This window comes from Kineococcus lubricus, assembly GCF_050871965.1.
Classification (GTDB): Bacteria; Actinomycetota; Actinomycetes; order Actinomycetales; family Kineococcaceae; genus Kineococcus.
This window is the reverse complement of the sequence record NZ_JBJLSK010000017.1, coordinates 1-113,342: the sequence shown is the minus strand read 5'-3', so window position 1 is coordinate 113,342 and position 113,342 is coordinate 1. Positions and strand designations below refer to the sequence as shown.

Sequence of the window (113,342 nt, the reverse complement as noted above, 5' to 3'; positions counted from 1 at the left end):
CAGCGCGGCGACGAACCCGTCGGCCTGCGCGAGCCGCAGCGCCTGCCACACCTCGTCGTCGGAGACCTCCAGGCCCAGGGCCACGTTGCCGCGGACCGAGTCGTCGAACACGAACGTCGACTGCGGGACCAGCGCGGCCGCCCCGGCGATCCGGCCCTCGGCCAGCTCGCGGACGTCGACGCCGTCCAGCAGCACCTGCCCGGTCGAGGGGTCGACGAGGCGGACCAGCAGCCCGGCGAGCGTCGACTTGCCCGCGCCGGTGCCGCCGACGACCGCGACCGTCGTGCCGGCGGCGATGTCCAGCGTCACGTCCGTCAGGACCGGTGGCGGCGGGGGGTGCTCGGTGCCCGGCCCCGACAGCGGGTCGGCCGCCGGCGCCGGGTGCCGGTAGGACAGGCCCGACGCCGCCACGCCGAGCGCGCCGCCGTCGGGGACCGCGCGCTCGCCCCACGGCGTCGTGGCGCTCTCGCGCAGCACGTCCTGCAGGCGGGCGTCCCCGGCGACCGTGCGGGGCAGGTCGGCCAGCAGCCACCCGAAGGACCGGACCGGGAACGCCAGCAGGCTCAGCAGGTAGGCGATCTGCACGAGGTCGCCGACGCCGGTGTGGCCGGAGGCGACCCGCACCGACCCGACGACCAGCACGAGCAGCGTCCCCAGCGACGGCAGCGCCTCGATGATCGGCTCGAACGCGCCGCGGGTGCGGCCGGCGGCGACGTTGGCGTCCCGCAGCCGCTCGGCGTCGGCGCGGAACCGCGCGACCTCCTCGTCGGCCAGCCCGAGCGTCTTGACGACCAGCGCGCCCTCGAAGCTCTCGTGGGCCGTGGTCGAGACCTCCCCGCGCAGCCGCTGCACGGCCACCACCAGCGGCGACATCCGCCGCTGGTAGACGATGTTCGCGGCCAGCAGGGCGGGCACCACGACCAGCCCGACCGCGGCGAGCACCGGGTCGGCCAGGACCATCGCGACCCCCGCGAAGAGGATCAGCACGGCCGTGCCCAGCGCGAACGGCAGGACCATCGTCGCCTGCCAGGTCGCCTCCACGTCCGAGCTCGCCGTCGCCAGCAACCGGCCCGCGGGGTGGGCGTGGTGCCAGGCCAGCGGCAGGTCCAGGTAGCGCCGGGCCAGCCGCCGGCGGTACCGGGCCTGGAGGGCGAACGTGAACGCGCCGCCGAAGATCCGCCGCAGCAGGACCCCGCCCACCAGCACGACGGTCACGGACATCAAGGTCGCGCCGGCCAGCCACGCGTCGCCCGCGGTGACCTGCCCGGAACCGTTCACGGCGGGGACGACGACGTCGGTGGTGACGCGGCCGACGAGGAAACCGGACAGGGCGTTGCCGGCGCCGAAGACGACCGAGCCGACGATCGCGATGCGGAAGGGGCGGGGCTCCTCGCGGATGCCGCGGGCCAGGGTTCGCACGCCGTCGAGGAACGTTCCACTCACCTCCGGAGCCTTTCACAGGGGCTGCACGGCCGCCGCTCCTCGCGGGCGGTGGAGGCGATCACGCCCGGGGTGACAGGCTGGCCCGGTGGCACACGACGACACGAACCCGGTGACCGAGTCCCACGCGCTCGGCGAGCGCGCGATGGCGGAGCTGCGCGGCCCCTTCACCGCCTGGCTGGAGGAGAACGTCGAGGTCGACGAGGAGGTGGGCCCCGAGGCCGTCGTCGAGGCGCTCACCGTCGGCGCGGGCGGGCTGCTGACGCTGCGCCCGGGCGCGGTGCTGACCCGGCTGACTCCCGAGGACGTCGACGTGCTCGTCACCCGCGTCATCCCCGCGCTCGTGGAGGACAGCGGCACGCCCGAGCCGGAGGAGATGGCCGAGGACCTGGCCGCGATCTGGTGGCAGCTGCTGACGTTCCTGGGGGAGACGGGGCGCTGGCAGGGGTCCGCGGGGGACCTGGAGACGTGCCTGGTGCTGGTCGCCGGGGAACCCCCGGAGATCGCCGAGGTGCTGGCCGCGGCGGCCGAGGACGTCGACGCCGACGAGGAGGACGACGCGGTCCTCGCCTCGTTCCCGGTGCGGGCCGCGCAGGCCGTCCTCGCCCACGTCGGGGAGGGCATCGCGGTGCCGGACGACGCGGAGCTGTCCGCCGACGACGTCACCGCGGTCCTGGCGTCGTTCGAGCACCGCATCCCCAGCACCGTCGACGCCGACGGCGAACCCACCGAGCTGGAGGACGTGCCGTGGCTGCGGCAGGTCGTGCTGCTGATGATCGCGCTGGACCTGCTCGACGGTGAGGACGAGACGTTCCTGGCCCCCGGCCCCGAGGCCGAGGGCTGGCTGGCGCGCGAACCGGAACCGCGCGAGCTGCGCCGCCACCTCGTCGGGCGGTTCGTCCTGGACGACCCCGAGACCCTCGACGAGGGTTTCTCGATCTCCGACGCCGTGCTGCCCACGATCCTGGCCTCGGCCGTCACCGGCCACCCCTTCGACGACGCGGCCCTGGACGAGCTCGTGGACAGCGCCGCCGGGCTCGGGCCGGCCGCGGGCGTGGCCGTGGAGGAGTTGCGGGCCCGGTTGTCCGACCTCGGTGTCCTGGGCCTGCTCAGCGCGTCGGCGCCGTGGACGCTCGCGCGCGGGTTCTGGCCCGCGGTCGCCGCGGCGGCCGAGAGCCACGAGGAGGACGACGTCCTCGGCGACCTGTTCGGCGACGGTGAACCGCACTGGCTGCAGGGCGTCATGGGTCAGCTGGGGGTCGGCGACGACCAGATGCAGCAGATCCGCAACATCCTCGGCGGTCGCTGAGCCGTCGGCGCGGAGGTCGGTCCGGTGGAGCGACGCCACCGGACCTGACCGCGGGTCGTGATGCACTCACGCTGAGTGCGGGCCTGAAAGGGCTTCTCCCGCAACGTCACCGCCCGACCGGGCACGGAGCGTGACGTCGGGTCGACGGAACCGGTACGTCGGGGCGTCCGGGTTCCGCCGGCCTCGTGAAATCCCGCCGAACCGCCCGCGCGGACGGTGGGGGTGCGGCAACCTCGGGGGCAGGAACCGCACCCACCGCCGCACCTCCACCGGAGCCCCGTCGTGACCGAAGCCACGCACCCGTCCGCGCCCCACCGCGTGCTCGTCGTCCTCGGCACCCGGCCCGAGGCCGTGAAACTGGCCCCCGTCGTCCGGGCCATGGTCGCCTCCCCGCGCTTCGAACCCGTCGTCGTCACCACCGGGCAGCACCGCGAGATGCTCGAGCAGATGCTCACCGCCCTCGACGTCGTCCCCGACGTCCGCCTCGACGTCATGCGCGAGCGCCAGGACCTGCACGGCCTCACCTCCCGCCTCGCGCGGGAGATCGGCGCCGTCGTCACCAGCGCCCCGTTCGACGCTGCGATCGTCCAGGGCGACACCACCACCGCCTACAGCGGGGCGCTCGCCGCGTTCTACGAGGGCATCCCCGTCGCGCACGTCGAGGCCGGGTTGCGTTCCGGCGTCGCCACCGACCCGTTCCCCGAGGAGCTGAACCGCCGCCTCGTCGCCCGGCTCGCGCGCTGGCACTTCGCCCCGACCCGGCCGGCCGGGGAGAACCTGCTGCGCGAGGGGGTTCCGGCCGAGGACGTCGAGGTCACCGGGAACACCGTCATCGACAACCTGCTGTGGGTCGTCGACCGCGGCCTGGGCACCTCGGCGTTCCCCACCGCCCGCACCGGCACCGGACCCCGCGTCGTCGTCACCCTGCACCGCCGCGAGAACCAGGGCGCCACCATGGCCGCGCTGGCCCGCACCATCGCCGAGGTCGCCGACGCCCGCGACGCCGAGGTCGTGCTGCCGCTGCACCTGAGCCCCGCCGTCCGCGACGCGGTGCTGCCGGTGCTGGGGGACCACCCGCGCGTCCGCGTCACCGGACCGCTGGACTACCTCGACTTCACCGCCACCCTCGCCGACGCCGACCTCGCCCTCACCGACTCCGGTGGCGTGCAGGAGGAGGCGCCGTCCCTGGACGTCCCCGTCCTCGTGCTGCGCCGCACCACCGAACGCCGGGAAGCCGTGGACGCCGGGGCCGCCGCGCTCGTGGGCACCGACCCCGACGAGGTCCGCCGGTACGCCCTCGACCTGCTCGACGACCCCGACCGGTTGCGGCGCATGGCGTCGGTGGCGAACCCGTTCGGCGACGGGCGGGCCGCGGCCCGCGTCCTGGACCGCCTCGACCGCGACCTCACGCCCGCCGGCGACCTCGCCGGCGCCGGGGCCGCGTCGGCGTGAGCGCGCCGGGCCCGGCGCTCAGTACAGGTCCGGGCGCCGGTCGGCGAACACGTGGGCGCGGGCGGTGAGCTGCTTGTCCCGCGCCAGGGCCACGTCGACCTCCGCCAGCAGCAGGCCCTCGGCGCCGCCGGACGCGACCGGCCAGCCGTCCGCGCCGACGACCGTGGTGCCCGCGGTCCAGCGCACCCCGCGCTCGGTCCCGGTCCGGTCGCAGCAGGCGACCACCACGCGGTTCACCCGGGCGGTGGCCATCGCGATGACGACCTCCGGGGGGCGCTCGCCGTCGGGGCGGGGGACCAGCGGCCAGTTCGTCGGGACGGCCAGCACCTCGGCCCCGGCCAGGGCGAGCGCGCGCGTGAACTCGGGGAACTCCAGGTCGTAGCAGACCAGCGGCGCGACGCGGCCGGCCCGGGTGTCCAGGACCGGGGGGAGCTCGTCCCCGGCGGTGAAGAACCGTTCCTCCTCGTCCCACAGGTGGACCTTGCGGTAGACCGCGAGGACGCCGGTCGCGTCGACGACCGCGGCGCTGTTGAAGACCTCCCCGTCCGGGCCGCGTTCGCAGAACCCGCCGACGACGACGGCGTCCCCGGCGGCCCGCGCCCACTGCGCGAACACCTCGTGGTCGGCGGGGACCGCGAGGTCCGCCGCCTCCTGCGCGGAGGTGAACACGTACCCGGAGGTGACGAGCTCGGGCAGGACGACGAGGTCGGCGCCCGCGGCGGCGGCCTCCCGCACGGCGGTCACCGACCGGGCGCAGTTCCCGGCCAGGTCCCCGATGCGGGGGGCCGCCGTCCAGCAGGCGATGAGGGTCACCGCGGTCTCACCGCCACCGGGCGGTGCGCAGCGTCGCGGTGGCGCTGTGCGCGGCCATCCCCTCGGAGTCGGAGATGACCTGGACGGCGGTCGCGAGGTCCGGCGTCGCCTCCCGGGAGATCCGCTGGTAGGTGAGGGGTTTGAGGTACCGGGAGACCGACAGCCCGGCGCTGTGCTTGGCCCCGCCCGCCGTCGGCAGGGTGTGGTTCGTCCCGGCCATCCCCTTGTCGGAGTACGCGACGGTGGACCACGGGCCGAGGAACAGCGAGCCGTAGTTCGTCAGCCGGTCGTGGTACCAGTCGTCGTCGGCGGTGAGGACCTCCAGGTGCTCGGGCGCGAGGTCGTCCATGAGCGTCGCGGCGGTCTCGCGGTCGGCGGCCCAGGTGACGCTGCCGTGGTCGCGCCACGCGGGCCCGGCGATGTCTCGGGTGGCGAGGGTCGCGAGCTGCCGCTCGACCTCGGCGACGACGGCCCGGCCCAGTTCCTCCGACGTGGTCACGAGCGCGGCGGGGGAGTTCGGCCCGTGCTCGGCCTGGCCCAGCAGGTCGGCGGCGACCAGGACGGGGTCGGCGGTCTCGTCGGCGAGGACCGCGACCTCCGACGGGCCGGCGAGCAGGTCGATCGCGACGGTCCCGAACAACTGCCGCTTCGCCTCGGCGACGAACGCGTTCCCCGCGCCCACGAGCATGTCGACGGGGCCGTCCCCGACGAGGCCGAACGCCATCGCGGCCAGCGCCTGCACCCCGCCCAGGACGAACACCCGGTCGACGCCGGAGACGGCGGCCGCGTAGAGGACGGCGTCGTTGGCGCCGCCGTGCGGTTGCGGGGGCGTGCAGGCCACGACGGAGGGGACCCCGGCGACCTTGGCCACGCCGACCGTCATGAACGCGCTGGCCGTCAGCGGGAACCGCCCGGCGGGCAGGTAGGCGCCGACCCGGCCGACGGGGACGTACCTCTGCCCCACGACCAGCCCGGGGGTGAGTTCGACGGAGAAGTCCGTCAGGTGCTCGCGCTGGGCGGCGGCGAACGCGCGGGTGCGTTCCCCGCCGAGTTCGACGGCGGCCCGCAGGTCGGCGGGCAGGCGGTCACCGCTGCGGGCGATCGTCCCGGCGTCGAGTTCCACCGGGCGTCCGTCGTAGCCGTCGAGCTCGGCGGCGTAGCGCAGGACGGCGTCCAGGCCGCCCTTCTCGATGTCGGTGAGCATGCCGGAGACCCGGGCCGCGACGGCGGGGTCGCGCTGGGCGGGCGGGGTGCTGACGGCCGGCGTCTTCACCGGGCGGAACCGGCCCGCGAGGGCGGTCAGGAGGCTGGGGGTGAACTGCATGCCAGCAGGCTAGGAACCCCCCGGACCCCCGGACAAGAGCGAGGTTTCCTCCGGGACCGGCAGGACTAACCTGTCGGTCGTGACGCTGAACCAGTTGCGGGCCTTCCTCACCGCCGCCCGCACGGGGTCGTTCTCCGCGGCGGCGGCGGAACTGGGGATCGCCTCGGCGTCGGCGTCCGAACTGGTGCGCCGGCTGGAGGAGGAGCACGGCATCGCGTTGTTCCACCGCGGCCCGCGCCGGCTCGTGCTCACCGGTGCCGGGGAGCAGCTCCTGCCGTTCGCCGGGCAGTCCGTGGCGGCCGCCGACGCGGGCTCGGACGCCGTGCGGTCGCTGCGGGACCTCGGCGGCGGGGTCGCGACGTTCGGGGTGCTGCGCAACGCCGACCACTACCTGCTGTCCGGTCTCGTGGAGGACTTCCACGCCCGGCACCCGCGCGTCCGGGTGCGGCTCGTGGGGCTGAACTCCGTGGCGGTCGCGGCCGCGGTGGCGGCGGGGGAGGTCGAGGCGGGGATCGTGGTGCTGCCCGTCGACGACGCGGGCCTGACGGTGACGCCGCTGCTGCGCGACGAGGTGCTGTACGTCAGCGCCGACCCCGGGCGGCTGACGCGGCCGGTGACGGTCGCCGACCTCGCCGCGGTCCCGCTCGTCCTCTACGACGCGCACCACGGCTGGCGGGACCCGACCCGGCGGCAGGTCGCCGACCGGGCGCGGCTGGAGGGGGTGCGGCTGGAACCGCTCATCGAGGTCGAGCACGTCGAGGCGGCGCTCGGGCTGGTCGCGCGCGGGATCGGCGACACGTTCGTCAGCCGGGCCGTGGCGCGCAGCGCCGGGTTTCCCGCGAACCTGGGGACCGCGGGTTTCGCCGAGCCGTTGCACGACGTCCTGGCGCTCGTGCAGCGGGAGGGGATCGCGTTGTCGCCCGCGACGGCAGAACTCGTACGGCTGGCCCGCCGGCGCCTGCTCGCGCAGGACGCCGGCGGGCGCTGAGCGGGGTTCAGTCGTCCTCGGTGGCGGTGACCATGACGCCGACGGGCGCGAGGTAGCCGTTCGGGTCGATCATCCGGTCGGTGTCCCGGGCGGCGTCCACGACCTCCGGCGCCCAGTCGAGGTGGACGCGGTCGTCGCCGGAGTTCACGACGAGCAGTTCCCCGGCGCCGGCCGGGCCCTCCTCGACGCAGCGGAACGCGCGCCAGGCCCCCGGCGGGACGGAGAACGAGTCGCTCGGGCCGAGTTCCACGGTGGTGGCCGGGTCCCCGTTGAGCGTGACCGCCCACCGGCCGCTCTTGACGAGCAGCGCCTGGGAGCGGTCGTGCCGGTGCCGCAGCAGCCCCTCCTCGGCGGCGGCGCGGACCCAGGCCACGTTGAACGAGTGCGGTTCGGTGATGGCGGGGACCTGGCGGCGGTCCTCGCTCATGCCGTACCCGATGACGAGGCTGAGCTCGGCGGCACCGCCCGGCAGCGTCGAGCACAGCAGCGCGTTGCGGCTGTAGACGCGGTCGGCGGGCTGGACGACGCGGCGGCGCATCTCCTCCACGGAGTACGCGGTGAGCTCGTCGATGTACTCCTGCTTCATCGGCTTGATGAGCGCGACGCCCTCGGGCAGGGTGTCGCCGGCGACGGTGTCGACGAGGCGGTTGTCGGCCGTCAGGTGCAGGCCGTACGACTCGGCCTCCCGCAGGACCGACGGGCCCCAGATGATGCCGCCGGTGACGTCGCGGCCCAGCACGGTCCACAGGATGCCGTCGTCCGGGCCCTCGTTGGTGAAGCCCCGGAAGATCCACGTCGGGACGGAGATGACGTCGCCGTCGGTGCTGACGTACTCGCCCTGCTTCCCGTCGACGCCCCAGCGCAGCCGGAACCGCCCGCCGAGGTTGATGAAGACCTCGGCGGTGAAGTGCAGGTGCAGGTTGTTGGAGATGCCGTTGGGCATCCCGGCCGCGCCGGTGTTGAACCCGTGCGGTTCGGTGAGGTTCACGAACTGGGCGGCGTTCTGGGAGACGCCGCCGCCGATGAAGGCGTAGTTCTCCTTGCGGTCCGACCCGGGGGTCCGGCAGTCGATGAAGGCCGCGTTGCAGGCGACCCAGTCGCTCCTGCGGATGGTGCGGCGCTCGACCTCGGCCGCGTCGACGGTGAGGTCGGTCTGCGCGTGGTCGGTGGTCATGGTGGTTCCTCCTGGGCGGGCGGTCAGTAGATGTTGGTGGGGCGCGTGGCGTCGAGCGGGTCGACGTCGCCGCGCGTCCCGGCGATCTGCGCGCGCAGGGCGATGTCGTCCCACAGGCGGACCTCCTTGACGAGCGCGCCCTGGTGGAAGGTGAACTGGGAGATGCCGAGCACGTCGACCGGTCGCCCGGTGCGGGGGCCGTAGGTCGGCACGCCGGTGTAGTCGCCGACGAACTTCCAGGTCACGGCGACGCGGAGCCCGGCGTAGCGGACGTCGAAGTTCGTCTGGACGTCGCGGACCTCGAACTGCCCGGCCGGGAAGCACTCCAGGAAGCGCAGCAGCGCGCGCCGGTACCCCTCGGGCCGGATGACGACCCGGTTGCCGACGGTGAGCAGGACGAGGTCGCGGGCGAAGAACTTCTCGGTCTTCTGCAGGTCGCGCTCGTTCCACACGGTCTGGATCAGGTCCAGGACGCGCTCGACCTCCGAGCGGTGCTCGTCGGGACGGGGGCCGGAGTCCCCGGCGGCGATGACGTCGGCGGGCGCGGGGCGCGTCCAGGAGCCGCTGTACCCGCGGAACGCCTGGGCGCGGGCGAGCTCGTCGAGGTCGAGCCCGTGGGCGAGCGCGCCGGCGAGGGAGTCGCGGACGACCCACTCCTCGACCATGCGGCCCCGGCGGTAGAGGCAGTTGGCGATGGTGCGGCTGTGCTCGGAGGTCTGCAGGTGCCCGGACAGGACCAGGTGGGAGCTGAGGAAGGCGTCGTCGCCGCGGGCCTCCCAGATGACGTCCTCGGCCTGCCCGGTCCGGTCGGGGGACGCGGCGATCCGCATGAGGGTCCCCTCGATCACCTCGTCGCGGGTGGTCGAGGTGCCGTAGGCGCCGTGCACGATCGAGTCCGGTTCGTAGTTCTCGCGGATGAAGCTGATCGCGCGATCGACCCAGATCAGGTCGGTGACCTCGCGGATGAAGTCGTCGGGGTCGGCGTACGGCTTGTACGCCACCGGGTCGAGAGCCACTGGAGAACATCCCTTCGCTGGCGGTCCGAGGAGCCTCGGCGCCCCACGGCCACGCCAGGGTATGCGTATGCACAGACGGTGGCAAGGGGCTGCCCCACGGCGGGAGGGTCAGTGCGCGGGGGCCAGCCCCAGGGAGCGGCGCTCCACGAACGTGCTCGGGAACGTCTTGTGAGAGAACGGTTCCTGCGGTCCGTCCAGGCGCCGGACCGCCAGCCGCGCGGCCTCGCGGGCCATCTCGTGGAAGTCGTAGGCGATGGTCGACAGCTGCAGGACCGGCCAGGCCGCCGGCGGCAGGTCGTCGAAACCGACGATCGAGACGTCCTCGGGGACGCGCACACCGGCCCGGCTGGCGGCGTTCAGCGCGCCGTAGGCCACGACGTCGTTGCCGCAGAAGACGAGCGTCGGCGGCTCGGGCAGGGCCAGGAGCTCGGTGACGGCCGCGTCGCCGACGGCGGTGTCGTACGTCCCCCGGCGCACGTAGCGCGACTCCAGGCCCAGGCCGTGGTCGGCCAGCGCGGCGCGCAGGGCGAGCTCGCGGTCCTGGCCCGTGCTGGTGTTGCTCGGCCCCAGGACGGCGCCGACCCGCTCGTGCCCCAGTTCCCGGGCCCGCCGGGCGGCGGCGGCGAAACCGGCCGCGGGGGAGACGACCGTGGCGTCCGCGTCGACCTGCGTGCTCGTGCGGTTGAGGTACACGAACGGCATCCCCCGGTCGCGCAGCCGCAGGGGGGCGATCGAGTCGACGGTCGTCGTGGCGAGGATCGCGGCGTCGATCCCGTTGGCCAGCAGGCGGTCGGCCACGTTCCCGTCGTCGGTCGACTCGGTGTGCAGGACGAGCTGGTACCCGTGCTGCTCCAGCTCGCGGTGCATGGGGGCGATGATGTGGTGGTAGAACTCGTTGCCCAGGTCGGTGACCAGCAGCCCGATCCGGCGGGTGCGCCCCGACGACAGCGCGCGACCGGCGTCGCTGAGCACGTACCCCAGCAGGTCGGCGGCCTCGCGGACCCGCTGCTTGGTCCGGTCCGACAGGCGGGGGTCGTCGCGCAGCGCCCGCGAGACCGTGGGCTGCGAGACGCCCGCCACCCGCGCGACGTCGCGGCTCGTGACCGCCATGCCTGCGACCCCCCGTGACTGCGTGACCCCGTCGGCCTCCCTCGGGCCCCGCGGGAGTCTAGCCGACCGGCGGGGGCAGCAGGTATACGTAGGCACAGCACGGGCAGGCATCGACGGGGGGAGTCGCGTGGGGGCGGACGGGGCCGGGGCGTCGCTGCGCGAGCGCGCGCACGCGGGGGAGAAGCTGCTCGGGGTGCTGGTGCGCATGCCCTGCGAGGAACTCGTCGAGATGGCCGCCGTCGCGGGGTTCGACTACGTGCTGCTGGACTGCGAGCACGGGCCGGGCGACGTCGTGCCGCTGCGCCAGCACCTCCTGCTCGCCGCCGTCCACGGGGTTCCGGTCGTGGTGCGCGTGGGCAGCGGCGACCCCGGGATGGTGCTGCGGGTCCTGGACCAGGGCGCCGAGGGCGTGCTCGTGCCGCACGTCGACGACGCGGCGCAGGCCGCCGCGGCCGTCGCCTCGGCCCACTACCCGCCGCTGGGGCACCGCGGGTTCGCGACCTACAGCCGGGCGGGCCGGTTCGGGACGGTGGATCCGCAGGCGTACCAGGAGGACCAGCTGCGCCGGACGCTGGTGATGGCGATGGTCGAGTCCCCGGCCGGGGCGGCCGCGGCCGCGGACGTCCTGCGCACCCCCGGGCTCGACGGGATCATGGTGGGACCGGCCGACCTGGCCGCGGCCACCGGTCCGGGGGACCCGTCCCCGGCGGAGTCGACGGCCCGGGTCCACGCCGCGCTGGCCGGCGGCGGGGGACTGCGCCTGGACATCGTGGGCGGGGCCGCGGCGGCGGCCGCCGCCTTCGCCGACGGGGCCGACCTGGTCGTCTACAACCTCGCGCACGCGCTCGTGGCGCACCTGCGGGAACTGCGCCTGCCGCTGTCCTGAAACAGCCCCGGAACCCCGCCGAAACCCCTCCGTGACCGCGCGGGGGAGCGTTCCCGGTTTCTCCCGGCTGAGGCTTCCCTTCTCCGTGTGCATACGCATACCCTCTGGCCATGCCCACAGAGAAGCGCACCTTCGCCCTCATCGCCGCGGCCGTCGCGGGTGCCCTCGCCCTCACCGGCTGCGGTGCCGGCAGCCGGGTCGGGAACGAGAACGGGACCTCGGTCACCTGCGACTACGAGGCCCCCAGCGAGAAGACGACGGTCAACGTCCTCGCCTACAACTCCTCGGCCATCGACCCCTTCACCGACACCATGGTGTCGAGCTGCACGAAGGGGGACGTCACCGTCAAGCACGACCCCATCGACTTCGGCGGTCAGGTCACCAAGACGACCGCCACCCTCGCCGGGGACACCGGCACCTACGACATCGTCGAGACCTACGGCTTCGTCATCCCCGGCCTGGCCGAGGAGGAGAAGCTCGTCCCGCTGGACGACCTCTACGCGAAGTACGCCTCCGACGCCGGCCTCGACGCCATCAGCGAGTCGATGCGGCAGGGCATGTCCTACGAGGGCAAGCTCTACGCGCTGCCCATGCAGGCGCAGATGTTCGTCACCGCCTACCGCTCCGACGTCTTCGAGCAGCTCGGGCTGGACGCACCCACGACGTTCCCCGAGATGGTCGCCGCCGCCGAGGCCATCAAGGCCGCCGGCATCATGGAACACCCCATCGCGCTGCCCTGGCTGGCGACCTCCGACATCACCACCAGCTTCGAGGCCGCGATGAACTCCCTCGGCGCCGACTTCGTCGACGCCGACGGGAACGTCACCCTCGACGGACCGCAGGCCCGGCAGGCCCTGGAGGCGCTGCTGGCCCTCAAGCCCTACACCGACCCGCAGGTCACGACCTTCGACCAGCCCAAGGTGCAGCAGCAGATGTACAACGGCACCGCGGCCATGGCCGTCATGTTCTCCGGCCGGATGAACGACCTGACCCTGCCCACCAACAGCGACCTCGCCGAGAACTTCGCCTTCGCCGGGGCGCCCAAGGTCAGCGCCGACGCGCCGTACAGCTACAGCCGGCTCTCCATCGACGGCTGGTCCATCCCGCACAACACCAAGCTCGACCACGACATGCTCTTCACCATGATGGCCTCCGCCGTCGGCGAGGACGCCTCCAAGGCGTCCATCCCCGCGGCGTACCCGGCGCGCGAGGGCCTGGTCACCGCCTCGAACTCGCCCTACGGCGAGGCCGCCAACGCCTCGATCGCCTCCACCATGCCGCCCGTCGTGTCGCCGGTCCTGGCCGACGTCAGCAACGAGATCCGCCCCGTCCTGGCGCAGGTCCTCACCGGCCAGCTCCCCGTCGCCGACGGCCTCGCGCAGATGCAGGCCGCGGCGGAGAAGGTCGCGGGCTGAACCCCGCCCGGTCCCGCAGTCGTCGAGGAGGACGTCGGTCGTGAAACCCCGCGAGTTCTGGATGCTGTTCTCCCCGAGCCTGGTCGTGATGGTCGGCCTGCTCGTCGTGCCGCTGGTGCGCACCGTGCAGTGGAGCTTCGAGGACGTCCACTACGGCACCCCCGGGACGTTCGTCGGGCTGGCCAACTTCGCCGCCGCGCTCACCGACGCCCGGTTCGGCCGGGCCGTCCTGTTCACCGTCGTCGTCACCGTCGTGACGACCGCGATCCTGCTGGTTCTGGGGTACCTCATCGCCATCGGTGTGAACCGGCTGACCACCTCCCGGCCGCTCGTCCTGGGGATCATGCTGATCTCCTACGTGCTGCCGACCCTCGTCGGGGCGGTCGCCTACTCGTGGCTGTTCGACGACAACTTCGGCGGGCTGGTCAACCGCCTCGTCGGGTTCCTCGGCGGCTCGCAGGTCCTGTGGTTCACCGACCAGGTGCCCAACGCGGTGGTCGTCGTGTCGAACACCGTGTGGCACATGCTCCCGTTCGCGATGCTCATCGTCCTGGCCGGGTTGCAGTCGGTCCCGACCGAACTGCGGGAGGCCGCGACGATCGACGGGGCGTCGTCCTTCCAGACGCACCTGCGGGTCATCATCCCCACGATGCGCGGCGTCCTGGGTTTCGTCACCCTCATCTCGATCATGGACGTCCTGCGCATGTTCGACAACCTCGTGCCCCTGTCGCCGCAGGCCGCCGCCATCGGGAACGAGTCGATCATGATGTACGTGTACTCGGTCGCGTTCGCCGACGGGGCGCAGGACCTCGGGCTCGGCAGCGCCATCAACGTGCTGACCATCGGGCTGATCCTCGTCATGCTCATCCCCTTCATCCGCGGGATCTTCAAGGAAGCGAAGGTGGCCCGATGACCGTGCGCACCGAACCGGCCACCGACGTGCGACGGACGTCCGCGGGGCCCGCCCCGCGGACGGTCCGCCGCAAGCCCCCGGTCGTCACCGGCGTCCTGCTCGCCGTCGTCTGCGTCGTGATGCTCGGGCCGTTCGTCTGGATGGCGCTGTCGGTCACGAAACCCACCAACGTCGCGTTCGCCAACCCCCCGGTCCTCACCGGGTACGAACCGACGCTGCAGGCCTTCGTGAACCTCTGGCAGACCACCTACTTCGCCGACTACCTCACGAACACCGTCGCGGTCGCCGTCATCTCGACGGTCGTCGCCCTGGTCATCGGGATCCCCGCCGCGTACGCGCTGTCCCGGTTCCCCAGCTACGTCTCGGCCCTGCTGCTCGTGCTCGCGCTGGTGTTCCGGGCCCTGCCCCGGTTCTCCGTCGTCCTGCCCATGTACGACATCAGCCGCGCGCTGGGGATCTACGACACGACGTTCGCCATGGCCGTCGCGCTCGTCGCCATCAACCAGCCGTTCACGATCTGGCTGCTGCGCAACTTCTTCGCCGACATCCCGCGCGAGCTCGACGAGGCCGCGATGATCGACGGCTGCACCCGCGTCGGGATGCTGCGCCGCGTGATGATCCCGCTCATGCGGCCCGGGATCCTCACCGCCGGGATCTTCGTGTTCCTGTTCGCCTTCCAGGAGTACCTCACCGCGCTCGTGCTCACCGACTCCTCGTCCAAGACCGTGCCGGTGTTCATCGCGACCCAGCTCGGGCAGACCCTGCCGATGCTCCAGCAGGCCGGTGCCGCGTCGCTGCTGCTGACGCTGCCGGTGGTCGTCATCGCGTTCGTCGCCCAGAAGTACCTCGTGGCCGGCCTCAGCGACGGTTCCGTGAAGGGGTGAGCGCCCTCGTCCTGCTGCCCGGGATGAACTGCACGGAGGACCTGTGGGCCTGGTGCGGGCTCGACCACGCCCTCACCCCGGCCCTGGACCGCACGACCGTCGACGACCAGGTGGCCGCGCTCCTGGACCGGCTCCCGCCGAGGTTCGTGCTCGGCGGGCTGTCGCTGGGCGCGATCGTCGCGATGGAGCTCGCCCTGCGGGCCCCCGGGCGCGTCGAGTCCCTCGTGCTGGTGTCCACGAACTCCCGCGCCCCCACCCCGGGGCAGCGGGAGGCGTGGGCCCGCTGGCGGGCGGCGCTGGCGGCCGGCCGGTCCGCGCGGGACCTGCAGGGCGAGATCCTCGACGCGCTGCTGCCACCGGACGTGGCCGCAGCCCGCCCCGACCTCGCCGAGCGCGTGCTGGCGATGGGCCGCGACGACGACCTCCTGCGGAGGCAGCTCGCGCTGCAGGGGTCCCGCACCGACCTCCTGCCGCGCCTGCCCGCCCTCGGTGTCCCGACCCTCGTGGTGTCCGGGGCCCGCGACCCGATCTGCCCCCCGCCGTTCCACACCACCCTCGCCGCGGCCGTCCCCGGCGCCGAGCTCGCGACCCTGCCGGCCGGTCACCTGCCGCCGGTGGAACTCCCGCGGGAGTTCGGGAACCTCCTGCGGTCGCGCGGGGCCTGACCCGATCAGAGGCCGGACACGACGGCGAGGGACATCGGCAGGCCCGTGGAGAACACCGGAGCGACCAGCGTGATGAGCACGATCCGCCCGGGAGACACGGACAGCCCGGCGGTGGGGGATCAGCTGGGAGCTCTGGTGGGCGGAGCCGCGCAACCACACCCCGGCCTGGGAGTTCCGCACGCCAGGGCCTGATCGCTCCGGGCCGTGCCACCACCGTGCGTGCCCGGTGCCGCTAGGTCACCAGTCCGTGCCGGTACGCGTAGACCACGGCCTGGACGCGGTCACGCAGGTCGAGCTTGGTGAGCAGCCGGGACACGTACGTCTTCACCGTCTCCGGGCTGAGGCTCAACGTCGCGGCGATCTCGCTGTTGGAGAGCCCGTCGGCGATCAGGCGCAGGACGTCGAGCTCACGCCGGGTGAGGGTGGTGTCCTCCTGCGCTCGGTGCGTCGGCCGGATCCGTGAGGCGTAGCGGCCGACGAGCTGGCGGGTGACCTCCGGGGCGAGCAGGGAGGTTCCGGCGGCCACGGTCCGGATCCCGTGCAGGAGCTGCGCAGGTCGCGCGTCCTTGAGCAGGAAACCGCTGGCGCCGGCGCGCAGGGCTTCGTAGACGTACTCGTCGAGGTTGAACGTCGTGACGATGAGGACCTTGATCGGCGGCTCGACGTCGGGGCCGGCCAGCAGGCGGGTTGCGCCGATGCCGTCGAGGACGGGCATGCGCACGTCCATCACCACCACGTCGGGGCGCAGCGCGCCGGCGAGGTCGACCGCGGCGCGCCCGTCGCCGCACTCACCGACGACCTCGAGGTCGGCTTGCGCGTCGATGATGGTCGCGAAGCCGGCGCGGATCATCGCCTGGTCGTCGCACACCAGGACCCTGATCGGCGCCTGGACCGAAAGGCTCACGACGGCCCGCCGACGGGGATGCGGGCGTGGACGACGAAGTCGCCGTCCGAGCGGCGGTGTGCGCTGAACTCCCCACCGAGGACCACGACCCGCTCACGCAGACCGGCCAGCCCACGTCCGCTGCCGCCCACCGACCCGGCTGCCGCCCCGCCCGTCGCCGCGGCGCGGGTCCGCACCTCCACGGCGATGTCCTGCGGCCGGTGGCGGACGCTGACGGCCGTGGCGCTGCCGCGCGCGTGCTTGAGGGCGTTCGTCAGCGCCTCCTGCACGACCCGGTACGTCAGGAACTCGGCACTGCCACTGCTCACCGCGGCCTTCCCCTCCTGGGTGAACTCCACGGGCTGGCCGGCCCGGCGTGCCTGCTCGACGAGGGCCTCCACCTCGCCGGGGCGCACGGGCCCGTCGGCCCCGTGCCCGGGGTCGAGCAGGTCGAGCAGGTGCCGCAGGTCGGAGATCGCCCGCCGGCCGGTGTCGGCGATCTCGGTCAGGGTGGCTGTGAGCTTGTCCGGCGCGGCGGTCAGGTAGTGCGCGGCTTCGGTCTGCACCACCATGGCGGTCACGTGGTGGGTGACGACGTCGTGCAGCTCCCCGGCGATCCGGGTGCGCTCGGCCGCCACGGCGACCGCGGCCTCGGCCCGCTGCCTGCCCGCCTCGCTGGCGCGGGTGAAGCGCCACCACGCACCAGCGCCCCAGGCGAGGACCAGCAGCAGGTAGAACTGCACGAACCCGATCACCTGCTCCCCGGAACCGAGCTGGTCGAGCCGGACGGCCAGCACGACGTAGACCGCCGACAGCAGCACCGCCCCGCTCCGGCGGTGCCGTTCCTGGTACGCCCCGGCCGAGAACAGCGCGACCGCCACCGCGGTCCCGGCGAGGGAGTGGTAGGCGCGGACCTGATCCACGAGGAAACCGAGCGAGACCACCGCCAGGCACGCGAGCGGCCACCTGCGCCGCCCCAGCAGGGGGAGCGACTGCATCAGCACGACCACGACGGCCAGCGCGTCGAAGGGGCGGGCCGGCAGGTCGCCGACCTGCGTGCCGTGGCCCTGCGAGGAGGGCAGCAACGACCCGACCACCAGCAGCAGGGCCAGCGGGAGGTCCCGCACCGTGACGTCGAGCCTGCGCCACCGCTCCAGGAGCGGTTCCTCGCTCACCGGACCGGCCTCGGCTCACGGTGAGGAGCAGCGATCCCCCCGGCGCGGCCGGCACCCCGGGGGCGCAGGTTCCCGCGGCGATGGGCGAGGACGAGGAACCCGGCGGTGACGGTGCTGCACACCAGCACCGAGAACACGCCGGCCTCCGGGCCGAAGTCGCCGCCGGTGATCCAGGCCGGGCCGGACAGGACGCTGTGGAGGAGTCCCTGGGGCTGGTCGGTGCCGGACACGCTCATCCCGAAGATCCCGCCCTCGGCGAAGTTCCAGGCGAAGTGCAGGCCGATGGGCAGCCACAGCGTTCGCGTCGCCACGTACGCGGCGGCGAGCATCGCCCCGGCCTCGACGGTGATGGCCACCGCCCCCCACAGGCTGGCGTGCGGGTTGAGCAGGTGCGAGGCGCCGAACAGGGCTGCCGTCAGGACGAGGGCGAGCCAGCTGCCCAGCCGGCCCTCGAGCACGCGGAACAGCACGCCGCGGAAGATGACCTCCTCCGTGACCGCGGCCGCCGCGCTGAACCCGAGCAGAGCCACAGCCCCGGAGGCGGAACCCCACCCGGCGATCCGGTAGTCCCCGAAGACGGCCATCAGGGCGACGGCACCGCCGAACAAGGCGAACCCGGTCAGTGCCCCGCGACCCAGGGCGCGGCCGGCCCCGCGGAACAGCAGTTCGGTGGGAACACGCCGCTCGGTGCGGCCCACGACCCACCGGTACGCCAGGACGGTGGCGGCCGCCGCCGCCAACCCCAGCAGCAGCGTGGACGGCGCGTCCCACTGCGCTGCACGCACCACGAGGCTTCCCAGCAGCGCGACGACCACCACGAACCCGAGCTGCTTGACCACACGCATGACAACTCCTCCGCAGACGGACCCCGGCGGCCCGATCTCCCGCTGCGGACGATGCTAGGGACGTGGAGTTCCGGGGTCGTCACCGTCGGGTGGACACTTCGCGGTAGCTCTCACGGGGGACCTCACGGGGAACCCACGGCCGGCGCCGGCGGACGAGGCGTCCGGTGGGCGCCGGTGGTGAGCGGGTTCCGCAGCGTGGGTTCATCCCCGGCTCAGCGGCCGCCGCGCGCTGCACCCCGGCGCAGGACGTGAACCGCACCCGCGGCGACCGACCGCGTCGCCGGGCAGGAGCCGACGGCTCGCGAGGACCACCGCGGTGGCCGGCGAGCGAACCCCCGGTGGTCCGGCGAGCACGACGTCACCTGCGCCCGCACGGGGTGAGCGGGAACCGCGATCCCCGCACCGCGGGACGCGGCTCCGACCGCGCTCACACCGACGTCCGCGCCCGCGCGGAGCAGGGCGACGCGGGGAGGGAGAACCACCGCCACGGGGAAGTGCTCACTCCGCTTCCACGGCCAGTTCCGCCCACACCGTCTTGCCGTGCCCGGTCGCCTCCACGCCCCAGGCGTCGGCGACGGCCTCCACGATCCCCAGTCCCCGCCCCCCGAGGGCGTCCGGGCCCGCGTCGCGCTCGCGGGGGGAGCGGGTCGAGGAGTCCTCCACCGCCACCGTCAGCCGCCGCGCCGCACCGTCGAACCGCAACGTCAGCCCGGCGCCGCCCCCGGCGTGCACGAGGGCGTTCGTCACCAGTTCCGACAGCACCAGCTCGGCCTCGTCGGCCAGCTCGTCCGCCGACCACGCCACCAGCCGCTCGCGCAGGAACTCCCGCGCCGAGGCGACCGACCGGATGTCCGGCGGCAGCCACCGCGACGCCTCCAGCCGGCCCGCGGTGCTGCCCGCGAACGTCGCCACCAGCAGCGCGGCGTCGTCGGTCAGCTCGTGCGGGATCGCGGCCATCACCGCCGAGGCCAGCCGCTCCGCCGACCGCCCCGGATCGGTGCGCAGCGCCTCCCGCAGCGTCTCGCGCAGCACCCGCTCGCCCCGCTCGGACCCCTCGCCCAGCACCTCCACCACGCCGTCGGTGTGCAGCACCAGCGCCCCCCGGCCCAGCAGGCGGTGCTTCACCGCCGGGTAGGCGGCCCCCGGGTCGACGCCCAGCGGCGGGCCGGGGTCGAGCACCACCTCGCGCAGCCCCCCGTCGTCGACGACCAGCGGGGCCGGGTGACCGGCCGAGGCGACCGAGACGACCCCCGTCGCCGTGTCCAGCCGCAGCAGGCAGCACGTCGCGAACAACCCCGCGTCCAGGTCCACCAGCAGGCGGTTCGTGCGTTCCAGCGCCGCCGACGGGTCGTGGCCCTCGCTGACGTACGCGCGCACCGCCGTCCGCAGCTGCCCCATCAGCCCCGCGGCGCGGGTGCTGTGCCCCTGCACGTCGCCGACGATGAGGGCCACGTCGTCCCCGCACTCCACCGCGTCGTACCAGTCGCCGCCGATGTCGGCGCCCGCCAGCGCCGGGGCGTAGCGCGTCGCGACGTCCAGCCCGTCGCGCGCCGGCATCCGGGTCGGCAGCAGGCCGCGCTGCAGGTCCCGCGCCAGCACCGCCAGCGCCTCGTGGGACCGCGACAGCGCCTCCCGCGAGGACCGCTCGGCGTCCAGCAGCTGCGCCCGCTCCAGCGCCACCGTGATCTGCGCCGCGACCGCCGCGAACAGGTCCAGGTCGCTGTGCTCCAGCGGGGACCGGGCCGAGGCCCGGTCGTCCCAGCCGACGGTCAGCGCCCCCAGCACGACGTCGTCGCGCCCGCGCAGCGGGACCACGAGGACCACGCCGTACCGCTCGGGGTCCAGCCCGCCGAGGTCGCGGTACCCGGCGATCTGCTCGCGGGTCACCACCAGCGGCCGCCCGGTGCGCACCGCCTGCGAGATCGGCGTGTCGGCCCCCCGCCGCACCCGCCGCAACCCCTCCGGCAGCGGCGGGTCGCTCGCACCGGTCAGGTCCTCACCGTCCAGGACGTACAGGGACGACGACCGGCAGCCCAGGACCTCCACGACCGCCGGGGGGATCCGCGCGGTGATCTGCGCGCTCGTCGCGCTCGTCTGCAGCAACCCCGTGATGCGTTCCAGCAGCGCCGCCCGGGCCGCGGCCGCCGCCGCGACCCGCTCGGCGGCCGCCAGCAGCGTCGCCTCCACCGCCACCCCCACGCTCAGGGCGAGGACGGCGGCGGCCTGCTCCTCCTGCGCGCTGAAGGCCGCGGCCCGGGTCAGCAGCAGCGCCCCGCGCGTCCCGCCGGCGTCCAGCGGCGCGACCAGCGCCGAACCGGACAGCCCCGGCAGCCCCGGCAGCCCGGCCGGGCGCGACTGCCGCGGCGGCCCCGGCACGACCGCGACGGGCGGGGCCTCCACGTCGAGGAACACGTCGCCGTCGAGCAGGTACACCGGGTCGTGCGTCCCCGAACCGGCGAACCACACCGCGCAGTGCTCCGCACCCAGCGCCGACCGGGCCGACCGGGCCGCGGTGCGCAGCAGCGCCGGCAGGTCCCCCGCCACCCGCGGGTGCGTGATGTCCAGCAGGTGGCGGTGCAGACCCTCGAACACCTCCGCACCGTACCCACGCGCGCGGCACCCGGCCCGCCGGCGGGTGGTGCGCTCAGCGGGTCGAGGAGGACAGGCTCGACGGGCCGCTGGACAGGACCGCCGCCGCCAGCGCGCGGGACGCCGGACGGTCCTGCGTCCGCGGGTTCGTCAGCAGCACCAGGTCGATCTGGCCCAGCTCGGGCAGCTTGTGCTGCGCGCCGAGCGCGACGAGCTGGACGGGCACCAGGGAACTGGCCAGGCAGGAGATGCCGATGCCCGCCGCGACCGCGGCGATGAGCCCGTTCACGCCCCGGCACACGCACGCCGAGCGGTAGCCGACGCCGACGCGGTCCAGCGCCTCGTGCATCGCGGCCCTGCTCAGCGACGGCGACGGGTAGACGGCCAGCGGGACCGGCTGGGTGAGGTCCAGGCGCGTCGAGGGGTTGCCCACCCACACCAGGCGCTCGCGCTTGACGAGTTCCCCCTCGCCGGACCCGCGCGGGCGCTTGCCGATGAAGATGTCGAGGCGGTCGTTCTCCAGGCGCCGGTGCAGGGTCCCGGACTGGTCGACGGTGAGTTCCAGGTCGACCCGCGGGTTCTCGGAGCGGAAGTCCCGCAGGATCTGCGGCAGCCGCGTCAGGGCCAGGTCGTCGGACATGCCGATCCGCAGCCGGCCCACCGGGCGGGCGCCGGTGAAGTACGCCGCGGCCTGCTCGTGGGAGGCCAGGATCGACCGGGCGAAACCGATCATGGCCTCGCCGTCGGGGGTCAGGACGACCGAGTGGGTGTCGCGGTGGACGAGCTGGCGGCCGACGGAGTCCTCCAGCTTCTTCACGTGCTGGCTGACCGTGGACTGCCGGACACCCAGCCGCGCGGCGGCCTGCGTGAACGAGTGCGTCTGCGCCACAGCGAGGAACGTCCGCAACTGCACCGGTTCGAACGTGCCCGCCGGGCCCCGCTGCGTCGCCACCGTCCCCGCCCCCTCGCGTCGTCATCACGAACCGTGATGACTGATAAGCCGCCGATGCGGATGCAGCCTACGCCGGGGGTCGCCGATGATGGGAGGACGACACCAGAGAGGCACCCGACCCCGTGACACCGGCAGCCGCCGACACCAGCACCGGAACCACCGACACCTCCCCGGCCGAACCCACCGGCCGACCCGCCGGCCGAGGCACCTTCGCGGCGCTGCGGGTCCGCAGCTTCCGCGTCTACGCCACCGGGCAGGCGTTCGCCAACACCGGCGTCTGGGTGCAGAACATCGCCCTCGACTGGCTGACCCTCGAACTCACCCGCTCCCCGGCCGCCGTCGGCGTCGCCATGGCGTTGCAGTTCCTGCCCATCCTGCTGTTCGGGATGCACGGCGGGATGATCGCCGACCGCTACCCCAAGCGGAACATCCTGCTCGTCACGCAGCTGTGCAGCGCCACCGTCGCCACCGCGCTCGCCGTCCTCACCCTCACCGGGCACATCACCGTCGGCGCGATCTACGCCCTCGCCGTCGTCGGCGGGTTCGTCATCGCCCTCGACAACCCGACCCGGCAGTCCTTCGTCGCCGAGGTCGTCCCGGCCCCGTACGTCCGCAACGCCGTCGCGCTCAACGCCGCCGTGTTCCAGACCACCCGCCTCGTCGGGCCCGCGCTGTCCAGCGTCCTCATCGGCACCGTCGGCACCGGGTGGGCCTTCGCCGTCAACGCCCTGCTGTACGTGGGGCCGACGATCGCGCTCGCGTCGCTGCGCCCCGGCGACCTCCAGCCCACCACCGCCGTCCCGCGCGCCAAGGGGCAACTGCGCTCGGCGCTGCGGTACGTCGCCGACCGCCCGCACGTCGCCTGGACCATCGCCCTCGTCGGGGTCTTCGGCACCTTCGGCCTCAACTTCCCCGTCGTCCTCACCGCCATGGCGTCCGAGACGTTCGACGGCGGCGCCGGGCTCTACGGGACGTTCAACGTCGTCCTCGCCGTCGGGTCCATCGCCGGGGCCCTCCTCGCCGGCGGCCGCAGCCGCTCCCGGCTCCGGCTGATCCTCCTGCTCGGCGCCGCCTTCGGCGCCGCGCAGACCCTCGCCGCGTTCGCGCCGAACCTGCCGACGTTCACCGCGGTCCTCGTCGTCATGGGCGTCACGAACCTCGCGTTCCAGGCCATCGCGAACTCCTCCGTGCAGCTGTGGGTCGACCACGAGTACCGCGGGCGCGTCATGGGCCTGTACGTCCTGGTGTTCATGGGCGGCACCCCCCTCGGCGGGCCGATCATCGGCGCGATCACCGAGCACGTCGGCGTGCGCGCCGGGATGGCCGTGTGCGGGCTCGTCCCGCTGGCCGCCGCGCTCGCCCTGGCCGGGTTGCTGGCGGTGCGGAGCGCGCGGGTGCGCGCCGCCTGAGGACCCGGCGGTGCGCCGCCGTCAGCGCCCGTCGTCGCAGGGCCGCAGCTGCACCACCCGCCGGGTGGCCCGGGTGAGGGCGACGTACAGGTCGTGGTGGCCCCCGGGCCCGCGGGCGATCCGATCCGGGTCGAGCAGCACGACGTGGTCGAACTCCAGGCCCTGGGCCTGGCGGGCGGTCAGCACGCTGACGCGCTCGTGCCGCTCCGGGCCCAGGGCCTCGGCGACGGCGCGCCGGACGGGCGGCAGGTCGGGCGCCGGGGCGATGACCGCCACGGTGCCGGGGCCGGCGGCGGCGATCCCGGCCGCGGTCTCGGCGGCCCGGTGCGGGAGCTCCCCGGCGGGCGCCGTCCGTTCGACCACGGGGAACCCGCTGCGGCGCACCGCCCGCGGTGGGCGTGCCGCCGGGTCGGCCCGCCGCAGCGCGGCCGCCGCCACGTCGAGCACCTCCTGCGGGGTGCGGTAGCTGGTCGTCAGGTGCCGCACGCGCCAGTGCCGCGGGTCGTCGGCGGCCCCGATCCACGCGCGGACCTGCTCCCAGTCGGTGGGGGCGCCCGGGGAACCGGCCTGGTGCAGGTCGCCCACCAGGGTCATCGAGCGCGTGGGGCAGCGCCGGGCCAGGACCCGCCACTGCATGGGCGTCAGCTCCTGCGCCTCGTCGACGACGACGTGGCCGAAGGCCCAGCCGCGGTCGGTGGCGGCGCGTTCGGCGGTGGACCGGTCGTCGTCCGGCCCGTAGCGCTCGGCCAGCAGCGCGGCGACGTCCTCGACGTCCTCGACGCCCTCGACCCCGTCCTCGGTGTCGTCGTCATCGTCGTCCAGGTCGAGGGAGCGGGAACCGTGCAGGACCTCCAGCACGCCCCGGGCGTAGGCGCGCCGCTCCTCGGCCTCCCGCCGCCGGCGCACACGGTCCGCGTCCTCCTGCGGGCCCGGCCCGAGCAGTTCGGCCGCCTCGTCCAGCAGGGGGACGTCGGCCACCGTGAAGGGGGCGTTCGGCGAGCGCCGCAGCAGGTCCCGCCGCCGCGGGTCGAGGTCGGGTGCGGCGCGCCGCAGGCGCTCGGGGCAGGCGTACAGCTCCCGCAGGAGCCGCTGCGGGGTCAGCACCGGCCAGCACCGGTCGGCGAGCGCGTGCACGTCGGGCGCCTCGCGCACCTCGGCGCGCAGCTCCTCGACGTCACCGTCCCCGAGCAGGTTCGGCCCGCCGTGGGGGTCCGCGCCCAGCTGCCGCGCGTACTCGGCGGTGACGGCCTCCAGGAGGTGGGCTGTGAACACGGGGCGGGCGCGGTTGTGGGGCAGCCCGGCGGCGCGGGCCCGGTCGCGGCAGCCGGCGACGAGGTGCGGCGGGACGACCAGCCCGAACCCGGCCAGGTCCAGCTCGACGGGGTCCACCGGCACCTCCTGTCGGTCGGCGACCGCGCCGGCGACCAGCCGGGCCATCTCCGGCGTCCCCTTCAGCTGCCGGGTCGGCGGCGGGTCGGCCGCCTCCCCGACCTCCACCTCGAGGCCGGGGGACAGCCGGGCCGGCGTCACCATGAGCACCGACGTCTCACCCAGCGCCGGCAGCACCCGGCTGACGTAGCGCAGGAAGGTGCTGCTGGGGCCCACGAACAGGACGCCGCGCCCCTCGAGGAGTTCGCGGTGGGTGTACAGCAGGTACGCCGCCCGGTGCAGGGCCACGGCCGTCTTGCCGGTGCCCGGCCCGCCCTGCACGACGAGGACCCCCGGGAGGCGGTCGCGGACGATCTCGTCCTGCTCCGCCGCGATGGTGGCGACGACGTCCCGCATGAGGCCGGTCCGCGGCAGGTCCAGCACCGAGGACAGGGTCGCGGTGAGCGCCGGTGGGACGGGGCCGTCGGCGCGGTCCCGGTCGCGGGGGGTCAGGAGTTCCTCCTCGACGGCCAGGACGCGGTCGCGCCGGGTGGCGATCTGCCGGCGTCGGCGCACGCCCTCGGGGGTCGCGGCCGTGGCGGTGTAGAAGGGGCGCGCCGCCGCGGCGCGCCAGTCCACCAGCAGCGGGGACCACCGGTCGTCGGGCAGGCCGACCCGGCCCACGTGCAGCACCGTGCCGTCCTCGAGGTCGAGGCGCCCGAAGCACAGGCCGTCCTCGGCGTTGCGCAGCGCGTCCACCCGCCGGCGCAGCCGCCGGACGTTCGCCTCGTGGTCGGGGCGGTCCCGCGCGGCGCGGGGGGAGTTCTCCAGCAGCCGTCGCAGCTGCTGCTCCCGGTCGCGCACCTCGGTGCGGCGAACGGTGTGGAAGGTGTCCAGGAACCGCTGTTCCTCGTCGCGTGAATCCACTGCCGGAGAACTCCCTCGCGTAGTACAATACGGGTGTGACGTCGACGCGGACGGCACACCGCACGGTGAACTCGGCCCGCGCCGGAAACACGGACCAACCTCCCATCCTCCTCGCGAGAACCTCGGCCGCGCAAGCGTTCCCGCGTCCCGGTGGAGCGGCGACCGGTGCCTCCGAACTCCCGCGGGAAATGCGCTGGACGACGCGGTGCGCGGTGCGCGACAGTGCCGCGTGCCCCTCTCCGTGCGCGCCTGGGAAACCGCCGACACCGAACCCACCCGGGAGGTGTTCCGGCGCAGCGTCCACCGCACCGCCGCCGACCACTACTCACCGGAACAACGCGACGCCTGGGCCCCGGCCGAGGCCGACCTCGCCGAGTGGGGCCGGGCGCGGGCCCGGGCCGGGACGCGGGTCGCGGTGCGCGACGGCGAGGTCGCCGGGTTCACCGACCTGTCCGCCGACGGCCACATCGGCATGTTCTACGTCCACCCCGACCACGGGCGCCGGGGCGTCGGCGCCGCCCTGCTCGACGACGTCCTGCGCACCGCCGCCGAACGCGGCCTCACCCGCCTCACCGTCGACGCCAGCCTCACCGCGCGACCGTTCTTCCAGCGCGCCGGGTTCACCGTCGTGCGCGAGCAGCGCGTGCACCGCGGGGGGCAGGAGTTCACCAACGTGGCGATGCGGCTGGACCTGCCCGCCGCCGGTGCCGGGGAACGGCGCGACCGGCCCCGGCAGGTCGTCTGGGACATGGACGGGACCCTCCTGGACTCCACCCGCGTGGTGCCCGCCGCCTTCGTCGGGGCCGTGGCCGAACTGGGCGGGCCGGCCGTCGACGTCGAGGAGGTCGTGGCGGCCTACTCCCTGGGCGTGCCGGAGGTCATGCTGGCCCACCTCGTGCGCCGGCCCCTGCGGCCGGGGGAGGCCGAGGCGTACTACCGGCGGCTGGAGGGCGTCGCCGTCGACCCCTACCCGGGGGTGGCCGAGACGCTGGCCGCCCTGCGCGCGGCGGGGCACCCCGTCGCCGTGTTCACCGGCGCCGCCGTGCGCGGGGCGCGCACCCTGCTGCGCGCGGCGGGCCTGACCGTGGACGTCCTCATCGGCGGCGACCTCGTGGCGCGCCCCAAACCGGCCCCGGACGGGCTGCTGCTGGCGGCGCGGATGCTGGGCGTCGCACCGTCGGACCTGCTGTACGTCGGGGACGCCCCCACCGACCTGGGGGCGGCCCGGGCCGCCGGGGCGCACGCCGTCGCCGCCGCCTGGGGGCACCTGCACGACCCCGCGGTCCCCGCCGACGCGACCTGGCGCTCGCCCCGGGAGGCGCTGCGGGTGCTCGACGACCCCCGCGGGTGAAGGACTCCACCGCCGATGCCGACCGTCGGTGACCCACGAGCACCTGCGTACCTCCGGGGGCGACCGAGACGAGACGGTCGCTGCAGGTGGTACCCGGGAAGGGTTCCCTTACGATCGCTGGAGGTCCGCGAGTGCGTTCGAGCCGAGGAGGCCCGTCGTGTCCGTCTTCCCGCCGCAGCGTGCTGCCCAGGTCCCGGACGGCAGCTCACGGTGGCTGCGGACGCTGGACGTCGTCGTCGCGGCGGGGGTCTTCCTGTACAACCTGCCGATCCAGCGCGCCTACGTCCCGCACGATGCCCCCGAGGTGCTGGGGGTGGTCCTCTCCCTGGCGTTGTGCGCACCGTTCCCGGCCAGCCGCCGCCGCCCACGTCTCGCCTTCGCGCTGATGGTGGCGGCCGCGTCGGTGCAGGTGCTGGCCGGGATGCCGCCGATCCCCGCGGACGTCATCCTCCTGGCCGGCCTGTACGCCGTGGCCTCCCGCTGCTCGCGCGCGACGTCGCTGGCGGCCGCGGGCGTCCTGGGGGTCCTGGTCGTCGTCGGGGCCCTGCGTTTCGGTGCCGCCCCGGTGCCGACGGTGACGGCCGCGGCGGTGGCCAGCGTCCTCATCGCCTCGGTGTGGATGTGGGGTTTCACCATCGGGCTGCGCCGGGCCTACGTGGCGGGTCTGGCCGAGCGCGCCGAGCAGGCCGAACGTTCCCGCGACGACCAGGCGCGGATCGCCGCGGTCGAGGAGCGGGCGCGCATCGCCCGCGAGATCCACGACATCGTCTCCCACAGCCTCAGCGTCGTCGTCGTCATGTCCGAGGGAGCAGCGGGGCTGGTGCACACCGACCCGCACCGTTCGGAGCAGGCGATGCGGGAGGTGACCCGCACCGGGCGCACCGCGCTGGCCGAGATGCGCCGGATGCTGGGGGTGCTGCGCGAGGAGGAAGCCGGTTCGCACGCACCCCAGCCGGGGACGGCCGAACTGCCCGCTCTCGTCGAGCAGGTCCGCCGGGCCGGGACGGCGGTGCACCTGCACGTCGGGGGGCAGGTGCGGCCGCTGGGAGCGGGAACCGAACTGGTCGTGTACCGGATCGTGCAGGAGGCGCTGACCAACGTGCGCAAGCACGCCGGCCCCGACGCCGGTGACGTGGAGGTGCGGGTGGACTACCACCCCGACCGGATCGAGGTCCTCGTGCGCGACGAGGGCCGTGGCCGGGGCGCTGCCGCACCCGGGCACGGGCTGACGGGGATGCGTGAACGGGTCCAGACGTACGGGGGTCGGCTGCGCGCCGGTCCCCGGGCGGACGGCGCCGGGTTCGAGGTGGCGGCGACCTTGCCGTCCGCCAGTCGAGAACCCGTGACCAGCGCGGGTGGGAGCAGCCGGTGAGCGGAGCCGTGGAGAACGCGCACGAGACCGCCGCGGACGTCGGCGGGCAGTCGTCCGTGACGCGTGTGGTGCTGGTCGACGACCAGGAACTGATCCGCGCCGGTTTCCGGATGGTGCTGGACGCTCAGGGGGACATCGACGTCGTGGGGGAGGCCGACGACGGCGACAGCGCGCTGCGGCTGCTCGCGGACCTGCACGGCGAGGTGGACGTGGTGCTGATGGACGTCCGGATGCCGCGCATGGACGGCGTGGAGGCCACCCGCCGCATCTGCAGCGCAGGCGGCCCGCAGGTGCTGGTCCTGACGACCTTCGACCTCGACGAGTACGCCTACGACTCCCTGCGCGCCGGCGCCAGCGGGTTCCTGCTCAAGGACGCGCCGCTGGCGGAACTGGTGTCGGCGATCCGTCACATCCACGCCGGCGACGCGGTCGTCGCACCGAGCACGACGCGCCGGTTGCTGAGCCACTTCGCCGAACCGGTGGACACCGCGGTGGACGGTGGTACGGCCACCGGCGCTGTCGCCGGTGCCACCGGCTCCGGGCCGGCGGCACCGACGGGGTGGGAGGAGCTCACGCCACGCGAGCACGAGGTGTTCCTGAGCGTCGCGCGGGGACTGTCCAACGCGGAGATCGCGCAGGAACTGGTCATCTCCGAGGGGACGGTGAAGATCCACGTCAGCCGCATCCTCACCAAGCTGGGCCTGCGCGACCGGGTGCAGGTCGTGGTGACCGCCTACGAGAGCGGGCTGATCACCGCTGGTGACCCACCCGCTCCCTCGTGACCCCGGGGGCGGCGCGGTCAGCGGATGTCGCGGCGTTCCAGGGCACGGGCGCTGACCAGGACCAGGACCGCGGACAGGACCAGGGCCAGAGCGGTGAGCAGGGGGCTGACGGAGGTCAGGGAGGCGCCGGCGTCGGCGAAGACCCCCGTCCCCAGCTGGGTGGCCCGGCTGAGCAGCCCGTAGGGCAGCAGTGCGCCGAGGTCGGCGGGCGCGGCCAGCAGCACCACCGCCGAGGTCACCGCCCCGAGCAGGGCCACGGCCAGCGGAGCGGCGAAGGACTTCACGACCATCGACAACCACGACTGCAGCACGGCCACCGGGACGCCGGCCACGACGATCACCAGGCTGATCAGGAGGTAGCGACCCGGCAGCACCCCCGGCAGCTCGAACACCAGTTTCCCGGCGGCCACCACGCCCAGCAGCAGCACCAGCTGCATCACCGCGGACAACGACACGACCGCCGCCACCTTGCCGAGCACGACCCGCCGACCCGGTACTCCGGCGGTCATCAGCGCGTTCCAGTTGCCGCCGCGGTGCTCCACCCGCCAGACCAGCGACGCCAGCGCCGCGATGCCCAGCGACGACGGGAAGAGGCCGTAGAACACCACCGCCCGCAACCACAGGGTGTCCCACCCGTCGGCCAGCCCCTGCCCCGACAGGGCGGAGTTGGCCGACCCCGTCGCCACCGCCATCAACGGCAGGGCCAGCACGACGGCCCAACTGGCCGAGCGCTTCAGCTTCAGGATCTCAGCACGAACGGAACCCACGTCAGATCTCCTTCCGGTCCAGCCGGGCGGTGAGCAGGGCGAAGGCGGCCGCGGCCGCCACCGTCAAGGCCGCGACGCCGCCGTAGGAGGGCGCGACGTCGACGAGGACGGCGTCGCGGTAGTCCACCGGGGCGGACAGCGCGTAGTACCCCCAGGGCGTCAGGTGGGCCAGGGCGCGCGGTGCGCCGGAACCGATGACGGCCAGGAAAACCCCCAGCAGGCCCAGGCCGGTGCCGATGAGCTGGTTCTCCCAGCGCGCCGCCAGCAGCAGGTGGAGCGCCAGCAGCACCAGGTTCACCGCCAGGACGCAACCGCTGTAGGCCAGCCACAGCGCCACCGGGAACGGCGCCGCGATGCCGACCGCGAACCCGGTGGCCGCGACCAGGACGCTCTGCACCCCGGTCGCGGCGGCCAGCACCGAGCCGTTGGCGAGGAGTTTGGCCCGGCACAACCGCCCCGGAGCCAGGCCGGCGCCGTGCGAGAGCATCCACCCCCGCCCCTGGTGCTCGACGTCGACCTGACGACTGGCCAGCACCGCGATGAGGACGGGGGAAACCAGGGGGATCGCCGTCGACATCCCCAGCAGCAACCGTTCCCAGGCCCGTCCCTGCGGGTCCGCGGCGGCGTCGGCGAAGGTGGGGCTGACCAGTTCCACGCACGACAGCACGACCACGCCCAGCACCATCAGCGCGGTGACCGGGGCCACGCGCAGGCGCCGCATCTTGGCGAACTCGTTGCCCACGGCGCGGCGCACGCTCACGTGCAGGGCGGACCCCCCGGCCGCTCCAGGAGGTCTGCGGTGCTCGCGCTGCTCGGGACGGACGCGTGCGGGGGACAGGTGCGTGGTGTCGTTCACAGGGTCCGCCCCCCACCGGTGAGGTCGATGAACACGTCCTCCAGGGACTGCTCCCGGCGGCGGACCCCGTGGACGCCGACGCCGGCGTCCACCAGTTCGCCGACCAGTCGCGCGGTGCCGTCCGGGTCCAGCCCGGGAACCCGGACGCTGTCCCCGGACCGGCTGGCCTTCCGGGACCGGCTGAGGGCCAGGGCGCGGTCGGGGTCGAAGGTGTCGACCAGGACGTCGGGAGTGGTGCGGGTCAGCAGTTCTTCCCGGGTTCCCTGGAAGATGAGCCGGCCGTCGTCGATGATGCCGAGCACGTTCGCGGTGCGGTCGATCTCGCCGAGCAGGTGACTGGACACCATGACGGTGACCCCGTCGTCGGCCAGGGAACGCAGCAACTCCCGGATCTCCTCGATGCCGGCGGGATCGAGCCCGTTGGTGGGTTCGTCCAGGACGAGCAGGCGGGGGCGGCGGGCCAGCGCCAACGCGATCCCCAGGCGCTGCTTCATGCCCAGGGAGTAGTTCCTGACCTTCTTGTCCAGCTGGTCCTGCAAGCGGACGGTGCGGACCGCGGCCTGGACCTGGCTCTCGTCCAGGCCCAGCAGTCGCTGCACCAGGCGCAGGTTCTCCCCACCGGTCAGGTGCAGGTAGGCCGGAGGAGCCTCGACGAGGGAACCGACGTGCGCCAGCAGTTCGTGCCGGGTCTGCGGCACCACGGGCCGGCCCATCATCGTGATCTCCCCGCTGGTGGGGCGCACCAGGGACAGCAGCATCTTCATCGTCGTGGACTTGCCCGAGCCGTTGGGACCCAGGAAGCCGTAGACGCACCCCTCGGGGACGTGCAGCTCGACGTCCTCGACGACGGTGCGGTCGCCGTAGCGCTTGCCCAGTGCGTGCGTGGTGATGATCTCGGACACGGCACCATGCTGCGAACCGGGTCCGCCGAGGTCGTCTCCCGGCAGGCATATCTTCACCCCCGCCCGGTCGGCGCGGACTACCACCTCAGGCATACCCGTGTGCGAGGTCGGGCGCCCGCCTGTCGAGCGGGACAGGCCGGTGCCCCTGCCCACCGGTGGCGCTCCCACCAGGCCGGGGCTCGCCGGTTCGGCCACTGGTTCATCGCCGGTCAGCTCACCGGTCCGCTCATGCGCCCTGCGGGAGCTGGGGCAAAGCGATTCAGCAAAGCTGTTGCGCAGCAACGGTTATGATCTGCCCGGGGAGAAACTCGAAAAAACTCCGCGCCGGGGGTTGACGTGCAGTTCGCCGCCTCGGCAAGGTGGTGATCGCAAGGCGGGGTGGTCGACCGGAACGGTCCCACCGGCAGCACCTCCACCGCTCACCGCCTGGCCCCGCGCTTCAGTTCTGCGCCCGACCTCACCCCCGTGTCTCGAACCAACGTCCAGGAGACATCGTGATCAACGGTGGATCGTTCGTCGTCCTGCTCCCCGACACCCCTGCCGCGGCCCCGGTCGCGGCGCAGCTGACCCCGGCCTGCGACCTGCAGGTCGCGCACGCTTCCGGCCGTCCCTGGCTGCTGGCCCGCCGCGGCCCGTCGCCGGCTGTGGTCCACGCCGGTGAGCAGCCGTGTCGACTGGTCGTCCTGGGCTGTTCGGACGTGAGCGCGCAGGACCTGACGCGCAGTGCTCAGCGGGTCCGCACCGCGCCGGACGTGACGACGCTGGCCCAGCGGTGGGCCGGCAGCCACCTGGTCCTGGCCAGCCTGCAGGGACAGGTGCACGCCAGCGGCCCGGCGATGGAGACCCGCCGCCTGTTCCACGCCGTCCTGGGCGGTGTCCACGTCCTGGCCGATCGCGCCGACGTCCTGGCCGAGCTCGGCGGCTTCGGCGTCGACGCCGCCGTGCTGGCCGACCGCCTGGTGCGCTGCCTGCCGCACCCGCTGCGCGACGCCCCGCTGTGGCGGGAGGTCAGTGCCGTGCCCGGTGGGGTGCAGGTGACCCTCGAGCGCGACGGGCGAGCCGTCAGCAGCCGCCGGTGGTGGCAGCCACCGGCCGCCGAGCTGTCCCGTCGGCAGGGAGCGGTGCTGCTGCGCGACGGCCTCGCCGCTGCGGTCGCCGCCCGCACCGCCGGTGGCCGGGCGATCACCTGTGACCTGTCCGGGGGGCTGGACTCCACACCGGTGTGCTACTTCGCCAGCCGGGGCCCCTCCGGGGTGCTGGCCCGCACCCTCTACAACGACGACCCCGGCGGCCGGGAGGACCTGCACTGGGCACGCATCGCCCTGCGGGCCATGCCCGGGGTGCACACCCACCTCACCGGCTCCACCGACGAGCTGCCGGACTTCTTCGGCGGGTTGCCTTCCCTGCGGGTCCAGTTCGACGAACCCACCCAGGCCGTCACCGCGGGACCGCGCATCAGCGCGCTGCTGGCCGACGACGCCGGCTGGGGGATCCGGGTGCACCTCAACGGCCTGGGCGGGGACCACCTGCTGCGCGGGGTGCGGGGCTGGCAGCACGGCCTGGCCCGGCGCCGCCCGCTGCTGGCCTGGCGACGCGCCCGCGCCGAGGACGCCCCGGCCGGGGTGAGCGGACTGGACACCCTGCGCCAGCTGCTGGACCGGCGCAGCTACGCGCAGTGGCTCAGCGCGGTCACCGAGGACGCCGTCACCGGGGTGGCACCGCCCGAGGTACCCAGCACCAGCGACTGGTCCACCCGCCCCACCCTGCCGCCCTGGCTGAGCCAGGACGCCCGCGCCAGCGTCATCGACCACCTGCGTACCGCGGCCGCCGACGCCGAACCCCTCGACACCGACCGCGCGGTGCACCTGGACCTGTCCTTCCTGCGCGACGCCGGCCGGCTGGTGCGCGGCACCGCCCAGATCGGCCAGCCGATCGGCGTCGCGTACGAGTCACCGCTGATGGACGACCGCGTCGCCGAGGCTGTCCTGGCGGTGCGCCGCGAGGAACGCGACACGCCCCTGGAGTGGAAGCCCCTCATGAAGGAAGCCGTCCGCGACCTGCTGCCGCCGGAGTACCTGCGCCGCGTCAACAAGGTGGGTGGATCCCCGCAGGCGGTGCGCGGCTACGCAGCGCACCACCGCACGCTGCTGGAACTGTGCGAGGACTCCGGGCTGGTGCAGGCCGGCGTCCTCGACCTGGACCGGTTCGCGGCCGCGTCCGCGCCGGACGCCCTGGCCAGCCCCACCACCCACGTCCACGCCACCGTCAACGCCGCGCTGTTCCTGCGCAACCTCCGCACCGGTTCCGCGACGGCGGGGGACGTCGACCGCTCGAGGTCGGACACCACCGCCGCGGTCGCCGGCTGACACCTTCACGAGCATCACCGCCACCACCACCGCGAGAGACGGGTGAACCGTGAACCCCACCACGAATCCCACCACGAATCCCACCACGAACCCCACCACGACCCCCGGCCGCGCCCTGAGCGTCAGCACCGAGTACGGCGACGTCGTCTTGGACGAGGCCAACGGCAAGTACTGGCACCTCAACGCCACCGCCGGCCTCGTCCTGGCCGTCCACCGCCGCGGCGGCAGCGCGGAACGGGCCGTGGCCGAGCTGACGTCGACCTACGACGTGGACGAGAGCACCGCCCGCGCCGACGTGGCGGCCCTCCTGACCCGCTTCCGGTCCCTGGGGCTGACGTGAGCGAGATCCTGCCCGCGGCCCCCGCCCACCTCGCGGTCACCGACCGGCTGCACGTCAGCACCAGCGTGCTGCTCGCCCGGTGGCTGACCCACCGGTCCCCCCAGCAGCTGCGTCAGCACCTGACCCGCATCGCCCGCGGCGCCCGGCCCGCCACCTACGCCGAAGCCGCCGCCGCTCGCGATGCCGTCCTGACCGCCAGTGCCCGCACCCGCGGTGGCTCCGCCTGCCTGGTGCGCTCGGTCGCCACCGCCCTGGTGTGCCGGGCCCGCGGCACCTGGCCCACGTGGTGCGTGGGTGTCCTGGCCGCCCCGCCCTTCGCCGCCCACGCCTGGATCGAGGCCGACGACCGCATCGTCGAGGAACCGACCAGCCGCACCGACTTCCGGACCTTCTTCGCCGTCACGGCAGGGGGAACCGGACTCGAACCCGACCGGCCGACCGGCCGGTCGACCGCGACCACCGCAGGGAGGAGGTGACAACCATGGACAAGACCTACGAGCGCCCCGTGATCGCCGAGCTCGGCACGTTCCTGGAGCAGACCGGCTACGGCATCGGCGGCCAGGTCGAGGGGTGGGTGCCCCTCACCGACCGTCCGCTGTGACCGGACCACGGTGCAGGGAGCGGGGAACCCGCTCCCGTCAGAACCCCGCGGTCCCTGCGCACACCGCAGGTGCTGCCACGCCGACGACACCGCGAAAGAGGTGAAATCGATGGACAAGACCTACGAGACCCCGGCGGTCGCCGACCTCGGCGACTTCCGCGCGGTGACCGGTGAATTCATCGGACCGCACGACGAAGCGATCCTCCCCTTCGAGGACTACTCGAACGAGGGTTGAGAGCACCCGCGACGGGACCAGCGCCCGTCCACCTGAGCGCTCGCTGCGGGGCAGGCTCCCCCTGCCCCGCAGCGAGCCGCTCCCTCGCCCACCCGCCACCTGGACGGAACAGGCAGGAAACCGTGAACCTCCTCAGTCCCGCACACGCCGGAACCCGCGCGGGTACCGCCGGCCACCGGCCCGCAGCCCGGCAGACACCCTCGACGACGAGAGCCGCCGCACCGGCACCGGCGACCGCTGAGCAGGACACCGGTGGTGCCGCTGTCGTGGAGGTCTCCGGACTGCGCATGCGGTACGGCGAGGTCGACGTGCTGCGCGGGGTGGACCTGCAGGTGCACGCCGGTCAGGTGCTCGCCCTGCTGGGACCCAACGGCGCCGGCAAGACGAGCACCCTGGAGGTCCTGGAGGGTTTCCGCCGACGCTCCGCCGGCCGCGTCCGCGTGCTGGGCGTCGACCCGGACGACGCCGACGAGCGGTGGAGAGCCCGCATCGGCGTGGTCCTGCAGTCCTGGCAGGACCACCGGCGCTGGCGAGTGCGGGACCTGCTGCACCACCTCGGACGCCACTACCGCCCCTACGGCACACCCCAGCGGCCGCGCCCCTGCGACACCGACGAGCTGCTGGCGCGGGTGGGACTGCTGGGGCAGGCGACCCAGGTCGTGGGCAAGCTGTCCGGGGGCCAGCGCCGCCGCCTCGACGTCGCCGTCGGCCTGGTCGGCCGCCCCGAACTGCTGTTCCTGGACGAACCCACCGTCGGCTTCGACCCGCAGGCACGCCGCGAGTTCCACACCGTGGTGCGTGAACTCGCCGAACGCGACGGCACGAGCATCGTGCTCACCACGCACGACCTGGCCGAAGCCGAAGCGTTGTCCGACACCATCGCGCTGCTGGCCGGTGGCCGCGTCGCCGCCTGCGGCACCAGCGCCGAGCTGGCCGCCCGCTACGCCGGCACCAGCACCGTGACGTGCACCCTGGACGGTCGTCCGCACCGCAGTCAGGTCACCGACCCCGCCGAGCACCTGCGTCAGCTGCTGGCCGAAGGTGACGTGGCAGACCTCCAGGTCCGCCGGGCGAGCCTGGAGGACGCCTACCTGGCGATGGTCGACGAGTTCGAAGGAGGGCGACGATGACCCTCCACCACCCCTTGCGCCGTCTCCCGCAGCGGAACCACCACACCGCTGCGTGCTCGCCGGTGCTCAACGCCGTCCGCGCCGGCCTGCGCCGCAGCCTGATCGAGGTGCGGCAGAACCTCCCCCTGGTGGTGAACTACGCCTTCTTCCCGCTCATCGCCCTGCTCGTGGTGCACCTGCTGCGTGGCACCGCCATCCCGGGAGCGGCGGTCGGGCTGGGGACGCACGCGGTCCCCGGGATCCTGGCGGTCAACATCGTCTTCACCGGCGTCATGGGACTGGCGACCACGCTGATGAGCGAGCGCGCCGACGGCACCCTGCTGCGGGCGCGCACCGTCCCGCACGGTGTCCTGGGGTACCTGGTCGCCAAGATCGCCGGTCAGATCCTCATGACCTTCGTGACCTTGGCCGTCGTGCTGGTCGTCGCCGCGCTGCTGCTCGAAGGGCTCCAGCCGTTCGGGGTGGGCCGCCTGCTCACCCTGGCCTGCGTGGTGCCCCTCGGCCTGCTGGCCACGCTGCCCTTCGGTGCGGTCCTCGGATCGGTGGTGCCGCACCCGCGCCAACTCGGTCTCGTCTCGCTCTCCCTGATGGGCCTGACCGCGGTCTCGGGGGTCTTCTACCCGCTGGTCGCCCACGCGCCGTGGATGCAGGTCACCGGACAGGTCTTCCCGCTGTACTGGATCGGGCTGGGCCTGCGGTCGGCCTTCCTGCCCGCCGAGGCCGTCACCGCCGAGATCGACGCCTCGTGGCGGATCGCGGAGTGCGTCACCGTCCTGGGGGTGTGGTCGGTGGCCGGCACCACCACCGCCCTCGTGCTGCTGCGCCGCGCAGCTCGGCGTCAGGGGGGAACCCGCCTGCGCCCACGGCGCCGTTGAGGTGGATCGGCCCTGGACCCCCGCCCCCACCCCGCTCGACGCAGCGGAGGCGGAGGGGGCCGCTACCGGGCCCGCCGGGCCACCGCGTCGAGGAGGTCGGCGTGCAGGCGCCCCACCGGGACCCGCTCCCCGCCGACCGCCACCGACCCGTCGGCGACCTCGGCGTCCCCGACGACCGCGACGTGCGGGACGCGGCGCTCGCGGGCGGCCCGCACCCGGCGCGGCAGCGGGCCCGCGTCGTCCACCGCCACGCGCAGCCCGTCGAGGCGGTCGGCCAGGGCCCGGGCGTGCGCGCCGTGGCGTTCGCCGCTGACGGGCAGGACCAGCAGCTGCACCGGCGCCAGCCAGGTCGGCCAGCGCCCGCCGCCCTGTTCCAGCAGCACCGCCACGAGCCGTTCCATCGAGCTGAGCAGCCCGCGGTGCACCAGCACCGGGCGGTGCCGGGCCCCGTCGGCGCCGACGTACTCCAGGCCGAAGCGCTCGGGCTGGACGTGGTCGACCTGCACGGTCGACAGGGTCTCCTCCCGGCCGGCGGCGTCCGCGACCTGCACGTCGATCTTCGGGCCGTAGAACGCGGCCTCCCCGGGCGCCTCCTCGTACGGGCGGTCGCCGAGGGCCTGCCGCAACCGGTCCTCGGCGCGGCCCCACACGTCGTCGTCGCCGAGGTGGGCGCCGCGGTCCCCGCGCAGCGACAGGCGGAAGCGGGCCACCCGGATCCCCAGGACGCGGTAGGCCTCCTCGATCCCGGCCAGCGCGGTGCGGACCTCGTCGACGACCTGGTCGGGGCGGCAGAACGAGTGCGCGTCGTCGAGGTTGATCTGCCGGACGCGGCGCAACCCCGACAGGACGCCGGACAGTTCGCTGCGGAACATCGACCCCAGTTCGGCGTAGCGGACGGGCAGGTCCCGGTAGCTGTGCGGCCGGGAGGCGTACACCTGGGTGTGGTGCGGGCAGTTCGCCGGGCGCAGGACGTACTCCTCGTCCCCGACGCGGACCGGGGGGAACATGTCGGCGGAGAACTTCTGCCAGTGCCCGGACCGTTCGAACAGTTCCCGCTTGGCCAGGACGGGGGTGCTGACGCGGCGGCACCCGCTGCGCAGGGACAGTTCCAGGGCGAAGCGCTCGAGCTCGCCGCGGACGACGGCGCCGTCCGGCAGCCACAGCGGCAGACCGGGGCCGACGAGCGGGGAGGTGTCGAACAGGTCGAGGTCGCGGCCGAGCTGGGAGTGGTCGTGCACGGGGTTCTCCTGGGTTTCGGGGAGGTCGCCCGGTGCACGAGGAGAGCCCCGGGGGAAGACCCCCGGGGCTCTGGTTCGTTCAGCTCAGCGCTGACCGCGACGCCGGGAGTGGACCGGCGTCGTCGTCTGCTGCGGGCTGAACCTCACGGTGCCAGCCTGGCACGGGACGGGTCGTCCTGTCGACCCGGTTCCGCCGCCCGGTCCGCGAACACGCTCACCCGGGCGCTGCCGCCGGTGCGGACCTCTCGCAGGGGTTCGGCCGGGAACACCAGCTGGGTGATGGACAGCGGCCCGGCGAGCAGCTCGATCGAGCACCGGTCCAGGAACACCGAGAAACCCGACGTCCCCGCGGGCAGCGGCACGCGGTCGGTCCGGGCGAACCCGGGGTGGAAACCGACGTCCCCGCACCCGCTGCGGTCGACCACCAGGTCGGTGCCCCGCACCGCCAGGCGCAGCACGTCCGGACCGGCCGAGAACTCCCACGTCGCGTCCCCGGAGAACTCGCAGCGCAGCAGCGCGGCGGTCGGCAGGCCGGTGACCGCCTCCGCGTACGCGGTGCGCACCTCCGGTGAGAACAACTGCACGAGAACGGGTTCGCCGTCGTCCCCGGTGGTCAGGGACAGGTCCCGGGGCAGGGTCATCGCGCCCCGCCACGGGGCAGTCGGGGTCTGGCCGGCGTACGTGGGCTGCGCCATCCAGCCGATGAGGACGCGGCGGCCGTCCGGGGCGTCGGTCCACGTCGAGACGGCGTACACGTCCGGGCCGACGTCGAACGGGCGGGCCGGTCCGCCGGAGAACCCCGAACCGTCGAACGACCCCACCCGGTACTCCACCCGCGAACCCGTCGCGTCCTGCACGCTCAGCAGCAGCACCCACCGCTCCCGCCCGTCCAGGTCCAGCGGGAACAGGTCCGGGCACTCCCAGATCCCCGTGCCCGGTTCGTCGGAGAACCGGCCCACCTCCGTCCACGACCGCAGGTCGGTGGAGGAGTGCACCAGCAGCGTCCGCTCGTCGGCCTCGACGCTCACCATCCGCCACTCCCGGCCGTACCGGAACACCTTCGGGTCGCGGAAACCCGTCGAGGCGCGGTCCAGCACCGGGTTCGCGGGGTCCTTCACGAAGGTGTCGCCGTCCTCGCTCCAGGCCAGCGACTGCGCCTGCCGGCCGTCGTCGTAGGCGCTGGTGTAGACGGCCGCGACCCGCCCGTCGTGCACGACGGCGGACCCGGAGAAGATCGCCTCGGTCCCCTCGTGGCTGATCGCCAGGGGCCGGTGCTCCCAGTGCAGCAGGTCGGTGGAGGTGGCGTGCCCCCACGACATGTTCCCCCAGTCCGCGCCGTGCGGGTTGTTCTGGAAGAACAGGTGCCACACCCCGTCGCGGTGCAGCAACCCGTTGGGGTCGTTCAGCCAGGTGTCGACGGCGGTGAAGTGCGCCAGCGGCCGGAAGTCGGGCATCGCCCGATCATGCCCGACCGCGCGGCCGCGGGCACCGGCCAGCCGGTCACAGCGGCGGCGCCACGAGGGCCTCGAAGGCGTCCAGCTCGGCGAGGAACGCCTCCCGGTCCTCCTCCGAGGCCCGCGAGCGGGCGATCGCGTCGCGCTGGCGCTGCACCAGCTCGTCCAGGGGGACCGGGCCCCCGGCCTCGGTGCGGGCCTCGGTGCCGGGCTCGGCGGGGGGTTCGTCCCCGGCCGGTTCCCCGGTGAGGGTGAGCGTCATCCCGAACCGCGGCCCGGCCTCGGCGACGGCGTCGCGGTACCCGAGCTCCACGTCGCCGGCGGCGACGCCCCGCCCGGTGTGGGCGCCGGGGTCGAAGGACAGGTCGGCGTGCCGGACGCCGCGCGCGGCGGCCCGGGCCAGGTGCTCCAGGGCCCGGTCGCGGAAGTCCGCGCGGGTCACGGGCTCGCCGGGGGTGCCGGGGGCGTCCAGGTGCAGGCGCGGCGCCACCTTCGGCAGCGCGGCGGCGACGGCGGCGGGCACGGCCGTCGGGGCGGTGGTCGGGACGGCGTCGGGGTCCATGTCCGCATCCTGCCCCGACCCCGCCCCCGACCACCCGCCGTGGCGACGGAGAGTAGGGCAAGATCTCTGCCTGTGAGCGTCGTCTCGACCGGTCAACGGCGTCTCCTGACCGTGGCCGCCGCCGTCTGGGGCGGGTACGTCGTCGTCGACCTGACCGCCATCGTCCTGGGGCACCGCCGCGTCGTGCAGTACGCCGACCTCCTGCTCGGGACCGTCGCCGAGGTCCTCGTCGTCGCGCTCCTGTGGGTGCGGGCCGCCGGGCCCACCCGCGAGCGCCGGGCCTGGCGGCTGTTCGCGCTGGCCTGGTCGTGCTACTGCGCCTCCGAGCTCGCCCACGACGTCGTCGGCCTGCGCACCGGGGCCCCCGCGCCGGCCGGCACCGGCCTCGAGGCCGGGTTCCTCGCCTGCTACGTCGTCCTGTTCCGCGCCGTCGGCAAGCTCCTGTGGCCCCAGCGCGCCGGCGGCGGCGTCGGGCACCTCGCCGAGAGCCTGGGGCTGGTGCTGCTCCTCGGCGCGCTCGTCCAGCAGTTCGTGGTCCGGCCGCTGGCCGCCTCCAGCGGGCTGCCGCTGAGCGAGGTCAGCCTGTGGCTGCTCATCGCCGCCGCCGACGTGCTCGTCGCCGCCTGCGCCGGGTTCGTCGCCTTCGGGGCCCGCGGCGACCCGCGCTGGTGGTACCTGGCCGCCGGGATGGTCGTCGTCTCCGCCGGTCACGTCGTCCACTCCGTCGTGTTCCTGCGGCGCAGCGAGCAGGCCGGCAGCGGCCTGGACCTGCTGTGGACCGGGGGGCTGCTGCTGGTCGGCGTCGCCGCCACCCAGCCCGCCAGGCCCGTCCCGCTGCGCCCCCTCAGCCAGCGCTCCATCATGGCCGCGCCCGCGCTGGTCCTGCCCGGCTGCATCGTCCTGCTCGCCACCGGCTCCGCCCACCCCCTCGGCACCGAGGTCGTCCTCGCCTGCCTGGTCGCCACGGCCGCTGCGCTCGTCCGCTGGGCCGGTGCGCAGCGCGAGCTGCTCGACCTCGCCCAGTACCGGCACGAGGCGCTCACCGACGAGCTGACCGGCATCCCCAACCGCCGCGCCCTGCTGCTGGAGATCGACCGCCGCATCGCCCGCCGCCGCCCCTTCAGCCTCGCCGTCCTCGACCTCGACCGGTTCAAGGCCGTCAACGACGGCCTCGGGCACGCCGCCGGGGACGAGCTGCTGCGCCAGGTCGTGCGCCGCCTCGCCACCGCCCTGCCCGGCGGGTCCGTGCTGGCCCGCCTCGGCGGCGACGAGCTCGCCGCCGTCCTGCCCGGCGCCGACCTGGACGCCGCCCGCGCCGGCGTCGAACGCGGCCACCGGGCGCTCGCCGTGTCCTACGACCTGCACGGCCACCGCGTGCACGTCGGCGCCAGCGTCGGCCTGGCCGCCTACCCCGGCAACGCCCGCGACGGCGCGGAGCTGCTGCGGCTGGCCGACGGGGCCATGTACGCGGCCAAGGCCGAGGGCGGCACCGTCCGCGTCGTCACCGGCGGCGACGCCGAGCACGCCGCCGACGCGGGCCGCGCGACCGGGGAGCTGCTGCGGGTCGCGCAGCTGCGCACCGCCCTCGGCCTCGACGACGGCGCCGGGGCCGCCGACCTCGCCGCCGCCGGCCGCCTCGTCCTGCACTACCAGCCGCAGGTGGACCTGCGCGACCACGCCGTCGTCGGCGTGGAGGCCCTGGTGCGCTGGGTCCACCCGCGGTGGGGGCTGCTGGGTCCCGACGCCTTCCTGCACCTGACCGAGCAGCACGCCCTGGTGCACCGGTTCACCCGCTGGGCGCTGGACACCGCGCTGCGCGAGACCGCCGGGTGGGCCGCCGCCGGGCACGACCTGCGGGTGGCGGTGAACCTGTCCGCCAGCAGCCTGCGCGACGACGAGCTGCCCGGGCACGTCGAGCGCACCCTGCGCCGGTACGGCCGCCCCGCCGACCGGTTGCAGCTGGAGGTCACCGAGTCGCTGGCGCTGGCCGACCAGCTCGGCGCCGGGGCGGTCCTGCCGCAGCTGTCGTCGCTGGGGGTGTCGCTGTCGGTGGACGACTTCGGCACCGGCTACTCCTCGCTGGCCTACCTGCAGCGCAAGGTCTTCGACGAGGTCAAGCTGGACCGCAGCTTCGTCGGGGGCGTCGGCCGGGACGAGCGGTCCGGGGCCATCGCCGCCTCCACGATCTGGCTGGCCCACCAGCTGGACCTGCGGATCGTCGCCGAGGGCATCGAGTCGCCCGAGACCGCCGAGCACCTCGCCGGGCTGGGGTGCGACGTGGGCCAGGGGTTCCTGCACTGCCGTCCGCTGCCGGCGGCCGAGCTGTGCCGCTGGCTCGACGGCCGCCGCGGCCGGGTCCCGGCGCAGGTCTGAGGTGGCCCGCGCGCACCCCGCCGACCGCCCCGACCGGCGCCCGGACCGGGCCGCGGCCGCCCTCCTGACGGCCGCCGCCGCGTACGGCCTGCTCGGGCTCGCGGTCGCCACCGGCCTCGCGCCCGCCCCGTGGGGCCGCGTCGGCGACGCCACCGTCGGCAACGCCGTCGAGCTCGTCGTCCTGCTGACCCTGGTCCGGCGGGCCCGCGACGGCCGCCGCGGGACCCCGCTGTGGACGATGCTCGCCGTCGGCACCGGCGCCTACTGCGCCTCCGAGGTCGCGTTCGACGTCGCCGAGGCCGTCCTGGGGCGCGGGGTCCGCGGCGTCACCGGCCTCGAGCTCGGCTACGTCGTCGGGTACGGGACGCTGCTGGCCGCGACGATCCGGCTGGTCTGGGTGGGGGCCCGGCGCTGGCGCGCGGGGTACGTCGCCGAGGCCCTCGGGATCGTCCTGCTCGTCGCCGCCCTCGCGCAGGAGTTCGTCGTCCGGCCCCTGGTGGGGTCCAGCGGCCGGCCGTCGGCCGCCGTCACGACGTGGGTGATGCTCGTCGTGCTGGACGCGCTGCTGCTGGCCGGCAGCGTCGTCACCGCGGTCCGGTCGCGGGGCCGCTGGTGGCTGCTCGCCGCCGGCTTCGGCCTGCTGACGCTGGCCGACGCGACGTTCACCGTGGTCTCCCTGACCGGGCGGTACGCCCCCGGCAGCGGGGTCGACGCCCTCGCCGTCGCCGGTCTGGCGTTCGTGGGGGCCGCCGCGCTGCGGGTCCGCACCGCGCCCGCGACGCGGTCGCGCACCCGGTCCTCGATCGTCGTCACGCCCGCCGTGGTGCTGCCGGTGAGCTTCGCGCTGCTGGTCGTCGACCACGTCCACCCGCTGAGCGGGTCCGCGGTGTGGCTCACCGCCGGCGCCTCGGCGGCGGCGCTGCTGCGGATGGTGCTGTCGCAGTCGGAGCTGCTGGAGCTGGCGACGCTGCGCCGCGAAGCCCTCACCGACGACCTCACGGGCGCGGCGAACCGGCGGGCGCTGCTCGCCGACCTCGAACGCCGCTGCGCCGCCGACCACCCGTTCGCGCTCGCGCTGATCGACCTCGACCGGTTCAAGGAGGTCAACGACGGCCTCGGGCACGCCGCCGGGGACGAGCTGCTGCGCCAGGTCGTGCGGCAGGTCCTGGACGCCGTCGCCGACCCCGTGGTCGTCGCCCGCCTCGGCGGTGACGAGCTGGCCCTCGTCCTGCCCGGGGTGTCCGGTGCGGCCGCGACCGCCGACGCCGCCGCCGTGCACACCGCGATGGTCCGCTCCTACGACCTGCTCGGGCACCGCGTCCACGTCGCCGCCAGCGTGGGGGTCGCCGCGTTCCCCGCCGACGCGACCCGCCCCTCGGACCTGCTGCGGTGCGCCGACATCGCCCTGTACGAGGCGAAGACGCCGGGCGGGCGGGTGCGCGCGTTCGGGGACGGCGCCGAGGACCGGGCGGGGGACGGGCGCCCCCGCGGCAGCCTGACCCTCATGACCCAGCTGCGGTCGGCGCTGGGGCTGACCGGCGCCGGTGACGGCGGCTGCGGGCGGCTCACCGTCCTGCTCCAGCCGCAGCTCGACGTCGCCGACGGCGCCGTGACCGGGGCCGAGGCCCTCGTCCGCTGGCAGCACCCCGACCTCGGGGAGCTGTCCCCGGCGCGGTTCCTCGAGGAGGCCGAGCGGCACGGGCTGATGGGGCACCTGACCCACCACGTCCTCGACGGGGCCCTGGCCGCGGCCGCCGGGTGGGCGCGGGACCTGCCCGGGCAGCGGCTGCGGCTGGCGGTGAACCTGTCGGCGACGAACCTGCTGGACGCCGACCTGCCCGCCCGGGTCGCCGGCCTGCTGGCCCGGCACGGCGTCGCCGCGCACGCCCTCGTCCTGGAGATCACCGAGACCGTCCTCATGAGCCGTTCCCCGCGCACCCGCTCGGTGCTGGAGGGGTTGCGCGCGCTGGGGGTGGGCCTGTCCATCGACGACTTCGGGACGGGCTACTCCTCGCTGGCCTACCTGAAGGAACTGCCCGTCGAGGAGGTGAAGCTCGACCGGGGCTTCGTCGCCGACATCGCCGACGACCCCCGCTCGGCGGCCATCGTCGCCTCCACGATCTGGCTCGGGCACCGGCTGGGGGTGCGGATCGTGGGGGAGGGCGTCGAGACCGAGCACACCCTGGGGGTGCTGCGGGCGCTGGGCTGCGACACCACCCAGGGTTTCCTGCACTCCCCGCCGCTGCCCGCCGGGCGGTTCACCGCGTGGGTCGCGGCCCGCCTCGCCGGGGCGCCCACCGCGCCGTAGGGTCGGCCCGTGACTGCTCCCACGATCACCCTGAACGACGGCGTCCAGATCCCCCAGCTGGGTCTGGGGGTGTGGCAGGTCCCGCCGGAGGACACCGCCTCCGTCGTCCTGACCGCCCTGCAGGCCGGGTACCGGCACATCGACACCGCCGCCGGGTACGGCAACGAGGCCGGTGTCGGCGATGCGCTGCACGCCAGCGGGATCGCGCGCGAGGACGTGTTCATCACCACGAAACTCGCCAACGGTGAGCACGGCCGCGACAAGACCCTCGCCGCGTTCGACGCGTCCCTGGCGAAACTGTCCGTCGACTACCTCGACCTGTACCTCATCCACTGGCCGCAGCAGGCCGACGACTACGTCGAGACGTGGAAGGCGTTCGAGGAGATCAAGGCCTCCGGCCGGGTCCGCTCCATCGGGGTGTCGAACTTCCAGAAGACGCACCTGCGCAAACTCCTCGACGAGACCGGCACCGTCCCCAGCGTGAACCAGGTCGAGGTCCACCCCTACCTGACGCAGGAGGACCTGCGGGCCTTCAACGCCGAGCACGGCATCGCCACCGAGGCGTGGAGCCCGCTGGCCCAGAAGCTGAACCTCATCGAGGACCCCGTCGTGACCGGCATCGCCGCCGACCTCGGCCGCACCCCCGCCCAGGTCGTCATCCGCTGGCACCTGCAGCAGGGGAACGTCGTCATCCCCAAGTCCGTCACGCCCGAGCGGATCCGCTCCAACCACGACGTGACCGGGTTCGAGCTGACCGCCGAGCAGGTCGGTGCCCTCAGCGCCCTGAACCGCGACGAGCGGACCGGGCCGGACCCCGACGTCTTCGGCTGAGGCCCCCGCCGGACCTACGTCAGGGGCAGTTCGAACCAGACGGTCTTGCCCGACCCCGCCCGGTCCGAGCCCCACCGGTGGGCGAGGGTGTCGACGAGCGCGACGCCCCGCCCGCCGGTCGCCGTCGGGGGCACGTGCCGCACCTGCGGCCGGCCCCCGCCGCCGTCGCTGACCGAGACCCGCACCGTGCCGTCCGTGCGGCGCCAGCGGACCTCGATGGGCTCACCGCCGTGCCGCACCGCGTTCGTGACCAGCTCGGTCGTCAGGAGCTCCAGCGTCTGCCGGGCCTGGGTGGTGAGCGTGATCGCCGCGAACTGCTCGCGCAGCCAGGTGCGGGTGCGCCGAGCGGCCGACGGGTCGGCCCGCAGCTCCAGACGCGTCATGCCACCTCGTTCGTCCCGACGATCCTGCACCAGTAGACGGCCCAACTCTCGCACCCGCCGGGCCGCAGGCAACCCGGACCCACCGGAACGGGTGCCGATCGGAGCCTCACCAGCGATGATGCACCGGTGCTCCCGGCAGGTGCGGACCGACCCACCCACGACCCCACCCCCGCGGAGCTGGGGGAGGGCACGCTGCTGCCCGCGCACCCCGACGCCGTGCTGGACCGCTTCGCCCGCCTGGGCACCCTCGCCCTGGGCACGCCGGTGGCGCTGGTGTCCATGGTCAGCCGGCACGGGCAGGTCTTCCCCGGCGCCGTGGGGCTGCCCGAGCCGTGGCAGAGCGCCCGCCAGACCCCGCTGAGCCACTCGCTGTGCCAGCACGTCGTGGCCTCCGGCAAGGCGTTCGCCGTCGACGACGCCCGGCTGGACCCCCTCACCGCGGACTCCCTCGCCATCCCCGACCTGAACCTCGTCGCCTACGCCGGCGCCCCGCTGCGGCTGCCCGACCCCCGCACCGGCCTCACCGAGCCCACCGCACCCGTCGTCGGGGTCCTGTGCGCCATCGACGACGCCCCGCGGCGCTGGACCCCCGGGGAGCTCGGCGTCCTGGACGACCTGGCCGCCGCCTGCTCGGCCGAGCTGGGGCTGCGGCTGCTGGAGGAGCGCAACCGGCTGCTGCTGAGCCTGGGGGACGCGCTCGTCGCGACCCGCACCGTCGAGGAGGTGACCGCCACCGTCGCCGCCGTCACCCGCTCCGAGCTCGGCGGTGCGCGCAGCGGGCTGCTGCTGCCCGACGGCCGCGACCGGCTGCGCTCCTCCGACCTGTCGCCGCTGCCGCCCGGCACGCCGGGGACCTGGCGGACCGTCGACCTCGACGCGCCCCTGCCGGTCGCGGCCGCCGCCCGCGAGCGCCGCCCCCACCTGTTCAGCGACCTCGCCGCGCTGCGGGCCGCGTTCCCCGGCGCCGGGGTGCGCGAAGCGCCCGGGTTCGCCGCGTCGGCGTACCTGCCGCTGCTGGTGCAGGACCGGCTCGTGGGGGTGCTGGTCCTGGTGTGGGAGTCCGAGCGGCAGACGCTGGAGGCCGAGGCGGAGGTGTGGAGCGCGCTGGCGCGGTTCACGGCGCAGGCCCTGGACCGGGCGCAGCTGGAGGGCGAGCGCAGGTCGCGGGCCGCGGTGCTGCAGGCGGCGCTGCTGCCGCGGCTGCCGGAGGCGACGGGCCGCCTGACGGTGCGGGGCCGGTACGTGCCGGCGACGCGGGAGGAGCAGATCGGCGGGGACTGGTACGACGTCGTGGTCGGGGCCTCGGGGTCGGTGGCGCTCGTGCTGGGCGACGTCGCGGGCCACGACATGGCGGCCGCGGCCACGATGGCGCAGGTCCGCGGGCTGCTGCGCGCGTTCGTGTGGGACGGCGCGCGGTCGCCGGCCGAACCGGTGCGGCGCCTGGACCGGGCGCTGCCGGGGCTGGGCGTCGACGGGCTGGCGACCCTGGTGCTGGCGTGCGTGGAGGAGACCGCGGACGGGTTCGCGCTGCGCTGGACGAACGCCGGTCACCCGCCACCGGTGCTGCTGCACCCCGACGGCCGGACCGAGCTGCTCGACGGCGCCCCGGACCTGCTCGTGGGGTTGCTGCCGGACTCCCCGCGCCACGAGCACACGGCGCCGGTCCCGCCGGGCGCGACGCTCCTCCTGTACACCGACGGGCTCATCGAGCACCGCGGGCGCAGCCTCGCCGGTGGGGTGGAGCGCGTGCGCGAATCGTTGCGGCGCAACCGGTCCGCCAGCCTGGACGAGCTGCTGGACGAGTTGCTGGCCGAACTGGTCGGCACCCGCGGCGAGGACGACTGCGCCCTGCTGGCGGTGCGGTTCCCGTGACCGGTCACCTCACCGACGTCACCGGCCTGGAGGTCGGGCACGTCACCCGGCGCGGCGAGGGGTGGCTGACGGGCGTCACCGTCGTCCTGACCCCGCCGGGCACCGTCGGCGGGGTCGACGTCCGCGGCGGCGGGCCCGGCACCCACGAGACCGACGCCCTCGACCCGCGGACCCTGGTCCCCACCGTCGACGCCGTCGTCCTGACCGGCGGGTCGGCGTACGGGCTGGTCACCGCGCACGGCGTCCAGCGCTTCCTCGCCGAGCGGGGCCGCGGGTTCCCCGTGGGCCCGGGGCCGGGGGAGGTCGTGCCGATCGTCCCGGCGGCCGCCGTGTTCGACCTCGGCCGCGGCGGGGTCTTCGCGAACCACCCCACCGAGGAGATGGGGTACGCGGCGGCCGCCGCGGCCCGGCCCGGGCCGTTCGACCGCGGCGTCGCGGGGGCCGGGACGGGCGCGCTGCTGGGGGGCCGGTTCAAGGGCGGGGTGGGGACGGCGTCGGCGCGCGCGGGCGGGGCGGTGGTGGCGGCGCTGGCCGTCGTCAACGCGGTCGGCTTGCCGGTGCCCGGGCCGGTGGTGCCCGGGCCGCTGAACACGACGCTGGTGGTGGTGGCGACCGACGCGCTGCTCGACCCCGCCGAGACGTCCCGGACGGCGACGGCCGCGCACGCCGGGCTGGCCCGGGCGCTGGACCCGGTGCACACCCTGGCCGACGGGGACACGGTGTTCTCGCTGGCGACGGGGCGGGTGGCGCTGGCCGGGGAGCGGCGCGAGCGGGTGGGGCAGCTGGTGGAGCTGCAGCGGGTGGCCGCGGACGTGGTGCGCGCGGCGGTGCTGGACGGGGTGGCGTCGGCGGAGGCCGTCGGCGACTGGCCCCCCTTCCCCCTCCACCCGGCCTGACCGGGCGCGCGCCCCCGGCGATCAAGGACACACCCTCGACGATCAAGGACACAGCCGCGGCGATCAAGGACTGACCGTCACTGGTGGGTGCGGCAGTCCTTGATCGCCGTGCGGGTGTCCTTGATCACCGGGTGGGGGAGGGCGTGGAGGGGGCCGGGGTCAGGCGCCGGTGCTGCGCAGGTCGATCGTGCGGGAGCCGGGCGCGGCGGAGCGGACGCGGCCCTTGCCCGACCCCTTCGCCGCGTACATCGCCTGGTCGGCCTGCTGGAGCACGCGGGTGGCGTCCTGGCCGGCGTCGGCCATGGCGAGCCCGACGCTGATCCCGACGGAGAACTCCCAGCCGGCGACGGCGAACGGGGCGGTCATGGCCTCCACGACGCGCTCGGCCACGACGCGGGCGGCGTCCTCGTCGGGCAGGTCGGGGCAGACGACGGCGAACTCGTCCCCGCCGAGGCGGGCGACGGTGTCGCCGGGGCGGACGGCGGCGGTGAGCCGGTCGGCGACGTCGATGAGGACGTGGTCACCGGCCGCGTGACCGCCGGTGTCGTTGACGGGTTTGAAGTCGTCGAGGTCGCAGTACAGCAGCGCGACCTGGTCACCGCTGCGGGCGGCGGCCGACAGGGCGTGCCGCAGCCGGTCCTCCAGCAGGGTGCGGTTGGGCAGGCCGGTCAGCGGGTCGTGCAGGGCCGCCTCGCGCAGGCGGCGCTGCACGAGGCGGCGCTGGGTGACGTCGGCGACCTGGACGACGGCGCCGACCTCACCGGGCCGGCCGTCGTCGCCGGGGGTGGGCCAGGCGGCCGCGGCCAGTTCGAGCCACACCTCCCCGTCACCGTGCTGCAGCTCGGCGTGCCAGTGCGCCGGGCGGCCCGCGGCGACCTCCTGCGCCATCGCGGTGACGGCCTCGACGAAGACGTCGCGGTGCTCGGGGTGGACCTGCTCGGACCAGTCCGAGCCGACGGCGACGCGGGCGCCGAGCATCGACTGGAGCCGGTCGTTGACGCGGGCCACGACGGCCGAGCCGTCGGGCCGCAGCCGCAGCAGGGCCACGCCGAGGAGGGCGTCGTCGAAGGTGCGGCGGAAGACCTCCTCGCGCTTGCCGGCCAGGACGACGGCGCGCTCGCGGGAGCGGACGACCAGGGACATGACGAGCGCGACGGCGCCGGAGGTGAACAGCAGCGCCTGGAGGGCGACGGCGCCGGCGGGGCCGCTGTCGCCGTACGGGCCGAACCCGGCGGCCGTCCCGGTGGTCGCGACGAGCGCGACGGCGAGCTGGCAGGACAGGGCGCGGCGCACCGTCAGACGTGCTGCGCCCCACAGGATCGGGACGACGACGAGGAAGGCCCACGGCCCGCGGGCGCCCCAGAAGACCGCGGCCGAGACCGCGACGGACAGGACCAGGACGAGCAGCCACTCGCAGGCGGCGGCGCGGGCGCGGCGGTCGTCGAGCGGCCGGGGCGCCGGCGGCACGAGCAGCGGCGGGGCGAGCAGGAGGACGCCGAGCAGCTGGGCGAGGGCGTAGGGGACCCCGGCGTGCGGGTCGGCGACCTGCACGAGCGCGGCGGCCGCGGCCACCCCGGCGGCGCTGCCGGCGGTGAACCGCCAGGCGTCGCGGCCCCGTCGCAAGCGCGCAGGCTCCCCTCGGCCGAGCACGGAGATGACGGCGGCGCCGACCCCGCACTGCAGCGCCTGCGCGCTCGCGAACACCGTCGGGTCGAGCCTGCCGAGATCGAGGAGGTGGCCGGCGGCCAGCGATCCCACGAGCGTCCCGGCGACGCACCACCACCGCCGGGCCGGCCGCCGCACCGCCAGCGCCAGCGCCGCCCCCGCGGCCGGCCACCACAGGACGCCGGTGGGGACGTCGGCCCTCACCAGCACCGGTGCGATCGTCGACAGGACGGCCACGACGGCGGCCGTCGTGATCGCCAGCCGCGGGCCGCCCCCGCGCACGCGGGAGGTCGGGTCCGTGGTCCGGCCGGTCTCACCCGTCCGGGCCTGCAGCGCTCTGGCGATCATGCCGACCTCCTCGGCAGGTCCAGCCCGCGCCTTGAGTGCTCCGATCGGGTGAACCCCCGATCGTGACCGGATCGTCACCAGGGGCGGGGGCGGGGCGGGCGTCCGGGGACCGGGGACACTGGGGCGGTGAGCACCCCGCACTCCTCCCACTGGGGCGCCTTCCGCGCGGAGGTCACCGGCGACGGGGTGCGCGTCAGCGCCCACCCCGACGACCCCGAACCGTCCGCGCTGCTGGGCAACGTCGCCGTCGCCGCCACCCCCACCGCCCGGGTCCTGCGCCCGCACGTGCGGCGCGGGTGGTGGGAGGACGGCCCCGGCCCCGACGACCGCCGCGGGCGCGACGAGTTCCTGCCCGTGGAGTGGGACGAGCTGCTCGACCGCGTCGCCGGGGAGTACCGCCGGGTGCTCGACGGGCACGGCCCCCGCGCCGTGTTCGCCGGGTCCTACGGCTGGGCCAGCGCCGGGCGGTTCCACCACGCCCAGAGCCAGCTGCACCGGTTCTCGCACCTGCTCGGCGGCGCCGTCCGCTCGTCGTGGACGTACAGCCACGGCGTCGGCGAGGTCCTCCTACCGCACGTCGTGGGCAGCCAGGAACCCCTGCTGTCGCCGACGTCCTGGGCCAGCGTCGAGGCGCACACCGACCTCGTGATCGCCGTCGGCGGGCTGCCCGCGAAGAACTCCGAGGTCGCCGCCGGCGGCATCACCCGGCACGAGGTCGCGGGCCGGTTGCGCGGGGCCCGCGCCCGCGGCGCCGAGTTCGTGCTCGTCTCCCCGCTGCGCGACGACCTGGCCGCCGAGCTCGACGCCCGCTGGCTGCCCGTCGTCCCCGGCACCGACGCGGCGCTGCTGCTGGCGATGTGCCACGTCCTGCTCACCGACGGGACGTACGACCGGGAGTTCCTGGCCCGCTGCACCGCCGGGCACGAGGAGTTCCTGGCGTCCCTGGCCGGCCGGACGCCGGAGTGGGCCGCGGCGATCACCGGGATCCCGGCCCCCGCCATCGTCGACCTGGCCCGGCGCGCCGTCCGCGGCCGGACGATGGTCACGGTCAGCTGGTCCGTGGCCCGCACCCGGTTCGGTGAGCAGCCCCTGTGGGCGGCGATCGCGTTCGCCGCGATGACCGGCCAGATCGGCCTGCCCGGCGGGGGTTTCGGCCACGGGTACGCCTCCACCGGCGGTGTCGGGAAACGCACCGGCGCCCACCCGCTGCCCACGTTCCCGCAGTTCGCGGACCCGCTGCGGGTCCGCATCCCCGTCGCCCGCATCGCCGACGCGCTGCTGCACCCCGGGGAACCGTACGAGGTCGACGGCCGCCACGAGCGGTACCCGCACCTGCGGCTCGTGCACTGGGCCGGCGGGAACCCCTTCCACCACCACCAGGACCTGTCCCGGTTGCAGCGCGCGTTCCGCGCCGCCGAGACCGTGATCGTCCACGAGCCGTTCTGGACCTCCACCGCCCGGCACGCCGACGTCGTGTTCGCCGCCACCACCACCCTGGAGCGCGAGGACGTCGGCGCCGCCCGCTACGACGACCGGCTCATCGCGATGGGCCGCGTCCACGCCCCCCTGGGGCAGGCCCGCGACGACTACGCCACCCTGGCCGCCCTGGCCCGGCGGCTCGGGATCGGCGCGGAGTTCACCGAGGGCCGCACGGCCGAGCAGTGGGTCGAGCACCTCTACGAGCAGTGGCGGACCGGCCCGGCCGCCCGCGCCGGGGTCGACGCCCCGCCGTACCCGGAGTTCGTCGCGGCCGGGGAGTTCGCGCTGCCCGCCGAACCGGCCCCGAAGGTGATGTTCGCGAGCTTCCGCGCCGACCCCGGCCGGTTCCCGCTGCGCACCCCCAGCGGCCGCCTCGAGCTGCACTCCGCGACCGTCGCCGGTTTCGGCTACGACGACTGCCCCGGCCACCCCGTGTGGCTGGCGCCCGAGGAGGTCCCGGACACCGAGTTCCCGCTGCACCTGATCGCGAACAACCCCGCGACCCGCCTGCACAGCCAGCTCGACCACGGCGCGACGTCGCAGGCCGGGAAGGTCGCCGGGCGCGAGCCGGTCCGCATGCACCCCGCCGACGCCGCCGACCGCGGGCTCACCGACGGTCAGGTCGTGGTGCTGCGCAGCCGCCGCGGCAGCTGCCTGGGCGGGCTCGTCGTCTCCGACGCCGTCCGGCGCGGCGTCGTGCAGATGTCCACCGGCGCCTGGTTCGACCCCGTCGCCGGGGCCGCCGCCGGCGTCACCTGCGGGCACGGGAACGTCAACGTCCTCACCCGCGACGTCGGGTCCTCCCGGCTCGCGCAGGCCTGCACCGGGCAGCACGCCACCGTGCAGGTCACCGGTTTCGCGGGCGTCCCGCCGCCCGTCACGGTGTTCGACGCTCCGGGAACCCCTCGCCCGGCGGGCGCGCCGCGCGCCACGATCTGAGGGTGCTGCCCGCCGACCTGCACCCGTTCGCCGCGCTGCGCGTCCTGGCGCCCCACCCCGACGGCGACGTCGAGCTGCGCACCGGGGACCTCGACGGCGTCCTCGCCCTCGCCGCGGTCGCCGCCCGCGGCGTCCACGCCGACGGCGAGCAGCCGTTCGCGCACCCGTGGACCGACTGCGACCCCGCCGAGCGCGCCCGCCGCACCCTGCGCTGGCACCTGGCCGGCTGGGCCGGGTGGACCCCGCGGGACTGGCGGCTCGACCCCGTCGTCCGCCGCGCCGGCGTCGTCGTGGGCACCCAGTCGCTGGAGGCCACCGGCTTCGGGGTGCTGCGCGAGGTCGTCACCGGGTCCTGGCTGGGGCTGGAGCACCAGGGCCGCGGGACGGGGACGCTGATGCGCGCCGCCGTGCTGCACCTGGCCTTCGCCGGGCTCGGCGCGGCGAGCGCGCGCAGCGAGGCGTACCTGGACAACCCCCGCTCGCTGGGGGTCTCGCGCCGGCTGGGGTACCGCGACGACGGGCGGCAGCGCACGGTCCGCGCCGGCCGCGCCGGCCGCGCCGCCGTCCAGCAGCGGCTGCGCCTCGACGCCGCCGACTGGGCCGCGACCGCGCGCCCGCAGGTGCGGCTCGACGGCCTCGGCTCGGTCGTGCGAGCGCTCGCATAGCGCGCCGGGAGCAGAACTTCAAGGATTCGCGTGTCGAATCGCCCGAACGTGTCGGACCGCCGCGCCCGTTGGGGCATCATGGGGGTCCGAACACGGCGCGGCACCCCGACGGGGGCGGTCGACGCCGCCGAGGCGCGGAGGTGCCGCAGGTGACCACCGAGGGATGGCCGGACGACAGGCTCACCTCATCCGACGTCCCGTCCCTCGTCCGTCACCACGCCGGACCGGCCGACGACCCGGATCGCTACGAGCTGCTCGGCGAGGCCGACGGCGCCGACGAGGCGTGGCACGTCCTGGACCACCGGGCCGCCACCGGCGAGGCGCTGTTCACCCTCGCCGCCCTGCGCCCGGCCGCCGTGGACGACCTCGAGGTCCTGCACGCCGACGAGCAGGGCGAGGCCTCGTCCCGCCGGCAGACGTGGCGCGAACGCGCCGCCGGGCTGGCCCGCGTGCGCCACCCCCGCCTCGCCGGGGTCGTCGGCACCTTCCGCGGGCCCGCGCCGCACCGCCCCGGGCAGGCCGCCGCCGGGCCGGAGTGGGACTACGCCGTCCTGGAGCAGGCCGCCGGGCGCTCGGTCGCCGACTGGCTGCGCGACGACCCCGGCGCCGACGTCGACGAGCGGTTCACCGTCCTGGCCACCGCCGCCAGCGTCCTGGCCGAGCTGCACCGCGGGTCCGAGGACGCGCCCCCGCTCGTGCACGGCGACATCACCCCCCGTTCGCTGCGCCTGGGCGGTTTCTGGCCCACCGACGGCGTCCGGCTGGCCGGGGCCAGCCTCGGCGGCCGCCGCGCCCAGGGCGTCTACACCGCCCCCGAGGTCCGGGCCGGTGCGCTGCCGTCCGCCGCCAGCGACGTCTTCGGCTTCGGCGCCACGTCGGTGTTCCTGCTCACCGGCATGCCGCCGGCGACCTCCCCCGACGGGGACGTCGACCCCTCCCTGGTGCGCCGCCAGCTCGCCGCCGCCGCCCTCACCGCACCCCACCCCGGGCTCGCGGACCTGCTGCTGCAGGCGCTGTCCGCGGACCCCGCCCAGCGCCCGGACCGCCTGCCGGCGTGGGTGAACGGGCTGCGCGCCTTCGTCGAGCCGCGCCCGGCGCTGGACCCGTACGACGGCTACGACGGCCTGGACCACCAGGGCCCGACGGAGCTCGTCCCGGTCGCCGCCCACCGCGCCGCGCGGTCCCTGCCGAAGCGGCCGGTCGTCGTGGTCGTGGGGGCGCTGCTGCTGGCGACCGCGGGCACGGCCGTCGCGATCGCCGCCGTCCAGCAGGGCCGCCTCAAGGACGTCCCCAACCCGGTGGCCATCGTGCAGCCGCCGCAGGAGTCGACGCCCGTGCCGACGACGACGGCCCCGCAGCCGGCGACGACCGCGACGGTGCCCGGCGAGGAGACGACCGCCGCCGGGCGGGCTCCCTCGCCGCGCCGCTCCGCGAGCGCCGGCCGGACCACCGCGACCAGCCCGAGCGCCGTCCCGACGAGCCCGGCGGCCGGTGAGCCGACCGGCCCGGCCCCGAGCGTCCCCGCCCCGGTCGACGCGGCGGCGCCCGCCCCGAGCGCCCCGCCCGCGGTGCCCCCGGCCCCGGTCGAGACGCCGACGGCGACGGCGCCCCCGCCGGTCACCGGCCCGAGCACCCCCACGACGCCGGACGTCACCCCCACGACCCCGGACGTCACCCCGACGACGCCGGACGTCACGCCCACCACCCCGGGCGGCACGCCGACGACCCCGGACGCCGTCCCCACGGTGGTCCTGCCGCCCGTGGTCACGCTCCCCGCGGAGCCCACGCCGAGCAGCACCCCGACGACCAGTTCCCTCGACCCCTACGACCCGCGGTCGGCGCCCACGGTCGTCGACGTCCCCGACGGTCCCTGACCCACCCGGGGCTCAGGCGGCCGAGCGCGTCCGGCCCCGCCCCTGCGCCAGGGCGCACACCGCGTACCCCGCGGCCAGCACCACCGCCACCGGCCCGAGCCGCCCGTCGTCCGGGACGAGGACGACGGCGGCCGCGCACGCCAGGCAGTACGTCACGTTGAACACGAGGTCGTAGGCGGTGAACACCCGCCCCCGGTAGGCGTCGTCGACGCTGCGCTGCACCACGGTGTCGACGCCGATCTTCGCGCCCTGGAACCCCAGCCCCAGCAGCCCGGCCGCGACCGCCAGCACCGGCTGCGACGTGGAGACGCCCACGAGCAGCTGACCGGCGCCCGCGACCAGCAGGCACCCGGTGATCCACGGGTGGACGCGCCCGGGCCGCGCGCCCCACGGGGCCAGCACCGCCGCCAGCCCCGACCCGGCCGCGACCGCGGCCAGCAGCACCCCCAGCGCCGCCAGGCCCGCCGCCGGGTCCGCCGGGTCGGCCAGCACCTGCCGGCACAGCACGACCATCGCGACCGTCGTCAGCCCGAAGCACCAGCGGTGCCAGGCCACCAGGCCCAGGGCCGCCGCGGCCGGGACGCGCTCGCGCAGGTGCCGCACCCCGGCGGCCACGTCGCGGGTCGCCTCCCGCACGCCGCGCCGCGCGGCGCCCGCGCCCGGCGGCGGTCCCAGCAGCCGCCGCGGGAAGGTCAGCGCGACGGCCCCGGCCGCGGCGTAGGCCAGGGCGGACACCACCAGCGCCCCGACCCCGGCGCCGGACCCGGTGCCCAGCGAGGCCGTCACCGCGACCGTCGCCGTCGCCCCCACCCCGGCGGCCACCGTCCCCGACGTCGGCGTGATCGAGTTCGCCAGCACGAACCGCTCGGGGGCCACGACGTGCGGCAGCGCCGCCGACAGCCCCGCCAGCAGCGCGCGGTTCACCGACAGCACCGCCAGCGCCAGCACCCCCACGACCGCGTCGGAGGCGCCCAGGCCCAGGGCGAGCGCCCCCGCCAGCGCCAGCGCGGCCCGCAGCAGGTTGCCGAACCCCAGCACCGACCGCCGCGGCCGGCGGTCCAGCAGCACCCCCGCCCACGGGCCCACGACGGTGAACGGCAGCAGCAGTACCGCCGAGGCGAACGCGACCGCCTCCGGGGTCGCCTGCCGCTCGGGGGAGAAGAAGAACAACGACGCCAGACCGGCCTGGAACGCGCCGTCGGCGGCCTGCCCGGTGAGCCGGACGGCCATCAGCTGCAGGTACCGGCGGGTGCGGAGCAGGTCGCCCAGCTCGGGCAGGACGCCCCGGCGCAGCTCCGGTTCGACCTGTTCGCGCGCCACGGTCGACACCGTAGCGAGCGTGTGGAGGTGTGGTGCGGACCCGTCCGCGCCGCCGGGGACGGCGGGCCGTCCACAGACGGCTGCGCATACTGGACGAGGACCGGTGCCGCAGGACGCACCGGCGTCTGCCGATGGACCGGCAGCACCGACGACTCCCCGATGCCGGAGGACCAGACCGCAGTGGCTTCGCGACGCCCCGCCCCCGTGCCGCCGAACCGACCCCCGGCCCGACGTGGTGCGTCCCCCCGCGGGGGCGGCCCCGTCCGCCCGGTCCGCCGCCGCCGCCCGCGCCGCCGCGCCGTCCTCGGCTGGCTGCTGGGCCTGGTCGCGGCCGGCTTCGTGCTGGCCGCCGGCGGGTTCGCCGCGGCCTACGCGCTGGTGGAGGTGCCGGACCCGAACGCGCTCGCCGACGCCCAGGTCAGCACCGTCTACTACGCCGACGGCACCACCGAGCTGGGCACGTTCGCCGCCCGCAACCGCGAGAACGTCACCATCGACCAGGTCCCCGACCACGTGCAGAAGGCGATCCTCGCCGCCGAGGACCGCAGCTTCTACGAGAACCGCGGCGTCTCGCCGACCGGCATCGCGCGGGCGCTGTGGACGAACCTGACCGACGGGACCAGCCAGGGCGGGTCGACCCTCACCCAGCAGTACGTCAAGAACTACTACCTGACCGACGAGCACTCGTACACGCGCAAGTTCAAGGAGTTCTTCATCTCCTTGAAGATCGACCAGCAGCAGACCAAGGACGAGACCCTCGTCAACTACCTCAACACCGTCTACTTCGGTCGCGGCGCCTACGGCGTCCAGGCCGCCGCGCAGGCCTACTTCGGGGTGGACGCCGGCCAGCTGGACGTCTCCCAGGGCGCGCTGCTCGCGGCGCTGCTCAAGGGGCCCAGCAACTACGACCCCCGCAAGGGCGAGACGCAGGCCGCGAACGCCGCCGAGCGCGTCGACTACGTCCTGGACGGGATGGTCTCCCAGGGCTGGCTGTCGGCCGCGGACCGGGCGGCCGCGGGGCTGCCCGAGACGATCGAGAACACCACCGACGACAACCAGTGGCGCGGGACCAACGGGTACCTGCTGAAGACGGTCGAGGACGAGCTGACGGGGACCGTCGGGCTGACCGAGGAGGACGTCGAGCGCGGCGGCCTGAAGATCGTCACGACGTTCGACCCGAAGGCCCAGGCCGCGGCGGTGGAGGCCGTGCAGGACCAGCTGCCCTCGAAGCTGCCGCAGGGGTTCCACGTCGCGCTGTCCGCGATCGACCCGGCGACCGGCGGGGTGACGGCGATGTACGGCGGCGCGGACTACCTCGCCACCCAGTACAACGACGTCACCCAGGCCCGGGCGCAGCCGGGGTCGACGTTCAAGCCGTTCGCGCTGGTCGCGGGTCTGGAGAAGGGGATTTCGCTGCGGACGACGTTCAACGGGGCCAACGGCCAGGAGGTCGACGGCAACCGGTTCCGCAACTTCGGCGACGAGAGCTTCGGCCGCATCGACCTCGTCACCGCGACCGAGCACTCGGTGAACACCGTCTACGCCCAGCTCAACGACCGGGTCACCCCCGCCGCGACCCGCGACGCGGCCGTCGCCGCCGGCTACCCGGAGGACACCCCCGGCATCTCCGGTGACCAGTACATCTCGAACGTCCTGGGGACCTCCGCGCCGCACCCGATCGACGTGACCCAGGCGTACGCGACGTTCGCCGCGCAGGGCAAGCGCACCCAGTGGCACACCATCGCCAGCATCGACGACGCCACCGGCACCCGGACGTACACCGCCTCGCCCACCACGACGCAGGCGTTCGACAGCGACGTGGCGGCCGACACCACGTACGCGCTGGAGCAGGTCGTGAACTCCGGGACCGGGTCGTACGCCAAGCGGCTGAACCGGCCCGCGGCCGGCAAGACGGGCACCACGAACGACAACCTGGCCGCCTGGTTCGCGGGGTTCACCCCCGACCTGGCCGCGTCGGTGGCGCTGTTCCAGACCAGCCCGGACGGCACGAAGAACGTCTCCCTGGACCTCGGCGGCCGGGAGGTCACCGGCGGTTCGTACCCGGTCCGGATCTGGACGGCGTTCATGCGCGCCGCCCTGGACGGCACGCCGAAGTCGGACTTCCCCGACCGCGCGAACGTCGGCGTCTCGCGCGGCTCGTCCTCGACGTCCACCTCGTCGTCCAGCTCGTCGTCGTCCCCCACGTCCACGTCGACCTCGACGGCCACCGCGACGGCGACGGACACCCCCACGGACTCGCCCACCGGCACCCCGTCGGACTCCCCGACGGGCACCCCGACCGGCACCCCCACCGGCTCGGCCACCTCCTCCGCGACGGGGGGCTCGACGGGGGGCTCGGCGGGGGGCTCGACGGGGGGCTCCTCGGCGGGGTCGACGGCCACCTCCACCCGCGGGTCCGCGGGCGGTGCCGCCGGGGGCGAGCCCGAGCGGCAGGACGCCGAGTCCGACGAGGGGGCCGCCGGGGCGGCGGCGAGCGCGGCGGCCACCGGGTAGGGGAAGCTGACGGGGTGAGCGCGCAGACCCCCGGACCCGCGGACGTGCCGGTCCCCGCACCGTCCGTGGCGCCGACGAGGGTCGACCCCCTCGCCCGCGCCGGCAGCGAGGTCCTCGGCGGTCCCGCGGGCCGGCGGCTGGGCGGGGACGGTCCCTGGTGGGTGCGCGCGCTGCCCGTCTCGGTGCTGCTGGCCGCGGTCGCGGTCGCCCTCGGGGCGGTGACCAAGCACCACTGCCGGGCGCAGGGCTGGAACAGCCCCGACCAGTTCGTGCACGCCTGCTACTCCGACCTGCCGGTCGTCTACACGTCCTCGGGGCTGGCCTCCGGGCTCGGCCCGTACGCCGACGGCGTCTCCCTGGACCAGCCGCCCGTCACCGCCGCCCTGGCCTGGCTGGTCGCGCGGCTGGTGCCGCACGAGGTGACGGTCGCCGCCCAGCGCGCCTACTTCGACGTCGCGTCGGTGCTGCTGCTGCTGGCCGCGCTGACCGTCGTGGTGGCCGTCTGGTCGATGACGGGCCGCCGCCGCGGCTGGGACACCGTGCTGCTGGCCGTCAGCCCCGTCCTGGTGCTGACCGGCCTGCTGTCGTTCGACCTGGTCGCGGTGGCGCTGGCGACGGCGGGGCTGGCCTGCTGGGCCCGCCGCCGGCCCGTCGCCGCGGGGGTGCTGCTCGGGGTCGCGGTCGCGGCCCGCACCTACCCGGTGCTGCTCCTCGTCGCGATCGTGCTGCTGGCGGTGCGCTCGGGCCGGCGCCGGGCCGCGGGGGTGACGGTCGCGGTCGCGGCGGGCGCCTGGGCCGCGCTGAACGTGCCGTTCGCGCTGGCCGACGCCGACGCCTGGGCCGGGTTCGCGGGGGCGTTCTTCGCCCAGCGGGCCGGGTACGGGTCGCTGTGGGTGCTGCCGCAGCTGGTGCAGCAGGCCGTCGGCGCGAGCGGCGCCACCGGGCTGCCGGGGGGCGCCGTCGTCGTCCTGACCCTGGGGGCGTGGGTGGTGTGGACCCTGCTGGTGGCGGTGTTCGTGCTGTGGGCCCCGCGCCGGCCCCGGCTGGTGCAGGTCGCGTTCCTGCTGGTCGCGGGCTGCTGCGTGCTGGGTGCGGCCTTCCCGCCGCAGGCCTCGCTGTGGCTGCTGCCGCTGGCGGTGCTGGCCGTGCCCCGCTGGCGCGACCACTTGATCTGGTGGGCGGCCGAGGCCGCCTACTTCGGCGCCGTGTGGGCGTACATCGCGGGGCAGGCGAACACCGACCGGGCGCTGCCGCCGGAGCTGTACGCCCTCGTCCTGCTCGCCCGGCTGGCCGCGGTGGCCTGGCTGGTGGTGCAGGTGGTGCGCGACGTCCGGCACCCGGCCGACGACCCGGTCCGGGCGACCCGCGGCCTGGACGACCCCTCCGGCGGCGACTTCGACCGGGCCCCGGACGCCCTGGTCGTGCGGGTGGCCTGACGCCCCGCTGACGTCCCGGTCCCCCCAGGGGGTGCGGGGGCGCCCGCTGTGGACGGCGGACCGGCCGTGTCGGACCCGACCGGCACAGTGGACGTCGAAGGGCCGGTAGACTCGTGTGGTTCCCCGACCGTCCCGTGGCCCGGCCACGTGCGCGAGCGGGGGAGACACGCACCGAGACCCTCCTGCCACGGAGAGACCGTGGCCGCCTGAGACCGAAGGAGGTGGGGAATGAGCGCGCGTCAGTACGAGCTCATGGTGATCCTCGACGCGGAGCTGGAAGAGCGGACGGTCGCCCCGTCCCTCGAGCGCTTCCTCAACGTGGTTCGCCAGGGTGGTGGCGAGGTCGGCAAGGTCGACATCTGGGGCCGCCGCCGGCTCTCCTACGACATCAAGAAGAAGTCCGAGGGCATCTACGCCGTCGTCGAGCTCACCACCGAGCCGGCCGTGGCGCAGGAGCTCGACCGTCAGCTGAACCTCAACGAGAGCGTTCTGCGGACCAAGCTGCTGCGAGCCGAGGCTGCCTGATGGCGGGTGAGACCGTCATCACGCTGATCGGGAACCTCACGAACGACCCCGAGCTGCGCTTCACCCCGTCCGGGGCGGCGGTGGCCAACTTCACGGTCGCCTCGACCCCCCGCACGTTCGACCGCCAGTCGAACGAGTGGAAGGACGGCGAGACGCTGTTCATGCGCTGCGCGATCTGGCGCGAGGCGGCGGAGAACGTCGCCGAGTCCCTCACGCGCGGCACCCGGGTCGTCGTGACCGGGCGCCTGCAGTCGCGCACCTTCGACACGAAGGAAGGCGAGAAGCGCACCGTCATCGAGATGCAGGTCGACGAGGTCGGCCCGTCGCTGCGCTACGCCACCGCGAAGGTCAACAAGACCTCCCGCGGCGGCGGCGGTGGGGGCGGCGGCTTCGGCGGCGGTGGCGGCGGGTTCTCCGGCGGCGGCAACGGCGGCGGGAACGCCGGCGGTGGCGGCGGCTGGGGCGGCGGCTCCGGCGGCGGCGCCCCGCAGCAGCAGGACGACCCCTGGGCCACCGGCCCGTCCGCCGGAGGTTCCTCCGGCGGCTGGGGTGGCGCGTCGAACGACGACCCGCCCTTCTAGTCGAACCACACCATTCCATCCCAGGTCGCGAAGCCTGGGCTCTCACGAGAGGGGAGCACCACGATGGCCAAGGTGCCCGTGCGCAAGCCCAAGAAGAAGCAGAACCCGCTGAAGGCCGCCAAGATCGAGGCGGTCGACTACAAGGACACGGCGCTCCTGCGCAAGTTCATCTCCGACCGCGGCAAGATCCGCGCGCGTCGGGTGACGGGCGTGTCCGTCCAGGAGCAGCGTCAGATCGCCAAGGCGATCAAGAACGCTCGCGAGATGGCGCTGCTGCCCTACAGCAGCTCCGCGCGCTGAGAAGGGGTCGCGAGATGAAGCTCATCCTCACCCACGAGGTCACCGGCCTCGGAGCCCCCGGCGACGTCGTCGAGGTCAAGGACGGCTACGGCCGCAACTTCCTCCTCCCGCGCAACCTGGCCACCCCGTGGTCCAAGGGCGGCGAGAAGCAGATCGAGACCATCCGCAAGGCCCGCAAGGCCCGCGAGATCGCCTCGATCGACGACGCCAAGGCCGTCAAGCAGTCGCTGGAGTCCCGCACGGTGGCCTTCGCCGCCCGCGCGGGCCGCGGTGGCCGCCTGTTCGGTGCCGTCACCCCGGCCGACGTCGCCCAGGCGGTCTCGGCCGCCGGTGGCCCGTCGATCGACAAGCGCAAGGTCGAGCTCCCGCAGCCGATCAAGACGACGGGGACCCACAAGGCCCTCGTCCGCCTGCACGCGGACGTGTCCGCGACGGTGACCATCGACGTCGTCGAGGCCACCGCCTGAGGCGGGTCCTGCCGCACGAACCGGAGGCCGGTCGCACCCACGGGTGCGGCCGGCCTCCGGCGTTCCACCCCCCGACCAGTGCAGGTTAGGCTGACCTGTCCTCGTCGTCAGCGGAAGGCCCACCGTGCTGCTCACCCGTCGTCACCTGGTCCTGGGCGCCGTCGGCACCCTCGCCCTCACCTCGGCCTGCGGCAGCGGCACCGAACCGGAGAGCGGGGCGACGGCGACCGCCGACCCGACCACCACGCCGCAGCGCGTGGTCGCGCTGGGCTGGGGCGACGCCGAGACCGCCCTCGCCCTCGGGGTCCAGCCCGTCGGGGCCTCGGACTGGCTGGCGTTCGGCGGTGAGGGCGTCGGCCCGTGGGCCGCCGGGCTCTACGACACGCCGCCGCAGATCATCGGGACCCTCGAACCGTCCTACGAGGCGATCGCCGCGCTCGAACCCGACCTCATCCTCGACGTGAAGAGCTCCGGGGACCGCCAGCGGTACGACACGCTGTCGGGCATCGCGACCACGATCGGCGTCCCGGCCGGGTCGGAGAACTACCTCACCTCCCAGCGCGACCAGGTGACGACCATCGCCGAGGCGCTCGGCAGGACCGAGGAGGGGGAGCGGCTGCTCGCCGGGATCGACGACGCCTTCACCGCCGCGGCCGCCGCCCACCCGCAGTGGGAGGGCGCGACGTTCACCGCCGCCTCCCGCACCACCCGGGGCTGGGGCGCCTACGTCGCCGGCAGCGAGCGGGTGGCGTTCGCCGAGCGGCTCGGGTTCGTGCAGAACCCGGCCGTCGCCGCCCTCCCGGTGGGCGAGACCGGTTTCAGCGTCCCGATCTCCGCCGAGCAGCTCGAGGTGGTCGACGCCGACGTCGTGGTCGTGTTCCCCATCGGCGTCCCCGCGCAGGAGGTCCTGGCCGACCCCGTCCTGACCTCGGTGCCCGCCGCCGCGGCCGGCCGCCTGCTCGTGTTCGAGAAGGACCTCGCCGCGGCCTACTCCCTCAGCTCCGTCCTGTCGACGCGGTGGGCGCTGGACCGCGTCGTCACCCGGCTCGAAGGGCTCGGCGACCTGCCCTGACGTCAGGGGCGGGTGCGGGCGAAGATCGTCGCGACGGCCTCCATGACGGCGTCCGCACCGGCCTGGTCGACGGGCAGGGAGGTGACCGCCACGGTCACCGCCCGACCGTCGTCGGTGGCCCACCCCCGGGTCTCGCACCCGAAGATGTCACCGCCGTGCCCCCAGCCCTGCCCGCCGCCGGGCAGCGGGAAGCTCATGAGCCCCAGGCCGTACCCGGCGCCGGGGACGTCGTCGGCCGGCACCGTGGTGCGCATCTCGCGCAGCAGCGCGGCGTCCAGCAGGCCACCGCGCAGCAGGGCCACCGTGAACCGGTTGAGGTCGCTGGGGGAGGCGATCACCGCGCCGGCCGCCCACGCCGTGGACGGGTCGAACTCGGTGAACTCCGTCCGGTTCCCGTCGGCGTCGACCAGGTACCCCTCGGGGTGCTCACCGCGGTACCCGAGTTCCCCGACCGCGGGGACGTACGTGTGCTGCAACCCGAGCGGCTCCACGACCCGGCGGTGGACCTGCTCCGACCACGGGCGGCCGGTGACCGCCTGCAGCAGCAGCCCCGCGACGGTGTAGTTCGTGTTCGAGTAGGACCACCTCTCACCCGGTGCGAACTCCGCCGGCATCGCCAGGGCCGTGTCGAGCAGGTCGCGCGGGTCGGCGTAGCGGTAGCGGAACTCGGCGGGGTCGGTGGCCCACTGCGCCGTGTAGTTCGGCAGCCCGCTGGTGTGCTGCAGGACCTGCCGCACCGAGATCCCCCGCCCGTCGATCCCCTCACCGCGCAACAGGTTCGGCAGGTGCTCCTCGACCGCGGCGTCGAGGTCGAGCCTGCCCTCACCGACGAGCTGCAGCAGCGCGACGGCCGTGAACGTCTTGGTGTTGCTGCCGATCCGCACCTCCCCGTCCACGGGGACGCGCTCGCCGGCGACGTAGTTCCGGACGGTGCCGTCGGCGTCGCGCAACGAGGCCAGCGCGCCCGGGAAACCCCGGGCGACCAGCGCGTCGAGCGCGGCGGAGACCTCGTCGCGGGGCTGGGCGGCGGCGGCGCTCGCGAGACCGCCGGTGAGGGTCCCGGCGGCGGCGGCCAGCCCGGCGAGGCCGGCCAGCGCGGTGCGGCGGGTGGGGGTCGAGGTGGTCACGGCGTTTCTCCTCCAGGGGTTCCCGCGGTGTGTTCCTGCGGTGTGCCCCGACCCTCCCGCAGCCGGCCCGCGCCCACGAGGGAGCGACCCCGCCGGGACGGGGTGGGGTTCTCCCCACCCCCCGACGCGGCCCTCAGCGCCGGGTGGCGCCGGTGACCACCCAGGCGTCGTCGCGCTCGCGGCGGACCAGCGTGACCAGCCGCGCCAGGGTGTACGCCCCGGCGAAGGCGATCCACAGCCACACCAGCCCCGCGATCCCGGCCGGCACGAACCACAGCACCGCCAGGGCGGCCGGGACGTAGCACAGCAGCGTCACGACCCCGGCCCGAGCCAGGTAGCGCCCGTCACCGGCGCCGATGAGGACGCCGTCGAGGACGAACACCCAGCCCGCGGCCGGCAGGCAGACCGCCAGCACCACCAGCGCCGCGGTGAGGGAGGCGCGGACCTCGGCCCCGGGGGCGAAGAACCCCGCGATCAGCGGGCTGCCGAACCCGATGAGCAGCCCGAGCACGACGCCGATCCCCACGCCCCACTGCGCCATGCGGCGGACGGTGGCGCGCACCCCGCCGACGTCCCCGGCGCCCAGGGACCGCCCGACGAGGGCCTGCGCGGCGATGGCGAGGGCGTCCAGCGCCAGCGCGGTCGTCGTCCAGACGGTGTTCGCGACCTGGTGCGCGGCGATGCCCGCGTCGCCCTGGGCGGCGGCGACGTACGTCGTGAGCAGCGCCGCGACGCGCAGGGTGACGGTCCGCACGAGCAGCGGGACGCCGTCGAGGGCGTTGCGCAGGACCCCCAGCGGGTGCGGGCGGACGCGGGCGCCGGTCCGCAGCACCCCGCGCGCGACGACGACGGCCAGGACGAGCGCCATGAGCAGCTGCGTGGCGGCCGTCCCGACGGCCGACCCGGCGATGCCCCACCCGACGCCGTGCACGAGGACGACGTTCAGCACCGCGTTCAGGACGGCGCCCCCGCCGGCCACGACCAGCGGGGTCCGGGTGTCCTGCAGGCCGCGCAGGACGCCCGTGGCGGCCAGCACGACGAGCATCCCGGGCAGCCCGGGCAGGCTCCAGCGCAGGTACGTCAGCGCGTGCGGGCGGGCGGCGTCGCTGACCCCGAGCAGGTCCACGAGCGGCCCGGAGGCGGCCCACGTCCCGGCGGCCACGAGGACCCCCAGGCCCAGGGCCAGCCACATCCCGTCGACGCCCTGGCTCAGCGCGCCCCGCACGTCGCCGGCGCCGACGCGGCGGGCGACGGCGGCGGTGGTGCCGTAGGCGAGGAAGACGAACACGCTGACGGCGGTCGTGAGGACGGCCCCGGCGATCCCCAGACCGGCCAGGGGGAGGGTGCCGAGGCGGCCGACGATGGCGGAGTCGGCCAGGAGGAACAGCGGTTCGGCGACCAGGGCGCCCAGCGCCGGGACGGCCAACCGGAGGATCTCGGCATCACGCGGGGTGACCTTGAGTGCACTCGACAGAGCGTTACCAAACCGCAACAGGACCAGGTTCCTCTCGTCCGAACGGGTCTTTTCGTCTCCACACGCGGTGGACAACCCGTGGATGAGCATCGTCGCAGGTCAACGCCTCGGGCCTGGGCCCGCGGGGTGGCCGGGCGCCCCGATCCACCAGGTTGTCCCCAGCCTTGTCCACCCCCTGTGCACAACGGTCCCCACCTCGTCCACAGGCTGTCCACCGCCCTGTGCACAGGGCGGTTTGACCTGCCCCGCGGTCGGCGGGCAGTGTGCCCGCAGGACGTGTCGGAGCCGTCCTCTAGACCTGGGTCGAGGGATCGTCACGGGGGCGACTCCGGGGGGAAGAGGGGCAGTTCACCAGTGACCACCTACGACGAGCCCCCGGCCGACTTCGGACCCCCCGACGACGGCGAACGCTTCTCAGGGGGCGGGGGTGGCGGTCGCGGCGGCAAGCGCGGCCGCGGCGGCGACCGGAACGAGTCCCCGTCCTTCGACCGGATGCCGCCGCAGGACATCGCCGCCGAGCAGGGCGTCCTCGGCGGCATGATGCTGTCCAAGGACGCCATCGCCGACGTCGTCGAGGTCATCAAGAGCCAGGACTTCTACCGCCCGGCCCACGAGCTCATCTACGACGCGATCCTCGACCTGTACTCCCGCGGCGAACCCGCCGACCCCGTCACCGTCTCGGCCGAGCTCACCAACAAGGGCGAGCTGAGCCGCGTCGGCGGCACCCCGTACCTGCACGACCTCATCTCCACCGTCCCCACCGCCGCCAACGCCGCCTTCTACGCCCGCATCGTCGGTGAGCGCGCCGTCCTGCGCCGCCTCGTCGAGGCCGGCACCCGCATCGTGCAGATGGGCTACGGCGCCGACGGCATGGACGTCGAGGCCGTCGTCAACAGCGCCCAGGCCGAGATGTACGCCGTCACCGAGAAGCGCACCAAGGAGGACTACGCCGTCCTCGGTGACGTCATCGAGGGCACCATCGACGAGATCGAGGCCAGCTCCCACCGCGGCGAGGGCATGGTCGGCGTCCCCACCGGCTTCGCCGACCTCGACAGCCTCACCAACGGCCTGCACCCCGGGCAGATGATCGTCATCGCGGCGAGGCCGGCCGTGGGCAAAAGTACTCTGGGACTAGACATCGCGCGCGCCGCCTCCATCAAGCACGGCCTCGCGTCGGTCATCTTCTCCCTGGAGATGGGCCGCAACGAGATCGCCATGCGCCTGCTGTCCGCCGAGGCGCGCGTGCCGCTGCAGAAGATGCGCAAGGGCACCATGGACGACGCCGACTGGACCCGGTTCGCGCGGACCATGGGGTCCATCAACGAGGCGCCGCTCTACATCGACGACTCCCCGAACATGTCGCTGATGGAGATCCGCTCCAAGTGCCGGCGCCTGAAGCAGCGCGCCGACCTCAAGCTCGTCATCGTCGACTACCTCCAGCTCATGACGTCCGGCAAGCGCGTCGAGAGCCGCCAGCAGGAGGTCTCGGAGTTCTCCCGGGCGCTGAAGCTGCTCGCCAAGGAGATCGAGGTCCCCGTCATCGCGCTGTCGCAGCTGAACCGCGGTCCCGAGCAGCGCACCGACAAGCGGCCCATGGTCTCGGACCTGCGCGAATCGGGCTCCATCGAGCAGGACGCCGACATGGTGATCCTGCTGCACCGCGAGGACATGTACGAGAAGGAGTCCCCGCGCGCCGGGGAGGCCGACTTCATCGTCGCCAAGCACCGCAACGGCCCCACCGACACCATCACCGTCGCGTTCCAGGGGCACTACTCGCGGTTCGTGGACATGGCGACCTGAGGTCCCACCACCAGTACGTGCCCGGTCTCGGTGCCCCAGTCGCCCGGGTCGCCGGGGTCGCCGACGGTGGTGGTCTCCACCTGCGCGCGCAGCCCGCAGCGGGTGGCGAACTCGACGGCGGGCCCGGTCTGGTCCTCGTCGAGCTCGACGAACACCCGCCCCCGCGGGGACAGCCAGGCCCCGACCTCGGCCAGGACGCGGCGCAGCACGTCCAGCCCGTCGGCGCCGCCGTCGAGGGTCGAGCGGTCCTCGTGCTCGCGCATCTCCGCCGGCAGGTGCGCGATCTGCGCGCTCGGGACGTACGGGACGTTCGCGATCACCACGTCGAAGCGCCCGCGCAGCTGCGGGGGCAGGGCGGCGAACAGGTCGCCCTCGTGGACGTGGGCGCCGGGCAGGTTCCGCCGGGCGCAGGCCACCGCGGCGGGGTTCAGGTCGGTGGCGTGCACGGCCAGCCCCGGCACCCGCCCGGTCAGCGCGCCGATCAGCGCCCCGGTCCCGCAGCACAGGTCCAGGGCCACGTCGCCGGGCCGGGCGTGCGCGGCGGCGAGGTCGACGAGGGCCTCGCTGCGGTGCCGGGGGACGAACACCCCGGCGGTGACGGCGTAGCGCCGCCCGCAGAACCCCGCCCAGCCCAGGACGTCCTCGAGGCGCTCGCCGGCGACCCGGCGGGCCACCAGCTCCTCCAGGTCGCCGGGGGAGGCGCGCAGCAGCTCGGCCTCCCGCTCGGCGAAGACGCAGCCCGCGGCCCGCAGCCGGTCGACCAGATCCACGCGGGGGAGTGTGGCAGCCCCCGTCCGGTCCACGCCGGGTCCCGGGCCCGGAACATCCCGGGCGCGGGCGGGGTTGCCCCCTGACGGAAGCTCCGCCTCGGAAAGGTCACCCCCATGTCGCTCGTGCTCTCGGTCCTCGACCTCGCCCCGATCGCCCCGGGGCAGTCGGCGGGCGACAGCATCGCCGCGAGCGTCGCCCTGGCCCGGACGGCGGAGGAGCACGGCTACCGGCGCGTCTGGTACGCCGAGCACCACAACATGCCGCACATCGCGTCCTCGGCCCCGGCGGTCCTCATCGCGCACGTGGGTGCGCACACGAGTTCCATCCGCCTGGGGGCGGGGGGCGTCATGCTGCCCAACCACTCCCCGCTGGCCATCGCCGAGCAGTTCGGGACGCTGGAGGCGATGTACCCCGGCCGCATCGACCTCGGCCTGGGCCGGGCGCCCGGTTCGGACGAGGCGACGACGTTCGCGCTGCGGCGCGACCCGTCGCAGTCGGCGCAGTTCCCCGAGGACGTCGCCGAGCTGCGCGACTACCTGGCGGGGCGTTCCCGGGTCCCCGGGGTCCAGGCCACTCCCGGGGGCGGGTCGAACGTCCCGCTGTACGTCCTGGGGTCCTCGACGTTCGGGGCGCACCTGGCGGCCCGTCTGGGGTTGCCGTACGCGTTCGCGTCGCACTTCGCCCCGCAGCAGCTGCGGGCGGCGGTCGTGTCGTACCGCAACGAGTTCCGGCCCTCGGAGCAGCTCGCCGAGCCGTACGTCATCGCGGGTGTGAACGTCGTCGCGGCCGATTCCACGGAGCAGGCGCGGGAGTCGTTCGCGCAGGTGCAGCGGCGTTTCGCGACGGCGTTGTTCGGCCGGGGCCGGACGTTCACGGAGGCGGAGGTCGACATCCTCATGGAGACGGCCGCGGGTCAGCACGTGCAGCAGATGCAGCACTACTCCGCGGTCGGGACGCCCGGGGAGGTCCGTTCCTACCTGGAGGAGTTCCAGCGCGAGGCCGGCGCGGACGAGCTGATCGTCGCCCACCAGGCGCTGTCGACGGACGCGCGCCTGCGGTCGGTGCGGTTGCTGGCCGAGGCGGTCGAGTCCCTCAGCGGCTCTGCGGCAGCGGGATCGCGTTGATCTGACGGGCGGGGCCGAGGCGGGCCTGGACGCGCGCGACCGCGGCCCGCAGGAACGGTTCGCGTTCCCGGCGGGCCCGCCGTTCGGCGTCGGGGGCCTCCCGGTGGCGGGCGTGCGCGTCCTGCAGGCGTTCGGCGAGGGACACCCGGCGGCCGTCGGGCGTCGTCGTCATGTCGCAGTACAGGACGGCGTCGGCGAGGGCGCCGCCCTCGTCGGGGTAGGCGTCCAGGTGCTCCTCCAGGCCGAGGGTCCGGGCCATGAAGCGGGACCCGCTGTGGTGGGCGACGAGGGCCACCAGGCGGGACGGCCACCCCAGGGCCTCCAGGTGCCGGGCACCGTCGAGGGGGTGGAAACCCGACCGGCGCAGTTCCGGTGCGTACCCGACGTCGTGCAGCGCGACGGCGCAGACGAGCAGTTCGCGGTCGGCCGCGGGCACCGTGCGGGCGATCGACTCGGCGGTGCGGGCGGCGACCGTCGAGTGGGCCAGCCGGTCCCCGACGCCGCTGAGGAGTTCACGCGCCAGTTCCAGGGCCGCGTCGACGTCGGTGTCCGTGCTCACGTTGCTCATCCTGACTCCCGCTGCTGGAGACGTCCTCGTCGCCCACGATCCGCGGCAAGGCTGTCACGACCGGTGGGGCCGTGCAATAGCTCGTCCAACGTTGCACGGGGTCGACCGGTTCCGGGGCGGGTCTGCACGATTCCCTCGCCAAGTTTCTAGAAACCGGCGGTTCCGCGACCGGGTCCCGCTGCTTCGCTGCGAGGGGGGTGACCGCCGTGGCGCTGCCGGCCGAGGACTTCACGGGAGCGAACGCTGGTGCGCCGAACTCCTCGGGATCGCCCCTGCTCGGAGCAGCCCCGGTGCGCGGGGTTCCGCACCGGTGACCACCAGCACGAGCCCGGGATCCTGGACGCGCGGTTCGCCGGCCGGCTCGGCGGGGTGCCGGCCACCGACCGCCCCGGCCCGGACGCTGGAGCTGGGCGCGACGCTGTTCCAGCCCCCGCGGCAGTTCGGTGAGGGGTTCACCGGGGCCGCGCCCGGCGTCGTCGTGACCGGATCTTGACAGCGGTCACCGCCGCTGCCGATGCTCGTCGTCACCGCTCGACGAGGAGTCCCCCTGTGCACGCTGCCTTCCTGCCCGGCAACCGCGAGGTCGACCTGCGCGAGGTCGACGACCCGCACCCCGGGCCCGGGCAGGTCGTCGTCGCCGTGCGGGCCTCCACCATCTGCGGGTCGGACCTGCGGGCCATCTACCGCGAGCACCTCGGGGAGGGGCCGGAGGCCTACCAGGGCGTCGTCGGGGGCCACGAACCGGCCGGCCGGGTCGTCGCGGTGGGCGAGGGGGTCGGCCGCATCGCGGTCGGGGACCGCGTCGTCGTCTACCACATCAGCGGCTGCGGGCAGTGCGACGACTGCCGCCGCGGGTACCAGATCAGCTGCACGGGGCCCGGGCGCGCCGCGTACGGGTGGCAGCGCGACGGCGGTCACGCCGACCTGCTGCTCGCCGAGGAGCGCGACCTGCTGGTGCTGCCCGACGAGCTGACCTTCCTCGACGGCGCGTGCGTGGCCTGCGGCTTCGGGACGGCCTACGAGGCCCTGTGCCGGCTCGCGGTCAGCGGCCGCGACCGGGTGCTCGTCACGGGCCTGGGCCCGGTCGGCCTGGCCGCCGGCCTGCTGGCCCGGCGGATGGGGGCGGTCGAGGTCGTCGGGACCGACCCGAGCCCGCAGCGCCGGGCGCTGGCCGTGGAGCTGGGGGCCGTCGACCACGCGGTCGCCGGGACCGACGACGAGCTGGCCGCGCTGCTGGGGGACGGGGCGGAGGCCGCGGTCGACTGCTCCGGCAGCGGGGCCGGTCAGCTCACGGCCCTGCGGCACACCCGCCGCTGGGGGCGCGTCGCGCTCGTCGGGGAGGGCGGCCGGCTGTCCGTCGACGTCAGCGAGGTGATCATCCACCGGCAGCTGACGATCCACGGGTCGTGGGTGTCCTCGACCGTGCGGATGGCCGAGCTGCTGGCGAACCTGGCCCGCTGGGGGCTGCACCCGGAGGTGGTGGTCACGCACACGTTCGGGCTGGACCGGGCCGGGGAGGCGTACGCGGTGGCCGACTCCGGCGTGGGCGGCAAGGTCGGGATCGTCTGGCCGGACTGAACGGGGCCTCGGGCATGATGGGCCGACCCACCGGTGCCAGCAGCCAGGAGCATCCGCATGAGCAGTCTGCCCACCACCCCCGACCGCAACCTCGCGCTCGAACTGGTCCGCGCGACCGAGGCCGCGGCGATCCGCGCCACCCCGTACATCGGCCGCGGTGACAAGAACGCCGCCGACGGCGCCGCCGTCGACGCCATGCGCGAGTTCCTCGGCACCGTGGACTTCGCGGGCGTCATCGTCATCGGCGAGGGGGAGAAGGACGAGGCCCCCATGCTGTTCAACGGGGAGCAGGTCGGCACCGGCAACGGCCCGGCGTGCGACATCGCGGTCGACCCCATCGACGGGACGTCGCTGACGGCGCTGGGCCGCCGGAACGCGATCTCGATGATCGCCGCCGCCGACCGCGGGTCGATGCTCGACGCCCACACCGTCTTCTACATGGAGAAGATCGTCACCGGGCCCGAGGGGGTCGGGGTGGTGGACCTGCGCCAGCCCATCGGGGAGAACGTGCGGGCGCTGGCGAAGGCCAAGGGCAAGGACGTCTCCGAGATCCAGGTCGGTGTCCTGGACCGTCCCCGACACGAGCAGCTGATCGCCGACATCCGCGCCGCCGGTGCCGGTACCCGGCTGCTGCTCGACGGTGACGTCATGGGCGGGATCGGCGCGGCGTCGTACGAGGCGCGGCTGGACATGTGCGTGGGCACCGGCGGCAGCCCCGAGGGGGTCGCGACGGCGTGCGCGATCAAGGCGCTGGGCGGGTTGATCCAGGCCCGGCTCGCGCCGGGGAGCGACGAGGAGAGGCAGCGCGGCCTGGACGCCGGGCTGAAGTTCGACCACGTCTACACCGCCGACGAGCTGGTCAAGGGCGACAACACGTTCTTCGTCGCCACCGGCGTCACCGACGGGGACCTCGTCCAGGGGGTGCGGCGCAAGGGCCCGATCATCCGCACCGAGTCGATCGCGCTGCGCGCCCGCTCCGGGACGATCCGGCACATCCGCGCCGACCACCTCACCGAGAAGTGGCTCTGACCGCCGGACCCCGCCGGACCCGCGCGGTCCAGGCCCGTTCCCCGGCCCCCTGCACCGGGACCGCCCCGAAGGAGGCGGCCCGGGCGACGAGGCGGTCGGGGCGGGCCAGGGCCAGGTGCGCCGCGCCCGCCGCGACGGCCAGACCGGTCACGAGGACCCCGGCCCACACCTGGTACCAGGGGGCTCCCGGCGGGGCGAGCACGGTCCGCGGCCAGGCGGTGTTGACGAACTCGAAGGCCAGCCAGAGGACGGCGAGGACGTTGAGGACCAGGCCCGTCCGCACGCGCCGGGCGCTGCCCGCGGGGCGCCAGCGGCCGGTGAGGCGGCCGGCCAGCGCGGCCAGGGCGATGAGCAGGAAGACGAGGTAGGCGCAGGCGGTGCCGAAGACCGTGAGGCTGCCGATGGCGGTGGCGTCCAGGGCCAGGAGCAGGCCGGTGGCGCCGGCGACCGTGACGACCGTGAGGGCGCCGACGGGGGCGCGGCGGGCGTTGAGGCGGGCGTTGAGGCGGCGCAGGTGGGCCGAGCCGGGCAGGACGCGGTCGCGGGCCATGGACCAGGCGGTGCGGGCGGTGGCGCCCTGCGCCGCCAGGCCGCAGGCCAGGAAGGCGGTGAGGACGAGCGCGGCGAACGGTTTGCCCGACCAGGTGCCGAAGCCGTGCACGACGGCGGTGGTGACGGGGTCGAGGTCGGCGCCGGCGACGACGGCGGCGGGGTCGGGGTGGGCCAGGGTGACGGCCACGGCGTCGAGCAGCACGATCGCGCCGACGGACAGCAGCGCCCCCCACACCGCGTGCGGTACGTGCCGGGCGGCGTCGCGGGTCTCCTCGCTGGTGGCGGTGCAGGCGTCCACCCCCAGGAAGGCCCACCCGGCGACGGCGAGGACGGCGAGGGTCGCCGAGGTCGTGGAGCCGTCGAAGAGCGCGCCGCTGCCGAGGGCGTCGAGCAGGACCGAGGGGTGCTGGAGGCGGGCGGCGAGCAGCAGGACGACGCCGACGCCGAGGGAGGCGACGACCTCGGCGGCGATGCCGGCGCTGACCAGGCGGCGCAGGGTGTCGATGCCGCGGGCGTTGGCCGCGGAGCAGACGACGAGGAAGGCGACGGCGGTGAGCACGAGGGCGACGGGGGTGGGGGTGCGCCCGGCCAGCGCCCAGGCCCAGGGCGCGGCGAGGTAGGCGATCGTGGTGTTGGCCGCGAGGTAGGCGCAGACGGAGAGCCAGCCGGTGAGCCAGGCCAGGGCCGGTCCGGGCACGACCCGCCGCGTCCACTGGTAGGCGCCACCGGCGACGGGGAAGCGGCCGGCGAGCTCGGCGTAGACGGAGACCAGGCAGGCCTGCCCGGCCAGGGCGACGGGCAGCGCCCACACCCAGGTGCCGCCGGCCACGGTCAGCCCGACGAGGGCGACGCCGTAGAGGCCGACGACGGGGGAGGTGGTGGCGAGGCCCATCGCGAGGTTGCCGCGCACCCCCAGCCCGCGGCGCAGTCGCGGGTCGTAGCCCAGGGACCGGAGCCGGGCGGTGTCCTCGTGCGTCCCGGTGAGGGGGTCGGCGGGGCTGGGGTCGTGGGTCGGGGAGGGGGTGGGCATCGGGGTTTCCGGGGGTGGTGGGCGTACCCTAACGTCGTTAGTCGCTGTGGAACCTAACAGCGTTAGGACGCGAGGGGAAGACCCCCGGACGGAGTCGGCATGCCCAGGTCCTCGACCGCACCCCTGAACCGCACGACCATCGCCCGGGCCGCGCTGGAACTCATCGACGAGAACGGCCTGGAGGGCTGGACGATGCGCGCGCTCGCCGAGCGCCTCGGGGTGCGCGCGCCCTCGCTCTACAGCCACGTCTCCTCCCAGGAGGAGATCCTCGACACCGTCCACGAGCTCATCGACGACGAGATCGACCTGGAGGCCTTGCGGGACCCGGACCTGCGGCGCGGGCTGGCCGCCTTCGCGCACTCCTACCGGGCCGCCTACGCCCGCCACCCCGGCGCCACGGTCCTCATCGTGCGCCGGCCCATCGGCACCGATTCCGCGCTGCGGGTCTACGACGCCCTGCTGGCCGCCCTGCTGGGCCACGGCCTCGCCCCGGACGAGGCGATGCGCAGCGCCGTCGTCCTGGACTACCTGGTGCTGGGTTCGGCGGTGGAGACGTTCATCGGGGGTTTCGCCGGGGCCGACGACTACGAGGGCCGCTACCCCGCGCTCGTCGCGGCCCTGCGCGCCTGCGACCGCCGCACCATCGACCAGGAGGGTTTCGAGGCCGGGCTCGCGCACCTGGTGGAGGCGGTGGCCGCGCGCGCGGCGCGCTGACCGGTCCGGGCGGGCCGCCGGAGTCGGCGGAGTCGGCGGGAAAACTCTTGACCCCTCGATCCTAACGACGTTAGGTTCTCGGTCACGGCCATCGCCGAGCGCGTCCGCCCGGACGACGAACCACACCGCAGTGCACCGGACAGGGGGTCCGGTACGCCGCTGCGCGGGCGCGCGACCACTCTTCGCAGGGGAAACCGCATGCACCGCAGCACGTCCACGACCAGTTCCCGTTCCCGGGCGCCGCGCCGCCCGCTCGTCCCCGCCCTCACCCTCGGCGTCCTCGCGACCTGCCTCACCGGCGTCGCCGGCGCCCCCGCCGCGCACGCCGGCGGCGGGCTGGGCGTCTCCAGCGACTTCAACGGCGACGGCTACGAGGACCTCGCGATCGGCTCGCCCTACCAGGCCGTCCGGAACAAGCCCAACGCCGGCACCGTGACCGTCTCCTACGGCGGTTTCGGCGGCGTCTCCGCCGGCGGCACCCAGCTCTGGCACGCCGACAGCCCCGGCCTGGACGGCGACGCGACGGCCATGGAGTTCTTCGGGACCGCCGTGGCCGCGGCCGACTTCGACGGCGACGGGTACGCCGACCTCGCCGTCGGCGTCCCCGGCAACGACGTCGGCGCCACCGGCGCCGGCAGCGTCGTCGTCCTCAAGGGCGGCCCCGGCGGCCTCACCTCCACCGGCAGCCGCGAGTACCGCCAGGGCGCCGGGGTCCCCGGCACCGCGGACTCGGGGGAGGGGTTCGGCTGGGCGCTGGCCGCCGGCGACTTCGACCGCGACGGTCGCGCCGACCTGGCCGTCGGCGCCATCGGCGACACCACCGGCGGGATCCGCGGCGGCACCGTGAGCGTGCTGCGCGGCGTGGACGAGTGGAACGGGGCACCACCGTCCTGGAACCGGACTCCGTCTGGTCCGACGGCCAGGTCGGGAAGGGTTTCCCGGCCGACGGTTCGCAGTTCGGGCGTTCGGTCGCGACCGGTGACGTCACCGGGGACGGTTTCGACGACCTCGTCGTGGGTTCCCCCGGAACCGGCGGATCACCCTCCTGCACGGCGGCGAGGACGGGATCACCGCGCAGAACGGCCGCACCGTCACCCCCGCTGACCTGCCCGGCACCGGCGACCGGCCCAGTTTCGGGATGACCGTCGCCGTCGGCCGCTTCATCGGCAGCCACCACGCCGACGTCGCCGTCGGGGCGCCGCAAGCCTCCGTGGTCGCCGCACCCGGCGCGGGGGTCGTCACCGTGCTCCCCGGTGACCCCTGGGGCGTCGACACCACGAAGCCGCAGATCCTCGTGGAGGGCGCGCTGCCGGACGGGTACATGCAGGCGCGCGACGGTTTCGGTTCCGCGCTCGTGGCCGGTTCCTTCGGGCACGGCGGCCACGAGGACCTCGTCATCGGCTCGGAGGGGCAGGACGTCGACCTCGGGCAGAACGCCGGTGCGGCGTACGTGTTCTACGGCGGCGCGGAGAGCTTCTACGAGGCCGACCGGACGGTCCTGTCCTCCACCACCGACGGCTACCGCAACTCCGGGAACAGCGGCAACATGTTCGGCTACTCCCTGGGGCGCGCGGACCTGAACGGCGACGGGCGCGACGACGTCGTCGTCGGGGCTCCCGGGGACGACGTCGGCGGCGTCCAGTCCGCCGGGTCCGCCGAGATCTACCCCGGGCAGGACGGGCCGGTGAGCCGCTGGGCCGGCCACACCACCTAGCACCAGGGCCTCTTCCCGAACCTGGGGGCCGGCACCTCGGTGCGCTACGGCCAGGGTCTGACCCGCTGACCCGCGCCCCCGGTCAGCGGCGGGTGCTGGCCGTGAGGGTGAACTTCGGGGTGCGGGCGACCTGCCGCGTCGGGCCGACGACGCGCTCGAGCTCGCGCCGGTAGGTCAGGTGGGAGTTCCACACCGCCACCAGGGTCCCGCCGGGCCGCAGCACCCGGGCCGCGGCGTGGAACAGCTTCGAGGCGATCGCGGTGTGCACCGCCCCGCCGACGTGGAACGGCGGGTTCAGCAGCACCAGGTCGACGCTCCCGCCGGGCAGCCGCGACCCGGCGTCGTCGCGGGTCACCTCGACCCGGTCGGCCAGGCCGTTCGCGGCCGCGGTGAGCCGGGCGCTGGCCACGGCGTCGGCGGACTGGTCGGTGGCGACGACCCGGGCCCGCGGGAACCGGCGGGCCGCGGCGACCGCCAGCAACCCCGTGCCGCAGCCGAGGTCGACGACGGTCCCGGGCGCCCCGACCGCTCCGGCCACCTCGTCGAGGTGGTCGAGCAGGACGCGGGTGCCGATGTCGGTGCCGGTCCCGGCGAACGCCCCGCCGACGGCGCACACCCACGACCCGGTCTCCTCGTGCCGGGCCCGGCGGGGTGCGCCCTCGGGGACCCCGGGGCGGGGCCGCGTCGCCGTCAGCACCCGCGCCTTCTGCCGGCCCAACCCCGCCCGCACGTCCTCGAAGGACCGCGCCAGGACGTCGTTCATGGCCCGCGTCATGTGCTTCACGCGGCCCCCGGCGAACACGACGACGTCGGGGTGGGCGTGCCGGGCGACCAGCCGCGCGGTCGCGTCCAGGGCGTCGAGGCTCCGGGGCAGCTTCAGCAGCACGACCGTCGCCCCGGCCACCAGCTCCGGGCCGGGCTCGGCGTGGTTCTCCACGCGGGCCGGGTCGGTCCCGACCGCGGCGGCGTTCGCGGCGAGGGCCAGTTCCCCGGACAGCAGGTCCTGGTGGACGCGCACCCGCGGCAGGCCGTGCCGGTCCAGCGCCCCGAGCGTCAGCGCGCCGTAGTCGTCCCCGATCACCGTCACGTCGGCGCCAGGGGCGGCGAGCGCGGCGGCGGCCTCGTCGAGCAGCAGGCGGTCCGCGGCGTCGACCGCGACCAGTTCCGGCGCCTCGATGTCGGGGCGGCGGCGCAGGGCGTCGAAGTCGAAGACGGGGGAGGTCACCGGTTCACGGTACCCACCGCCGTCCGCGCGGCGGTCAGCCCAGCCACCCCGCCGGGAGGGCCCGCGACCGCCGCGCCAGTTCCGCGGCCCGCGCCGGGGCCAGGGGGGCGAACAGGTCGGTGGTGCCGTCGCGGTTCCACGTCCCGGCGACCCGCCCGCCCACCACGACGGTCCCGCGGAACACCCCGTTCCCGCCCGGCGTCACCCGTTCGGCGTGTCCGGGGGCCAGGACGTGGGAGCGGTCGCGGTACCCGAGGAGGAACTCGTCGAAACCCGGCAGGACGTGGACGCCGCGGGCGGCCCGGCGGTGGGCGTCGACCAGGCCGGGGAGCTCCGGGGGCACCAGGTGCTCCACGCCGTCCACGGTGACGGCCTCGAACTCGTCGCGGACCGCGGCGAACCCCTGCCGCGCCCGGCCCAGCGGCAGTCCCGTCCAGTGCGCGAAGTCGGCGGGGGTGGCCGGGCCGTGGCCGCGCAGGTAGCGGCGGGCCCACTCGGCCGTCGGGTCCGCGGGGCCCTCGTGGGCCTCGGGGGAGGTGATCCACTCCCGGGCGCGGACGAACAGCAGCTCGCGCCCGCGCGGCGGGCCCTGGCAGAGCGTCCCGTCCAGGGACAGGTCCAGCAGGAGGTGGTACCCGCGGCCGGCCCCGGTGGCCTGCCCGGCGGCCTCGAACGCGGCCAGCAGCTCGGCCCGCGTCGCGCCGCCCGGTGGCAGGGACCGCAGCGCCGTGTCCCGTGCGACGTCGAGGTCGGCGGCGGAGATCCCGAGTTCGGCCCGCCGCCGCCGCGTCGCCGCGGCCGTCCGCTGCGCGCACAGGCCCAGCACCCACGGCAGGTCCGCCGCGGCGATCAGGTGCAGCGTCCCGCGCATCGGCCAGGACCGCACCACGGTCCCGGCCGCCAGCGCCGCGGCGAGGCCGTCGACGGTGCCCGCGGCGGTCCGGACCGCCACGGCCGTCGCGGCCGCCCGCAGGTCCTGCGCCTGGACGGCGGCGAGGTGCCGCACCACCTCCGCGGCGGCGGGGGTGTCGGGGGCGTCGGGCAGGACGGGCACGACCCGTTGCGCGACGAGCCGCCACGACCCCACGTCACCGGACCGCAGTTCCACCCCGCACCCCTCTCACCGCAGCAGGTTCAGCCCCGAGACCACCGACAACCCCAGGACCCACTTCTCGAACGTCTTGATGTCGATCCGCTTCGCGAGCCACCACCCGACGAGCGCCCCGACGACCACACCGGGGACCAGCAGCAGGTCCAGCCACAGGGACTCCACGCTGATCAGCCCCAGCCCGATGCTGAACGGCACCTTGAAGCAGTTCACGATGAAGAAGAACCACGCCCCCGTGCCCAGGAAGGACATCACGCCCAGGCCCATCGCGAACAGGTAGATCGACATGGGCGGGCCGCCGGCGTTGGCGACCATCGTCGTGAACCCGGCGAGGAAACCGAAACCCACCGACGTCCACCGGCGCCGGGCCACCGACACCGCCGGTGCCTCGCCCCGCCCGCGCAGTTTCCGCTGCCGCCACACGTGCATGGCGACGAGCAGGATCAGCAGCACGCCGATCGAGCGCCGCATCACCGTGTCGTCGACGACCCGCACGAACCCCGCCCCGGCCACGACCCCGACCGCCACGTACGGGAACAACCGCAGCAGCAGGCCCCAGTCGGCGTGCCGCCGGTAGACCGACAGGGCGAACACGTCGCCGAGGATGAGCAGCGGCAGGATGATGCCCGTGGACTCCTTGGCCGGCAGGACGGCGGCGAAGATCGCGACGGCGATCGTCCCGGCCCCGCCGATGGAGGTCTTGGCGAACCCGATGACGAGGGCCGCCAGGTACAGGGGGATCAGGTCGGTCGGCGTCAGGTCCAGCACCGTGGGAGCGTACTCGTCGTGACCGACCCGACGGTTCCAGGCGTCCTGCACCTGGACCTCGACGCCTTCTTCGCCGCCGTGGAGCAGCGCGACAAACCGTCCCTGCGGGGCAGGCCCGTCGTCGTCGGGGGTACCGGCGGGCGCGGGGTCGTGTCCACCGCCAGTTACGAGGCCCGCGCGTTCGGGATCGGCTCGGCCATGCCGACGGCCCGCGCCCGCCGGCTGTGCCCGAACGCGGCGTACCTGGCGGGCCGGTTCGAGGCGTACCGGACGGTGTCCCGGCAGGTCATGGACCTCGCCCACGAGCTGTCCCCGCTGGTGGAGCCGCTGTCCCTGGACGAGGCGTTCGTCGACCTCGCCGCCGTGCACGACGGTCTGGACGTGCCGCGGGTCACCGGGATCGCCGAGGGGTTCCGCGCCGCGGTCCGCGCGCGCACCGGCCTCACGGTGTCGGTGGGGGTCGCGGCCAGCAAGCTCGTCGCGAAGATCGCCTCGGACCTGCGCAAACCCGACGCGCTGGTCGTCGTCCCGCCCGCCGGGCAGGAGGCGCTGCTGGCGCCGATGAGCGTCCGCGCGATCCCCGGGGTGGGGTCGGTGACGGGGGACCGGCTGGCCCGGGCCGGGCTGAGGACGATCGGCGCGCTGGCCGCGGCCGACGAGGCCGAACTCGTCCGGATGCTCGGCAAGGCCCACGGGAGCGCGCTGATCGCCTTCGCCCGGGGGATCGACCCGCGGCCGGTGGTGGCCGAGCGGGAGGCGAAGTCGGTGTCGGCGGAGGAGACGTTCGCCGTCGACCTCACCGACCGCCGCGACCTGCGGGAGCGGCTGCGGCGGATGGCCGAGCGCGTCGCGGTCCGGCTGGCCGGGTCGGGCCTGTCGGGCCGCACGGTGACGATCAAGGTGCGCCGGTACGACTTCTCCACGCTGAACCGCTCGCGCACCCTGCCGCACGCGACGAGCTCGGCGAAGGAGATCGCGCAGCAGGCCGGGGAACTGCTCGACGGCGTCGACGTCGCCGACGGGGTGCGCCTGCTCGGGGTCGGCGTCTCGGGGTTGAGCGAGTTCAGCCAGATCGACCTGCTCGCCGAGCTCGAACCGCCCGCCCCCCAGGAGGGGCCCGAGGACGCCGAGGACGCCGAGGGGGGCGCGGACGACGGGGGCGCCTCGCCGCAGCCGTACGGGCCGCACGCCTCGACGGGCTGGCGGCCCGGCCAGGACGTCACCCACGCCGAGTTCGGTCCCGGGTGGATCCAGGGGTCGGGGGTGGGGCGCGTCACCGTCCGGTTCGAGGGCCCGCACACCCCCGTGGGCCGGGTCCGCACGTTCCGCGACGACGACCCCGACCTCAGCCCCGCCGACCCGCCCGTGTTCGACCCGGAGGCCCCGTGAGACTGCCCGTCCCCGACGGCCTGCCCGCCGCCCCGCTGCGCCGCTGGCTGGCCGCGCACGCCGTGCCCGGCGCCGAGACGCACGTGGACGGCGTGCACCGCAGGGTGTTCCCGGGCGGCGTGGAGGTCACCGTCGACCTGGGGACCGCCGACCGGTGCACCGAGGTCGTCGTGGAGGTCGAGCCCGGGGGCGAGGTCGACCCGGCCGCCGTGCGCCGCTGGCTCGACCTCGACGGCCACCACCGCGCCGCCGAGCGGCACCTGGCCGCCGACCCCCTGCTGGCGCCGCTGGTCGCCGCGCACCCCGGCCTGCGGGTTCCGCGCGCCGTCAGCGGAGCGGAGACGGCACTGCTGACGGTCCTGGGCCAGCAGGTCTCCCTGGGCGCGGCCCGCACCTTCGCCGGCCGGCTCGTCGCCGCCCACGGCAGGCCGCTGCGGTCGCTGACGGCGTTCCCCGAACCCGCCGCGCTGGCCGCCGCCGGCCCCGACGCGCTGCGCGCGGTGACCGGCGTGACCGGGGCGCGGGCCCGCACCCTGCACGCCCTCGCGAGCCTGCTCGCCGACGGCCTCGACCTCGACACCGCCGACCCCGCGACCGCCCGCGCGCAGCTCCTCGCCCTGCCCGGCATCGGCCCGTGGACCGTCGACTACGTGGCGCTGCGGGTCTTCGGCGACTCCGACGCGTTCCTGCCCTCCGACCTCGTCCTGCGCCGCGCGCTGGGCCGGGTCACCGCGCGGGAGGCCGCGGCCCGCGCCGAGGCGTGGCGGCCCTGGCGCGGGTACGCGCTGCTGCACCTGTGGACCGCGGAGGTCTTCACCTGACACCCCTCCGCGATCAAGGACACCCGTGCGGCGATCAAGGACTCCCGCGGACGGTCAGGGTCCGCTGCCCTTGATCGCAGACTGGGTGTCCTTGATCGCGGACTGGGTGTCCTTGATCGCGGACTGGGTGTCCTTGATCGCCGGGTGGCTGTCCTCGGTCGCGGAGGTGGGGCGCGGGAGGTCGGGGAGGGTTCGCTACGGTCGGTGCGTGAACGGAACCGTGGTGGTCACCGGGGGTAGTCGCGGCATCGGGGCCGCCGTCGTCCGCGCGCTCGCCGCCCGCGGCGTGCGGACCTGCTTCAGCTACTCCACCCACCGCGAGGCCGCCGACGTCGTCGCCGCCACCGCCGCCGACCTGGGCACCGAGTCCCTCGCCGTGCAGGCCGACGTGTCCGTCGAGTCCGACGTCAAGCGCCTCTTCCACGCCGCCCAGGGCCTGGGGCCCGTCACCGGCCTGGTCAACAACGCCGGCATCACCGCCCCGCAGTCGAAGGTCGTCGACCTCGACGTCGACCGGATCCGCCGCCTGCTCGACGTCAACGTCGTCGGCGCGTTCCTGTGCGCGCGCGAGGCCGTCAAGCACCTGACCGCCGCCGGCGGCGGGACCATCGTCAACGTCTCCTCCCGCGCCGCCGTCCTCGGCAGCGCCGGGGAGTACGTCGACTACGCCGCGTCCAAGGCCGCCGTCGACACCCTCACCGTCGGCCTCGCCCACGAGGTCGCCGCCGACGGGATCCGCGTCGCGGGCGTGCGGCCGGGCCTGATCCGCACCGACATCCACGCCAGCTCCGGGGAACCGGGGCGCGTCGAGCGCCTCCAGAAGCACGTCCCGCTCGGGCGCGGCGGGGAGGCCGACGAGGTCGCCGAAGCCGTCGTCTGGCTGCTGTCCGACGCCGCGTCCTACGTCACCGGCACCACCCTCGACGTCTCCGGGGGGCGCTGAGTGGGGAGCAAGCGACTCGCCGGGTACGTCGTCCTGCTCGTCCTCGTCGCCGCCGGGGTCGTGCTGCTCAGCCAGGGCCGCGACGCGGTCGCGTGGGGCGCGTTCGGCGCCGCGGCCGGCGGCGCGATCGTCCTGGCGCAGAGCCGGCGCCCGAAGGAGTAGGGCTCCCGGAGCCAGGAGGGTCAGCCGAGGATGCTGCGCGTCACGGAGACCTGCTCGGTGAGGACGCCCCCGATCACGGACTGGGTCTCGTTGATCTGCCCCACGGCCTCGTGGATCTGGGCCAGGGACGCGGTGACGGACTCGACCCGCGACTGGATGGCGCCGACCCGCGCGCTGACGTCCGCGGTGGCCCGCTCGGTCTCCCCGGACAGCTCCTTGACCTCCTCGGCGACGATGGCGAAGCCGCGCCCGGCCTCCCCGGCGCGCGCGGCCTCGATGGTGGCGTTCAGCGCGAGCAGCTTCGTCTGCGCGGCGATGCCCTGGATGGTGCGCACCACCTCGTCGATCCCCGCGCTGGCCTGCTCCAGGGCCTGGACCTCCGCGTTGGCCCCCAGCGTCAGCTGCTCACCCCGGCCGGCGACCTCGCCGGCGCGCAGGACGTTGCGCTCGACCTCGCCGATCGAATCGAGCAGGTCGGACCCGGCTTCGGTCAGCCGCCGCCCGGCGGCGAAGCGCTCCATGGCCTGCCCGATGAGGAACGCGGTGTTGCGCAGCGCGCTCTCCCGGCTGGGGGAGATGACCAGGGTGCGGGTGGCGAAGAAGTCCATCGTGCCCACGACCCGGCCCCCCACGACGACGGGCAGGCAGACGCCGGACTTCACCCCGGCGCGCTGGGCCACGGGGGCCCGCACGCAGTCGGTCACCTCCCCGAGGTCCTCGACGAACACGAGGTCCTGACGGGCCCACGCCCGCCCCGACAGACCGACCCCCTCGGCGAAGGACGCCGCCAGCGTGACCCGGCGGAACTCCTGGCCGGCGTCCCCGGACTCCAGCCCGAAGCGCAGGACGTGGGAGGCGGCCGGGCCGGTCTCGTCCAGCCGCCAGAACGAGCCGTACTGCCAGTCGAACTCCCGGCGGATCGTGTCCAGCGCGACCCGCAGCGCCTGCTCCTCGCTGGTCGCCTCGGTCAGCGACCGGATGAGGGTGGAGACGGCCTCGACGTCCTGGGCCGCCTTCTCCTGGCGGACCGCCTCGCGCAGCCGGGCCAGGGTCGCCGAGACCAGCGTCCCGACGGTGCGCAGCACCGACAGCCGCGCCGGGGAGGGGGAGAGCTCCTCGGTGGCGAAGAAGTCCATCGTCCCGATGACCGCACCGGCGTCCAGGATCGGGAAGCAGATGCCCGAGCGCACCCCGGCGCGCTGGGCGACGGGGGCCCGCACGCAGTCGGTCACCTGCGCCAGGTCGGCCACGAAGACGAGGTCGCGCTCGCGCCAGGCCCGGCCGGACAGGCCCACGCCCTCGGTGAAGGTGGCCTCCAGGGTGACCCTGCGGAAGTCCTGGCCGACCTCGCCGCTGTCCTGGGCGAAGCGCAGGACGTCCCGGCCGCGGGCCGCTCCAGCGGGGGCGCGGTCGAGGCGCCAGTACGAGCCGTAGGCCCAGCCGAAGCGGGCCCGCACCGTCTCCAGGGCGATGCGGACGGCGTCCTCGGGCGTGCGGGCCCGTTCCAGGGCGCGCACCACCTCGGTGACCGCCTCGACGTCGGCGACCCCCTCGGCGATCCGGCGGTCTGCGGCGGCGGCGCGGGTCCTCGCGCTGGAACGAGCGAACATGGCGTCTCCGCTTCCCGGTGGGCGCTGGTCGTGGCCGGACGAGCCCGCAGCGCGCTGATGTCCTTCAGTGCTGAACCATCGGCGGGCGCGGGGGCCCGCTTGACCACCACCGCGCACGTGCACCCGTGCGGGTCAAGGGATCCGGCGTCCGGGCCGATGCAGCACCCGTGACGACCCCTCCCGCACCGGCAGCTCCCGCGCCCCCGACCGTCCCGATCGACGGCGCGGCGCTGCCCGGGGTGCGCGAGGAGGGCGACGTGGTCGCCGTGGCCCCCGGGACCGGGGCCGAGATCGGCCGGCTGACCGTGCAGGCGGGTCTGCGGGTCCTCGCGATCCTGGACACCGCCGCCGGGCGCGTCGGCCTGCTGGCCAGCGACCTGCGGGCGATGTACCTGCTGCAGGTCGCGGGCCCGCAGAGCGCCGGGGCGCTGGCCAGGAGCATGGTCGTCCCGCAGTCCGTCGTGACCCTCGTCGCTGACCGCTTGCAGGGCAAGGGGTTGCTGACCCGCGAACGGGACGCGTCCGACGGCCGCAAGGTCATCCTGGCGATCAGCCCGGACGGCCGCCGGGTGCTGGACGAGGCGTCCGTGCACGTCCGCGCCGACCTCAAGTCGTTCTTCGCCCCGCTCTCGCCCGCGCGGGCCGAGGACCTCGCCGTGCTGCTCGCCGAGGTCGTCCAGCCCGGCTGAGCCCACGCCCGGGCCCGGCGCTCACGGCACCAGCAGCTCCCGGCGCTCCCGCACCAGGTCGCGGAACGCCGCCGTCACCCGCGGCAGCGGTTCGTCGCGCCACACCAGTCCCAGCACCCGCGTCGACCCCGGCCCCGCCAGCGGCCGCTCGACGACTCCCGGGAAGACCCCCGGGAAGACCCCCGCGAACGCCTCCGAGGTGCCGCGTTGCGCCGACGGCAGCACCGCCACCCCCAGCCCGGCGGCCACCAGCCCCCGCAGCGTGTGCGCGTCCTGCCCCTCGAACGCGACCCGGGGCACGATCCCGGCCCGGTCGAACAGCGCGTCGGCGGCCTCGCGCAGCCCGTACCCCCGTTCGAAGAGCACGAACTCCTCGCCGGCCACCTCCGCGAGCCGCACCGGTCCCGGCACCGCGAGCCGGTGGTCCCCGGGGAAGGCCACCACCAGCGGCTGCTCGGCCAGCGCGGCGGTGCGCAACCCCGGCCGGTCCGGCACCGGGGACGTCAGCACCAGGTCGACCTCGCCGCGGGTCAGCTGGTCCAGCAGCGCACCCGCCGCGCCCTGGTGCAGCTGGAACCGCACCCGCGGCCGGTCCTGCCGGAACGCGCGCACCAGCGCCGGCACCGCCGCCGCACCCAGGGTGTGCAGGAACCCCAGCGCGACCCGCCCCGTGTCCACGGCGTCGTCCTCCCGCACCTCCCGCACCCCGCGCTCGACCTCCGCCAGCGCCCGCGCCGCCGTCGCCGTCAGCGCCCGCCCCGCCGGGGTCAGGCGCACCCCGCGGCCGTCGGGGACGAACAGCGGGACCCCCGCGGCCCGCTGGGCCCGCGCCAGGGCGCGGCTGACGGTGGGCTGGCCGAGCCCCAGCGCCTCCGCCACCCGCGTGACGTGCTCGTGCTCCCCGAACGCGGCGAGCACCTGCAGGGGGCCCGCGAGGACCCGCACCGGATCGTCCACCTCGCAAGTGTGCATGAGTCAGACCCGATCGAGGCATTGGACGCATCGGTCGACGGTTCCTACCGTCGAGGAGTGCGTTCCCCCACGGACACCCGGCCCGGCGCCCCCTGGCTCGGGCACGAGCGCGGCACTCCCGGCTACCGCCGCACCACGGTCGCCCTGTTCGCCGCCGGCGTCGCCACCTTCGCCCAGCTGTACTCCGTCCAGGCCGTCCTGCCCGCCCTCGCCGACGGCCTGCACCTCACCGCCTCCCGCGCCGCCCTGTCCGTCTCCGTGGCCACCGGGGCGCTCGCCGTGTCCGTCGTCGGCTGGAGCGCCCTGGCCGACCGCGTCGGCCGCGTCCCCGTCATGGTCGTCTCCGCCGTGCTGGCCACCGCCCTCGGCCTGGCCGTGCCGCTGGCCCCCGGCCTGGGCGCGCTGCTGGTCCTGCGGGCCGTCCAGGGGGCCGCCCTCGGCGGACTGCCCGCCGTCGCGATGGCCCACCTCGCCGAGGAGGTCCACGCCCGCGAGGTCGCCCTCGCCGCCGGCGCCTACGTCGCCGGGAACTCCCTGGGCGGCCTCACCGGCCGGATCGTCTCCGCCGGCGTCGCCGACCTGCTCGGCTGGCGCTGGGGGGTGGCCGCCGTCGCCGTCACCGGCCTGGCCGCCACCGCCGTGTTCTGCGCCGTCGTCCCCCGCGCGCGCGGGTTCGTCCCCACCACCTCCCGCGGCGTCGCCGGGCGCGTCCGGCGGGCCCTGACCGACCCGTCGCTGCTCGTCCTGCACGCCCAGGCGCTGCTGCTCATGGGGTCCTTCGTCACCGTCTACAACTACCTCGGGTTCCGGCTCCTGCGGCCGCCGTTCTCGTTGTCGCAGACCGTGGTCGGGCTGCTGTTCGTCGTCTACCTCGCCGGCACCCTCAGCTCCTCCGTCGCCGGGCGCCTCGCCACCCGTGGCCGGCTGCCGGTGCTGCTCGGGTCCACCGGCGTGTTCGTCCTCGGCTGCCTGCTCACCCTCGCCGCCGACCTCGCCGTCGTCGTCACCGGCCTCGTCCTGCTGACCGCGGGGTTCTTCGCCGCGCACGCCGTCGCCAGCGGCTGGGTCGGCGCCCGCGCCCACCCCGCGGTCCGCGCCCAGGCCTCCGCCCTCTACACGTTCGCGTACTACGCCGGGTCCAGCGTCGTGGGCTGGCTCACCGGGTTCGCCTTCGGCGCCGGCGGGTGGGGCGTCGTCGTCGCCGTCGTCGCGGCGCTCGCGGTGTGCGCGGCGGTCCTGGCCGCCCTGGGCCTGCGGGGCCGGGAGCGGGCGGGCAGCATGGGGTGGTGATCGGTGAACTCGTGCTCGAAGGGGTCGACGGGATCGACGCTCTGGCGGACCTGGTCGGCGGGGGCGGCGTCGTGGTCCTGGAGGGGGCCGGGATGTCCACCGGTTCGGGCATCCCCGACTACCGCGGGCCCAACGGGTCGCTGCGGCGGCACACGCCGATGACGTACCAGGAGTTCACCGGCTCTGCCGAGGGGCGGCGGCGGTACTGGGGGCGCAGCCACGTCGGCTGGGAGCACTTCCGCCGCGCCGAACCGAACGCCGCGCACCGCGCGGTGGCCGCCCTCGAGCGCGCCGGGTTCGTCACCGGGACGATCACGCAGAACGTCGACGGCCTGGACCTGGCGGCCGGGACCGGCGAGGTCGTCGAACTGCACGGCAACCTCGACCGGGTCGTGTGCCTGAGCTGCGGGGAGGTGACGTCCCGCGCGGAACTGGCCGTCCGGCTGCGCGAGGCGAACCCGTCGTTCGAGGCCCGCATCAGCGAGCTGCACGCCCTGAACCCCGACGGCGACGCCGACCTCACCGACGCCCAGCTGGAGGGTTTCCGGACCGTCCCGTGCCGCCGCTGCGGTCAGGACGCGCTCAAGGCGGACGTGGTGTTCTTCGGCGAGACGGTGCCGAAGGACCGCGTGCAGCGGTCCTTCGAGCTGCTGGACGCCGGGCGGTCGCTGCTGGTGCTCGGTTCGTCCCTGGCGGTCATGTCGGGGTACCGGTTCGTGCTGCACGCCGCCCGCAACGACCAGCCCGTCGCGATCGTGACCTCCGGGCCCACCCGCGGGGACGCGAAGGCCGCGGTGCGCGTCGACGCCGACCTGCAGGTCGTGCTGCCGGAACTGCTGCGGCGGCTGGGGGTCTGACGTGGAGGGGTGGGTGCGGGAGTTCGAGGGCCTGCCCTGGCCGGAGGCCGTCGAGCGGGCGCGGGCGCAGGGGCGGGCGGTGCGGGTGATCAGGCCCGGGACCGCGGTGACGCTGGACTACCGCCCCGACCGGCTGAACGTCCACCTCGACGCCGACGACCGGCTCGACCACCTCAGCGCCGGCTGAGGATCTCCTCGACGACGCGCCCGCTGCCCGGGGATTCGTCGAACGTGATGAGCGCCTTCCACAACGCCCACCCGGCGCCCCGCGCCCACGTCGCGTCGTCGACGCCCAGGGCCTCGCGGAACACCCGCCGCGCCTGCCCGCGGAACACCGTCCACGCGATCGCGAGGTCGCACGACGGGTCGCCGACCCCGCACGTCCCGAAGTCGATGACGGCGCCGAGCTCCCCGTCGCGCAGCAGCAGGTTCCCCGGGGCGACGTCGCCGTGGAACCAGCGGTCCACCCCGTCCCACGGCGCGTCGAGCGCCTCCTGCCACAGCGCCGCGGCCCGGGCGGTGTCGAGGCGGCCGGTGAGGTCGTGCAGGGCGCGGCGGGTCTGCTCGTCGTAGAACCCCAGCGGCCCGCCGCGGAACCAGTTGTGCTGACCGGGCTGCGGGCCGCCGGTGGGGTCGACGCGGCCCAGCGCGTCGAGGAACCCCGCGACGTGGGCCGCGAACCGCACCGGGTCGGCGGGTTCGGCGGCCAGCGCGGTCCGCCCGTCGAGCCAGCGGTACACCGACCACCCGAACGGGTACCCCGCGCCGGGGCGCCCGTGCCCGAGGGGGACGGGGACGGGCAGCGGCAGCTGCGGGGCCAGGAGCGGCAGCCAGCGCTGCTCCTTCTCCACGGCCCCCGCGTACCCCGCCGCGCTGGGCAGCCGCACGAGCATGCCGGGGCCGAGGCGGAACGTCTGGTTGTCCCACCCGGGCCGGTCGACGCGGGTGACCGGCAGGTGGGCCCACTGCGGGAACTGCCCGGCGACGAGGCGGCGCACCTGGTCGGCGGTGACGGTGAGGCGGTCGGGGTTCCCGGTCGTGCCCACCGGGTGAGTCAACACCGGTGGGTGCGGGGGGTCGAGGGAGTTCCCGCGCCCCCGGCGGGTACGGTCGTGCGCGTGATCCCGCAGAGCTTCTCGATCCACCGCGAACCCTGGGAGGCGGCCGACGGCGCGCGGCTGCGGGCGGCCCAGCGCGCCGAGCTGGACGCCCGCTACGGCAGCGACGACCACGAACCGGGGACCGCGCCCACCGCGGACGACGTGCCGGTGTTCCTCGTGGCGCGCGACGACGCGGGCCGGGCCGTGGCCTGCGGCGGGCTGCGCCCCCTGGAGCCGGGCCGGGCGGAGGTCAAGCGCATGTACGTCGAGCCGGACCGCCGCGGCAGCGGCGTCGCGACCCTTGTCCTGCGCGCGATCGAGGACGAGGCGCGGGCCCTGGGCGTGCGGCGGCTGCTGCTGGAGACCGGCACCCTGCAGCCGGAGGCGCTGCGCTTCTACCTGCGCGAGGGGTACGAGCGCATCGAGAACTTCGGCCCGTACGCGGGGGAGGAGCTGTCGATCTGCTGCGCCCGCGACCTGTGAGCCCGCGCGGGCGGTGAGACACTGGGGGTGCCATGCAGTGCTCCTACTACGACGCCCACGCGTGCCGGTCGTGCACCCTCATCGAGGTCCCCTACCCGGACCAGTTGCGCGACAAGGAGGAACGCTGCGCCGAGCTGCTCGCGGCCCATGCCGGGCTGGAGTGGCTGCCGACCGTCGCCAGCCCCCAGGCCGGGTACCGGAACAAGGCCAAGATGGTCGTCGGGGGCACCGCCGAGCGCCCCACGTTCGGGATCCTCGACGGTGACGGCCGCGGGGTGGACCTGCGGGACTGCCCGGTCGTGGCCCCCGGCATCCGCGCCGTGCTGCCCCTGCTGGCCCGGTTCGCGGTGCGGGCCGGGCTCGCCCCCTACGACGTGCCGCGCCGGCGCGGGGAGCTCAAGCACGTCCTGGTCACCGAGTCCCCGACCGGTGACCTCATGGTCCGGTTCGTGCTGCGCACCGAGCGGCCGCTCGCGCGGCTGCGCGAGCACCTGCCGCAGCTGCTGGAGCAGGCGCCGCGGATCCGCGTCGTCACGGCGAACCTGCTGCCCGAGCACAAGGCCGTCGTCGAGGGTGACGTCGACGTCCCGCTCACCGAGCGCACGACCCTGACCATGCCGCTCGGCCCGGTCGCGCTGGACCTGCGCCCGCAGAGCTTCTTCCAGACGAACTCGCACGTCGCCGCGCAGCTGTACGCGCAGGTCGCGCGCTGGGTCGAGGCGATCGGACCGGCGAGCGTGTGGGACCTGTACTGCGGGGTCGGGGGTTTCGCGCTGCACTGCGCGGCCCCGGGCCGCCGCGTCCTGGGGATCGAGGTCAGCGCCGAGGCGGTCCAGAGCGCCCGGCACGCGGCGCGGGACCTGCCGGACGTCGAGTTCGCGGCCGGGGACGCGACCCGGTTCGCGCTCGCGTCCTCGCCGGAGCAGCAGCCGGAGCTGGTCGTGGTGAACCCGCCGCGGCGGGGCATCGGGCCGGAGCTGGCCGGCTGGCTGGAGGCCTCGACGGTGCGGCACGTCGTCTACTCCAGCTGCAACCCGGTGACCCTGGCGCGGGACCTGGCGGCGATGCCGTCGCTGCGGCCGGTGCGCGGGCAGGTCCTGGACATGTTCCCGCACACCCCGCACGTGGAGGTCGCGACGCTGCTGGAACGGGTCAGGCCGCGGGCGACTCGTCCAGCCAGCTCTGCAGGACGCGGCTGAGCGGCTGCAGTTCCCGGTCGAGCTCGGGCAGCAGGTCCCGGCCGGGGTCGTCCACCAGCAGCCAGCGGCGCAGCATCGCGACGTAGGCGCCGTGGACACCACCGGCGACGGCCTGCGGGGCGACGTCACCGGTCGCGAACCCGTGCCGGCGGGCGACGAACGAGGCGACGTGCTCGGTCCAGGCGGCCCACTGCTCCGATTCGCCCGAGCGCAGTTCCGTGGACTCGTCCAGGACCCTGAATCGTTGCATCCACAACCCGTCGGGGTCGATGACCCGTTCCAGCGCGCCGATGATGCAGCTGCGCACCAGGTCCAGCGTCGCGTCCTCGGAGGGCAGCGCCGTCTCCAGGAGTTCGGCGAAACCCGCCGTGAACTCGTCGAAGCGCCACCAGATGATGGAGCCCTTGGACGGGAAGTAGCGGAAGAAGCTCGTCTTGCTGACGCGGGCCGCCGCCGTGATCTCGGCGAGGGTCGTCTCCTCGAAACCCTTGCTCAGGAACAACTCGATCGCGACGGTCTCGATCTCCTCGCGGGAGGAGGCGGGTGGCCTCCCGCGGCGTGGGGCGGTCTTCTCCACCGGCTGCTCAGTCACGTCAGACAGCGTGCCACAAGCGTGGCCCCCCGGAGGGGGTCAACGACACGTCCGGACGCAGGCGCAGCCTCCCTTGAACGACACCTGTCGTACACGTCGAGCCAGGAGGGAGCCGTGACGTTCCCGGTCCTGCAGGACCAGGCCGCCGGCGGCGACGCCCACTTCGTCCAGGTCGACATCTCCCGCTCCGAGCAGGTGCAGGCCCTCGTCGCCGCCACCGTCGAGCGCTACGGGCGCCTCGACGTGGCCGTCGACGACGCCGCCATCGAGCCGGACAACGCCCTCGTCTCGGAGTTCGACGAGGACTACTGGGACCGGCTCGTGTCCATCGACCTCAAGGGCACCGCCCTGTGCCTGAAGTACGAGCTGCGGCAGGTGCTGGCCCAGGGCCACGGCGGGTCCATCGTCAACATCTCCTCCGTCAGCGGCTACCGCCCCCAGGGGTACGACGCGGCCCACGTCTCGGCCGAGCACGCCGTCCGCGGGCTCACCGAGGTCGCCGCCCTGGAGAACGGCCCGCACGGCATCCGCGTCAACTCCGTCGCCCCCGGCGCCATCGACACCCCCGTGATCCGCGCGGCGCTGGCCGAGACCGGCCAGACCGAGGCCGAGTTCGCGCCCGAGCTGTCCGTGCTCAACCGCTTCGGGCAGCCCCGCGAGGTCGCCCAGGCCAGCCTGTGGCTGTGCTCGGACGCCTCCAGCCGCGTCACCGGCGCGACGTACCCGGTGGACGCGGGGTACACCGACCGCTGAGCGCCCCGCACGGGGCCGGCCGGGCGAGCGGGGGGTCGGCCCCGGTCGATGCAATAGCCTCACGGGGTGACTGACGCGGACCGGACGACGTACGTCGTCGTCGACGGCGAGAACATCGACGCGACGCTGGGCGCCTCGATCCTGGACGGCCGGCCCGGGCCCGAGCAGCGGCCCCGCTGGGAGCGCCTGCTCAACTTCGCGCGCACCACGTTCCAGCAGCCCGCCAAGGGCCTGTTCTTCCTCAACGCCTCCAACGGGCACCTGCCGATGTCCTTCGTCCAGGCGTTGCTGGCCCTGGGCTACCAACCCATCCCGCTGGCCGGCGGCCCGGGGGAGAAGGTCGTCGACATCGGCATCCAGCGCACGCTGGACGCCCTCGTCGACCGCGACGGCGACGTCCTGCTCGGGTCGCACGACGTCGACTTCCTCCCGCAGATCGACCGCCTGCTCACCGGCGACCGGCTCGTCGGCATGGTCGGGTTCCGGGAGTTCATGAACTCCCAGTACGCGGGGTTGGCCGAGCGGGGCTTGAAGGTCTTCGACCTCGAGGACGACGTCCGCGCGTTCAACGTCGTGCTGCCCCGCGTCCGGATCATCCCGCTGGCCGACTTCGACCCGACGCGCTACCTCTGACCGTCTCGATCGTGTCCGCCTCCCCGGCGGTCTTGTCCTCGCGGTACCGGACGACCCGGGCGAACCGCAGGGCCACACCGCCGGGGTAGCGGGTCGAGCGCTGCACGCCGTCGAACGCGATCTCGACGACCTGCTCGGGCCGCACCGTCACGACGTGGCCGTCGACACCGGTCTGCAGTTCCCGGAAGCGCCTCGTCTGCCACTCCAGCACCTCGTCCGTCATGCCCTTGAACGTCTTGCCGAGCATCACGAAACCGCCCGTCCCGGGGTCGCGGGCGCCGAGGTGGATGTTCGACAACCACCGCGCGCGCCGCCCCGACCCCGGTTCCACCGCCAGGACCACGAGGTCGAGGGTGTGGACGGGTTTCACCTTCACCCACGCCCCGCCGCGCCGGCCCGCGGCGTACCCGGCCGCCAGGTCCTTCACGACCACGCCCTCGTGGCCGTCGCGGACGGCGTCCCGCGAGAACGCCGTCGCCGCGTCCGCGTCGTCGGTGACCAGGCGCGGCACGCGGTACCGCTCGGGCACCAGGGCGTCGAGGACGGCGAGGCGCTTGCGCAGCGGCGTGTCCAGCAGATCCGTCCCGCCGGAGTGCAGGACGTCGAAGAAGAACGGCGTCACGGCGGTCCCGGTGGCCTGCGCGGTGCGGGACGCGGTGTCCTGGAACGCCTTCGGGCGGCCCGTCTCGTCCAGGGCCAGCACCTCGCCGTCGAGGACGACGTCGCCGCCGGGCAGCGCCCGCACGACGTCGACGACCTCGGGCAGCCGCGAGGTGATGTCCTCGAGCGTGCGGGTCGCGACGCGGACCTGCCCGTCGCGGCGGTGCACCTGGACGCGGATCCCGTCGAGCTTGGTGTCGACGGCGACAGGGCCGGTGAACCCCGCCACCGCCTCGGCCACGGTGGGGGCGCTGGAGGCCAGCATGGGCAGCAGCGGGCGGCCCACCACGAGCCCGAAACCGGCCAGCTCCGCGGCCCCGCCGCGCAGTGCCGCGACCGCGGCCGCCACCGTGGACCCGGCGAGCATCGCGGCGCGGCGCACGTCTGCAGCCGGGACCCCCGCGACCTGCGCGGCGGCGTCCTGCACGAGGGTGTCCAGCGCGCCCTGCCGCAGTTCACCGGTGACGACCCCGCGCAGCCACCGCTGCTCGTCGGCGGTGGCCGCGCCGAACAGCTCCGCGACGGCCGCGTCCCGGCGGCCCCGGGACCCCGGCCCCTCCAGCGCCGCGACCTCCTCGAACCGCGCGTGGACGCCCAGGACGGTCAGGGACGGCGCGCCGGCCGGCTCGGGCAGCGACGTCAGGGACCGCCAGCCCAGGCCCGTGCGGCGCTGGCGCAGGCTGCCGCCCAGGTAGGCGGTGACGGTCGTGGCGAGCTCGGCGTCGGCCCGGTCCAGGCGGCCCAGCAGGTCCGCGATCGCGGCGACCTTGGCGGTGCGCGCGCGGGTGGCGGCCACGGCGGCCGAGGTGGCGACGACGTCGGCGAGCAGCACGGGACCCATCCTGCCCACTTCCGCCCCACCCGCCACCGTGGCAGGGTGACCGCGTGCGGTGGTGCCGGTGCGAGAGGGCTCACCCGACGCCGGTGCACCGGTGGGGGATGGGCGGCTCCGGGGTCACCCCGGGGACAGCAGGAGGAGTTCGGCACGACGTCGCAGGATCCGCCGTGCGCTGCGCGCACCAGGGATCCCGCACCGCAGGACGGGTCGCCCGGCCCCACCGCACGCGTGCGTGAACCCGACGCCGTCGCCGCCGCGCTGAGCGCGGCGTTCCTCGACGGGCCGTGGACGACGCCCGCGCTCACCGACCGCGGTCGCCGGGCGGTGGGGCGACCCCGGGCGCGGTGGGTCGGTCAGCTCGCGGCGCGGGTCCTGGAACGGTTCCCGCGACCGCCGTCCGACGCGCCGCGGGCGCTGGACGCGTTCGTGCGCGGCTGCGCCCCGTACGCGGCGGCCCGCGCGGCCGCGGCCCGCGCGGGGGAGCCGCTGCGGGTGGCGCACCTGGCGACGGCGACCACGCGGATGGGCCGCAACCGTTCCCGCGCCCCCGAGCTCGACACCGTCGCCGACCTCGCCGGTTTCCTCGGGCTGGAGGTCGGGCAGCTGGAGTGGTTCGCCGACGTGCGCCGGTTCCAGGTCCGCGCGGGAGGTTCGGCGTTGCACCACTACCGGGCCCGGTGGGTCGCCAAGCGGGGCGCGCCCCGGCTGCTGGAGGTGCCCCGGCCGCGGCTGAAGGCGGTGCAGCGCGAGGTGCTGCACGAGGTCCTGGACCGTCTGGAGGTCCACGACGCGGCGCACGGTTTCGTGGCGGGCCGCTCGGCGCTGACGGGGGCGTGGGACCACGTCCTGGCCCGGACGGTCGTCCGGTTCGACCTGGAGGGTTTCTTCGCCTCCGTCCCGGCGTCCGCGGTCTACCGGTGCTTCCGCTCCACGGGGTACCCCGAACCGGTGGCGCACCTGCTGACGGGACTGGTGACGCACGTGACGCCGCTGCGGGACCTGCGGGCGGTGCCGGACGGGGGATCACCGGAGGAACGGTTCCGGCTGCGGCGCAACCTGTCCCGGGCCCACCTGCCGCAGGGGGCGCCGACGTCACCGGCGCTGGCGAACCTGTGCGCGCGGGGGCTGGACCGGCGGCTGGCCGGGCTGGCGCGGGCGGTGGGGGCGACGTACACCCGGTACGCCGACGACCTGACGTTCTCCTCGACGACCGGTCTGCACCCGGCCCGGCTGCGGCGCGCGGTCGAGGCCGTCGTGGTGGACGAGGGTTTCACGCTGAACCGGGGCAAGACGCGGGTCCGCGGGGCCGGCTCCCGCCAGCTGGTCACCGGTCTCGTCGTCAACGAGCGCCCGAACGTGCCGCGTGAGGAGTTCGACCGGCTGAAGGCCGTGCTGCACAACTGCGTGCAGCACGGCCCGGGCACCCAGGACCGGGACGGTCACCCGGACTTCCGGGCGCACCTGCTGGCCCGGGTGTCACGGGTGGAGCACGTCAACCCCGCGAAGGGGCGGCGGCTGCGGCGGAGCTTCGAGCAGATCCGGTGGTGAGCTTGCCGCGGCGCAGCACCCACCGCTCGAACACGACGGTCCCGAACGGCGGGAAACCGGAGGCCAGACCGGCCAGGACGTTCCAGATGCTCCAGCGCAGCGTGATCCCCGCCCACAGCGTCGACAGCAGGTAGACGACGAACGCGATGCCGTGGACCATCCCGACGACGGGGACACCTCCCTCGTGCGGCGCGTCGACGACGTACTTGAGGAACATCGCGATGAGCAGCGCGGTCCACGTGATCGCCTCGAAGATCGCGATGACGCGGAACCAGCGGGCGGCGAGCGGCCCGGACGTCATGGGGGGTCCTCCTCCTGGTGGGTCGTCCCCCAAGTCTGACGCTCGGCGGGGGAGGGTGAGGCCGCGGACGGTGTGTGATCCCTCACCCCGCACGTCGTCCCCGCCTCCCCACCGCGGCGATCAAGGACTCAGGAATCCTTGATCGCCGCGGTGGGAGGCGGAGGGTCGCCGGGGCGCTGCGGGTGCACCCGGTCAGGTTCAGTCGTGCGTGGACGTCTCGTGCCCGGCGTGGCCGACGGGTTCGAGCTGGAACGTCGCGTGCTCCACGGCGACGGGGAAGTGCTCGGCGACGCACGCCTGCAACCGGTCCAGGATCTCCGGGGCGTGCCCGTCGTGGAAGCAGGAGTCGTCGAGGACGACGTGCGCCGACAGGACCGGCAGGCCGGAGGTGATCTGGCTGGCGTGCAGGTCGTGGACGGCGTGGACGTGGGGGAGTTCGAGCAGGTGCCGCCGCACGTCCTCCAGGTCCAGGCCGGGCGGGGTGGACTCCAGCAGCACGGAGGTGGTCTCCCGCAGCAGCTTCAGGGTGCGGGGCACGATGAGGGCGCCGATGACGAGGGAGACGACGGCGTCCGCGCGGGTCCACCCCGTCGCGGCGATCACGGCGGCGGCGACGAGGACCGCGATCGAGCCCAGGCCGTCGTTGACGACCTCCAGGACGGCGGCGCGCACGTTGACGTTGGCCTGCCCGCCGCCGCGCAGCAGCAGCCACAGCGCGACGGCGTTGCCGGCCAGGCCGACGACGCCGAAGACCAGCATGGCCGTGGAGTGCACCTCCGGCGGTTCGAGGAGCCGGCGGACGCCCTCGACGAGGACGAACACCCCGACGGCCAGCAGGGCCGCGGCCTGGAACGTGGCGGCGAGCACCTCGGCCCGGCGGTACCCCCAGGTCCGCTGCGCGGAGGCGGGCCGGGCGGCGAGGGCCGCGGCGATGAGGGCGACGGTCAGGCCCGCGACGTCGGTGAGCATGTGCCCGGCGTCGGCCAGCAGCGCCAGGGACCCGGACACGAACGCCCCGACGGCCTCGGCGACGAGGACGGTGGCGGTGACGGCGAGCGCCCCGGCCAGCCGCCGCCGGTCCTGACCGCCGTGCCCGTGCCCGTGCCCGTGGCCGTGGCCGTGGCCGTGGCCCGCGCTCACGAGGCCGCGCCCGCGGCCGCGCAGAGGTCCTCGCTGACGGCCACCACCACGCCGAGCAGGTCGTCGAGGGCGTGGCCCAGGCGCTGGTCGGCGATCTCGTAGCGGACGCGGCGGCCCTCGGGGACGGAGACGACGAGCCCGCACCCGCGCAGGCAGGACAGGTGGTTCGACAGCGACTGGCGCGAGACGCCGAGGGCGTCGGCCAGCTCGGCGGGGTAGCCGGGGGCTTCGCGCAGCGCCAGCAGCAACCGCGACCGGGTGGGGTCGGACAGGGCGTGGCCGAAGCGCGCGAGGACCTGCGCGGGGGTCGCGATCACCCCCCGACGGTACATCGGGAAGTGGATCGACGCGGTGGGTACGGTGACCTCGTGATCGTCCACGACGAACGTGTCCCCGGTCCGCACGGCGACGTCGACGTCCGGGTCTACGAACCCGTCGGCGCCCCCGCAGCCGCTCTCGTGTGGGCGCACGGGGGTGCCTTCGTGGCCGGGGACCTGGAGATGCCCGAGTCCGACGCGGTCGCCCGCCGCCTGCAGGAGAACGGGGTCCTCGTCGTCGCGGTGGGCTACCGGCTCGCCGGGCCGGGCACGTGCTACCCGGTCCCCTCCGACGACGTGCTGGCGGCCTGGCGGTGGGGCCGGGAGTTCGCCCTGGCCGCGGGGGTGCGCCCGGAGCTCGTCCAGCTCGGCGGGGCCAGCGCGGGCGGGAACCTCGCCGCCGGGGCCGTGCTGCGCCTGCTGGCCGGCGGCGAGCAGCCGCCGGCGGCGGTGTTCCTGGCCTACCCGACCCTGCACGACGTCCCGCCCGAGCCGTCCCCGGCGGCCGCCGCGGCCGTGGCGGGGTTGCCGGAGGGGCAGCGCTGGGGCGCGGCCGACGTCGCCGCCATGTACGCCGGGTACCTCGGGGGGCCGGCCGAGCCCGGCAGCGCGCCGGCCGCGGCGGTCCCCGGGACGGCCGACCTGACGGGTTTCCCGCCGACGTTCGTGCTCACCAGCGAGGCCGACGGGTTGCGGGGTTCGGCCGACGAGTTCGCCCGCCGGCTCGTCCTGGCCGGGACGCCGGTGTTCTCCTGCTGCGAACCGGGCACCGAGCACGGGCACCTGAACCGTCCCGGCCCGCGGTTCGACGCCAGCCTGCGCCGGGTGCTGCGGTGGATCGCGTCGGCGCCCGACCTCACGGCGTGAGCCGCGGCGGCAGGACGACCTCGCCCAGGACCGTGCGGGACCCGGCCGGCCGCACCGTCCCCGCGACCCCGGCGAGCAGCGCGAACACCTGACCGGGGTCCCCGCAGCCGGGCGGCGAACCGCTCGCGGTCCCGGCGAGGTCGCACCCGGGGACGAAGGGGGGCGTCGACCCCGACCGGGTCCGGCGCGGTCAGGCGCTCTTGCGCAGTTCGGCCAGCACGAGGTCGGTCGCCGTCGCGCGGTCGAGGGTCACCCCGGCCTCGCGCAGCACCCGGACCGCCCGGCCCTCGGTGTGCCCCAGCATCGCCAGCAGCACGTGCTCGGTCCCGATGTAGTTGTGCCGCAACGACAGGGCGACCCGGAGCGAGTCCTCCAGGACCTTCTTGCCGCTGCGGTCGAACGGGACGTGCCCCGGCAGCCCGCGCCCGAACAGGCGCCGGCGGCGCGGTGCCCGGTCCAGCGCGCCCGGCCCGAAGGACGCCTCGGCGCGGCGGCGGACCTCCTCCAGGTCGATCCCCAGCGACCGCAGCGCCTCGGCGTCGTCGTCGGGGGGTCCGTCCCGGCGGACGACCTCGCGGACGGTCGTCAGGTCCGCCCCGGCGCCGGTCAGGATCCGCTCGGCGACCGACGGGGTCGCCAGGCACCCCAGCAGGACGTGCTCCTCGCCGATGCGGTGGTGCCGCAACTGCCGGGCCTCCTCCTGGGCGGTGATCACCGCGGTGCGGGCGTTGCGGGTGAAACGTTCGAACACGGGTTCCTCCTCAGGTGCGACGGGCGTGCTTCTTGTGGACGGCCTGCTTCGTGACGCCGAGGGCCCCGGCGATGTCGGCCCAGGACCAGCCGAGCCGGCGGGCCTGGGCGACCTGCAGGTCCTCGAGCTGCTCCAGCAACCGGCGCAGCGCCGCGACGGCCCGCAGGCCGACCGCGGGGTCGGGGTCGGTGCCGCGGGTGACCAGGTGGTCCTGGTCGGTGGTTCCGCTCATGGGTCAACTGTGGTTGACGATCGGCCGGAAGTCAACCCTTGTTGACGCTCGGTCCGGAGGCCCGTCCGTCCCGCGCCACCCGGCTGCCGCTGCCCGGCGGTGACGCCCCGGCGCGGCGTGCGCGGACGGCCCGCGCCCGGCACGCTGGCCCGGTGATCCTCCCCGAGGTCCGCGACCCGCGACTGGTCACGATCCGCCGCGGCGGGACCCTCACCGACGCCGACCACCGGCTCCTCGCCCGGTGGGCCGCCGAGTGCGCCGAGCACGTCCTGCCCCTCTTCGAGGACGGGAACCCCGGGGACACCCGCCCGCGCGAGGCCGTCCGGGCCGCCCGCGCCTGGGCCGCGGGGGAGCTGCGGATGATGGACGCCCGCGCTCGGGGCGGCCACGCGATGGCGGCGGCCCGTCCCCTGCGCGGCGCCGCGCGCCACGCCGCCCACGCCGCCGGTCAGGCCGCCTGCGTCCCCCACGTCCCCGAGCACGACCTCGGGGCCGCCGCGTACGCCGTCAAGGCCGCCCGGGCGGCGAATCCCGCCGACCCCACCGCCGGGCGCGCCGAACGGGACTGGCAGCGCGAACGGCTCCCCGAACCGGTCCGCGCGCTGGTCCTGGAGGACCAGGCCCGGCGCAGCGCGATCTGCTGGTCCGCCTTCGACGACTGACCTGCCCCATCCGCGCGGTTCGGGGTGGGGCCGGGAACCCGCGCTCGGGAGGCTCCGGAACGGGCTGCGTGTTAGCCTTCGAAGGGTCCAAGCGAGGGCGCAGAACCAGCCCACGGAGGCGAACGTGCCCCTCCAGCGGATCAAAACCACCCCTGGCACCCCTGGCCCGCCGGGCCGTGAACCCGACGACGCGCTGCCCGTCGTCGTGGGCGCAGGGCGGCTCCCACCCCGGTTCCCCTGACCCCCTCGCGGGGTTTCCCGTGCCCGTGGGGGACACCCGTCGGCGTCGCCCGTGGACGACGGCGTTCCCCTCACCCGGTAGCCGGCCACGGCCGCCGCGAACCACCCCTGCTCACCGCCGACCCCGGAACCCAGGAGGACGCCGTGCCCGGAAACTGGCTCGTCGGGAGGTCCCCCGACGCCCCCGCCGAGGACGAGACGCTGACGGCCGTCGCGCTGGCGGTGGATACCGGCGAGCACGACGTCGACGACGCCCTGCACGAACTGCACCGGCTCGCCGCGACCGACGGCGTCGAGATCACCGTCGACGTGCGGCAGAACCGCGACCACCCCGACCCGGCGACGTACGTCGGCCGCGGCAAGGTGGCCGAGGTCGCCGACGCCCTCCAGCGCACCGGCGCGCGCCTGGTCATCGCCGACGACGAACTCAGCCCCGCGCAGGTGCGTTCCCTCGAGGGTGGACTCGGGGTGCGGGTGGTGGACCGCACGGCCCTGGTGCTGGACATCTTCGCCCAGCACGCGCGCAGCAGCGAGGGCCGGACCCAGGTGGAACTCGCGCAGATCGCGTACCAGCTGCCCCGCCTGCGGGGGAGTTCACGGAACCTGTCCCGGGTCGGGGGCGGCCGGGTGGCGGCCGGTCAGGGCATCGGTGTCCGCGGGCCCGGTGAGACGCGGCTGGAGTCCGAGCGCCGCCGGTTGCGGCGGCGGGCCAACGACCTCCGCCGGCAGGCCACCGCGATCGCGGCCCGGCGGCAGCGGACCCGCGACCGCCGCTCCCGCAACGCCGTCCCCTCCGCCGCGCTGACCGGGTACACCGACGTGGGCAAGTCGGCCCTGCTGAACCGGCTCGCGGCCGCCGACGTCGAGGTGCGCGCGGAGTTGTTCGCCACCCTGGACCCCACGGTGCGCCGGATCGTCGTCGAGGACGTCGCGTTCACCCTCACCGACACCGTGGGTTTCGTGCGCAACCTGCCGCACCAGCTCGTGGACGCCTTCCACTCCACGCTGGAGGAGGTCGTCCAGGCCGACCTGGCGGTGCACGTGGTGGACGCCGCGGCTCCCGACGCCCTGGACCGGCTGAGCACGGTGCGCGGGGTCCTGCGGGAGATCGGCGCCGCCGACGTGCCCGAACTGCTCGTCCTGAACAAGGTGGACGTGGCACCGCCGGACCGGGTGACCGAGCTGCAACGGCTCCACCCGCAGGCGCTGACCGTCTCCGCGCTCACGGGCGAGGGTGTCCCCGAACTGCGCTCGGCCCTGGCCCACCGGCTGCGTCGCGAACCCTGAGCGGGGACCTGAACCCTCCGCCCGCCCGGCCCTCCCACGTCCCCGACCCCCACCACGACGACCACCCAGGAGGAAGAACCGTGATCCCCACCGCGAACACGCCGGACGAGGTCCACCTCGCCCTGGCGCCCGGCGCCGAGGCGCTGTTCCAGGCCCGGCGCTTCCTCGGCCTGTACGCCCAGCAGAGCGGGGTGCCCGACGACTGCGCGGGTGACGTCGTCCAGGTCGCGGGGGAGTTGATGGCCGTCGGGGGACGGGCGCGCCACGTCCTCACCCTGGCCGTGCGGGACCACCCCGGGGAGCTGAGCGTCCTCGTGGACCTGGCCGGGTCGGCCGACGTCGAGGTGAGCGCGGAGGCGGAGTCCCTGCTGAACGGCCTGAGCCGCCAGTGGGGCTGGCGGCAGCTGCCGGGGTGCACCCGGGTGTGGTGCGACGTGCCCAAGCACTGACCGGGGGGCGGCACGCGTCCGCCGTTCACCGGTGCGCGCGCGCCAGGTGCTCCCCGCGCTCGCGCAGCCGTTCGCGCAGCTCCGGCGGTTCGAGGACCCGCACGCCGGGCACCGCGCACAACTGGTCGGCGGCGACGTCGACGCCCTCCACCCCCAGCCGGACCTCCACCCGCCCGTCGGGCAGCGCCACGGCGTCCTGCGCGGCCGCGGCGGTGAGCCGGCCCGGGACGTGCCGCAGCAGGTCGGGCAGGTTCGCGGCGGGCAGGACCAGCCGGACCCGCACGCGGCGCAGGTCGGCGTCGAACGCGTCGGCGGCGTCGCGCCAGTAGTCGTGCAGGTCGAAACCCTCCGGGCGCACCACGGTCTCGGCGCGCAGCGTCACGGATCCCACCCGCGCGGTGCGGTACGTGCGCGGCGTCCCCCGGTGCGCCGCGACCAGGTACCACCGGCCCGCCTTGAGCACGAGGCCGAGCGGGTCGAGCCGGCGCGCCACGGTGCGCTCACCGCGGCGGTAGCGCACGTCGACGCGGTGGCCGGTCCAGACGGCCCGCGCGAGGTCACCCAGCGCCTCCTCCGGCGTCGCGGGACGGAACCAGCCGGTGGTGTCCAGCAGCACGCGCTGGTTCACCACGTCCAGCTGCGCCTGCACCCGCGCGGGCAGGCCGGAACGCAGCTTGGAACGGGCGACGGCGAGCACCGCGCCCAGGCCCAGGTCGGCGGCCGCGGCGCCGCCGAGCCCGAGCGCGGTCACCTCGTCGGGGGACAGGCCCTCGACCGGGGAGCGCCACCGGTCGACGATGCCGATCCCCCCGCCGGCGCCCTGCACCGCGTACAGCGGCGCCCCGGCCAGCTGCAGCGCCTCGACGTCGCGGTAGACGGTGCGGACCGAGACGCCCAGCTCGGCCGCCAGCGCGGGCGCGGTGGTGCGGCGGTCGCGCTGGACGCACAGCAGGAGGGCCACCAGCCGGGAGGAACGCACCCGCCGACCGTAGCGGCGGACCTGACAGCAGGTGTCAGGTCCGTGCCCCACGGTGGGTGTCGTGACCTCCACGGAGAAACCCCTGACCGGTTCCGTCGCGCTCGTCGCCGGAGCCACCCGCGGCGCCGGGCGCGGGATCGCCGTCGCCCTGGGTGCCGCCGGCGCCACCGTCTACTGCAGCGGCCGCAGCAGCCGCGGCCACCGGTCGGACTACGACCGTCCCGAGACGGTCGAGCAGACCGCCGAACTGGTCGACGCCGCCGGCGGCACCGGCATCGCCTGCGTCACCGACCACCTCGACCCCGCCCAGGTGCGCGCGCTCGTGCGGCGCGTCGACGAGGAGCGGGGACGGCTGGACGTCCTGGTCAACGACATCGGCGGTGAGCACTACGTCGACTTCGGCAAACCGCTGTGGGAGTACGACCTCGACCGCGGCCTGGCCCTGCTGCGCGCCGGTCTGGAGACCCACCTCGTCACCAGCGCCGTCGCCCTGGGCCTGCTGACCCGCCGGCCCGGCGGGCTCGTCGTCGAGGTCACCGACGGCACGACCGCGTTCAACACCCCGCGCTTCCGCGAGACGGTGTTCATGGACGTCACCAAGCACGCCGTGAACCGCCTCGCCTGGGCGCAGGGGCACGAGCTGGAACGCGTCGGCGGCACGGCCGTCGCCGTCACCCCCGGCTGGCTGCGGTCGGAGATGATGCTCGACGTCTTCGGGGTGCGCGAGGAGAACTGGCTGGAGGCGACGACCCGGCCGAAGACCGACGGCCCCGACCCGGCCGACTTCGCCGTCTCCGAATCGCCCGCGATGATCGGGCGCGCGGTGGCCGCGCTGGCCGCCGACCCCGGCAGGGCCCGCTGGAACCGGGCGTCGGTCACCTCGTACCAGCTGGCCGAGCACTACGGCACCACCGACGCCGACGGTTCGCGGCCGGACGCCTGGCGCTACATCGAGGAGGTCCGCGAGAAGGGGCTGCCCGCCGACGTCACGGGGTACCGCTGACCGGTCCCGCGTCCACGGGTCGCGCATCCCCGCCCACCACGCCGAGCGGGAGGTCGCCGCGGGCCGGTGGGCCTTGACGTCCCCCGCGGGGACGCCGAGGCTGCCCGCGTGCTGATCGCGATGTGCGGGCTGCCCGCCGCCGGCAAGAGCGCACTGGCCGGCGAGCTGGCCCGGGCGCTGGCCGCGCCGGTCCTGTCCGTGGACCCGGTCGAGGCCGCGGTCTGGCGGGCCGGGGTCGGGCGCGGGGAACCCACCGGTGTCGCCGCCTACGCCGTGGTCCAGACCCTCGCCGCGGAGAACCTGCGCCTGGGCCTGACGGTGGTCGTCGACGCCGTCAACGACGCCGCCGAGGCGCGCGCGGCCTGGAGGGGACTGGCCGACCGCGAGGGGGTTCCCCTGCACTTCCTCGAGGTCCGCTGCTCCGACCCGCAGGTGCACCGGGAACGCCTGCTGGGGCGGCGCCGCGACCTGGACGGGTTCCCCGAGCCGACGTGGGCATCGGTCGAGGCCCGGCGGGCGGCGTTCACCGACTGGCGGCAGGACCGGCTGGTGCTGGATTCCCTCCGTCCCCTGGACGAGCTGACGGCGGAGGCGCTGGACCACCTGCGTCGTCCGGGGTCCTCTGCCAGGCCGTCGCCGTGACCTCCACGTTCCCGGGGAGCACCGCCCACCCGAGGGAGACGCCGTTCGTGCCCGCCCCCGCGCTGGTGGCCGTCGGTTCGGTCGTCGGGCTCCTGGTGGTGGCGGCCTACGCGGGGGGCGTCCTGCTGCCCCACGTCGTCCACGACCTCCACCACCTGTCCCACGCGGAACTGACCGGTGGCGCCCACGACCCGAAGGGGCTGTGGCCCGCCGACGCCGGCCTCCTCGGGGCGCTGGTGAGACTGGCCGGGGTCTGCGCGGCGTTCGCCGGCTGGTTGCTCACCGCACCCGCGGCCGTGGTCAGCGCGTTCGCCCTGCGGTCGGCGGCGGAGCGCCGCGCCCCGCGCCGCGTCGTGCTGCACCTCGTGGTCCTGGCGCTGCTGGTGTCCGCGACGGTGGTGAGGTTCACCCCGTTCGGCGGCGCGCTGGTGACCTGGAGCCTGGACTGAGGCCGTCGCCCCCGCGCCGCGGCCGGATCCCGGTGACGTCGCCGGCGCTGAGCGGCCTGGCCGCCTGCTCGGGCGGCGACCCCGCCGCCGCCGGCCCGGAGGCCTGGGACGTCGCCTTCCAGGCCGCCGGGGCCGCCGGGGCCGCCGGGGCCGCCGGGGCCGCCGGGGCCGCCGGGGCCGCCGGGGCGTCGCCCTTCGTCGCCTCCGGCACCGAACCCCGCGACGACCCCTCGCAGTGGGGCGTCGCCCTCGCCACGAGCTGAGCGGGCCGGGCCGCCACTAAGCTCCACGGCGTCGACGGGGCACGGCCGGCCCCGCCGCCCACCCACCTCCGAGGAGCGACACGATGGCTCGGCGACCGGCCGTCTCCAGCGTCCAGATCGCCCGTGAGGCGGGGGTGGCGCAGTCGACGGTCTCGCGGGTCCTCAACGGCGGCAGCGTGGCGCCGGAGACCCGCCGCCGGGTGCTGGAGGTCCTCGCCCGGCACGACTACCAGCCGAACTCGGCGGCCCGGGCGCTGGTCGGCGCCCGCAGCGGCCTGGTCGGGGTCGTCGTCCGGGACCTGACCAACCCCTTCTACCCGGTCATGGTGCGGGCGGTGGAGCGCGTCCTGCACGAGCGGGGGCTGCGGTTGCTGCTGCTCAGCGACGTGACGACGCCGCAGGAGAGCCTGGCGGTGCTGCGTCGCGAGCGGGTCGACGGGGTGGTGTTCAGCTCCGCCGTCCGCGACGACCCGCTGGCGTGGCCGGTGAGCGAGCACGGGATCCCGGTGGTGCTGTGCCACCGGACCATCGCGGGTTTCCCCGGCGACCAGGTCGAGGCGGACAACGCCGGCGCGGCGCGGCTGGCCGCCGACCACCTGCTGGACCTGGGGCACCGCCGCCTGGGCATGCTCTGCGGCACCGCGCGGGCGAGCACCGCCGAGCAGCGCGCGGCGGGTTTCCGGGCGCGGCTGGCCGAACGCGCGCCGGAGGCGGAACTGGTCACCGTGCCGGGCGGTTACGACTACGCCACCAGCCACGCGGCGGTGCGTGAGCTGCTGCGCGGTCCCCGCCGTCCGACCGCGCTGTTCTGCCACAACGACGTGATGGCGCACGCGGCCCTGAACGCCGCCACCGCCGAGGGCGTCGACGTGCCCGGCGGGCTCAGCGTCGTCGGCTGCGACGACGCACCGGCGTCGTCCTGGGAGCGGATCGCGCTGACGACGGTGCGCCAGCCGCTGTCCCGCATCGCGGAGGTGGCCGCACGGCTGCTGCTGGACCGGCTGGCGGACCCGGACGCGCCGCTGCGGCACGAGGTGCTGCCGGTGGACTTGGTGCGACGCAGCACGACCGCGCCCCCGGGGGACTGAGGGCGGACGGTCGCCGGTTGACGGGCCGGGGCCCGGCGCCTACGGTGGCACCACTCGTTGGATACGTATCCAACGATCTTGAGCCACCGCCCGACGGTCCGGGACGACGGCGCCGCCGCGAGGACCGCGACCACCAGGACCGAGACACCGACGTCACCCACGGAGCTGAGATGTCCCACACCCTGAAGACCGCCACCGCGACCCCCGCCTCGTTCGCCGGGGACGACACGGTCGCGGGGACCGTGCGCGGGATCATCGCCGACGTGCGCACCCGCGGGGACGCGGCGGTGCGCGAGCTGTCCGCCCGCTTCGACCGCTGGGAACCGGAGTCCACCCGCCTGAGCCCCGAGCAGGTCGAGGAGATCGTCGCCACCCTGCCGCAGCAGGTCATCGACGACATCACGACCGTGCAGGCCAACGTCCGCCGCTTCGCCGAGGCCCAGCGGGCGTCCATGACCGACGTCGAGGTGGAGACCGAGCCCGGGGTGTTCCTCGGGCACCGGCACCTGCCCGTCGCCGCCGTCGGCGCGTACGTCCCCGGCGGCCGGTACCCCCTGACCGCCTCGGCGCACATGACCATCGTGACGGCCAAGGTGGCCGGGGTGCCGCGCGTCGTGGCCTGCACGCCCCCCATCCGCGGCGAGGTCCCCGCCGCGACGATCGCCGCCATGCACCTGGCCGGCGCCGACGAGATCCACGTCCTGGGCGGGGTGCAGGCGGTCGCCGCCATGGCCGTCGGCACCGAGAGCATCGCGCGCGTCGACATGCTGGCCGGCCCGGGCAACGCCTACGTCGCCGAGGCCAAGCGGCAGTTGTTCGGCGAGGTGGGCATCGACCTGTTCGCCGGGCCCACCGAGATCCTCGTCGTCGCCGACGACAGCGCCGACCCGTTCGTCGTGGCCGTGGACCTGCTGTCCCAGGCCGAGCACGGCCCCGACTCCCCGGCCGTCCTCGTCACCACCAGCGAGGAACTCGGCCGCCGCGTCCTGGAACACGTCGAGCAGATCCTGCCCGGCATGCCGACCGGCGACATCGCCGGCCCCGCCTGGCGCGACCACGGCCAGGTGATCGTCGCCGACGACCTCGACGAGGCCTACCGGATCGCCGACGGGTTCGCCTTCGAGCACGTCCAGGTCCTCACCGCCGAACCCCGCCTGGCCCTGGAGAAGATGAACGCCTACGGGGCGCTGTTCCTCGGCGAGGGGACCTGCGTCTCCTACGGGGACAAGGTGATCGGCACCAACCACGTCCTGCCCACCCGCGGCGCCGCGCGCTACACCGGTGGCCTGTGGGTCGGGAAGTACCTGCGCACCGTCACCTACCAGGAGGTGCGCGACCAGGACGCCTCCGCGCGGCTGGGGACCCTGTGCGGGCGCGCCGCGCGCGTGGAGCTGTTCGAGGGCCACGCCCGGTCCGGCGACGTGCGCGCCGCCAAGTACGCCGGCGCACCGCTGACCTGGAGCGACCACTTCCAGGGCGCCCCCGCCTGAGGGGGAACCCTCCCACCACCGATCGACGGAGATCCCCGATGGAGCAGACCCCACCCACCCCCCGGCAACTGCGCCGCCGGTCCCTGCAGTCCGGGACCATCGGCGCGGTCGTCGAGTGGTACGAGTACACGATCTACGGGACGGCCGCCGCGCTGGTGTTCGGCGAGCTGTTCTTCCCCAACCTCTCCAGCGGCGTGGGGCAGATCGTCTCCCTGGCCTCCTTCGGCGTCGGGTTCCTCGCCCGGCCGCTGGGGGCGGTCGTCGCCGGCCACCTCGGTGACCGCATCGGGCGCAAGTCGACGCTCATCCTCACCTTCTCGGTGATGACCGTCGCCACCGCCGCGATCGGCCTGATGCCGACCTACGCCCAGATCGGGGTGGCCGCGCCGCTGCTGCTGTGCGTGCTGCGCCTGGCGCAGGGTTTCGCCGTCGGCGGGGAGTGGGGCGGGGCCGCGATCATCGCGGTCGAGAACGCCCCCCGGCGCCGGCGCGGTTTCTTCGGCGCGTGGCCGCAGATCGGGGTGTCCGCCGGTCTGCTGCTCGGCACCGCGGCCGTTTCGCTGTCGGCCTGGGTCTCCGGCGACGCCTTCGCGGCGTGGGGCTGGCGCCTGCCGTTCCTGCTGGCGATCGCCCTGGCCGCCGTCGGCCTGGTGATCCGCCTGCGCGCCACCGAGAGCCCCGCCTTCCTGGCGGAGAAGGCGAAGATGGACGCCGAGATGGAGCAGCGCAAGGCGCCCGCCGTCGTGCTGTTCCGCGAGCACAAGCGCCCGCTGCTCGTCGCGGTCTTCGGCCGGTTCGCCGAGGCGGGGAACTACTACCTGTTCACCACCTTCGTCCTCTCCTACGTCACCACGAACCTGGGGGCCCCGCGCAGCTACGCCTCATCGCCTCGATGGCCGGGGCGGCCGCGAACATCGCGCTCATCCCCGTCTTCGGCGCGCTGTCGGACCGCATCGGACGGCCCCGGACGTTCCTCATCGGCGCCGCGGTCATCGTGGTCACCACCTGGCCGGTGTTCGCGCTCGTGCAGACCGGGCAGCTGTGGGCGATCACCCTCGGCGTCGTGGTCTTCATGGCGCTCGGGCACGCCATGGTCTACGCACCGCTGCCCGCGCTGTACTGCGAGATGTTCCCCACGGCCGTGCGCTACTCCGGGATCTTCATCGGCTACCAGATGGCCTCGATCCTGCTGGCCAGCTTCGCCCCCGCCCTCGCCGCCGCCCTGGTGCTGTGGGCCGGCGGCGGCCTGTGGGCGGTCGCCGTGTTCGCCATCGCCTGCACCCTGGTGGCGATCGTCGCCATCTCCGCCGCCCCCGACCGCCGCCACCTGGAACTGGAGGAGATCGGCGTGACTACCCTGCCCGGCGACCGCGCGGTGAGGACGCCGTGAGGGCCCCCGGCGACGTCGTCGGCGGCCGCACCGCCCTGGTCACCGGCGCCGGCAACGGGCTGGGGCGGGCCATCGCGCTCGCCCTGGCCGGTCACGGCGCCCGCGTCGTCCTCGTGGGACGCACCCGGCGACCGCTGGAGGAGACCGCCGCGCTGGTCGGCGACGCCGCCCGGGTGGCGCTGTGCGACGTGTCCGACCCCGCCTCGGTGGACACCCTCGCCGCCGAACTGGCCGACGAGTCGATCTCCATCCTCGTCAACAACGCCGGGGTCGCCGGCCCGGTCGCCGACCTCGTCGACGTCCGGCCCGACGAGTGGGACGAGGTGTTCGCCGTCAACGTGCGCGGGACCTACCTGGTGTCCCGCGCGTTCCTGCCGCCGATGCTCGCGCGCGGGACCGGGGACGTGGTGAACATCGCCTCGGTCAGCGGCAAGCGCCCGCTGCCCGGCCGCACGCCCTACACCGCCTCGAAGATGGCCGTCCTCGGGTTGACGACCACGCTGGCGCACGAGGTCGGCCCGCAGGGCGTCATGGTGAACTCGATCTCCCCGGGCCCGGTCGCCGGGCCGCGGATGGAACGCAACTTCGCCCGCGAGGCCGAACGCTCCGGGACGACGCCGCAGGCGGCCGAGGCCGAGTTCGTCTCCCGCGCCGCGCTGCGGCGCATGGTCACCGAGGACGAGGTCGCCACCGCCACCGTCGCCGTCCTGTGCGTGCCCGGCCTGTGCGGCGCCGACATCGACCTGTCGGCGGGCATGGTCGCCCGCTGAGCGGCGGGCTACCCCAGCGCCTCCTGCCGCCACGCCGAGAAGGGCCACGACGCCCCGGCCCCGCCGCCCGCGGCGGGGCCGGGGCGTTCCCGGGCGCGGGCGAGGAGGGCGCCGATCAGCGCCACGCCGAGCGGGGTCGCCGGTGGGCGGCCGGTCACGACCGCGCAGGTCCAGCAGTCGGGCCGGCACGGCGGGCGCGCCGCGACCGGGGTTCGCGTCCAGCTGGTGCGCACGGGGATCCTCCCTGGTGTCGCGACGACGGAGGCGCCGCGGGTGCGGGTGCCGGTGCCTGGTGCCAGGCACCCGGGTGGTCACCGCGGAACCCCGCGGTGACCACCCGGGTGACGGTAGGAACTGCAGCGCGCTGCAGGTCAACCTCCCCGGCGCGGCCGGCCGATCCCGGGCGGGTCAGGCCGCCGAGCCCACCGCCGCGGGCTCGGTGAACGTGACGTGCCCGTCGTCCAGGTCGTAGGTGGCGCCCACGATGCGCAGGTGCCCGGCGTCCACGGCGTGGGCGAGCAACGGGTCGGCGGCGAGCGCGCTCACCTCGGCGGCGACGTTGGTGCGGACGGCCTCGGCCAGGAGGTGGGTCTCGTCGGTGCCGGCGCGGGCTCGTTCCACGGCGGGCCGGATGGCGTCGACGAGGGAGTCGATGGCGGTGCCGGAGGCGGCGCTGTGGTGGCGGACCGCGTCGACGGTCGCGCTGACCGCCCCGCAGTTCTCGTGCCCGAGGACCAGGACGAGCGGCACGTGCAGGTGCTCGACGCCGTACTGGATGCTGCCCAGGACCGGGGGAGCGAGCACCTGCCCGGCCGTGCGCACCACGAACAGGTCCCCCAGGCCCTGGTCGAAGACGAGCTCGGGCGGGACCCGGGAATCCGCGCAGGAGAGCACGATCGCGAAGGGGTGCTGCGCGGAGGCGACGTGCACGCGCCGTTGCAGGGTGCCGGCGGTGTGCTGCTCGTGGGCGGTGACGAAACGCGCGTTGCCCTCGCGCAGCAGCTCCAGGGCCTGGTCGGGGTCGTCGACCACCTCGGGGCGTCCGGGCGGCGCGCCGGGTCCGGCCGGTTCCCCACCGCTCGCGCACGCCGTCAGCACGGTCCCGGCCCCGGCCAGCGCGCCCCAGCGCAGCAGCCCGCGCCTCGTGGTCCCCCGGTCCGGCGCCGAACCCGCGGTGCGGCGGTCGGCGGCTCGTGCGGGCAGCGTCGATCCTCGAACGTTCATCGGTTTCCCCCCGATCGTTCCGCGTGGCCCCCGCCACGCGGTGCGCGATCCCCCCGGAACGCGCGCCGGGAACGTTACCGGAGCGCGGCGCGGCGGTGCACCCGAATATCGGCGGATTCTCCCGGTCGCGGGTTCCCGGATCGGAGGTGTTGTGCTGCAACAGTTCCGTTCACTGGTTTCGGCGAAAACCGCACGAGGGAGGCGGAGCCGGCCCTAGGGTGTGCCCCGTCCGGCCCCAGGGGGGGGATCTGCCGGGCACGACACCCTGTTCAGGAGGGGCGATGAGGACGAGTCGACGGGTGGGGTCCCGGTGGATCGCGTCGGGGTTGTTGACGGCGGTCGCAGCGGTGGGGTCGACGGCGGGGGGGGGGGGGGGGGGGGGCGGGCCGGGGGGCGGGGGGGGGGGGGGGGGGGGGGGGGGGGCGGCCCGGGGGGGGGCGCGGGGCGGGGGGGGGGCGGGG

Annotated in this window: 109 protein-coding genes and 2 pseudogenes (1 of these 111 running past the window's edge); 69 read left to right on the top strand and 42 right to left on the bottom strand. The window is 75.2% G+C overall.

Annotation, left to right across the window (positions count from 1 at the left end; genetic code table 11):
* A protein-coding gene (locus ACRYRX_RS14625) for an ABC transporter ATP-binding protein (protein ID WP_432512871.1) crosses the window boundary here: on the bottom strand, window positions 1-1,443 show its 5' portion. It extends 384 nt beyond the left edge of the window; 1,443 of the gene's 1,827 nt are visible here — the first part of the coding sequence; its start codon is at window positions 1,441-1,443; its stop codon lies beyond the left edge, outside the window.
* 85 nt (window positions 1,444-1,528) lie between these two features.
* On the opposite strand from ACRYRX_RS14625, the gene ACRYRX_RS14620 reads away from it, so the two are divergent.
* On the top strand, window positions 1,529-2,749 hold the full coding sequence (locus ACRYRX_RS14620; RefSeq protein WP_432512869.1) for a hypothetical protein: 1,221 nt from the start codon (window positions 1,529-1,531) through the stop codon (window positions 2,747-2,749).
* 282 nt (window positions 2,750-3,031) lie between these two features.
* The gene (wecB, locus tag ACRYRX_RS14615) at window positions 3,032-4,201 is read left to right on the top strand and encodes a non-hydrolyzing UDP-N-acetylglucosamine 2-epimerase (RefSeq protein ID WP_432512868.1); all 1,170 of its coding nucleotides are present in this window, start codon (window positions 3,032-3,034) and stop codon (window positions 4,199-4,201) included.
* Between the two features lie 18 nt (window positions 4,202-4,219).
* On the opposite strand, the gene ACRYRX_RS14610 is transcribed toward wecB, so the two are convergent.
* Both ACRYRX_RS14610 and hisD (ACRYRX_RS14605) read right to left on the bottom strand, forming a co-directional pair.
* A complete protein-coding gene (locus tag ACRYRX_RS14610) occupies window positions 4,220-5,014 on the bottom strand; it encodes a nitrilase-related carbon-nitrogen hydrolase (RefSeq protein ID WP_432512866.1) in 795 nt (264 codons plus the stop codon).
* 7 nt (window positions 5,015-5,021) lie between these two features.
* The gene (gene hisD / locus ACRYRX_RS14605; protein WP_432512864.1) at window positions 5,022-6,338 is read right to left on the bottom strand and encodes a histidinol dehydrogenase; all 1,317 of its coding nucleotides are present in this window, start codon (window positions 6,336-6,338) and stop codon (window positions 5,022-5,024) included.
* Between the two features lie 79 nt (window positions 6,339-6,417).
* On the opposite strand from hisD (ACRYRX_RS14605), the gene ACRYRX_RS14600 reads away from it, so the two are divergent.
* Window positions 6,418-7,326: a LysR family transcriptional regulator gene (locus ACRYRX_RS14600; protein WP_432512863.1), complete on the top strand. Its 909-nt coding sequence runs from the start codon at window positions 6,418-6,420 to the stop codon at window positions 7,324-7,326.
* A gap of 7 nt (window positions 7,327-7,333) precedes the next feature.
* Here the strand turns inward: ACRYRX_RS14600 and ACRYRX_RS14595 are convergent, their stop codons facing one another.
* The 3 genes from ACRYRX_RS14595 to ACRYRX_RS14585 form a co-directional block, all read right to left on the bottom strand.
* A complete protein-coding gene (locus tag ACRYRX_RS14595) occupies window positions 7,334-8,500 on the bottom strand; it encodes a cupin domain-containing protein (protein ID WP_432512861.1) in 1,167 nt (388 codons plus the stop codon).
* A gap of 23 nt (window positions 8,501-8,523) precedes the next feature.
* Window positions 8,524-9,516 carry an ester cyclase gene (locus ACRYRX_RS14590; RefSeq protein ID WP_432512860.1) on the bottom strand — a complete coding sequence of 331 codons (993 nt, stop codon included), beginning with the start codon at window positions 9,514-9,516 and terminating at the stop codon, window positions 8,524-8,526.
* Between the two features lie 108 nt (window positions 9,517-9,624).
* The gene (locus tag ACRYRX_RS14585; RefSeq protein WP_432512859.1) at window positions 9,625-10,626 is read right to left on the bottom strand and encodes a LacI family DNA-binding transcriptional regulator; all 1,002 of its coding nucleotides are present in this window, start codon (window positions 10,624-10,626) and stop codon (window positions 9,625-9,627) included.
* A gap of 127 nt (window positions 10,627-10,753) precedes the next feature.
* Here ACRYRX_RS14585 and ACRYRX_RS14580 point away from each other — a divergent pair, with 127 nt between their 5' ends.
* The 5 genes from ACRYRX_RS14580 to ACRYRX_RS14560 all read left to right on the top strand — a co-directional run bounded on the left by ACRYRX_RS14580 (window position 10,754) and on the right by ACRYRX_RS14560 (window position 15,389).
* Window positions 10,754-11,512, top strand: coding sequence for an aldolase/citrate lyase family protein (locus ACRYRX_RS14580; protein ID WP_432512858.1), 759 nt, complete (start codon window positions 10,754-10,756; stop codon window positions 11,510-11,512).
* A gap of 110 nt (window positions 11,513-11,622) precedes the next feature.
* Window positions 11,623-12,927, top strand: coding sequence for an ABC transporter substrate-binding protein (locus tag ACRYRX_RS14575; RefSeq protein ID WP_432512856.1), 1,305 nt, complete (start codon window positions 11,623-11,625; stop codon window positions 12,925-12,927).
* Between the two features lie 40 nt (window positions 12,928-12,967).
* Window positions 12,968-13,840 (top strand): carbohydrate ABC transporter permease, encoded by an 873-nt coding sequence (locus ACRYRX_RS14570; protein WP_432512854.1) that lies wholly within the window; start codon window positions 12,968-12,970, stop codon window positions 13,838-13,840.
* Window positions 13,837-14,724 carry a carbohydrate ABC transporter permease gene (locus ACRYRX_RS14565; protein ID WP_432512852.1) on the top strand — a complete coding sequence of 296 codons (888 nt, stop codon included), beginning with the start codon at window positions 13,837-13,839 and terminating at the stop codon, window positions 14,722-14,724. Before ACRYRX_RS14570 ends, ACRYRX_RS14565 begins: the two co-directional genes overlap by 4 nt.
* Window positions 14,721-15,389 carry an alpha/beta fold hydrolase gene (locus tag ACRYRX_RS14560; protein WP_432512851.1) on the top strand — a complete coding sequence of 223 codons (669 nt, stop codon included), beginning with the start codon at window positions 14,721-14,723 and terminating at the stop codon, window positions 15,387-15,389. Before ACRYRX_RS14565 ends, ACRYRX_RS14560 begins: the two co-directional genes overlap by 4 nt.
* Window positions 15,390-15,621: 232 nt before the next feature.
* On the opposite strand, the gene ACRYRX_RS14555 is transcribed toward ACRYRX_RS14560, so the two are convergent.
* The 5 genes from ACRYRX_RS14555 to ACRYRX_RS14535 form a co-directional block, all read right to left on the bottom strand.
* Window positions 15,622-16,293 carry a response regulator gene (locus ACRYRX_RS14555; RefSeq protein WP_432512850.1) on the bottom strand — a complete coding sequence of 224 codons (672 nt, stop codon included), beginning with the start codon at window positions 16,291-16,293 and terminating at the stop codon, window positions 15,622-15,624.
* The gene (locus ACRYRX_RS14550) at window positions 16,290-17,447 is read right to left on the bottom strand and encodes a sensor histidine kinase (RefSeq protein WP_432512848.1); all 1,158 of its coding nucleotides are present in this window, start codon (window positions 17,445-17,447) and stop codon (window positions 16,290-16,292) included. Before ACRYRX_RS14550 ends, ACRYRX_RS14555 begins: the two co-directional genes overlap by 4 nt.
* Window positions 17,444-18,292 carry a CPBP family intramembrane glutamic endopeptidase gene (locus ACRYRX_RS14545; protein WP_432512846.1) on the bottom strand — a complete coding sequence of 283 codons (849 nt, stop codon included), beginning with the start codon at window positions 18,290-18,292 and terminating at the stop codon, window positions 17,444-17,446. Before ACRYRX_RS14545 ends, ACRYRX_RS14550 begins: the two co-directional genes overlap by 4 nt.
* Window positions 18,293-18,790: 498 nt before the next feature.
* On the bottom strand, window positions 18,791-20,884 hold the full coding sequence (locus ACRYRX_RS14540; RefSeq protein ID WP_432512845.1) for an ATP-binding SpoIIE family protein phosphatase: 2,094 nt from the start codon (window positions 20,882-20,884) through the stop codon (window positions 18,791-18,793).
* Between the two features lie 52 nt (window positions 20,885-20,936).
* On the bottom strand, window positions 20,937-21,833 hold the full coding sequence (locus ACRYRX_RS14535; protein WP_432512844.1) for a LysR family transcriptional regulator: 897 nt from the start codon (window positions 21,831-21,833) through the stop codon (window positions 20,937-20,939).
* Window positions 21,834-21,955: 122 nt separating this feature from the next.
* Here ACRYRX_RS14535 and ACRYRX_RS14530 point away from each other — a divergent pair, with 122 nt between their 5' ends.
* Entirely contained in the window at window positions 21,956-23,242 is a 1,287-nt protein-coding gene (locus ACRYRX_RS14530; RefSeq protein ID WP_432512842.1) for an MFS transporter, read from the top strand.
* A 21-nt stretch (window positions 23,243-23,263) separates the two neighbouring features.
* Here the strand turns inward: ACRYRX_RS14530 and ACRYRX_RS14525 are convergent, their stop codons facing one another.
* The gene (locus ACRYRX_RS14525; RefSeq protein WP_432512840.1) at window positions 23,264-25,537 is read right to left on the bottom strand and encodes a HelD family protein; all 2,274 of its coding nucleotides are present in this window, start codon (window positions 25,535-25,537) and stop codon (window positions 23,264-23,266) included.
* Window positions 25,538-25,766: 229 nt separating this feature from the next.
* Between ACRYRX_RS14525 and ACRYRX_RS14520 the strand changes: the two genes are divergently transcribed.
* The 3 genes from ACRYRX_RS14520 to ACRYRX_RS14510 all read left to right on the top strand — a co-directional run bounded on the left by ACRYRX_RS14520 (window position 25,767) and on the right by ACRYRX_RS14510 (window position 29,042).
* Entirely contained in the window at window positions 25,767-26,888 is a 1,122-nt protein-coding gene (locus tag ACRYRX_RS14520) for a GNAT family N-acetyltransferase (RefSeq protein ID WP_432512838.1), read from the top strand.
* A 157-nt stretch (window positions 26,889-27,045) separates the two neighbouring features.
* Entirely contained in the window at window positions 27,046-28,260 is a 1,215-nt protein-coding gene (locus tag ACRYRX_RS14515; RefSeq protein ID WP_432512837.1) for a sensor histidine kinase, read from the top strand.
* A 110-nt stretch (window positions 28,261-28,370) separates the two neighbouring features.
* Window positions 28,371-29,042: a response regulator gene (locus tag ACRYRX_RS14510; RefSeq protein WP_432512907.1), complete on the top strand. Its 672-nt coding sequence runs from the start codon at window positions 28,371-28,373 to the stop codon at window positions 29,040-29,042.
* Window positions 29,043-29,059: 17 nt separating this feature from the next.
* Here ACRYRX_RS14510 and ACRYRX_RS14505 read toward each other — a convergent pair whose 3' ends face one another.
* The 3 genes from ACRYRX_RS14505 to ACRYRX_RS14495 are packed head-to-tail and all read right to left on the bottom strand — an operon-like array spanning window position 29,060 to window position 31,567.
* A complete protein-coding gene (locus ACRYRX_RS14505) occupies window positions 29,060-29,809 on the bottom strand; it encodes an ABC transporter permease (protein ID WP_432512835.1) in 750 nt (249 codons plus the stop codon).
* Window position 29,810: 1 nt separating this feature from the next.
* Complete coding sequence (locus ACRYRX_RS14500) at window positions 29,811-30,665, bottom strand: ABC transporter permease (protein ID WP_432512833.1); 855 nt, start codon at window positions 30,663-30,665, stop codon at window positions 29,811-29,813.
* Window positions 30,662-31,567 carry an ABC transporter ATP-binding protein gene (locus tag ACRYRX_RS14495; RefSeq protein WP_432512831.1) on the bottom strand — a complete coding sequence of 302 codons (906 nt, stop codon included), beginning with the start codon at window positions 31,565-31,567 and terminating at the stop codon, window positions 30,662-30,664. The genes ACRYRX_RS14500 and ACRYRX_RS14495 overlap by 4 nt, the downstream gene beginning before the upstream one ends.
* Window positions 31,568-32,061: 494 nt before the next feature.
* Between ACRYRX_RS14495 and ACRYRX_RS14490 the strand changes: the two genes are divergently transcribed.
* From ACRYRX_RS14490 to ACRYRX_RS14460, 7 genes are all read left to right on the top strand, one after another.
* On the top strand, window positions 32,062-33,933 hold the full coding sequence (locus ACRYRX_RS14490) for an asparagine synthase-related protein (RefSeq protein ID WP_432512830.1): 1,872 nt from the start codon (window positions 32,062-32,064) through the stop codon (window positions 33,931-33,933).
* A 49-nt stretch (window positions 33,934-33,982) separates the two neighbouring features.
* Window positions 33,983-34,273: a lasso peptide biosynthesis PqqD family chaperone gene (locus tag ACRYRX_RS14485; RefSeq protein ID WP_432512829.1), complete on the top strand. Its 291-nt coding sequence runs from the start codon at window positions 33,983-33,985 to the stop codon at window positions 34,271-34,273.
* Window positions 34,270-34,749: a lasso peptide biosynthesis B2 protein gene (locus ACRYRX_RS14480; RefSeq protein WP_432512827.1), complete on the top strand. Its 480-nt coding sequence runs from the start codon at window positions 34,270-34,272 to the stop codon at window positions 34,747-34,749. The genes ACRYRX_RS14485 and ACRYRX_RS14480 overlap by 4 nt, the downstream gene beginning before the upstream one ends.
* A gap of 5 nt (window positions 34,750-34,754) precedes the next feature.
* Window positions 34,755-34,874, top strand: a complete 120-nt coding sequence (locus tag ACRYRX_RS14475; RefSeq protein WP_432512826.1) for a keywimysin-related RiPP — start codon at window positions 34,755-34,757, stop codon at window positions 34,872-34,874.
* A 109-nt stretch (window positions 34,875-34,983) separates the two neighbouring features.
* On the top strand, window positions 34,984-35,109 hold the full coding sequence (locus tag ACRYRX_RS14470) for a keywimysin-related RiPP (protein WP_432512825.1): 126 nt from the start codon (window positions 34,984-34,986) through the stop codon (window positions 35,107-35,109).
* A 266-nt stretch (window positions 35,110-35,375) separates the two neighbouring features.
* On the top strand, window positions 35,376-36,239 hold the full coding sequence (locus ACRYRX_RS14465; RefSeq protein WP_432512823.1) for an ABC transporter ATP-binding protein: 864 nt from the start codon (window positions 35,376-35,378) through the stop codon (window positions 36,237-36,239).
* Complete coding sequence (locus ACRYRX_RS14460; RefSeq protein ID WP_432512821.1) at window positions 36,236-37,114, top strand: ABC transporter permease; 879 nt, start codon at window positions 36,236-36,238, stop codon at window positions 37,112-37,114. Before ACRYRX_RS14465 ends, ACRYRX_RS14460 begins: the two co-directional genes overlap by 4 nt.
* 62 nt (window positions 37,115-37,176) lie before the next feature.
* On the opposite strand, the gene thrS is transcribed toward ACRYRX_RS14460, so the two are convergent.
* The 3 genes from thrS to ACRYRX_RS14445 all read right to left on the bottom strand — a co-directional run bounded on the left by thrS (window position 37,177) and on the right by ACRYRX_RS14445 (window position 40,368).
* Window positions 37,177-38,352 (bottom strand): threonine--tRNA ligase, encoded by a 1,176-nt coding sequence (thrS, locus tag ACRYRX_RS14455; RefSeq protein WP_432512819.1) that lies wholly within the window; start codon window positions 38,350-38,352, stop codon window positions 37,177-37,179.
* Window positions 38,353-38,495: 143 nt separating this feature from the next.
* Window positions 38,496-39,806: a glycoside hydrolase family 32 protein gene (locus tag ACRYRX_RS14450; protein WP_432512817.1), complete on the bottom strand. Its 1,311-nt coding sequence runs from the start codon at window positions 39,804-39,806 to the stop codon at window positions 38,496-38,498.
* 46 nt (window positions 39,807-39,852) lie between these two features.
* A complete protein-coding gene (locus ACRYRX_RS14445) occupies window positions 39,853-40,368 on the bottom strand; it encodes a hypothetical protein (RefSeq protein ID WP_432512816.1) in 516 nt (171 codons plus the stop codon).
* Between the two features lie 72 nt (window positions 40,369-40,440).
* Between ACRYRX_RS14445 and ACRYRX_RS14440 the strand changes: the two genes are divergently transcribed.
* The 3 genes from ACRYRX_RS14440 to ACRYRX_RS14430 are packed head-to-tail and all read left to right on the top strand — an operon-like array spanning window position 40,441 to window position 45,880.
* Window positions 40,441-42,741 carry a putative bifunctional diguanylate cyclase/phosphodiesterase gene (locus ACRYRX_RS14440; protein WP_432512814.1) on the top strand — a complete coding sequence of 767 codons (2,301 nt, stop codon included), beginning with the start codon at window positions 40,441-40,443 and terminating at the stop codon, window positions 42,739-42,741.
* A gap of 1 nt (window position 42,742) precedes the next feature.
* Complete coding sequence (locus tag ACRYRX_RS14435; protein ID WP_432512813.1) at window positions 42,743-45,049, top strand: putative bifunctional diguanylate cyclase/phosphodiesterase; 2,307 nt, start codon at window positions 42,743-42,745, stop codon at window positions 45,047-45,049.
* A gap of 9 nt (window positions 45,050-45,058) precedes the next feature.
* Window positions 45,059-45,880, top strand: a complete 822-nt coding sequence (locus tag ACRYRX_RS14430) for an aldo/keto reductase (RefSeq protein ID WP_432512811.1) — start codon at window positions 45,059-45,061, stop codon at window positions 45,878-45,880.
* Between the two features lie 14 nt (window positions 45,881-45,894).
* Here the strand turns inward: ACRYRX_RS14430 and ACRYRX_RS14425 are convergent, their stop codons facing one another.
* Window positions 45,895-46,263 carry an ATP-binding protein gene (locus tag ACRYRX_RS14425; protein WP_432512809.1) on the bottom strand — a complete coding sequence of 123 codons (369 nt, stop codon included), beginning with the start codon at window positions 46,261-46,263 and terminating at the stop codon, window positions 45,895-45,897.
* Between the two features lie 126 nt (window positions 46,264-46,389).
* Between ACRYRX_RS14425 and ACRYRX_RS14420 the strand changes: the two genes are divergently transcribed.
* Both ACRYRX_RS14420 and ACRYRX_RS14415 read left to right on the top strand, forming a co-directional pair.
* Window positions 46,390-48,135 (top strand): SpoIIE family protein phosphatase, encoded by a 1,746-nt coding sequence (locus tag ACRYRX_RS14420; protein WP_432512807.1) that lies wholly within the window; start codon window positions 46,390-46,392, stop codon window positions 48,133-48,135.
* Window positions 48,132-49,031: a P1 family peptidase gene (locus ACRYRX_RS14415; protein ID WP_432512806.1), complete on the top strand. Its 900-nt coding sequence runs from the start codon at window positions 48,132-48,134 to the stop codon at window positions 49,029-49,031. The genes ACRYRX_RS14420 and ACRYRX_RS14415 overlap by 4 nt, the downstream gene beginning before the upstream one ends.
* A gap of 159 nt (window positions 49,032-49,190) precedes the next feature.
* Here ACRYRX_RS14415 and ACRYRX_RS14410 read toward each other — a convergent pair whose 3' ends face one another.
* Window positions 49,191-51,044 carry a diguanylate cyclase domain-containing protein gene (locus ACRYRX_RS14410; RefSeq protein ID WP_432512805.1) on the bottom strand — a complete coding sequence of 618 codons (1,854 nt, stop codon included), beginning with the start codon at window positions 51,042-51,044 and terminating at the stop codon, window positions 49,191-49,193.
* Window positions 51,045-51,170: 126 nt separating this feature from the next.
* On the opposite strand from ACRYRX_RS14410, the gene ACRYRX_RS14405 reads away from it, so the two are divergent.
* From ACRYRX_RS14405 to ACRYRX_RS14395, 3 genes are all read left to right on the top strand, one after another.
* Window positions 51,171-53,462 (top strand): molybdopterin-dependent oxidoreductase, encoded by a 2,292-nt coding sequence (locus tag ACRYRX_RS14405; protein ID WP_432512803.1) that lies wholly within the window; start codon window positions 51,171-51,173, stop codon window positions 53,460-53,462.
* Between the two features lie 2 nt (window positions 53,463-53,464).
* Window positions 53,465-54,127 carry a GNAT family N-acetyltransferase gene (locus tag ACRYRX_RS14400; protein ID WP_432512801.1) on the top strand — a complete coding sequence of 221 codons (663 nt, stop codon included), beginning with the start codon at window positions 53,465-53,467 and terminating at the stop codon, window positions 54,125-54,127.
* Window positions 54,128-54,276: 149 nt separating this feature from the next.
* Window positions 54,277-56,001 carry a serine/threonine-protein kinase gene (locus ACRYRX_RS14395; RefSeq protein ID WP_432512799.1) on the top strand — a complete coding sequence of 575 codons (1,725 nt, stop codon included), beginning with the start codon at window positions 54,277-54,279 and terminating at the stop codon, window positions 55,999-56,001.
* A gap of 12 nt (window positions 56,002-56,013) precedes the next feature.
* On the opposite strand, the gene ACRYRX_RS14390 is transcribed toward ACRYRX_RS14395, so the two are convergent.
* Window positions 56,014-57,321 carry an MFS transporter gene (locus ACRYRX_RS14390; RefSeq protein ID WP_432512798.1) on the bottom strand — a complete coding sequence of 436 codons (1,308 nt, stop codon included), beginning with the start codon at window positions 57,319-57,321 and terminating at the stop codon, window positions 56,014-56,016.
* Window positions 57,322-57,525: 204 nt separating this feature from the next.
* Here ACRYRX_RS14390 and ACRYRX_RS14385 point away from each other — a divergent pair, with 204 nt between their 5' ends.
* The 7 genes from ACRYRX_RS14385 to ACRYRX_RS14355 all read left to right on the top strand — a co-directional run bounded on the left by ACRYRX_RS14385 (window position 57,526) and on the right by ACRYRX_RS14355 (window position 64,216).
* Window positions 57,526-59,835, top strand: coding sequence for a transglycosylase domain-containing protein (locus tag ACRYRX_RS14385; protein WP_432512796.1), 2,310 nt, complete (start codon window positions 57,526-57,528; stop codon window positions 59,833-59,835).
* A gap of 14 nt (window positions 59,836-59,849) precedes the next feature.
* Entirely contained in the window at window positions 59,850-61,271 is a 1,422-nt protein-coding gene (locus ACRYRX_RS14380) for a glycosyltransferase family 87 protein (protein ID WP_432512794.1), read from the top strand.
* 228 nt (window positions 61,272-61,499) lie between these two features.
* Entirely contained in the window at window positions 61,500-61,796 is a 297-nt protein-coding gene (rpsF, locus tag ACRYRX_RS14375) for a 30S ribosomal protein S6 (protein WP_106215020.1), read from the top strand.
* Entirely contained in the window at window positions 61,796-62,377 is a 582-nt protein-coding gene (locus tag ACRYRX_RS14370) for a single-stranded DNA-binding protein (protein WP_432512792.1), read from the top strand. The genes rpsF and ACRYRX_RS14370 overlap by 1 nt, the downstream gene beginning before the upstream one ends.
* A gap of 63 nt (window positions 62,378-62,440) precedes the next feature.
* Window positions 62,441-62,677, top strand: a complete 237-nt coding sequence (gene rpsR, locus ACRYRX_RS14365) for a 30S ribosomal protein S18 (RefSeq protein WP_012085900.1) — start codon at window positions 62,441-62,443, stop codon at window positions 62,675-62,677.
* A 14-nt stretch (window positions 62,678-62,691) separates the two neighbouring features.
* Window positions 62,692-63,144 (top strand): 50S ribosomal protein L9, encoded by a 453-nt coding sequence (rplI, locus tag ACRYRX_RS14360; RefSeq protein ID WP_432512791.1) that lies wholly within the window; start codon window positions 62,692-62,694, stop codon window positions 63,142-63,144.
* 124 nt (window positions 63,145-63,268) lie between these two features.
* Window positions 63,269-64,216, top strand: coding sequence for an ABC transporter substrate-binding protein (locus ACRYRX_RS14355; RefSeq protein WP_432512789.1), 948 nt, complete (start codon window positions 63,269-63,271; stop codon window positions 64,214-64,216).
* Between the two features lie 2 nt (window positions 64,217-64,218).
* Here ACRYRX_RS14355 and ACRYRX_RS14350 read toward each other — a convergent pair whose 3' ends face one another.
* Together ACRYRX_RS14350 and ACRYRX_RS14345 are read right to left on the bottom strand one after the other, a co-directional pair.
* Window positions 64,219-65,343 (bottom strand): serine hydrolase domain-containing protein, encoded by a 1,125-nt coding sequence (locus ACRYRX_RS14350; protein ID WP_432512787.1) that lies wholly within the window; start codon window positions 65,341-65,343, stop codon window positions 64,219-64,221.
* 133 nt (window positions 65,344-65,476) lie between these two features.
* On the bottom strand, window positions 65,477-66,844 hold the full coding sequence (locus ACRYRX_RS14345) for an MATE family efflux transporter (RefSeq protein ID WP_432512905.1): 1,368 nt from the start codon (window positions 66,842-66,844) through the stop codon (window positions 65,477-65,479).
* Between the two features lie 465 nt (window positions 66,845-67,309).
* Between ACRYRX_RS14345 and dnaB the strand changes: the two genes are divergently transcribed.
* The gene (dnaB, locus tag ACRYRX_RS14340) at window positions 67,310-68,617 is read left to right on the top strand and encodes a replicative DNA helicase (protein WP_432512903.1); all 1,308 of its coding nucleotides are present in this window, start codon (window positions 67,310-67,312) and stop codon (window positions 68,615-68,617) included.
* Here dnaB and ACRYRX_RS14335 read toward each other — a convergent pair.
* Window positions 68,587-69,387 carry a putative protein N(5)-glutamine methyltransferase gene (locus ACRYRX_RS14335; protein WP_432512786.1) on the bottom strand — a complete coding sequence of 267 codons (801 nt, stop codon included), beginning with the start codon at window positions 69,385-69,387 and terminating at the stop codon, window positions 68,587-68,589. The genes dnaB and ACRYRX_RS14335 overlap by 31 nt on opposite strands.
* A gap of 114 nt (window positions 69,388-69,501) precedes the next feature.
* Between ACRYRX_RS14335 and ACRYRX_RS14330 the strand changes: the two genes are divergently transcribed.
* A complete protein-coding gene (locus ACRYRX_RS14330) occupies window positions 69,502-70,512 on the top strand; it encodes an LLM class flavin-dependent oxidoreductase (RefSeq protein ID WP_432512784.1) in 1,011 nt (336 codons plus the stop codon).
* On the opposite strand, the gene ACRYRX_RS14325 is transcribed toward ACRYRX_RS14330, so the two are convergent.
* The gene (locus tag ACRYRX_RS14325; protein ID WP_432512782.1) at window positions 70,481-71,071 is read right to left on the bottom strand and encodes an HD domain-containing protein; all 591 of its coding nucleotides are present in this window, start codon (window positions 71,069-71,071) and stop codon (window positions 70,481-70,483) included. The two genes, ACRYRX_RS14330 and ACRYRX_RS14325, sit on opposite strands and share 32 nt — an antisense overlap.
* Window positions 71,072-71,390: 319 nt before the next feature.
* On the opposite strand from ACRYRX_RS14325, the gene ACRYRX_RS14320 reads away from it, so the two are divergent.
* From ACRYRX_RS14320 to glpX, 3 genes are read left to right on the top strand one after another with little or no spacing between them, the layout of a single operon-like run.
* A complete protein-coding gene (locus ACRYRX_RS14320) occupies window positions 71,391-71,573 on the top strand; it encodes a hypothetical protein (RefSeq protein ID WP_432512781.1) in 183 nt (60 codons plus the stop codon).
* Window positions 71,574-71,629: 56 nt separating this feature from the next.
* Window positions 71,630-72,658, top strand: a complete 1,029-nt coding sequence (locus ACRYRX_RS14315) for a zinc-dependent alcohol dehydrogenase family protein (protein ID WP_432512779.1) — start codon at window positions 71,630-71,632, stop codon at window positions 72,656-72,658.
* Window positions 72,659-72,715: 57 nt separating this feature from the next.
* Complete coding sequence (glpX, locus tag ACRYRX_RS14310) at window positions 72,716-73,687, top strand: class II fructose-bisphosphatase (RefSeq protein ID WP_432512777.1); 972 nt, start codon at window positions 72,716-72,718, stop codon at window positions 73,685-73,687.
* Here glpX and ACRYRX_RS14305 read toward each other — a convergent pair.
* A complete protein-coding gene (locus tag ACRYRX_RS14305) occupies window positions 73,668-75,269 on the bottom strand; it encodes an APC family permease (protein WP_432512776.1) in 1,602 nt (533 codons plus the stop codon). The two genes, glpX and ACRYRX_RS14305, sit on opposite strands and share 20 nt — an antisense overlap.
* 99 nt (window positions 75,270-75,368) lie before the next feature.
* On the opposite strand from ACRYRX_RS14305, the gene ACRYRX_RS14300 reads away from it, so the two are divergent.
* The 4 genes and pseudogenes from ACRYRX_RS14300 to ACRYRX_RS14285 all read left to right on the top strand — a co-directional run bounded on the left by ACRYRX_RS14300 (window position 75,369) and on the right by ACRYRX_RS14285 (window position 77,697).
* The gene (locus ACRYRX_RS14300) at window positions 75,369-75,983 is read left to right on the top strand and encodes a TetR/AcrR family transcriptional regulator (protein ID WP_432512775.1); all 615 of its coding nucleotides are present in this window, start codon (window positions 75,369-75,371) and stop codon (window positions 75,981-75,983) included.
* Between the two features lie 198 nt (window positions 75,984-76,181).
* Window positions 76,182-76,823, top strand: a pseudogene (locus tag ACRYRX_RS14295) (hypothetical protein); the annotation flags it as partial.
* A gap of 29 nt (window positions 76,824-76,852) precedes the next feature.
* Entirely contained in the window at window positions 76,853-77,125 is a 273-nt protein-coding gene (locus ACRYRX_RS14290) for an FG-GAP repeat protein (protein WP_432512901.1), read from the top strand.
* The gene (locus ACRYRX_RS14285) at window positions 77,122-77,697 is read left to right on the top strand and encodes an integrin alpha (protein WP_432512774.1); all 576 of its coding nucleotides are present in this window, start codon (window positions 77,122-77,124) and stop codon (window positions 77,695-77,697) included. Before ACRYRX_RS14290 ends, ACRYRX_RS14285 begins: the two co-directional genes overlap by 4 nt.
* A gap of 82 nt (window positions 77,698-77,779) precedes the next feature.
* On the opposite strand, the gene ACRYRX_RS14280 is transcribed toward ACRYRX_RS14285, so the two are convergent.
* The 3 genes from ACRYRX_RS14280 to ACRYRX_RS14270 are packed head-to-tail and all read right to left on the bottom strand — an operon-like array spanning window position 77,780 to window position 80,798.
* The gene (locus ACRYRX_RS14280; RefSeq protein ID WP_432512772.1) at window positions 77,780-78,922 is read right to left on the bottom strand and encodes a class I SAM-dependent methyltransferase; all 1,143 of its coding nucleotides are present in this window, start codon (window positions 78,920-78,922) and stop codon (window positions 77,780-77,782) included.
* Between the two features lie 34 nt (window positions 78,923-78,956).
* On the bottom strand, window positions 78,957-80,030 hold the full coding sequence (locus tag ACRYRX_RS14275; protein ID WP_432512771.1) for a winged helix DNA-binding domain-containing protein: 1,074 nt from the start codon (window positions 80,028-80,030) through the stop codon (window positions 78,957-78,959).
* Window positions 80,031-80,042: 12 nt separating this feature from the next.
* Window positions 80,043-80,798, bottom strand: coding sequence for a sulfite exporter TauE/SafE family protein (locus tag ACRYRX_RS14270; RefSeq protein WP_432512769.1), 756 nt, complete (start codon window positions 80,796-80,798; stop codon window positions 80,043-80,045).
* Between the two features lie 18 nt (window positions 80,799-80,816).
* Here ACRYRX_RS14270 and ACRYRX_RS14265 point away from each other — a divergent pair, with 18 nt between their 5' ends.
* The 4 genes from ACRYRX_RS14265 (at window position 80,817) to ACRYRX_RS14250 (ending at window position 84,113) form a co-directional block, all read left to right on the top strand.
* Window positions 80,817-82,187: a DNA polymerase IV gene (locus ACRYRX_RS14265; protein ID WP_432512767.1), complete on the top strand. Its 1,371-nt coding sequence runs from the start codon at window positions 80,817-80,819 to the stop codon at window positions 82,185-82,187.
* On the top strand, window positions 82,184-83,008 hold the full coding sequence (locus tag ACRYRX_RS14260; RefSeq protein WP_432512766.1) for a DNA-3-methyladenine glycosylase family protein: 825 nt from the start codon (window positions 82,184-82,186) through the stop codon (window positions 83,006-83,008). The genes ACRYRX_RS14265 and ACRYRX_RS14260 overlap by 4 nt, the downstream gene beginning before the upstream one ends.
* A 208-nt stretch (window positions 83,009-83,216) precedes the next feature.
* Window positions 83,217-83,951, top strand: a complete 735-nt coding sequence (locus tag ACRYRX_RS14255) for an SDR family oxidoreductase (RefSeq protein ID WP_432512765.1) — start codon at window positions 83,217-83,219, stop codon at window positions 83,949-83,951.
* Entirely contained in the window at window positions 83,952-84,113 is a 162-nt protein-coding gene (locus tag ACRYRX_RS14250; RefSeq protein WP_432512764.1) for a hypothetical protein, read from the top strand.
* A gap of 20 nt (window positions 84,114-84,133) precedes the next feature.
* Here the strand turns inward: ACRYRX_RS14250 and ACRYRX_RS14245 are convergent, their stop codons facing one another.
* Window positions 84,134-85,723, bottom strand: coding sequence for a GAF domain-containing protein (locus ACRYRX_RS14245; protein WP_432512762.1), 1,590 nt, complete (start codon window positions 85,721-85,723; stop codon window positions 84,134-84,136).
* Window positions 85,724-85,890: 167 nt separating this feature from the next.
* On the opposite strand from ACRYRX_RS14245, the gene ACRYRX_RS14240 reads away from it, so the two are divergent.
* Entirely contained in the window at window positions 85,891-86,412 is a 522-nt protein-coding gene (locus ACRYRX_RS14240) for a MarR family winged helix-turn-helix transcriptional regulator (RefSeq protein ID WP_432512760.1), read from the top strand.
* 21 nt (window positions 86,413-86,433) lie between these two features.
* On the opposite strand, the gene ACRYRX_RS14235 is transcribed toward ACRYRX_RS14240, so the two are convergent.
* The gene (locus tag ACRYRX_RS14235; RefSeq protein WP_432512758.1) at window positions 86,434-87,369 is read right to left on the bottom strand and encodes a LysR family transcriptional regulator; all 936 of its coding nucleotides are present in this window, start codon (window positions 87,367-87,369) and stop codon (window positions 86,434-86,436) included.
* A gap of 72 nt (window positions 87,370-87,441) precedes the next feature.
* Between ACRYRX_RS14235 and ACRYRX_RS14230 the strand changes: the two genes are divergently transcribed.
* Genes ACRYRX_RS14230 through ACRYRX_RS14220 form a run of 3 tightly spaced genes read left to right on the top strand, consistent with a single transcriptional unit; the run spans window position 87,442 to window position 89,718 of the window.
* Window positions 87,442-88,674 (top strand): MFS transporter, encoded by a 1,233-nt coding sequence (locus ACRYRX_RS14230; RefSeq protein ID WP_432512756.1) that lies wholly within the window; start codon window positions 87,442-87,444, stop codon window positions 88,672-88,674.
* The gene (locus ACRYRX_RS14225) at window positions 88,671-89,531 is read left to right on the top strand and encodes a Sir2 family NAD-dependent protein deacetylase (RefSeq protein WP_432512755.1); all 861 of its coding nucleotides are present in this window, start codon (window positions 88,671-88,673) and stop codon (window positions 89,529-89,531) included. The genes ACRYRX_RS14230 and ACRYRX_RS14225 overlap by 4 nt, the downstream gene beginning before the upstream one ends.
* A 13-nt stretch (window positions 89,532-89,544) precedes the next feature.
* Window positions 89,545-89,718 carry an I78 family peptidase inhibitor gene (locus tag ACRYRX_RS14220; RefSeq protein WP_432512753.1) on the top strand — a complete coding sequence of 58 codons (174 nt, stop codon included), beginning with the start codon at window positions 89,545-89,547 and terminating at the stop codon, window positions 89,716-89,718.
* Here ACRYRX_RS14220 and ACRYRX_RS14215 read toward each other — a convergent pair.
* Window positions 89,705-90,577 (bottom strand): aminoglycoside phosphotransferase family protein, encoded by an 873-nt coding sequence (locus tag ACRYRX_RS14215; RefSeq protein ID WP_432512751.1) that lies wholly within the window; start codon window positions 90,575-90,577, stop codon window positions 89,705-89,707. The two genes, ACRYRX_RS14220 and ACRYRX_RS14215, sit on opposite strands and share 14 nt — an antisense overlap.
* Before the next feature lie 75 nt (window positions 90,578-90,652).
* Between ACRYRX_RS14215 and ACRYRX_RS14210 the strand changes: the two genes are divergently transcribed.
* Entirely contained in the window at window positions 90,653-91,114 is a 462-nt protein-coding gene (locus tag ACRYRX_RS14210) for a GNAT family N-acetyltransferase (RefSeq protein WP_432512900.1), read from the top strand.
* Window positions 91,115-91,146: 32 nt separating this feature from the next.
* Window positions 91,147-92,313 (top strand): 23S rRNA (uracil(747)-C(5))-methyltransferase RlmC, encoded by a 1,167-nt coding sequence (gene rlmC / locus ACRYRX_RS14205; RefSeq protein ID WP_432512750.1) that lies wholly within the window; start codon window positions 91,147-91,149, stop codon window positions 92,311-92,313.
* Here the strand turns inward: rlmC and ACRYRX_RS14200 are convergent.
* Window positions 92,267-92,905 (bottom strand): acyl-CoA-like ligand-binding transcription factor, encoded by a 639-nt coding sequence (locus tag ACRYRX_RS14200; protein WP_432512749.1) that lies wholly within the window; start codon window positions 92,903-92,905, stop codon window positions 92,267-92,269. The two genes, rlmC and ACRYRX_RS14200, sit on opposite strands and share 47 nt — an antisense overlap.
* 114 nt (window positions 92,906-93,019) lie before the next feature.
* Between ACRYRX_RS14200 and ACRYRX_RS14195 the strand changes: the two genes are divergently transcribed.
* Window positions 93,020-93,658, top strand: coding sequence for an SDR family NAD(P)-dependent oxidoreductase (locus ACRYRX_RS14195; protein WP_432512747.1), 639 nt, complete (start codon window positions 93,020-93,022; stop codon window positions 93,656-93,658).
* 66 nt (window positions 93,659-93,724) lie between these two features.
* Window positions 93,725-94,291 (top strand): NYN domain-containing protein, encoded by a 567-nt coding sequence (locus ACRYRX_RS14190; protein ID WP_432512745.1) that lies wholly within the window; start codon window positions 93,725-93,727, stop codon window positions 94,289-94,291.
* On the opposite strand, the gene ACRYRX_RS14185 is transcribed toward ACRYRX_RS14190, so the two are convergent.
* Window positions 94,251-95,783, bottom strand: coding sequence for an ATP-dependent DNA ligase (locus ACRYRX_RS14185; protein ID WP_432512898.1), 1,533 nt, complete (start codon window positions 95,781-95,783; stop codon window positions 94,251-94,253). The two genes, ACRYRX_RS14190 and ACRYRX_RS14185, sit on opposite strands and share 41 nt — an antisense overlap.
* 234 nt (window positions 95,784-96,017) lie before the next feature.
* Here ACRYRX_RS14185 and ACRYRX_RS14180 point away from each other — a divergent pair, with 234 nt between their 5' ends.
* Complete coding sequence (locus ACRYRX_RS14180; protein WP_432512744.1) at window positions 96,018-97,337, top strand: reverse transcriptase family protein; 1,320 nt, start codon at window positions 96,018-96,020, stop codon at window positions 97,335-97,337.
* On the opposite strand, the gene ACRYRX_RS14175 is transcribed toward ACRYRX_RS14180, so the two are convergent.
* From ACRYRX_RS14175 to ACRYRX_RS14165, 3 genes are all read right to left on the bottom strand, one after another.
* The gene (locus tag ACRYRX_RS14175; protein ID WP_432512742.1) at window positions 97,282-97,638 is read right to left on the bottom strand and encodes a DUF3817 domain-containing protein; all 357 of its coding nucleotides are present in this window, start codon (window positions 97,636-97,638) and stop codon (window positions 97,282-97,284) included. The two genes, ACRYRX_RS14180 and ACRYRX_RS14175, sit on opposite strands and share 56 nt — an antisense overlap.
* A 198-nt stretch (window positions 97,639-97,836) precedes the next feature.
* Window positions 97,837-98,778, bottom strand: a complete 942-nt coding sequence (locus tag ACRYRX_RS14170) for a cation diffusion facilitator family transporter (RefSeq protein WP_432512740.1) — start codon at window positions 98,776-98,778, stop codon at window positions 97,837-97,839.
* On the bottom strand, window positions 98,775-99,110 hold the full coding sequence (locus ACRYRX_RS14165) for an ArsR/SmtB family transcription factor (protein ID WP_432512896.1): 336 nt from the start codon (window positions 99,108-99,110) through the stop codon (window positions 98,775-98,777). Before ACRYRX_RS14165 ends, ACRYRX_RS14170 begins: the two co-directional genes overlap by 4 nt.
* 36 nt (window positions 99,111-99,146) lie before the next feature.
* On the opposite strand from ACRYRX_RS14165, the gene ACRYRX_RS14160 reads away from it, so the two are divergent.
* Window positions 99,147-99,962, top strand: a complete 816-nt coding sequence (locus tag ACRYRX_RS14160; protein ID WP_432512738.1) for an alpha/beta hydrolase — start codon at window positions 99,147-99,149, stop codon at window positions 99,960-99,962.
* A 190-nt stretch (window positions 99,963-100,152) separates the two neighbouring features.
* On the opposite strand, the gene ACRYRX_RS14155 is transcribed toward ACRYRX_RS14160, so the two are convergent.
* Together ACRYRX_RS14155 and ACRYRX_RS14150 are read right to left on the bottom strand one after the other, a co-directional pair.
* Window positions 100,153-100,713, bottom strand: coding sequence for a Clp protease N-terminal domain-containing protein (locus ACRYRX_RS14155; RefSeq protein ID WP_432512737.1), 561 nt, complete (start codon window positions 100,711-100,713; stop codon window positions 100,153-100,155).
* Window positions 100,714-100,723: 10 nt separating this feature from the next.
* The gene (locus ACRYRX_RS14150) at window positions 100,724-100,945 is read right to left on the bottom strand and encodes a hypothetical protein (protein ID WP_432512735.1); all 222 of its coding nucleotides are present in this window, start codon (window positions 100,943-100,945) and stop codon (window positions 100,724-100,726) included.
* Window positions 100,946-101,097: 152 nt separating this feature from the next.
* On the opposite strand from ACRYRX_RS14150, the gene ACRYRX_RS14145 reads away from it, so the two are divergent.
* From ACRYRX_RS14145 to ACRYRX_RS14135, 3 genes are all read left to right on the top strand, one after another.
* Entirely contained in the window at window positions 101,098-101,607 is a 510-nt protein-coding gene (locus ACRYRX_RS14145; RefSeq protein ID WP_432512734.1) for a putative immunity protein, read from the top strand.
* A 384-nt stretch (window positions 101,608-101,991) separates the two neighbouring features.
* Window positions 101,992-103,134, top strand: coding sequence for a GTPase HflX (gene hflX, locus ACRYRX_RS14140; protein WP_432512732.1), 1,143 nt, complete (start codon window positions 101,992-101,994; stop codon window positions 103,132-103,134).
* 80 nt (window positions 103,135-103,214) lie between these two features.
* Window positions 103,215-103,583, top strand: a complete 369-nt coding sequence (locus tag ACRYRX_RS14135) for a hypothetical protein (protein ID WP_432512730.1) — start codon at window positions 103,215-103,217, stop codon at window positions 103,581-103,583.
* A 25-nt stretch (window positions 103,584-103,608) separates the two neighbouring features.
* Here the strand turns inward: ACRYRX_RS14135 and ACRYRX_RS14130 are convergent, their stop codons facing one another.
* Window positions 103,609-104,562 carry a helix-turn-helix transcriptional regulator gene (locus ACRYRX_RS14130; RefSeq protein ID WP_432512728.1) on the bottom strand — a complete coding sequence of 318 codons (954 nt, stop codon included), beginning with the start codon at window positions 104,560-104,562 and terminating at the stop codon, window positions 103,609-103,611.
* A gap of 61 nt (window positions 104,563-104,623) precedes the next feature.
* On the opposite strand from ACRYRX_RS14130, the gene ACRYRX_RS14125 reads away from it, so the two are divergent.
* From ACRYRX_RS14125 to ACRYRX_RS14085, 9 genes and pseudogenes are all read left to right on the top strand, one after another.
* Complete coding sequence (locus tag ACRYRX_RS14125) at window positions 104,624-105,565, top strand: SDR family oxidoreductase (protein WP_432512727.1); 942 nt, start codon at window positions 104,624-104,626, stop codon at window positions 105,563-105,565.
* Window positions 105,566-105,673: 108 nt separating this feature from the next.
* Window positions 105,674-106,207 carry an AAA family ATPase gene (locus ACRYRX_RS14120; RefSeq protein ID WP_432512725.1) on the top strand — a complete coding sequence of 178 codons (534 nt, stop codon included), beginning with the start codon at window positions 105,674-105,676 and terminating at the stop codon, window positions 106,205-106,207.
* Complete coding sequence (locus ACRYRX_RS14115) at window positions 106,204-106,656, top strand: hypothetical protein (RefSeq protein WP_432512724.1); 453 nt, start codon at window positions 106,204-106,206, stop codon at window positions 106,654-106,656. The genes ACRYRX_RS14120 and ACRYRX_RS14115 overlap by 4 nt, the downstream gene beginning before the upstream one ends.
* A gap of 32 nt (window positions 106,657-106,688) precedes the next feature.
* Entirely contained in the window at window positions 106,689-106,919 is a 231-nt protein-coding gene (locus ACRYRX_RS14110) for a hypothetical protein (protein WP_432512723.1), read from the top strand.
* An 83-nt stretch (window positions 106,920-107,002) separates the two neighbouring features.
* Window positions 107,003-108,007 carry a LacI family DNA-binding transcriptional regulator gene (locus tag ACRYRX_RS14105; protein WP_432512721.1) on the top strand — a complete coding sequence of 335 codons (1,005 nt, stop codon included), beginning with the start codon at window positions 107,003-107,005 and terminating at the stop codon, window positions 108,005-108,007.
* Between the two features lie 170 nt (window positions 108,008-108,177).
* Complete coding sequence (gene hisD / locus ACRYRX_RS14100; protein WP_432512720.1) at window positions 108,178-109,497, top strand: histidinol dehydrogenase; 1,320 nt, start codon at window positions 108,178-108,180, stop codon at window positions 109,495-109,497.
* 38 nt (window positions 109,498-109,535) lie between these two features.
* A pseudogene (locus ACRYRX_RS14095) lies at window positions 109,536-110,306 on the top strand (MFS transporter); the annotation flags it as partial.
* 83 nt (window positions 110,307-110,389) lie between these two features.
* Window positions 110,390-110,887 (top strand): MFS transporter, encoded by a 498-nt coding sequence (locus ACRYRX_RS14090; protein WP_432512718.1) that lies wholly within the window; start codon window positions 110,390-110,392, stop codon window positions 110,885-110,887.
* Window positions 110,884-111,657: an SDR family NAD(P)-dependent oxidoreductase gene (locus tag ACRYRX_RS14085; protein WP_432512717.1), complete on the top strand. Its 774-nt coding sequence runs from the start codon at window positions 110,884-110,886 to the stop codon at window positions 111,655-111,657. Before ACRYRX_RS14090 ends, ACRYRX_RS14085 begins: the two co-directional genes overlap by 4 nt.
* A gap of 8 nt (window positions 111,658-111,665) precedes the next feature.
* On the opposite strand, the gene ACRYRX_RS14080 is transcribed toward ACRYRX_RS14085, so the two are convergent.
* Window positions 111,666-111,890, bottom strand: coding sequence for a hypothetical protein (locus ACRYRX_RS14080; protein WP_432512715.1), 225 nt, complete (start codon window positions 111,888-111,890; stop codon window positions 111,666-111,668).
* 175 nt (window positions 111,891-112,065) lie between these two features.
* The gene (locus ACRYRX_RS14075) at window positions 112,066-112,881 is read right to left on the bottom strand and encodes a carbonic anhydrase (protein ID WP_432512714.1); all 816 of its coding nucleotides are present in this window, start codon (window positions 112,879-112,881) and stop codon (window positions 112,066-112,068) included.
* Window positions 112,882-113,342 lie beyond the last annotated feature (461 nt).

Coding starts and splice junctions, on each gene's coding strand:
- ACRYRX_RS14565 (WP_432512852.1), top strand. CDS start 13,837: ATGACCGTGCGCACCGAACCGGCCACCGACGTGCGACGGACGTCCGCG.
- ACRYRX_RS14425 (WP_432512809.1), bottom strand. CDS start 46,263: ATGACGCGTCTGGAGCTGCGGGCCGACCCGTCGGCCGCTCGGCGCACC.
- dnaB (WP_432512903.1), top strand. CDS start 67,310: ATGCCGCCGCAGGACATCGCCGCCGAGCAGGGCGTCCTCGGCGGCATG.
- ACRYRX_RS14445 (WP_432512816.1), bottom strand. CDS start 40,368: ATGGACCCCGACGCCGTCCCGACCACCGCCCCGACGGCCGTGCCCGCC.
- ACRYRX_RS14450 (WP_432512817.1), bottom strand. CDS start 39,806: ATGCCCGACTTCCGGCCGCTGGCGCACTTCACCGCCGTCGACACCTGG.
- ACRYRX_RS14305 (WP_432512776.1), bottom strand. CDS start 75,269: ATGCCCACCCCCTCCCCGACCCACGACCCCAGCCCCGCCGACCCCCTC.
- ACRYRX_RS14410 (WP_432512805.1), bottom strand. CDS start 51,044: ATGATCGCCAGAGCGCTGCAGGCCCGGACGGGTGAGACCGGCCGGACC.
- hisD (WP_432512864.1), bottom strand. CDS start 6,338: ATGCAGTTCACCCCCAGCCTCCTGACCGCCCTCGCGGGCCGGTTCCGC.
- ACRYRX_RS14150 (WP_432512735.1), bottom strand. CDS start 100,945: ATGAGCGGAACCACCGACCAGGACCACCTGGTCACCCGCGGCACCGAC.
- ACRYRX_RS14545 (WP_432512846.1), bottom strand. CDS start 18,292: ATGCGTGTGGTCAAGCAGCTCGGGTTCGTGGTGGTCGTCGCGCTGCTG.
- ACRYRX_RS14165 (WP_432512896.1), bottom strand. CDS start 99,110: ATGTACCGTCGGGGGGTGATCGCGACCCCCGCGCAGGTCCTCGCGCGC.
- ACRYRX_RS14105 (WP_432512721.1), top strand. CDS start 107,003: ATGGCTCGGCGACCGGCCGTCTCCAGCGTCCAGATCGCCCGTGAGGCG.
- rlmC (WP_432512750.1), top strand. CDS start 91,147: ATGCAGTGCTCCTACTACGACGCCCACGCGTGCCGGTCGTGCACCCTC.
- rplI (WP_432512791.1), top strand. CDS start 62,692: ATGAAGCTCATCCTCACCCACGAGGTCACCGGCCTCGGAGCCCCCGGC.
- ACRYRX_RS14330 (WP_432512784.1), top strand. CDS start 69,502: ATGTCGCTCGTGCTCTCGGTCCTCGACCTCGCCCCGATCGCCCCGGGG.
- ACRYRX_RS14585 (WP_432512859.1), bottom strand. CDS start 10,626: ATGGCGGTCACGAGCCGCGACGTCGCGCGGGTGGCGGGCGTCTCGCAG.
- glpX (WP_432512777.1), top strand. CDS start 72,716: ATGAGCAGTCTGCCCACCACCCCCGACCGCAACCTCGCGCTCGAACTG.
- ACRYRX_RS14575 (WP_432512856.1), top strand. CDS start 11,623: ATGCCCACAGAGAAGCGCACCTTCGCCCTCATCGCCGCGGCCGTCGCG.
- ACRYRX_RS14460 (WP_432512821.1), top strand. CDS start 36,236: ATGACCCTCCACCACCCCTTGCGCCGTCTCCCGCAGCGGAACCACCAC.
- ACRYRX_RS14370 (WP_432512792.1), top strand. CDS start 61,796: ATGGCGGGTGAGACCGTCATCACGCTGATCGGGAACCTCACGAACGAC.
- ACRYRX_RS14475 (WP_432512826.1), top strand. CDS start 34,755: ATGGACAAGACCTACGAGCGCCCCGTGATCGCCGAGCTCGGCACGTTC.
- ACRYRX_RS14595 (WP_432512861.1), bottom strand. CDS start 8,500: ATGACCACCGACCACGCGCAGACCGACCTCACCGTCGACGCGGCCGAG.
- ACRYRX_RS14285 (WP_432512774.1), top strand. CDS start 77,122: ATGACCGTCGCCGTCGGCCGCTTCATCGGCAGCCACCACGCCGACGTC.
- ACRYRX_RS14090 (WP_432512718.1), top strand. CDS start 110,390: ATGGCCGGGGCGGCCGCGAACATCGCGCTCATCCCCGTCTTCGGCGCG.
- rpsF (WP_106215020.1), top strand. CDS start 61,500: ATGAGCGCGCGTCAGTACGAGCTCATGGTGATCCTCGACGCGGAGCTG.
- ACRYRX_RS14510 (WP_432512907.1), top strand. CDS start 28,371: ATGGTGCTGGACGCTCAGGGGGACATCGACGTCGTGGGGGAGGCCGAC.
- ACRYRX_RS14245 (WP_432512762.1), bottom strand. CDS start 85,723: ATGTTCGCTCGTTCCAGCGCGAGGACCCGCGCCGCCGCCGCAGACCGC.
- ACRYRX_RS14075 (WP_432512714.1), bottom strand. CDS start 112,881: ATGAACGTTCGAGGATCGACGCTGCCCGCACGAGCCGCCGACCGCCGC.
- ACRYRX_RS14300 (WP_432512775.1), top strand. CDS start 75,369: ATGCCCAGGTCCTCGACCGCACCCCTGAACCGCACGACCATCGCCCGG.
- ACRYRX_RS14470 (WP_432512825.1), top strand. CDS start 34,984: ATGGACAAGACCTACGAGACCCCGGCGGTCGCCGACCTCGGCGACTTC.
- ACRYRX_RS14175 (WP_432512742.1), bottom strand. CDS start 97,638: ATGACGTCCGGGCCGCTCGCCGCCCGCTGGTTCCGCGTCATCGCGATC.
- hisD (WP_432512720.1), top strand. CDS start 108,178: ATGTCCCACACCCTGAAGACCGCCACCGCGACCCCCGCCTCGTTCGCC.
- rpsR (WP_012085900.1), top strand. CDS start 62,441: ATGGCCAAGGTGCCCGTGCGCAAGCCCAAGAAGAAGCAGAACCCGCTG.